The 114370-nt window shown below is 67.1% G+C and carries 106 protein-coding genes and 2 tRNA genes (1 of these 108 cut by a window edge); 69 read left to right on the top strand and 39 right to left on the bottom strand.

Annotated features, from left to right (window positions below):
• The first annotated feature begins 283 nt into the window (after positions 1 to 283).
• Together NRB20_RS07165 and NRB20_RS07170 are read left to right on the top strand one after the other, a co-directional pair.
• Positions 284 to 1453 carry an McrB family protein gene (locus NRB20_RS07165; protein WP_153408861.1) on the top strand — a complete coding sequence of 390 codons (1170 nt, stop codon included), beginning with the start codon at positions 284 to 286 and terminating at the stop codon, positions 1451 to 1453.
• A complete protein-coding gene (locus NRB20_RS07170) occupies positions 1453 to 2634 on the top strand; it encodes an McrC family protein (RefSeq protein WP_153408863.1) in 1182 nt (393 codons plus the stop codon). The genes NRB20_RS07165 and NRB20_RS07170 overlap by 1 nt, the downstream gene beginning before the upstream one ends.
• Positions 2635 to 2792: 158 nt before the next feature.
• Here NRB20_RS07170 and NRB20_RS07175 read toward each other — a convergent pair whose 3' ends face one another.
• The 3 genes from NRB20_RS07175 to NRB20_RS07185 form a co-directional block, all read right to left on the bottom strand.
• The gene (locus NRB20_RS07175) at positions 2793 to 3008 is read right to left on the bottom strand and encodes a DUF397 domain-containing protein (RefSeq protein WP_153408865.1); all 216 of its coding nucleotides are present in this window, start codon (positions 3006 to 3008) and stop codon (positions 2793 to 2795) included.
• A complete protein-coding gene (locus NRB20_RS07180; RefSeq protein WP_153408867.1) occupies positions 2992 to 3954 on the bottom strand; it encodes a helix-turn-helix domain-containing protein in 963 nt (320 codons plus the stop codon). The genes NRB20_RS07175 and NRB20_RS07180 overlap by 17 nt, the downstream gene beginning before the upstream one ends.
• Positions 3955 to 4148: 194 nt before the next feature.
• Positions 4149 to 4556 carry a hypothetical protein gene (locus tag NRB20_RS07185; protein WP_153408869.1) on the bottom strand — a complete coding sequence of 136 codons (408 nt, stop codon included), beginning with the start codon at positions 4554 to 4556 and terminating at the stop codon, positions 4149 to 4151.
• Positions 4557 to 4705: 149 nt separating this feature from the next.
• On the opposite strand from NRB20_RS07185, the gene NRB20_RS07190 reads away from it, so the two are divergent.
• Together NRB20_RS07190 and NRB20_RS07195 are read left to right on the top strand one after the other, a co-directional pair.
• On the top strand, positions 4706 to 5674 hold the full coding sequence (locus tag NRB20_RS07190) for a NaeI family type II restriction endonuclease (RefSeq protein ID WP_153408871.1): 969 nt from the start codon (positions 4706 to 4708) through the stop codon (positions 5672 to 5674).
• 266 nt (positions 5675 to 5940) lie between these two features.
• A complete protein-coding gene (locus NRB20_RS07195; RefSeq protein WP_153408873.1) occupies positions 5941 to 6348 on the top strand; it encodes a hypothetical protein in 408 nt (135 codons plus the stop codon).
• A gap of 9 nt (positions 6349 to 6357) precedes the next feature.
• Here NRB20_RS07195 and NRB20_RS07200 read toward each other — a convergent pair whose 3' ends face one another.
• On the bottom strand, positions 6358 to 6786 hold the full coding sequence (locus NRB20_RS07200) for a MarR family winged helix-turn-helix transcriptional regulator (protein WP_153408875.1): 429 nt from the start codon (positions 6784 to 6786) through the stop codon (positions 6358 to 6360).
• Positions 6787 to 6928: 142 nt separating this feature from the next.
• On the opposite strand from NRB20_RS07200, the gene NRB20_RS07205 reads away from it, so the two are divergent.
• On the top strand, positions 6929 to 7180 hold the full coding sequence (locus NRB20_RS07205; protein ID WP_153408877.1) for a hypothetical protein: 252 nt from the start codon (positions 6929 to 6931) through the stop codon (positions 7178 to 7180).
• 122 nt (positions 7181 to 7302) lie between these two features.
• On the opposite strand, the gene NRB20_RS07210 is transcribed toward NRB20_RS07205, so the two are convergent.
• Positions 7303 to 8295, bottom strand: a complete 993-nt coding sequence (locus NRB20_RS07210; protein ID WP_153408879.1) for a GIY-YIG nuclease family protein — start codon at positions 8293 to 8295, stop codon at positions 7303 to 7305.
• Positions 8296 to 8515: 220 nt separating this feature from the next.
• Here NRB20_RS07210 and NRB20_RS07215 point away from each other — a divergent pair, with 220 nt between their 5' ends.
• Complete coding sequence (locus NRB20_RS07215) at positions 8516 to 8998, top strand: NUDIX domain-containing protein (RefSeq protein ID WP_153408880.1); 483 nt, start codon at positions 8516 to 8518, stop codon at positions 8996 to 8998.
• A 188-nt stretch (positions 8999 to 9186) separates the two neighbouring features.
• The gene (gene mraY, locus NRB20_RS07220; protein WP_153408882.1) at positions 9187 to 10263 is read left to right on the top strand and encodes a phospho-N-acetylmuramoyl-pentapeptide-transferase; all 1077 of its coding nucleotides are present in this window, start codon (positions 9187 to 9189) and stop codon (positions 10261 to 10263) included.
• 6 nt (positions 10264 to 10269) lie between these two features.
• On the opposite strand, the gene NRB20_RS07225 is transcribed toward mraY, so the two are convergent.
• Both NRB20_RS07225 and NRB20_RS07230 read right to left on the bottom strand, forming a co-directional pair.
• The gene (locus NRB20_RS07225) at positions 10270 to 11274 is read right to left on the bottom strand and encodes a Gfo/Idh/MocA family protein (protein ID WP_153408884.1); all 1005 of its coding nucleotides are present in this window, start codon (positions 11272 to 11274) and stop codon (positions 10270 to 10272) included.
• Between the two features lie 29 nt (positions 11275 to 11303).
• Positions 11304 to 12308, bottom strand: coding sequence for a LacI family DNA-binding transcriptional regulator (locus NRB20_RS07230; protein ID WP_153408886.1), 1005 nt, complete (start codon positions 12306 to 12308; stop codon positions 11304 to 11306).
• Between the two features lie 216 nt (positions 12309 to 12524).
• Between NRB20_RS07230 and NRB20_RS07235 the strand changes: the two genes are divergently transcribed.
• The 11 genes from NRB20_RS07235 to NRB20_RS07285 all read left to right on the top strand — a co-directional run bounded on the left by NRB20_RS07235 (position 12525) and on the right by NRB20_RS07285 (position 22456).
• Positions 12525 to 13457: a TIM barrel protein gene (locus tag NRB20_RS07235; RefSeq protein ID WP_153408888.1), complete on the top strand. Its 933-nt coding sequence runs from the start codon at positions 12525 to 12527 to the stop codon at positions 13455 to 13457.
• 33 nt (positions 13458 to 13490) lie between these two features.
• On the top strand, positions 13491 to 14492 hold the full coding sequence (locus NRB20_RS07240) for a sugar ABC transporter substrate-binding protein (protein ID WP_153408890.1): 1002 nt from the start codon (positions 13491 to 13493) through the stop codon (positions 14490 to 14492).
• 11 nt (positions 14493 to 14503) lie between these two features.
• Positions 14504 to 15571, top strand: a complete 1068-nt coding sequence (locus tag NRB20_RS07245) for an ABC transporter permease (RefSeq protein WP_194289754.1) — start codon at positions 14504 to 14506, stop codon at positions 15569 to 15571.
• Positions 15568 to 16356 carry an ATP-binding cassette domain-containing protein gene (locus NRB20_RS07250; protein ID WP_153408892.1) on the top strand — a complete coding sequence of 263 codons (789 nt, stop codon included), beginning with the start codon at positions 15568 to 15570 and terminating at the stop codon, positions 16354 to 16356. Before NRB20_RS07245 ends, NRB20_RS07250 begins: the two co-directional genes overlap by 4 nt.
• The gene (iolC, locus tag NRB20_RS07255; RefSeq protein WP_153408894.1) at positions 16353 to 17369 is read left to right on the top strand and encodes a 5-dehydro-2-deoxygluconokinase; all 1017 of its coding nucleotides are present in this window, start codon (positions 16353 to 16355) and stop codon (positions 17367 to 17369) included. Before NRB20_RS07250 ends, iolC begins: the two co-directional genes overlap by 4 nt.
• Complete coding sequence (locus NRB20_RS07260; RefSeq protein WP_319944589.1) at positions 17360 to 18253, top strand: Cgl0159 family (beta/alpha)8-fold protein; 894 nt, start codon at positions 17360 to 17362, stop codon at positions 18251 to 18253. The genes iolC and NRB20_RS07260 overlap by 10 nt, the downstream gene beginning before the upstream one ends.
• 121 nt (positions 18254 to 18374) lie before the next feature.
• Complete coding sequence (gene iolB / locus NRB20_RS07265; RefSeq protein ID WP_153408896.1) at positions 18375 to 19262, top strand: 5-deoxy-glucuronate isomerase; 888 nt, start codon at positions 18375 to 18377, stop codon at positions 19260 to 19262.
• Positions 19263 to 19524: 262 nt separating this feature from the next.
• A complete protein-coding gene (iolD, locus tag NRB20_RS07270; RefSeq protein ID WP_153408898.1) occupies positions 19525 to 21366 on the top strand; it encodes a 3D-(3,5/4)-trihydroxycyclohexane-1,2-dione acylhydrolase (decyclizing) in 1842 nt (613 codons plus the stop codon).
• 97 nt (positions 21367 to 21463) lie between these two features.
• Positions 21464 to 21673, top strand: a complete 210-nt coding sequence (locus tag NRB20_RS07275; RefSeq protein WP_153408900.1) for a cold-shock protein — start codon at positions 21464 to 21466, stop codon at positions 21671 to 21673.
• A gap of 90 nt (positions 21674 to 21763) precedes the next feature.
• Positions 21764 to 21931, top strand: coding sequence for a hypothetical protein (locus NRB20_RS07280; protein ID WP_153408902.1), 168 nt, complete (start codon positions 21764 to 21766; stop codon positions 21929 to 21931).
• 321 nt (positions 21932 to 22252) lie between these two features.
• Complete coding sequence (locus tag NRB20_RS07285) at positions 22253 to 22456, top strand: cold-shock protein (protein ID WP_153409755.1); 204 nt, start codon at positions 22253 to 22255, stop codon at positions 22454 to 22456.
• 78 nt (positions 22457 to 22534) lie between these two features.
• On the opposite strand, the gene NRB20_RS37935 is transcribed toward NRB20_RS07285, so the two are convergent.
• Both NRB20_RS37935 and NRB20_RS07290 read right to left on the bottom strand, forming a co-directional pair.
• Positions 22535 to 22732 carry a hypothetical protein gene (locus NRB20_RS37935; RefSeq protein ID WP_227833324.1) on the bottom strand — a complete coding sequence of 66 codons (198 nt, stop codon included), beginning with the start codon at positions 22730 to 22732 and terminating at the stop codon, positions 22535 to 22537.
• Entirely contained in the window at positions 22720 to 23343 is a 624-nt protein-coding gene (locus NRB20_RS07290; RefSeq protein ID WP_227833325.1) for a nucleotidyltransferase domain-containing protein, read from the bottom strand. The genes NRB20_RS37935 and NRB20_RS07290 overlap by 13 nt, the downstream gene beginning before the upstream one ends.
• A gap of 207 nt (positions 23344 to 23550) precedes the next feature.
• On the opposite strand from NRB20_RS07290, the gene NRB20_RS07295 reads away from it, so the two are divergent.
• From NRB20_RS07295 to NRB20_RS07305, 3 genes are all read left to right on the top strand, one after another.
• Positions 23551 to 25569 (top strand): ATP-binding protein, encoded by a 2019-nt coding sequence (locus NRB20_RS07295; RefSeq protein WP_153408904.1) that lies wholly within the window; start codon positions 23551 to 23553, stop codon positions 25567 to 25569.
• Between the two features lie 402 nt (positions 25570 to 25971).
• Entirely contained in the window at positions 25972 to 27570 is a 1599-nt protein-coding gene (serA, locus tag NRB20_RS07300) for a phosphoglycerate dehydrogenase (RefSeq protein WP_319944590.1), read from the top strand.
• Positions 27571 to 28041: 471 nt separating this feature from the next.
• Positions 28042 to 29049: a 3-isopropylmalate dehydrogenase gene (locus tag NRB20_RS07305; RefSeq protein WP_153408908.1), complete on the top strand. Its 1008-nt coding sequence runs from the start codon at positions 28042 to 28044 to the stop codon at positions 29047 to 29049.
• 204 nt (positions 29050 to 29253) lie between these two features.
• Here the strand turns inward: NRB20_RS07305 and NRB20_RS07310 are convergent, their stop codons facing one another.
• The gene (locus tag NRB20_RS07310) at positions 29254 to 30438 is read right to left on the bottom strand and encodes an MFS transporter (protein WP_153408910.1); all 1185 of its coding nucleotides are present in this window, start codon (positions 30436 to 30438) and stop codon (positions 29254 to 29256) included.
• A gap of 149 nt (positions 30439 to 30587) precedes the next feature.
• Between NRB20_RS07310 and NRB20_RS07315 the strand changes: the two genes are divergently transcribed.
• From NRB20_RS07315 to NRB20_RS07330, 4 genes are all read left to right on the top strand, one after another.
• On the top strand, positions 30588 to 31361 hold the full coding sequence (locus tag NRB20_RS07315; protein WP_153408912.1) for a fumarylacetoacetate hydrolase family protein: 774 nt from the start codon (positions 30588 to 30590) through the stop codon (positions 31359 to 31361).
• Between the two features lie 16 nt (positions 31362 to 31377).
• Positions 31378 to 32841: a glutamate--tRNA ligase gene (gene gltX, locus NRB20_RS07320; protein WP_153408914.1), complete on the top strand. Its 1464-nt coding sequence runs from the start codon at positions 31378 to 31380 to the stop codon at positions 32839 to 32841.
• A gap of 121 nt (positions 32842 to 32962) precedes the next feature.
• Positions 32963 to 33034, top strand: a tRNA-Gln gene (locus NRB20_RS07325).
• 44 nt (positions 33035 to 33078) lie between these two features.
• A tRNA-Glu gene (locus NRB20_RS07330) sits at positions 33079 to 33151 on the top strand.
• A gap of 320 nt (positions 33152 to 33471) precedes the next feature.
• On the opposite strand, the gene NRB20_RS07335 is transcribed toward NRB20_RS07330, so the two are convergent.
• Both NRB20_RS07335 and NRB20_RS07340 read right to left on the bottom strand, forming a co-directional pair.
• On the bottom strand, positions 33472 to 33972 hold the full coding sequence (locus NRB20_RS07335; protein ID WP_153408916.1) for a pyridoxamine 5'-phosphate oxidase family protein: 501 nt from the start codon (positions 33970 to 33972) through the stop codon (positions 33472 to 33474).
• Positions 33973 to 34036: 64 nt separating this feature from the next.
• The gene (locus NRB20_RS07340; protein WP_153408918.1) at positions 34037 to 34738 is read right to left on the bottom strand and encodes an IclR family transcriptional regulator; all 702 of its coding nucleotides are present in this window, start codon (positions 34736 to 34738) and stop codon (positions 34037 to 34039) included.
• 277 nt (positions 34739 to 35015) lie between these two features.
• On the opposite strand from NRB20_RS07340, the gene leuC reads away from it, so the two are divergent.
• The 3 genes from leuC to NRB20_RS07355 all read left to right on the top strand — a co-directional run bounded on the left by leuC (position 35016) and on the right by NRB20_RS07355 (position 37855).
• Positions 35016 to 36440, top strand: a complete 1425-nt coding sequence (gene leuC / locus NRB20_RS07345; protein WP_153408921.1) for a 3-isopropylmalate dehydratase large subunit — start codon at positions 35016 to 35018, stop codon at positions 36438 to 36440.
• A gap of 29 nt (positions 36441 to 36469) precedes the next feature.
• Positions 36470 to 37069 (top strand): 3-isopropylmalate dehydratase small subunit, encoded by a 600-nt coding sequence (leuD, locus tag NRB20_RS07350; RefSeq protein ID WP_153408923.1) that lies wholly within the window; start codon positions 36470 to 36472, stop codon positions 37067 to 37069.
• A 165-nt stretch (positions 37070 to 37234) separates the two neighbouring features.
• Positions 37235 to 37855, top strand: a complete 621-nt coding sequence (locus NRB20_RS07355) for an HU family DNA-binding protein (protein ID WP_153408925.1) — start codon at positions 37235 to 37237, stop codon at positions 37853 to 37855.
• 104 nt (positions 37856 to 37959) lie between these two features.
• Here NRB20_RS07355 and NRB20_RS07360 read toward each other — a convergent pair whose 3' ends face one another.
• The 3 genes from NRB20_RS07360 to cofC all read right to left on the bottom strand — a co-directional run bounded on the left by NRB20_RS07360 (position 37960) and on the right by cofC (position 41998).
• Complete coding sequence (locus tag NRB20_RS07360) at positions 37960 to 38928, bottom strand: NUDIX hydrolase (protein ID WP_319944591.1); 969 nt, start codon at positions 38926 to 38928, stop codon at positions 37960 to 37962.
• A complete protein-coding gene (locus NRB20_RS07365; protein WP_319944592.1) occupies positions 38925 to 41141 on the bottom strand; it encodes an RNA degradosome polyphosphate kinase in 2217 nt (738 codons plus the stop codon). Before NRB20_RS07365 ends, NRB20_RS07360 begins: the two co-directional genes overlap by 4 nt.
• Positions 41142 to 41296: 155 nt before the next feature.
• On the bottom strand, positions 41297 to 41998 hold the full coding sequence (cofC, locus tag NRB20_RS07370; RefSeq protein ID WP_153408929.1) for a 2-phospho-L-lactate guanylyltransferase: 702 nt from the start codon (positions 41996 to 41998) through the stop codon (positions 41297 to 41299).
• Between the two features lie 91 nt (positions 41999 to 42089).
• Between cofC and NRB20_RS07375 the strand changes: the two genes are divergently transcribed.
• Both NRB20_RS07375 and NRB20_RS07380 read left to right on the top strand, forming a co-directional pair.
• Entirely contained in the window at positions 42090 to 43085 is a 996-nt protein-coding gene (locus NRB20_RS07375; RefSeq protein ID WP_319944593.1) for an NAD(P)H-dependent glycerol-3-phosphate dehydrogenase, read from the top strand.
• Between the two features lie 32 nt (positions 43086 to 43117).
• Positions 43118 to 44209 (top strand): D-alanine--D-alanine ligase family protein, encoded by a 1092-nt coding sequence (locus NRB20_RS07380; protein ID WP_153408930.1) that lies wholly within the window; start codon positions 43118 to 43120, stop codon positions 44207 to 44209.
• 12 nt (positions 44210 to 44221) lie between these two features.
• Here the strand turns inward: NRB20_RS07380 and NRB20_RS07385 are convergent, their stop codons facing one another.
• Positions 44222 to 44869 carry a DUF3515 domain-containing protein gene (locus tag NRB20_RS07385; protein ID WP_153408932.1) on the bottom strand — a complete coding sequence of 216 codons (648 nt, stop codon included), beginning with the start codon at positions 44867 to 44869 and terminating at the stop codon, positions 44222 to 44224.
• 121 nt (positions 44870 to 44990) lie between these two features.
• Between NRB20_RS07385 and NRB20_RS07390 the strand changes: the two genes are divergently transcribed.
• Genes NRB20_RS07390 through NRB20_RS07400 form a run of 3 tightly spaced genes read left to right on the top strand, consistent with a single transcriptional unit; the run spans position 44991 to position 46978 of the window.
• Entirely contained in the window at positions 44991 to 45959 is a 969-nt protein-coding gene (locus NRB20_RS07390) for a thiamine-phosphate kinase (protein ID WP_319944691.1), read from the top strand.
• Positions 45960 to 45998: 39 nt separating this feature from the next.
• Positions 45999 to 46676, top strand: a complete 678-nt coding sequence (locus NRB20_RS07395) for a uracil-DNA glycosylase (protein ID WP_153408934.1) — start codon at positions 45999 to 46001, stop codon at positions 46674 to 46676.
• Positions 46677 to 46711: 35 nt separating this feature from the next.
• Entirely contained in the window at positions 46712 to 46978 is a 267-nt protein-coding gene (locus NRB20_RS07400) for a hypothetical protein (RefSeq protein ID WP_153408936.1), read from the top strand.
• Between the two features lie 37 nt (positions 46979 to 47015).
• On the opposite strand, the gene NRB20_RS07405 is transcribed toward NRB20_RS07400, so the two are convergent.
• Positions 47016 to 47531, bottom strand: coding sequence for a GNAT family N-acetyltransferase (locus tag NRB20_RS07405; RefSeq protein ID WP_153408938.1), 516 nt, complete (start codon positions 47529 to 47531; stop codon positions 47016 to 47018).
• 78 nt (positions 47532 to 47609) lie between these two features.
• On the bottom strand, positions 47610 to 47801 hold the full coding sequence (rpmB, locus tag NRB20_RS07410) for a 50S ribosomal protein L28 (RefSeq protein WP_011210730.1): 192 nt from the start codon (positions 47799 to 47801) through the stop codon (positions 47610 to 47612).
• A 375-nt stretch (positions 47802 to 48176) separates the two neighbouring features.
• Here rpmB and NRB20_RS07420 point away from each other — a divergent pair, with 375 nt between their 5' ends.
• The 3 genes from NRB20_RS07420 (at position 48177) to NRB20_RS07430 (ending at position 54529) form a co-directional block, all read left to right on the top strand.
• The gene (locus tag NRB20_RS07420) at positions 48177 to 50363 is read left to right on the top strand and encodes a DAK2 domain-containing protein (protein WP_227833348.1); all 2187 of its coding nucleotides are present in this window, start codon (positions 48177 to 48179) and stop codon (positions 50361 to 50363) included.
• A gap of 2 nt (positions 50364 to 50365) precedes the next feature.
• Positions 50366 to 52633 (top strand): ATP-dependent DNA helicase RecG, encoded by a 2268-nt coding sequence (recG, locus tag NRB20_RS07425; RefSeq protein ID WP_153408940.1) that lies wholly within the window; start codon positions 50366 to 50368, stop codon positions 52631 to 52633.
• Between the two features lie 981 nt (positions 52634 to 53614).
• Positions 53615 to 54529, top strand: a complete 915-nt coding sequence (locus tag NRB20_RS07430; RefSeq protein ID WP_319944594.1) for an EamA family transporter — start codon at positions 53615 to 53617, stop codon at positions 54527 to 54529.
• Between the two features lie 160 nt (positions 54530 to 54689).
• Here NRB20_RS07430 and NRB20_RS07435 read toward each other — a convergent pair whose 3' ends face one another.
• Positions 54690 to 56111: a short-chain fatty acyl-CoA regulator family protein gene (locus NRB20_RS07435; protein WP_319944692.1), complete on the bottom strand. Its 1422-nt coding sequence runs from the start codon at positions 56109 to 56111 to the stop codon at positions 54690 to 54692.
• Between the two features lie 352 nt (positions 56112 to 56463).
• Between NRB20_RS07435 and NRB20_RS07440 the strand changes: the two genes are divergently transcribed.
• Positions 56464 to 59868, top strand: a complete 3405-nt coding sequence (locus tag NRB20_RS07440) for a pyruvate carboxylase (RefSeq protein WP_153408942.1) — start codon at positions 56464 to 56466, stop codon at positions 59866 to 59868.
• A 379-nt stretch (positions 59869 to 60247) separates the two neighbouring features.
• The gene (gene rsmD, locus NRB20_RS07445) at positions 60248 to 60808 is read left to right on the top strand and encodes a 16S rRNA (guanine(966)-N(2))-methyltransferase RsmD (protein ID WP_319944595.1); all 561 of its coding nucleotides are present in this window, start codon (positions 60248 to 60250) and stop codon (positions 60806 to 60808) included.
• 52 nt (positions 60809 to 60860) lie between these two features.
• On the opposite strand, the gene NRB20_RS07450 is transcribed toward rsmD, so the two are convergent.
• Positions 60861 to 61769 (bottom strand): LysR family transcriptional regulator ArgP, encoded by a 909-nt coding sequence (locus NRB20_RS07450; RefSeq protein ID WP_153408946.1) that lies wholly within the window; start codon positions 61767 to 61769, stop codon positions 60861 to 60863.
• Positions 61770 to 61841: 72 nt separating this feature from the next.
• On the opposite strand from NRB20_RS07450, the gene NRB20_RS07455 reads away from it, so the two are divergent.
• The gene (locus NRB20_RS07455) at positions 61842 to 62465 is read left to right on the top strand and encodes a LysE/ArgO family amino acid transporter (RefSeq protein ID WP_319944596.1); all 624 of its coding nucleotides are present in this window, start codon (positions 61842 to 61844) and stop codon (positions 62463 to 62465) included.
• A 4-nt stretch (positions 62466 to 62469) separates the two neighbouring features.
• Here the strand turns inward: NRB20_RS07455 and NRB20_RS07460 are convergent, their stop codons facing one another.
• The 7 genes from NRB20_RS07460 to NRB20_RS07490 form a co-directional block, all read right to left on the bottom strand.
• A complete protein-coding gene (locus NRB20_RS07460; protein WP_153408948.1) occupies positions 62470 to 63507 on the bottom strand; it encodes a PHP domain-containing protein in 1038 nt (345 codons plus the stop codon).
• A complete protein-coding gene (locus tag NRB20_RS07465; protein WP_153408950.1) occupies positions 63504 to 64085 on the bottom strand; it encodes a dihydrofolate reductase family protein in 582 nt (193 codons plus the stop codon). Before NRB20_RS07465 ends, NRB20_RS07460 begins: the two co-directional genes overlap by 4 nt.
• 88 nt (positions 64086 to 64173) lie before the next feature.
• Positions 64174 to 65031, bottom strand: a complete 858-nt coding sequence (mutM, locus tag NRB20_RS07470) for a bifunctional DNA-formamidopyrimidine glycosylase/DNA-(apurinic or apyrimidinic site) lyase (RefSeq protein ID WP_153408952.1) — start codon at positions 65029 to 65031, stop codon at positions 64174 to 64176.
• Positions 65032 to 65766, bottom strand: a complete 735-nt coding sequence (gene rnc / locus NRB20_RS07475) for a ribonuclease III (RefSeq protein WP_406603792.1) — start codon at positions 65764 to 65766, stop codon at positions 65032 to 65034.
• A gap of 19 nt (positions 65767 to 65785) precedes the next feature.
• Positions 65786 to 65968: a 50S ribosomal protein L32 gene (gene rpmF / locus NRB20_RS07480; RefSeq protein WP_040826295.1), complete on the bottom strand. Its 183-nt coding sequence runs from the start codon at positions 65966 to 65968 to the stop codon at positions 65786 to 65788.
• 62 nt (positions 65969 to 66030) lie between these two features.
• A complete protein-coding gene (locus NRB20_RS07485; RefSeq protein ID WP_153408954.1) occupies positions 66031 to 66633 on the bottom strand; it encodes a YceD family protein in 603 nt (200 codons plus the stop codon).
• Positions 66634 to 66735: 102 nt separating this feature from the next.
• Positions 66736 to 67482, bottom strand: coding sequence for a DivIVA domain-containing protein (locus NRB20_RS07490; protein WP_153409775.1), 747 nt, complete (start codon positions 67480 to 67482; stop codon positions 66736 to 66738).
• Positions 67483 to 67709: 227 nt separating this feature from the next.
• On the opposite strand from NRB20_RS07490, the gene NRB20_RS07495 reads away from it, so the two are divergent.
• The gene (locus NRB20_RS07495) at positions 67710 to 68219 is read left to right on the top strand and encodes a GtrA family protein (protein WP_227833326.1); all 510 of its coding nucleotides are present in this window, start codon (positions 67710 to 67712) and stop codon (positions 68217 to 68219) included.
• 37 nt (positions 68220 to 68256) lie between these two features.
• The gene (coaD, locus tag NRB20_RS07500; protein ID WP_153408956.1) at positions 68257 to 68742 is read left to right on the top strand and encodes a pantetheine-phosphate adenylyltransferase; all 486 of its coding nucleotides are present in this window, start codon (positions 68257 to 68259) and stop codon (positions 68740 to 68742) included.
• Between the two features lie 26 nt (positions 68743 to 68768).
• On the opposite strand, the gene NRB20_RS07505 is transcribed toward coaD, so the two are convergent.
• The 6 genes from NRB20_RS07505 to NRB20_RS07530 form a co-directional block, all read right to left on the bottom strand.
• Positions 68769 to 69935, bottom strand: a complete 1167-nt coding sequence (locus NRB20_RS07505) for a glutathionylspermidine synthase family protein (protein WP_153408958.1) — start codon at positions 69933 to 69935, stop codon at positions 68769 to 68771.
• Positions 69936 to 70811: a hypothetical protein gene (locus NRB20_RS37485; protein ID WP_194289756.1), complete on the bottom strand. Its 876-nt coding sequence runs from the start codon at positions 70809 to 70811 to the stop codon at positions 69936 to 69938. It abuts the gene before it with no gap.
• A gap of 46 nt (positions 70812 to 70857) precedes the next feature.
• Positions 70858 to 71193 carry an acylphosphatase gene (locus tag NRB20_RS07515; protein WP_319944597.1) on the bottom strand — a complete coding sequence of 112 codons (336 nt, stop codon included), beginning with the start codon at positions 71191 to 71193 and terminating at the stop codon, positions 70858 to 70860.
• Complete coding sequence (locus NRB20_RS07520; RefSeq protein ID WP_153408959.1) at positions 71190 to 71654, bottom strand: OsmC family protein; 465 nt, start codon at positions 71652 to 71654, stop codon at positions 71190 to 71192. Before NRB20_RS07520 ends, NRB20_RS07515 begins: the two co-directional genes overlap by 4 nt.
• A gap of 337 nt (positions 71655 to 71991) precedes the next feature.
• Entirely contained in the window at positions 71992 to 72702 is a 711-nt protein-coding gene (locus NRB20_RS07525) for a response regulator (RefSeq protein ID WP_319944694.1), read from the bottom strand.
• A 53-nt stretch (positions 72703 to 72755) separates the two neighbouring features.
• The gene (locus tag NRB20_RS07530; RefSeq protein ID WP_153408961.1) at positions 72756 to 75299 is read right to left on the bottom strand and encodes a sensor histidine kinase; all 2544 of its coding nucleotides are present in this window, start codon (positions 75297 to 75299) and stop codon (positions 72756 to 72758) included.
• Between the two features lie 409 nt (positions 75300 to 75708).
• Here NRB20_RS07530 and kdpF point away from each other — a divergent pair, with 409 nt between their 5' ends.
• The 4 genes from kdpF to NRB20_RS07550 are packed head-to-tail and all read left to right on the top strand — an operon-like array spanning position 75709 to position 80578.
• Positions 75709 to 75795, top strand: coding sequence for a K(+)-transporting ATPase subunit F (gene kdpF / locus NRB20_RS39240; RefSeq protein ID WP_319944695.1), 87 nt, complete (start codon positions 75709 to 75711; stop codon positions 75793 to 75795).
• A complete protein-coding gene (kdpA, locus tag NRB20_RS07540) occupies positions 75796 to 77469 on the top strand; it encodes a potassium-transporting ATPase subunit KdpA (protein ID WP_319944598.1) in 1674 nt (557 codons plus the stop codon).
• Entirely contained in the window at positions 77469 to 79628 is a 2160-nt protein-coding gene (kdpB, locus tag NRB20_RS07545) for a potassium-transporting ATPase subunit KdpB (protein ID WP_153408965.1), read from the top strand. Before kdpA ends, kdpB begins: the two co-directional genes overlap by 1 nt.
• Complete coding sequence (locus NRB20_RS07550) at positions 79628 to 80578, top strand: potassium-transporting ATPase subunit C (RefSeq protein WP_153408967.1); 951 nt, start codon at positions 79628 to 79630, stop codon at positions 80576 to 80578. The genes kdpB and NRB20_RS07550 overlap by 1 nt, the downstream gene beginning before the upstream one ends.
• 100 nt (positions 80579 to 80678) lie before the next feature.
• Here the strand turns inward: NRB20_RS07550 and NRB20_RS07555 are convergent, their stop codons facing one another.
• A complete protein-coding gene (locus NRB20_RS07555; protein WP_153408969.1) occupies positions 80679 to 81899 on the bottom strand; it encodes a L,D-transpeptidase in 1221 nt (406 codons plus the stop codon).
• A 542-nt stretch (positions 81900 to 82441) separates the two neighbouring features.
• Here NRB20_RS07555 and NRB20_RS07560 point away from each other — a divergent pair.
• The 6 genes from NRB20_RS07560 to thpD all read left to right on the top strand — a co-directional run bounded on the left by NRB20_RS07560 (position 82442) and on the right by thpD (position 87423).
• A complete protein-coding gene (locus tag NRB20_RS07560; protein ID WP_153408971.1) occupies positions 82442 to 83152 on the top strand; it encodes a response regulator transcription factor in 711 nt (236 codons plus the stop codon).
• Entirely contained in the window at positions 83139 to 84197 is a 1059-nt protein-coding gene (locus NRB20_RS07565; RefSeq protein WP_153408973.1) for a HAMP domain-containing sensor histidine kinase, read from the top strand. Before NRB20_RS07560 ends, NRB20_RS07565 begins: the two co-directional genes overlap by 14 nt.
• A 197-nt stretch (positions 84198 to 84394) precedes the next feature.
• A complete protein-coding gene (gene ectA / locus NRB20_RS07570) occupies positions 84395 to 84862 on the top strand; it encodes a diaminobutyrate acetyltransferase (RefSeq protein ID WP_264766338.1) in 468 nt (155 codons plus the stop codon).
• A complete protein-coding gene (ectB, locus tag NRB20_RS07575) occupies positions 84859 to 86118 on the top strand; it encodes a diaminobutyrate--2-oxoglutarate transaminase (RefSeq protein WP_153408975.1) in 1260 nt (419 codons plus the stop codon). The genes ectA and ectB overlap by 4 nt, the downstream gene beginning before the upstream one ends.
• Positions 86119 to 86121: 3 nt before the next feature.
• The gene (locus NRB20_RS07580) at positions 86122 to 86517 is read left to right on the top strand and encodes an ectoine synthase (protein ID WP_153408977.1); all 396 of its coding nucleotides are present in this window, start codon (positions 86122 to 86124) and stop codon (positions 86515 to 86517) included.
• Positions 86518 to 86532: 15 nt separating this feature from the next.
• Positions 86533 to 87423 carry an ectoine hydroxylase gene (gene thpD, locus NRB20_RS07585; protein ID WP_153408979.1) on the top strand — a complete coding sequence of 297 codons (891 nt, stop codon included), beginning with the start codon at positions 86533 to 86535 and terminating at the stop codon, positions 87421 to 87423.
• Between the two features lie 82 nt (positions 87424 to 87505).
• On the opposite strand, the gene NRB20_RS07590 is transcribed toward thpD, so the two are convergent.
• The 3 genes from NRB20_RS07590 to NRB20_RS07600 form a co-directional block, all read right to left on the bottom strand.
• Entirely contained in the window at positions 87506 to 88345 is an 840-nt protein-coding gene (locus NRB20_RS07590; RefSeq protein ID WP_153408982.1) for a DUF72 domain-containing protein, read from the bottom strand.
• Positions 88346 to 88488: 143 nt separating this feature from the next.
• Complete coding sequence (locus NRB20_RS07595) at positions 88489 to 89613, bottom strand: acyl-CoA dehydrogenase family protein (protein ID WP_153408984.1); 1125 nt, start codon at positions 89611 to 89613, stop codon at positions 88489 to 88491.
• Between the two features lie 15 nt (positions 89614 to 89628).
• Positions 89629 to 90858, bottom strand: coding sequence for an acyl-CoA dehydrogenase family protein (locus NRB20_RS07600; RefSeq protein WP_319944599.1), 1230 nt, complete (start codon positions 90856 to 90858; stop codon positions 89629 to 89631).
• Between the two features lie 165 nt (positions 90859 to 91023).
• On the opposite strand from NRB20_RS07600, the gene NRB20_RS07605 reads away from it, so the two are divergent.
• Complete coding sequence (locus tag NRB20_RS07605) at positions 91024 to 91458, top strand: DUF1707 SHOCT-like domain-containing protein (RefSeq protein ID WP_153408987.1); 435 nt, start codon at positions 91024 to 91026, stop codon at positions 91456 to 91458.
• Positions 91459 to 91519: 61 nt separating this feature from the next.
• Entirely contained in the window at positions 91520 to 95125 is a 3606-nt protein-coding gene (smc, locus tag NRB20_RS07610; RefSeq protein WP_319944600.1) for a chromosome segregation protein SMC, read from the top strand.
• A 149-nt stretch (positions 95126 to 95274) separates the two neighbouring features.
• On the opposite strand, the gene NRB20_RS07615 is transcribed toward smc, so the two are convergent.
• Complete coding sequence (locus NRB20_RS07615) at positions 95275 to 96171, bottom strand: NmrA family NAD(P)-binding protein (RefSeq protein WP_153408989.1); 897 nt, start codon at positions 96169 to 96171, stop codon at positions 95275 to 95277.
• A 110-nt stretch (positions 96172 to 96281) separates the two neighbouring features.
• Between NRB20_RS07615 and NRB20_RS07620 the strand changes: the two genes are divergently transcribed.
• Both NRB20_RS07620 and NRB20_RS39505 read left to right on the top strand, forming a co-directional pair.
• A complete protein-coding gene (locus tag NRB20_RS07620; RefSeq protein WP_153408991.1) occupies positions 96282 to 97055 on the top strand; it encodes a TetR/AcrR family transcriptional regulator in 774 nt (257 codons plus the stop codon).
• Between the two features lie 260 nt (positions 97056 to 97315).
• Positions 97316 to 97402, top strand: coding sequence for a hypothetical protein (locus NRB20_RS39505; RefSeq protein WP_406603799.1), 87 nt, complete (start codon positions 97316 to 97318; stop codon positions 97400 to 97402).
• 99 nt (positions 97403 to 97501) lie between these two features.
• Here the strand turns inward: NRB20_RS39505 and NRB20_RS07630 are convergent, their stop codons facing one another.
• Entirely contained in the window at positions 97502 to 97891 is a 390-nt protein-coding gene (locus NRB20_RS07630; protein ID WP_040826261.1) for a DUF2237 family protein, read from the bottom strand.
• A gap of 203 nt (positions 97892 to 98094) precedes the next feature.
• On the opposite strand from NRB20_RS07630, the gene ftsY reads away from it, so the two are divergent.
• The 14 genes from ftsY to NRB20_RS07700 form a co-directional block, all read left to right on the top strand.
• On the top strand, positions 98095 to 99675 hold the full coding sequence (gene ftsY / locus NRB20_RS07635; RefSeq protein ID WP_319944601.1) for a signal recognition particle-docking protein FtsY: 1581 nt from the start codon (positions 98095 to 98097) through the stop codon (positions 99673 to 99675).
• 319 nt (positions 99676 to 99994) lie between these two features.
• Entirely contained in the window at positions 99995 to 101410 is a 1416-nt protein-coding gene (locus NRB20_RS07640; RefSeq protein WP_153408994.1) for an ammonium transporter, read from the top strand.
• Positions 101411 to 101415: 5 nt separating this feature from the next.
• Complete coding sequence (locus NRB20_RS07645) at positions 101416 to 101754, top strand: P-II family nitrogen regulator (protein WP_040826256.1); 339 nt, start codon at positions 101416 to 101418, stop codon at positions 101752 to 101754.
• A gap of 50 nt (positions 101755 to 101804) precedes the next feature.
• Complete coding sequence (locus NRB20_RS07650; protein WP_153408996.1) at positions 101805 to 104258, top strand: [protein-PII] uridylyltransferase; 2454 nt, start codon at positions 101805 to 101807, stop codon at positions 104256 to 104258.
• Between the two features lie 330 nt (positions 104259 to 104588).
• Positions 104589 to 104903 carry a hypothetical protein gene (locus tag NRB20_RS07655; protein ID WP_319944603.1) on the top strand — a complete coding sequence of 105 codons (315 nt, stop codon included), beginning with the start codon at positions 104589 to 104591 and terminating at the stop codon, positions 104901 to 104903.
• Positions 104904 to 104994: 91 nt separating this feature from the next.
• Positions 104995 to 106572 carry a signal recognition particle protein gene (gene ffh, locus NRB20_RS07660; protein ID WP_319944604.1) on the top strand — a complete coding sequence of 526 codons (1578 nt, stop codon included), beginning with the start codon at positions 104995 to 104997 and terminating at the stop codon, positions 106570 to 106572.
• A gap of 182 nt (positions 106573 to 106754) precedes the next feature.
• Positions 106755 to 107855: an amidohydrolase family protein gene (locus tag NRB20_RS07665; protein WP_153408997.1), complete on the top strand. Its 1101-nt coding sequence runs from the start codon at positions 106755 to 106757 to the stop codon at positions 107853 to 107855.
• Between the two features lie 188 nt (positions 107856 to 108043).
• Positions 108044 to 108628: a Uma2 family endonuclease gene (locus NRB20_RS07670; RefSeq protein ID WP_153408999.1), complete on the top strand. Its 585-nt coding sequence runs from the start codon at positions 108044 to 108046 to the stop codon at positions 108626 to 108628.
• Between the two features lie 209 nt (positions 108629 to 108837).
• The gene (gene rpsP / locus NRB20_RS07675; RefSeq protein ID WP_153409000.1) at positions 108838 to 109275 is read left to right on the top strand and encodes a 30S ribosomal protein S16; all 438 of its coding nucleotides are present in this window, start codon (positions 108838 to 108840) and stop codon (positions 109273 to 109275) included.
• The gene (locus NRB20_RS07680; protein ID WP_153409002.1) at positions 109276 to 109521 is read left to right on the top strand and encodes an RNA-binding protein; all 246 of its coding nucleotides are present in this window, start codon (positions 109276 to 109278) and stop codon (positions 109519 to 109521) included. It begins immediately after the preceding gene.
• 32 nt (positions 109522 to 109553) lie between these two features.
• On the top strand, positions 109554 to 110108 hold the full coding sequence (gene rimM / locus NRB20_RS07685; RefSeq protein WP_319944605.1) for a ribosome maturation factor RimM: 555 nt from the start codon (positions 109554 to 109556) through the stop codon (positions 110106 to 110108).
• 52 nt (positions 110109 to 110160) lie between these two features.
• Positions 110161 to 110844: a tRNA (guanosine(37)-N1)-methyltransferase TrmD gene (gene trmD, locus NRB20_RS07690; protein WP_153409785.1), complete on the top strand. Its 684-nt coding sequence runs from the start codon at positions 110161 to 110163 to the stop codon at positions 110842 to 110844.
• A gap of 278 nt (positions 110845 to 111122) precedes the next feature.
• The gene (locus tag NRB20_RS07695; protein WP_319944696.1) at positions 111123 to 113516 is read left to right on the top strand and encodes a Tex family protein; all 2394 of its coding nucleotides are present in this window, start codon (positions 111123 to 111125) and stop codon (positions 113514 to 113516) included.
• A gap of 163 nt (positions 113517 to 113679) precedes the next feature.
• Positions 113680 to 114370: the 5' portion of a hypothetical protein gene (locus NRB20_RS07700; RefSeq protein ID WP_153409787.1), read on the top strand. Its footprint extends 194 nt past the window's final position; the window shows 691 of its 885 coding nt (coding positions 1-691); its start codon is at positions 113680 to 113682; the stop codon falls past the right edge of the window.

The following is a 114370-nucleotide window of genomic DNA, read 5'->3' on the forward strand; positions in this document are numbered from 1 at the left end:
GCCCGTGGAGCCCGGCGGCCAACCCGCCGACCGGGCCACCCAAGATTGCCCGAAAGCCGCTGATCAGCGGCAAACAACCAATCCGAACCCGATCACGCCGGGCCGCAGGCCCGGCGCAAGATCCAGGCTAGAACCTCGAGTGGCATTGAGGTCAAGATGGTGATTGGGTATTCCAGAAACGTCGAAGCGGATTGATAGGGTCGGTTTTGGTGGTAGTCGTTTGGGCGCTAGCCTGATTGGAACAGTGTCAATCTCTAGTCCATGTTGTAGGGGAGTCCAAACGATGGCCCGCATTTTGCGGATCGTTCCGAGTACGCAGGAGCGCATCCGGCCGCATAAGCTCGAAGAGGGTGTCACCTGCGAGTACAAGGTGCTCGAGACTCCGGACGGCGAGACTTTGGTGCACTTGTCGACTTTCGGGTCGGAAAATCGCGAGTCTCCTCCGAAGAGCAGCCAGTCGATGCAACTCGATCGTGAGCAGGCCGCTGACCTCATGCGCATCCTGCGTAGCACGTTCGGTCGCCAAAGCAGCGGTCCGGACGGCTCTCGATCTGAGACAAAACCGGTGTTCCCCGATGCTACAGAGGCTTTGGCTCGAAAGCTGCTTGTTTCGAAGGAATGGATTCAGCAGTGCGTCGAACTCCTCCGAGATCGTCCACAGCTCATATTTTATGGACCGCCCGGCACTGGGAAGACCTTCCTCGCCAAGGCTCTCGCGGAGTATTTTTCCGGCAAAGAAAACGTCAAAGTTGTACAGTTTCATCCTTCGTACTCGTACGAAGACTTCTTCGAAGGATTTCGGCCGAGTAAATCCGGCAACGGACAACTTCAGTACGAAGTACACCATGGTCCGCTGAAAGTTCTGTCCGATGAGGCCAGGATGAATTCGGACAAGATCTACACGCTCGTGATCGACGAGATAAATCGTGGAAATATCGCGAAGATTTTCGGTGAGTTGTATTTTTTGCTGGAGTATCGTGACAGTAATTTGAGTCTCATGTACTCCGATGAAGCGGATCCGACCTTCACTCTCCCTGATAATTTGGTCATCATCGGCACGATGAACACGGCCGATCGATCTATCGCGCTCTTGGATTCTGCCCTCCGTCGACGGTTCGCATTCGTTGCGCTCCATCCCTCTGAGCATCCGACCAAAGATGTGCTTCGCCAGTGGCTGGCAGATATGCGCTATGATGGCGAACCAGCGGATCTGATGGATGCGTTGAACTCGAAGATACCGGATGAAGATTTCAAGATCGGCCCGTCGTATTTCATGCGACCTTCGGCTGTATCCGACGATGGTATAGAACGTACCTGGCGCACATCCATACTTCCCCTACTGGAAGAATATCACTACGGTGATCCGAATTTTGTTGTGCGAGAAGAGTATTCGCTGGAAACTATCCGTAACCTCGCTCGTGATCGCAGATCGACACCGGGGGCGTCGACGTAATGAAGCGTCTCGATCTGGTCGAATGGGGTGACACTGGTTCGATTGACCTATCGCCTGAGGAGTACGAGGCATTGGTGGGCCTCAAAGTATCCAAGGTCACCAGGAGATCGCATGGGAAGTACTCCGTCAAGCCGCAGAAACATGTAGGATCTGTAAAGTTTGGCGATGTGCAGCTCAATATTCGGCCCAAAATAACCGAGATAAATCGGCTGCTGTTCTTCATCGGGTACTGTTCGAACCCGGCGATCTGGCGAGATGAGTTCGTTCGCTTGGAGAAAGCAGACGGATTGTTTCCCGCTGTTGCGGAATCATTCGTCAGGCTGGCGTCACATTCTATCGACCAGGGGCTTCTGCAAGGGTATGCAACGGTCGCGGACCGTCTGTCTGTTGTACGTGGCAGGGTTCGATTTCGTGATCAAATAACGAGAAATTTCGGAATGCCGCTTCCAGTGGCTGTGGAGTACGACGACTTTACTTGCGACGTGGCCGAAAACAAGATGATACTCCTTGCCACGCTCAGACTGCTGGGAATGACTGATATCGAAGGTGCGGCGCGACAACGTCTCAGCCGCATACGTGCGATGTTGGATGATATAACGTTGCCGCGCAAGTGGGAGGGGACGCCGAAATGGTCGGCCAATCGACTGAATGTGAGATACCATGACACCTTGCGTCTCGCTGAAGTGATTCTGGACAATAGTTCTTTCAACCAGGACAACGGGCCGCTCGCAGTATCCGGGTTCATGTTCGACATGTCCAAGATATACGAAGATTTCGTCACCGGATCGCTCGGCATGGCTATGCGCCAATTCGGCGGAAATCCGAAATTGCAGGAATCTCGATATCTGGATAAAGGCTCCCATGTGAAGATCCGGCCAGACCTTGTCTGGTACGGAGATAACGGGAATCCGATTGCCGTTGTAGATGCAAAGTATAAGTCCGAGCGACCGAAGGGATTTCCTGAAGTTGATCTGTATCAGATGCTCGCTTATTGTTCAGTGCTCGGTCTGCCTGAGGGGCATCTGATCTATGCGAAGGGTAACGGAGCGGCAAGAACACATGAAATCCATAACTGTGGAATTACAATCCATTGTCATACTCTGGATCTCGCCTCTCCGCCCGATACGTTGCTGAAAAACATTGAACTTCTAGCTCATGTGATCATGCGCCGGAAACCCTGACATGCAGTCTACCGAGTTCGTTCTATCGCCCCCGTCCTCCCAGGTCCACCCGGCCCCGGCGTCGACGGTGTACTCGGTGGTCGGATATTCGACCCCGTCGACGAAGACGGTGATCGCTACCGGGCCGTCCGGACCTCGGACTACGACCAGTTCGATGTTCAACTGGGGGACATAGACTTTGGGTTGCCTGCGTCGGTGGTGAAGGTGTCCCATTCGTCGGACGTGAAGATCAACGCAGGCCCATCCGGGTTCTTACTGTCTCGGACGCCGACGAAACCCCCTGGGAGCCAAGCGACCTCGACGCATTGAGAGTTGGACTCGCTGTAGCTGCTCTTGCGCCACTGTGCCCCGGATAGATCAACGATCACTGTCATACTCCCTAGCCACCTGCCGGAGCAGGCTTCTTGTGTCCACCTCGTCCAGTGCGGTGCGCCGGATCGCTTCGGTCAGTTCATGGTAGTGCTGTAGTTCTACGGGGTCTTCGGAGTAGATGTCGCTGCTCATGCCGCCGTCCCGGTAGACCACAGGGGGTTCGACGGGGTCTCCCTTGGCATCGCTGCCGAACTCCAGGATTACGAACTGGCCGGGCAGGATTCCCCAGGGGCAGCCCGCTCGGTAGGGGTGGACACGCAGGGTGATGTTCGGTTGTTTGCCGAGTTCAGCCAGCTGCCGGAGTTGGGCTGCCATGGTTCGCGGAGTGCCGACCATCCGGCGCAATGCTGATTCGTGGAGGAACACCTCGAGTTGGAGGGGAGTAACCCGCCTCGTGAGAATCTTCTGGCGTCGCAGCCGGATCTGTACGCGGCGCTCGACGTCTTCGTCTTTCAGCAATTCGGGGTTGGTGCAGAACAGAGCGTGGGCGTAAGCGGCCGTCTGAAGGAGGCCGGGAACCAGCTCTTGGTACGAAATTATGCTCCGCGCTGCGGCTTCCATGCCCACATACATGTTGAACGCGTTGCTGAACATCCCACCCATCGCGGTGACATCCGGATTGTCCGCAGCCTTCGCGGCCAGCTCGATCGCCTTCGCGGTCTCCGCGGCATCGACGTCGAACAGCTCGCACAACGCGCGCACGTCCTGCTTGCGCAGCTTCTGTGGACGCCCGGTCTCCATGCGCTGTAGTGCGGCCGGACTCAGCTGAACCTCCTGTGCCGCACGGGCGATCGTGAGTCCGACCTCCAGCCGCCGCTCGCGTAGGAACCGGCCGAGCTGCCGTCGCAACAGTGTCGGTGCTTGTTCTGTGGACATGTGAACCCCCTGGTCGTTGACGGAGATGCCGAACCATTCCGAGTGGATTCTCGCGCGAATCTGAGTACTCATGTGGAGTTTTGGTTAGATTGCCTTGAATATTCAATACCGAATATTCTGGTCGCGTGTCCAGTGGTGTGCTGGTGGCGCAGGTTCGAACCGCCTGCGTACCAGCAGTTTTCACGCATAGGAGGCAATGTGACCATGTTTCATGTCCCACCTGTAGACCACTCTGTCCCGCCAGGTCGGTTCAGCGTGGACGGCGCTCATGCCGTCATGCAGGAACACATCGGCTGCTCGATCGACACATGTCCGATCAAGCGGTGCGCCAAGGCTTTTCTTGTGGAGCGCGGTCGTCTGCAACCTGCGGAACGTCCGAAGTTCGGGTTCTGATGTCCGCCTACGACGACATCGCCGATGTCGAGATCCATGTCATCCAGGACGTCATCGATGCGGTCGAGGTGGCGTTGCGGAGATCCGAGAGGTGCGGGCATCGCTTGGTCGCGCCGCGGTCGAGGGTGTATGCCGTTGTCCTGCAAGTGGTTATCGCAGATGCCCGGCGGCATCACCTGCGGGCAACCCTGGATTGCGCCGACATACTCGACGTTGTCCTGGGAGATGATGCGATCCCGTCTTCTGGCGTGAATCCACTCGCCGATGCCATTGCGGCTCACACCATCTGCGCGAACTGAATCGGAGGCCGCCTGGTGGAGGCGTGGAGGCGGCATCGGGAGTCGAACGGAGACAAGCGGTTACGTGCACAGTATCGCGGCAACCGCTTTGTGCTGGGGGCTGTGTTTCCGCATTTCAAGATAGGGGTTGAATGAAATCTGATGTCAATCGGGCGGATCGGCCATTCCGTGTCGAGGTGGAGTGCGACGAGGGAGTGGCCGACGTTCGAGCCGAGATATATCGAATGGATCCAAATGGTGAACGTATAGCGACAGTACTGCGCGATACCTTGGATCAACTTTACGATGGGCGGCGAACGGGGCGCTGGGAACTCTCGCAGCTCTTCAAGGCTGAGAAAGAGAGTGTGGGGCCTCTGGTGGAGATAAATCTACAGCGGGAGTTTCGGTTCGAAGATGGTATTCGAACAGACTATAAGATCGCTGGTGTCGAAGTGGATTGCAAATACTCTGTTAGTTTCGGAGACTGGCAGCTGCTGCCGGAGGCGGTCAATCGGGTGGCTCTGGTTGTTCATGCTGATGAGAAGTCTGCGAAGTGGTGTGCCGGACTGATTCCGGTGAAGCCGGAATATGTGAACAATGGAATTGGGATGATTAATGCTTTAACGCTTTCGGGCTGCGGTGTCCGGCGTATTGAATGGCTTTGGGGAGGTTTTCAGAAGCTGGCTCCGAATCTATTTATCGAGCTGGATCAGGTGATCCGGGAAAGGATCTTGGGTGCGCGAGCAACTCGTGGCGAAAAGCATGGTCAAGCGAGAGTCAATGAGCTTTTTCGTCAGGTGCACGGCCGTATCATACGCCGAGCCGAACTGGCGACAGTTGCTCAGCAGGACGACTTCATGAAGCGTGCACGCGATAATGGTGGGGCTCGCACGCATTTGCGCCCGGAAGGGATTCTGATACTGGGGCATCAGCGCAAGGAGGTCGAGATAGCGCAGGCCTTGGGGCTGCCGATTCCTCGGTTGGGAGAGTTCGTCGCGGCTCGGGTGGTGCCGGAGCGACCAGGGAGGAGTGATCACGTCGCCGCGATAGCTGGCTCCCGGTGGATTGTCGCTGGGCCGGATGACCCTTACGGGGTCGCAGCGCCTGTCGTACCGAGGTGACCTGTAGCAACGCCGTGACGAGCAGGATCCTCCGGGCGGGCCGCGGCGGTCGCGCCCCAGCGGTCGGATGGGGGTGGTGGGACTGCGAATGCGGTTGTGGTCGGGGTGGCGGTGGTGGTTTCGGCCGCTGCAGTGGGTGTTGTTCGACGAGGAGAACTTTCGGGGTGGGCCGCGTCGTGAGATCGACGGTCTGTAGGACGGTGGCGCGCAGTTCTCGTTATGTGAGCCACAGGAACTCGTTAAGTCTGCGGGGTGAGGATCGGTTCGTGAACGACGACGCACAGCAACCTGGACATTCGCCGCAGCAGGACGGCGTGGTCGCGACGATCTCGAGCATGCTGGCCATCGGTTCGGCGGGGGCCGGGCTCGGCGGATTCGGTTACATCATCGATCCGCAGGACTATTACGCGTTTGCCATCGGTGATCTGCTGGTGTCGGCGCTTTTCGTCATCGGTGCGGTAATGCTGTTGCGGCGCAACGATACCGGCCGTGGGCTTCTTGTCGTGCTGTCGGGGATCGGGGTCTTCGGCGGTTCGATCTGTCTGGTGTCCAATCTTGTTTCGGGGACGGCGTTCGCGCAGGGCATCAGTGCGCTCGCGGTTGCGGTGATGGCGTTGATGCTGACGCTGAGTTTGTCCGGGGCCGCTGTTCGCTGGTGTCGCACGAGTGGATAGGGCGCGAACTCAGCCCTCGGCCGGCACGCCGGGGATGGGGAGGCTTGCGGTCAGATGGTCGAGAAGTGGTGTGAGGCGGCCTAATTCGGCGAGGTGGAGTTCGCTGAGGGCTTCGATGCGTTCCTCGCCCAGGGTGGTGGCTATCAGGCGGACGACTCGGGAGTCCTGGGTGTCGCGGGTGCGTTCTACCAGGCCGGCTTCTACGGCGCGGTCGATGAGGCCGACGGCGCTGTGGTGGCGGACGGTGAGGTAGTCGGCTACTTCGCCGATGGTGGGGCCCTGGGCGTGGGTGTGGCCGGTGATGGCCAGGAGGAGTTGGTGTTGGGCGGGGGTCAGGCCGACCTGTTTGGCGCGTTCCTCGCTCCAGCGTTCGAAGCGGCGTAGGGCCGTGCGGAAGTGTAGGAGCGTGCTGTAGTCACGCGACGTCAGTTTGGGCATGCCGGTTCCAAATCCTTGTATCGCGTACCGGGTATCGCGTACTGGTCGGTGCGATTGACTGATTGTTCACAGCCTACCGGTCTTGTATCGGGTCGCGACATATAAGTATCGTAGTACGATATTTGTAGAAGGAGTCGAGCCCATGACATTGGATATTCTGGCTTTCGTACTGCCGGTGATCGTCCTGATTCTGGTCATCGCCGGGCTGCTGATCGGCTGGTCCGAGCTGTCCGACCCGCCGACCTCCACGAACTGTGCCAACTGCGACCGATGGATGATCAACAAGCATCACCGGGCGCAGCCGATATGCCTGCGGTGCCGCGTGAAGTACCTGTTCGCCGAGCCCCAGCCCCATCCCCACCCGCGGCCCAGCGACCTGTCTCGAATCCACTGAGCCCAACCTGAATTCGCCGGACCTGCCCCGTGTTCGCCGAGCCCGCCCCACGTCTGCCGAGCCCGCGCAGCATTCGCCGAGCCCGCCCCGAATCCGCTGACCCCTGAATCCATTGCGCGAGATCAGGTCTCGCCGCTGAAATCCATCTGCTGCCGGTAGGCCTCGGTCAGCACATCGTTGGCCAGATCCTGATTGTGGTTGCGCGCGTAGCGGGAGATCCCGCGACGCATCATGCGGATGTTGAGACCGTAGGCGAGATCGAAGAAGTCGTAACCGCCGGTGACCGAGTCGACGTTGATGTCCTCCTCGATCAGGTCGTACAGCCCGAACACCCAGGACCAGACGCGCTGATTGCGATACGTGCCGGGTAGGGCGTGGAACAGGTCGCTCTCGATGGTCAGATCCTCGTCGCTCATCCCCTTCGGAATGTCGACGTTCATGCGGATCGTGGTGTAGAGACTGCCGTCGTCGAGTTCGCTCTCCGAGACGAACAGCGTCTCCAGCGCACCGCACCGCAACGTCATCAACCGCCGCCCGCCCCGCGACCGCGTCGGCAGCGCGGAGATGTTCCACAGATAACGCTGCGTATTCGCCGGATCGGGAATCGTCTCGTTGATGTACAGCGCGATGGCGGCGCGCAGCGCGGGATAGTCGTTGTGCCGGTGCAGTTCCCAGTAGCGGTGACGTTGCTCGCCCGCGGTTCCGGTGTCCACCGTGGTGCGCGAGCCGCGGTCCCAGGGCAGCACGATCGACCGCGCCTGCTCCACCGGCACGAACTCGTCGTCGTCGTCACCGGCGAGATAGACCCACTGCTTGTTGCGCAGCTCGGTGGTCTGCTCCAGCAACGTGACCAGATGACGTTCGGCGAAGTCGAGGTCCTCCACCGGCCACGGCGCGAAATCGATCGCCTCGATATCGCTCCACATGCGCGCGTGCGCGGAGAACCGGGCCGCGACGTTCACCGACCCGCCGACGTACGCCTCACCGTCCGCGAAGTGCAGGATGTACAGCCCGCACAGCGTCGTCTCGGCGACCAGCAGCGGCGTGATGGTACCCAGACCCGACACGTTGTAGCTCTTGAATCGGTACTCGGGTTCGAGAGCATCGTTCGCCATGGGGTCATCGATATCAGAATTGCCAGGCGGCGGGGTAATTATGCACACCTATCGATACCCATGAAACCCGGTGCGGCCCAGATGAACACCGATCGTTCACCGCCGACGTCCTGTCCGGATGCCGGGCGCGAGGCGGCATCGGTGTGAGATCGTGTTCGGCGAATGGTCGGATCCGGAATGAAGTCTCGCAACGCGCGGGCTGGTGAGGTCGGTGGGCGGCATGAGTGCCTCGTTTGAGCAAACCAGTTACACCCCTGAAGTTTTCGCTCGACCGTGGCTTGCCGCCGGTGCGCTGTTCGTCCGCGAGGAGTCGGTACTGCTGGTGCACAAGACCTACGGTGACGGCTGGGACATCCCGGGCGGCTTCGTGGACGTGAGCGAGGCCCCGGTCCAGGCGTGCCGACGGGAGATCGCCGAGGAACTCGGCATCGCGCGTCCGCCCCGGCGTCTGCTGGTCTGTGATTGGGCACCGCACGACGGTACCGACCGGCTGCTGTTCGTGTTCGACTGCGGTGAACTCGGCGACGAATCGGACATCGTGTTGCAGGCCAGCGAGCTGGATCGGTGGGAGTGGGTACCCATCGACGCGGTGGAGGATTACGCCGTTCCGCGACTGGCGATCCGGCTGCGGCAGGCGTACGCGGCCTATCACGAGGGTGGCCCGGTGTATCTGGAGCGCGGGGAGCCGTTCGCTGCGGTCTGAGGTGGTGGGCACCGGAATCCGGGCCGCGCGCAACGGTTGTCGCGTAAGCGGTCACGGAACCGGTTACGCGACCGCTTATTTCGATCTTGTGTCGTTCCGGGACGGGCGGCGGTGCGCGGGAACGCGGCTTGGCTACCATCGGTGCAATCCGCCGGAGCCGTCGGCGGAAGTAGGTGGTACGGGAGCGCATGAACCAGGTCCTCTTCGCGGCCGTGATCGCGCTCGCGGTCTCGATCACGTTGACGCCGTTGCTGATCCGGTGGTTCACCAAATCCGAGGTCGGACAGGAGATCCGGGCCGAGGGTCCGGCCAGCCACCAGGCCAAACGCGGTACGCCGACGATGGGCGGCATCGCCATCCTGATCGGTATGTGGGCGGGATACCTGGGTGCGCACCTGATCGGCGCGGCCTTCCATCCGCCCGGAATCTCGGCCTCGGGACTGCTCGTGCTCGGGCTGGCCACGGCGTTGGGCGGGGTCGGACTGGTCGACGATCTGCTCAAGGTCCGCCGCAGACGTAACCTCGGGCTGACCGCGACCGGGAAGTTCCTGGGGCAGATCGCCGCCGCGTTGATCTTCGCGGTGCTGGCGCTGCGTTTTCCGGGCAGCACCGGGCTGACCCCGGCCAGCATGCACGTGTCCTATGTGCGCGATATCAACACCGTGTCGTTCGGCCTGCTCGCCTTCCTGCTGCTGGTGGCGTTCCTGGTGGTGGCCTGGTCGAACGCGGTGAACATCACCGACGGCCTGGACGGGCTCGCGGCCGGGACGGTGGGCCTGGCGCTGGGCGCGTACGTGGTGGTGACGTCGTGGCAGTACATCAACGCGTGCGCCACCCGGCCGCAGATCGGCTGCTACGACGTGCGTGACCCGCTGGATCTGGCCGTGGTGTGCGCGGCCGGGGTGGCGGCCTGCGTCGGATTCCTGTGGTGGAACGCCGCCCCGGCGCGGATCTTCATGGGGGACACCGGATCGCTGGCGCTGGGCGGGTTGCTGGCCGGGCTGTCCATCACCACCCGCACCGAACTGCTGACCGTGGTGATCGGCGCACTGTTCGTCGCGGAGATTGCCTCGGTGTTGCTACAGATCGCGGTCTTCCGCACCACGCGCAGCCGGCTGTTCAAGATGGCGCCGTTCCATCACCATTTCGAACTGAGCAAATGGGCCGAGACGACGGTCATCATCCGGTTCTGGATTCTGGGCGGGGTCGCCTCGGCCATCGGGTTGATGCTGTTCTACGAGGAGTATCTGGATGTCGTGGGGTGAGCCGCGTCAGCGGACCTCGGCGAGCGCGACCGTGCGATTGTGCCTGCGGGACAACTCACATGCCTCGGCGATGTAGAACGCCTCGAGCGCATCGGTTGGGTCGCAGGGGTTTTCGGCGTTGCCGGTGGCCACGGCGGTGAAGACGGTCAGTTCCTCGATGTAGGCGCGGCGGAAACGTTCCATGAAGCCCGGATAGGCCGGGAACAGGGGCGCGGGATGGTCGGGTTCGACCGAGCGCAGCGGGGCCCGATCATCCAGGCCCGCAATGGCGTTCGCGCGGGAGCCCAGGACCTCGAGACGGACGTCGTAGCCCGCGCCGTTGTAGCGGCCGAGGGAGACCGTGGCCAGGGTGTCGTCGTCCAGGCGCAGTAGGATCGCGGCGGTGTCCACGTCACCGGCGTCGCGGAAGAACTGCTCACCGCGATTCGCGCCCAGCACCGACACCTCGGTGATCTCGCGGCCCGACACCCAGCGGATGATGTCGAAATCGTGGACGCCGCAGTCCCGGAACAGGCCGCCCGAGCGCGGAATGTATTCCGCCGGTGGGGGAGCCGGGTCCAGGGTGGTGGCGCGCAGGGTGTGCAGGCGGCCGAGTTCCCCGGAGGCGACTGCTGCACGCGCGGCCCGGTATCCGGCGTCGAAACGGCGCTGGAAGCCGATCTGCACTGGCACGCGGGAGTTTTCGAGGTGGGAGATCACCGCGAGGGTGCCCGCGATATCCGCCGCGACCGGCTTCTCGCAGAAGACCGGGACACCCAGATCGACTGCCGCGGTGATGAGTTCGGGATGCGAGTCGGTGGCGGTGGTGATCACGACGCCGGTGAGATCCGCGGCGAGCAGCGCGTCGACGTCGGGGGCGAATCCCACGCCCAGTTTCGTCGCGGTGGCGCGGGCGCGTTCGGGGTCGGCATCGGCCACGACGACCTCGTCCACCTCGGGCAGGTTGCGCAGGATCTCCGCGTGGGCGACGCCGATGCGGCCGGTTCCGGCCAGACCTATCCGGATTGTCATGGGTGCCTTCTCCTTTCGGGCGTTCCTGATCAGTCGGCGGGCGCGGCGGTGGTCGCGCGGACGATCAGTGCGGGCTGCACGCGCTGCCGCACCGGGTCGGTGCGGTCGGCGTGCAGACGTTGGGCGAGTGCCTCGATCGCGAGGCGGCCGATCTCGGTGCGTGGCTGGTCGATGGTGGTCAGTGCGACGTGCCGGAGTGCGGCCAGTGACGAGTTGTCGTAGCCGACGACCGAGACGTCCTGCGGCACACGCAATCCCGCGTCCTCGAGGGCCGACATCGCGCCGACGGCGTTGAAGTCGTTGCCGCACACCAGGGCGGTGGGAAAGTTGTTGGGGGAGAAGACCGTCAGGAGTTTGCGCACGGCCGCGACACCCGCCTCGTCGGTGTGCTCGCTCGGTACGACCAGGGGTTCCAGACCGTGCCGGCGCATGGCGGTGAGGTAGCCCTTGCGGCGGGGCGTGGCGCTGAAGGCCGCGCCGCCGTCGAAGTGCACGATGCGCCGATGTCCCAGGGCGACAAGGTGATCCACGGCCAGCGCGGATCCGGTCTCACCGTCGTCGTCGACGGTGTCCACGCCCGGCACCGAGGAACTGCGCGAGACCAGCACCACCGGGCACTGCGTGGACGCCTCGCGGATCGCCGCGGCCGCGAGAACCGGTGAGAGCAGGATGATTCCGCCCGGCCGGAAGGCCAGCAGGCTGCTCAGCGCGGTGCGTTCGCGGGTGGGGCTGCGGCGGCCGGTGTTGAGGATCAGTTCGAGTCCGGCCTGTTGCGCCGCGCCGTCCATGGCCTCCACGACGTCGGCGAAGAACGCGTTGTGCAGATCGGAGACCAGCACGCCGATGATATTGGACGTGCGGCTGGCCAGCGAGCGGGCCATGGTGTGCGGGCGGTAGCCGAGTTCGGCGGCCGCGGCCAGCACCGCGCGGCGGCGATGCTCGCTGACCTTCGGCGAATCGCGCATGACGAGCGAGACCAGCGCGCGCGACACGCCCGCCCGGGCGGCGACGTCCTGCATCGTCGGTCGCTGCATCGTGCCCTCTCCCGCCGGATAATAGAGCGCTCCAATCGGACATTCGCACCCTCGGAATTTTCCCGAATTCGCCTGGTTGGGGCCTGTTCTCCGAGGTAGATCCCGTGGAAACGCGGTGCGATGCCCTCTTGACACTATCGTGACACAGGTTACATTATTGGAGCGCTCCAATCACGCCGAGCGCACCCCGCGCACCGACAGGCCGGAGCACTCGAGATGAGCGAACAGATGCATCCGCTGCGGATCGCCGCCGCGCCGATCTCCTGGGGCGTGTGCGAGGTGCCCGGCTGGGGGCAGGTGCTGTCCGCCTCGACGGTGCTCTCGGAGATGAGCGCCCTGGGCGTGGTCGCGACCGAATTCGGGCCGCCGGGATATCTGCCCGCCGAGCCGGGGGAGCTTCGAGAACTGTTGGGCCCGTACGGGATCGCGGCGATCGGTGGATTCCTGGCGCTGGCGCTGCATCGAGATCCGGAGGCCGCCTGCGCGGCGGCTCGGGCGAGTGCGGAGCTGTTCGCCGCGGCCGGGGCCGAGGTGCTGGTACTCGCGGCGGCGACCGGTGAGCAGGGCTACGACACCCGCTCGCAGCTCGATGATCGCCAGTGGCGCACGCTGATCGGGACGGCCCTCGAGATCCGCGAGATCGCGGCGGGCCACGGGCTGCGCACCGTGGTGCATCCGCATGTGGGCACGCTGGTGCAGACCGGTCCGGAGGTCGAGCGGTTGCTCGCGGACTCGGACCTCGAATTGTGCGTGGACACCGGGCATCTGCTGATCGGCGGCGTCGATCCGGTCGAGTTGACGCGCCGGTACGCCGATCGGATCGGGCATATCCACCTCAAGGATGTGCGCGCCGATCTCGCGGACCGAGTGTGTTGCGGTGCAATCGAATACAGCGCCGCCGTGCGGCAGGGACTGTTCGTGCCGCTGGGGGACGGTGACGTGGACATCGAGACGCTGGTGCGGTCTGCCCACGCGGGCGGATATCGCGGTTGGTATGTGCTGGAACAGGATACGGCGCTGGCGGCGGGCGACACCGCGGCCGGGCCGAGCCGGGATGTCGAACGGAGTCTGCGCCGACTCGAAAGTATCGGCGCCGCACTGGTTTCCGCTGGAGCCGGGAATGAGCGGATCCGGGCCGTCGGAGCGTAGGCCCCCACCCGATCCGCGGCGATAGGAGAGAAGATGACAACGAAGTCGGCCCGCACCGTCCGGTCACGTTGGCGGCGGGTGCTGCCCTGGTTCGCCACGGCCGCGCTACTGGCCGCGTGCAGCGGACCGGCCGCGGAAACCACCACGACGACCCAGACGTCCGGCGCCACAGGCGCATTGACGTCGGTGTCGGTGGTCACGCACGGCAGCGCCGGTGACGCGTTCTGGAATGTGGTCAAGAACGGCGCCGACGCCGCGGGTAAGCAACTCGGCGTCAAGGTCGACTATCAGTCATCAGGTGATCCGACCCAGCAGGCCAAACTCATCGACAACGCCGTGGCCCAGGGCGTCGGCGGGCTCGTGGTCTCCATGGCCAACCCCGACGCGCTGCGGCCCTCGATCCAGAAGGCCGTTGCCGCAGGCATTCCCGTGGTCACGATCAATTCCGGTGAGGCGCAGAGCGTGAGCGTCGGGGCCATCGGCCACGTCGGGCAGAGCGAGGAATCCGCGGGTGAGGGGGCCGGCAAGCGGCTGGCCGCGGCCGGAAAACACAAGCTGCTCTGCGTCATTCACGAGGCCGGGAACATCGGCGACAACCAGCGGTGCGACGGTGCGACGAAGGGATTCGGCGGTAGTACGACCACCTTGCAGGTCGACATCAACAACCCGACCGACGCGCAGTCCCGGATCAAGGGCGCGCTCGAGGCCGATCATTCGATCGACGCCGTGCTGACGTTGAATTCGCAGGTGGCCGCGCGTGCGGTGGCTGCGATCGGGGAGTCCGGCTCGACCGCGCAGGTCGCGACGTTCGACCTGAACAGCGAGGTGGTGGACGCCATCAAAGCCGGCAAACTGCTGTTCGCCATCGATCAGCAGCAGTACGAGCAGGGTTATCTGCCGATCGTGATGTTGCAGCTGTACAAGTCCAATCGCAATACCGTCGGCGGCGGCGCGCCGGTGCAGACCGGCCCGGCCTTCGTGGACAAGGACAACGTCGCCGCGATCGCGACGCTGGTATCGCAGGGCACACGCTGAGAGGCGATGAATTGAGTACTGCCGCAACGTCATCGGACTCCGCTTCCACGGAGTCCGGTGCGCCGGAGCCGAACTCGGGTCCCACGCTGCTACAGCGCGCGATCGTGCGACCCGAGATCGGCGCACTGCTCGGCGCGCTGCTGGTGTTCGTGTTCTTCACCGTCATCACCGACAAGTTCCTGAGCCCGCTGGGCATCGCGAACTGGCTCGACGACTCCTCGACGCTGGGCATCATGGCGGTGGCGGTGGCGCTGTTGATGATCGGCGGGGAGTTCGATCTGTCGGCGGGCGTGATGACCGCGTCGACCTCGCTGGTCACGGCGCTGCTGGCGGTGCACGCGGGCTGGAACGTGTGGTTCGCGCTGCTGGCCTCGCTGGTGTTCGCGCTGGCGGTGGGCGCGTTCAACGGGTGGGTCGTGATGCGCACGGGGCTGCCGAGTTTCATCGTGACGCTCGGTACCTTCCTCGCCCTCCAGGGCCTGAATCTCGGTGTGACGCGGCTGGTCACCGACACCGTGCAGGTCGCCGGGATTCGCGGCGCGGCCGGATACCCCTCGGCCGGTGCGGTTTTCGCCTCCACCATCGATCTGGGCAGTACGCGGATCCAGGCGTCGGTGCTGTGGTGGATCGTGCTGACCGTGCTCGGGTCGATCCTGTTGCTGCGCACCAGGTTCGGGAACTGGACGTTCGCGGTGGGTGGTTCGCTGGCCAGTGCCCGCGCGGTCGGTGTGCCCGCGGTGCGGACCAAGATCCTGCTGTTCATGGGGACCGGATTCGCCGGATGGATCGTCGGATCGTGCAGCATTCTGCGGTTCGGCAGTGTGCAGGCCAACCAGGGGGTGGGCCTGGAGTTGCAGTTCATCATCGCGGCCGTGGTGGGCGGATGCCTGCTGACCGGCGGGTTCGGGTCGGTGATCGGTGCGGCGCTGGGTGCGCTGATCTTCGGAATGGCAAGGCAGGGCATCGTATTCGCGCGGTGGAACGACGACTGGTTCATGTTGTTCCTGGGCGTGCTGCTGCTGGCGGCGGTGCTGGTCAACAACGCGTTCGGCAAGCGCGCGGAGAGGATTCGGCGATGACCGCGACGTCCGCACTGATCGAAACCAGAGGCGTCACCAAGAGTTACGGCGGGGTGGTTGCGCTCGAGGACGTCTCGATGGTGGTGAATCCCGGTGAGGTGACCTGCGTCCTGGGTGACAACGGCGCGGGCAAGTCGACGCTGATCAAGATTCTGGCCGGGGTGCATCAGCACGATTCGGGTGAGCTGCTCATCGAGGGGGAGCCGACCCGATTCGCCTCGCCGCGGGCGGCCCTGGATCGCGGAATCGCCACGGTGTACCAGGATTTGGCGGTGGTTCCGCTGATGAGCGTGTGGCGCAACTTCGTGCTGGGGTCGGAACCGACCTACGGTGTCGGTCCGCTGCGGCTGCTCGATCGCGGGCGGAGTCGCGAGATCGCCCGGAACGCACTGTCGGACATGGGAATCGAGATCCGCGATCTGGAACAGCCGGTCGGCACGCTCTCGGGTGGCCAGCGACAGTGCGTGGCGATCGCCCGCGCGGTGCACTACGGCGCGAAGGTGCTCATCCTGGACGAACCGACCGCGGCACTGGGCGTGAAACAGGCCGGTGTGGTGCTGCGCTACGTGGTCCAGGCCCGCGATCGGGGACTGGGGGTTGTTCTGATCACCCACAATCCCCATCACGCCTACCCCGTCGGCGACCGCTTCCTGCTGCTCAAACGCGGCGCGACGCTGGGTTCGTACGAGAAGTCCGGGATCGACCTGTCCGAGCTGACCCGGCAGATGGCAGGTGGCGCGGAACTCGCTGCGCTGCAACACGAATTGGAGCGGGTGCAGGAATGAGCGGGCCGCAGTCGGAACGCAACGATCCGGCGGTCTCGCGGGATGCGCTCGAGGTGTTGATGATCGGCCGGGTGGGGGTGGATCTGTATCCGGAGCAGAGCGGAGTGCCGCTGGCTCAGGTGCGGACGTTCGCGAAGTCGTTGGGCGGCACCGCGACCAATGTGGCGGTGGCTGCGGCGCGGTTGGGGCGGCGCAGTGCGGTGCTGACGAAGGTCGGGGCGGACGGGTTCGGGGACTACGTACGAATGGCGTTGGGGGAGTTCGGGGTTTCGTCACGGTATGTGTCGACATCCGCCGAACTGCGCACGCCGGTGGTGTTCTGCGAGTTGAATCCGCCCGCCGATCCGCCGCTGCTGTTCTATCGTGCGCCGATCGCACCGGATCTGACCTTGACCGGGTACGACATCCCTTGGGATGTAATCGGATCCGTGCCGCTGCTGTGGGTGACCGGGACCGGCGTCAGCGCCGAGCCCGCGCGTGGTACCCAGCGGCGAGTGCTCGAATATCGTGCGCGACACGGGCATACGGTGCTCGATCTGGATTATCGGCCGATGTTCTGGCCCGATGAGCAGGCCGCTGGGCGGGCGATCGGCGAGCTGCTCGAGTACGTGAATGTGGTGGTGGGCAACAGAACCGAGGTACGGGTCGCGGTTGGCACCGACGATCCGGGCGCGGCGGCCGAGCGGCTGATCGAGCGCGGTGTCGGGTTGGCGGTGATCAAATGCGGTGCGGACGGAGTGTTCGTCGCCGATGCGCACGGAAACCGGTGGACCGTGCCGCCGTGCCGGGTCGAGGTGGTGTGCGGACTCGGTGCCGGAGACGGTTTCGGCGGCGCGCTGGTACACGGGCTGCTCGCGGGCTGGGAACCGCCGCGAATCGCGGAGTACGCCAATGCGGCCGGGGCCCTGGTGGCTTCGCGACTGGCCTGTGCCGACGCTATGCCCACCGCGACGGAAATCGAGGAACTACTTGGCGCACAGAGGAATTCGGATGAGGAGATGCGGTGTACCTGACCGACGAACGCTGGCGTGAGCTGCTGCGCGTGCGCGGCACCGAACCCGGGGCGGTCGCGCGTGCCTATGCCGCGCGACGTCGGCGCGAACGGCTGCTCTCCGGCCAGGGCACCCTGTTTCTGGTCGCGGCGGACCATCCGGCCCGCGGCGCGCTGGGCGTCGGTTCGGATCGCACCGCCATGGCCGATCGGCGCACCCTGCTCGAACGGCTGCTGATCGCGCTGGACAATCCGGCGGTCGACGGCGTGCTCGGCTCCCCGGACGTGGTCGAGGAACTGCTGCTGTTGGACGCGCTGCACGACAAGGTCGTCATCGGCTCGATGAATCGCGGCGGCCTGGCCGGTGCGGACTGGGAGATCGAGGACCGATTCACCGGATACGACGCCCGGTCCCTGGTCGATTTCGGCCTCGACGGCGGGAAAATGCTGCTGCGACTGGTGGATTCGGACCCGCGCACCATCCCGACCCTGCACGCGTGCGCCCGCGCGGTCTCCGAACTCGCCGCACACGGCCTGATGGCGATGGTCGAACCGCTGCCCTACCACCGCGACGACTCCGGATCCCTGGTGATGCACAAGGATTCGGCCTCCCTGCAGCGCGCGATCACCGTCGCCTCGGGCCTGGGCGTGACCTCCGCCCACACCTGGCTGAAAATCCCCGCACCGGAAGACATCTCGGTCCTGGACGCGACAACCCTGCCGGTACTCATGCTGGGCGGCGCACCCTCGGGCGATCCGGCGGCAGACCTCGCCGCCTGGGGAGGCGCACTGCGGCACGAGGTTTCGCGCGGCCTCGTCGTCGGCCGCAGCCTGCTCTATCCACCCGACGGCGACGTCGCGGGCGCGGTCGACGCCGCTGCCCGAATCCTCACGGAGGCACGATGAGCGTCCCGCACGACCTATCGGCCTGTGCCGCAGGCAACATCGTAACGCCGGGAGCGTTGGCCGAGGGGCCGGGCGGGGCCTCTGCCGGGCGGCATCGCGGGTTGCGCCTCGAGGTCCCGCGATGAGCCGATTACACCGTCCCGCAGGAACTCTCACCGACAACGGTGATCCGGTTCTCCTGACTGCCGAGGACGCGGGCTGGACCTACACCGGCCTGCGGGTACTGCGGCTGGAAGCGGGTGCGCCCCGGACGTTGCACACCGGCGAGTACGAGGCATTCGTGCTGCCACTCGCCGGTGGTTGCACCGTCCGGGTGGACGGCGAGACCTTCGAATTGACCGGCCGCGACTCGGTTTTCACGCGCGTCACCGATTTCGCCTATGTCCCGCGCGATGCCGAGGTGGAACTCACCGCCTCGGCCGGAGCCGAGATCGCACTGCCGATGGCACGCTGCGAACGCAGACTGTCCGCGAAATACGGTGCGGCCGAGAATGTTCCGGTGGAGGTCCGGGGTTCGGGCCGAGCCACGAGACAGGTCACGAATTTCGGCGCCCCCGGCGTATGGGAGCACGCGGACAAACTCAACGCCTGCGAACTCGTCACCCCCGACGGCAACTGGTCCTCCTACCCGCCGCACAAGCACGACCGGGCCAGCGAATGCGAGGTCGTGAACGAGGAGATCTACTACTTCCGCATCGCCGGACGGGACGCGATCACCCCGTCTCGCGAGGGCTTCGGCATGCACCGCACCTACACCGCCGACGGCGAACTCGACGAGAACGTCGCCGTGCGCGACGGAGACGTATTCCTCATCCCGCGTGGCTTTCACGGCCCGTGCGTGGCCGCCCCGGGCTACCCGATGTACTACCTGAACGTGCTCGCGGGCCCGGCCCCCGAACGATCCATGGCCTTCTGCGACGATCCCGCCCACGGCTGGGTCCGCGACACCTGGGCCACGATGACGCCCGATCCCCGCTGCCCGGTCACCGACCATCGAGGCCGCCGGTGACGTCCCGGTCGCCCGACAGCCGGAGACGATCCCGCACGGTCGACCAGACCGAAATGCCGCCCATGCGCGGCGCCGGGTCACCGATCATCGGGTCGGCACGCGTCCGCCCGGCCGCCGCGATGATCCGCCCCGAACTCGACCACAATCTCGTTGGTACACAGCGCGTCACGATGGGTACTCGCCGAAAGCGAGCCGGGGCACACCGGCGAGCGGGCAGCACGACCCGGATGCCCCGCACACCCCGGAGAACGAGGAGCGACCGATGCGACTGACGACCGCGCAAGCGCTGGTGGCCTGGCTGATCGCGCAGCGGTCACAGACCTTGGACGGCCGCGAGGTGCCGCTGTTCCCCGCGGTTTTCGCGATCTTCGGCCACGGGAATGTCCTGGGCCTGGGCACCGCCCTCGAGGAACGCCGCGACGTGATCCCGGTCTGGCGTGGACATTCCGAGCAGGGGATGGCCCTGGCCGCGGTCGGCCTGGCCAAGGCCGTGCACCGCCGACAGGTCGGCGTGGTGACCTCCTCGATCGGCCCCGGCGCGCTGAACATGGTGACCGCCGCAGGTGTCGCACACGCGAATCGCCTTCCGCTGCTGCTGCTTCCGGGTGACGTGTTCACCGGCCGCGGCCCCGACCCGGTACTGCAACAGATCGAGCACTTCGGTGATCCGACCGTCACGGCGAACGACGCGTTCCGCCCGGTGAGCCGCTATTTCGACCGCATCACCCGGCCCGAGCAACTGCTCGCCACGCTGCCGCAGGTCGCCCGGGTACTCACCGATCCCGCCGATGCCGGACCGGTGACACTCGCACTGCCACAGGATGTTCAGGCCGAAACCTTCGACTTCCCCGACGTGCTGTTCGAACCGGTCGTCCACACCGTCACCCGACCACGCCCCGATCGCAGCGCCCTCACCACCGCCGCCGAAGCCCTACGCACCGCGCAACGCCCCCTGCTGATCCTCGGCGGCGGCGTGCGCTATTCGGGCGCGGGACCCCGAGCCGTGGAACTCGCTGAACGACACGGCATTCCGATCACCGAAACCACCGCGGGCCGCACCCTGGTCGCGCACGACCACCCGCTCTACGCCGGACCACTCGGCATCACCGGATCGACCTCGGCCGATTCCCTTGCCGCAGAGGCAGATCTGATCCTCGCGGTGGGAACTCGCCTGCAGGACTTCACAACCTCCTCCTGGACCGGCTTCGCCCCCGAGGCCCGGATGGTCACCATCAACGCCGCCCGCTTCGACGCGGTCAAACACGGCGCCCTCGCCGTGGTCGCGGATGCCGCTGCGGCACTGGAGGATCTGCAACCCGAACTGTCTGGCTGGCGGGTCGCTCGCGGCTGGACGACCCGCGCGGCGGCGGTCCGCGCGGAGTGGGACGACTACATCGATACCCTGCGCGCCCCGACCGCCGAACTACCGACCTACGCCCAGATCGTCGGCGCGGTCAACGATCTCAGCGATGCGGGCGACTACGTGATGACCTCCTCGGGCGGTCTGCCCGGTGAGCTGATCGGCGGCTGGCGAGCCGAGGGCGGCGAACCGACCATGGACGTCGAGTACGGATTCTCCTGTATGGGTTACGAACTCGCGGGCGCGTGGGGTGCGGCCATGGCGCATCGGCACGGTCTGGTCAGCACGCTGCTCGGGGACGGCTCGTATCTGATGCTCAACTCCGAACTGTTCTCCGCGGCCTTCGCCGGTCACCCGTTCGTCGCTGTGGTCTGTGACAACGACGGGTACGCGGTCATCGCGCGGCTGCAGGAGGGCCAGGGCGGCAACGGTTTCAACAATATGTATCGCGACTGCCGCACCAACCATCCGGTGCCGCCACGGGTGAATTTCGCCGCGCACGCGCATGCGCTGGGATGCGTGGTGTTCACCGCCTCGACCGCGGACGAATTCCGCGAGGCATACGCCCACGCCAGGCAGGCCGCGGTGCGGCAGCCGCGGCCCGCGGTGGTCGTGGTGCGTACGCATCCCGCGGCGTGGACCGAATCCGGTGCGTTCTGGCAGGTCGGCGTCCCCGAGCAACTGCCCGGGTTCGAAGAGCAGGCGGCCGGACTGACCCGTCAGGTGCGCTATCTGCGCCCCTGAAACCGGGGGCATTGCGCGCGACGCGCCGAATCGGCCTGGACTGCCGCTGATTGCCTCGCTATGGTTCGGCAGGCTCGATGGCGAGAAGGTATGTGATATGGCACAGGGCACGGTCAAGTGGTTCGACACCAAGAAGGGGTTCGGGTTCATCCGTCAGGACGACGGCGGGCCCGATGTCTTCGTCGACTACACCGAGCTGGAGGGCACCGGTTTCCGCGCACTGGTGGAGGGGCAGCGGGTGGTGTTCGAAATCCGGCACACCAAGACCGGCCCGGAGGCCAGGAGCGTCCGGATCGTGCAGAACTGACCGTGTGTGTCTCGACACACAGTTTCGTAATAATGTGCGCTGGGTCACTTTCCCGCAATTCTGGCTAACGGGTGTTTCAAGTTGCTCGATATGCCTGTCGAAAGCCGGTTCGGCCGGACGAAGACAGTGAAAGGCAATTTCATGATCCCCGTTATCATCGACACCGGTTCCGCTGCTCTGCACGGGCTGATCAGCACCGGCAGCGCTGCGTTCCACGGTATCCTGAACACGCTGTGGACCGGGTCTTTCGGCGGCTGAGCTCGCACGGCGGCCGAGTAGATCGGCACGGCGGCCGGTCCGGCGCGGGCAGTGTCCGGGACCGGCCGCCACCAATCCCGATCGGATCACGAAGCCCGTCGGCATCGTGTTCGCGATAAGCGGAACGGCGAACTGATCCGCTTATATCGGCACAATCACGAACCCGGATAATGGGTTCATCAGGTTTGCTGGCATATCGGGTGCAAACGTGTGCGCCGCGGAAACGCGGTGGCGCGTTCACCCCCGGGCATGGCAGGCTGGAACATCGAGACCGGGTCGTGCGGACGTTGGCCGGCCTGGCTCGTCTACAGAAGGTATGAAATGGCGCAAGGCGTAGTGAAGTGGTTCAACAGCGAGAAGGGCTTCGGGTTCATCGCTCAAGACGACGGTGGTCCAGACGTGTTCGTGCACTACTCGGCTGTAACCGGTAGCGGCTTCCGGTCGCTCGACGAGGGTCAGCGCGTGGAGTTCGAGATCGGCCAGGGCCAGAAGGGTCCGCAGGCCCAGGGCGTGCGCGTTATCTGAGTCCCCTGACTTGGTAAGGCTCCGCACCGATCGTGGTGCGGGGCCTTTCGCGTCTCCGGGGCCGGTTCGCAGGCGGGTTCAGCTCGCGGCCAGCGCCTGCGCGCGGAAGAACTCCGCCGCCTTCACCTTGGCCGCATCGCGGTCACGGCCCCGCGAACTCGGGAACTCCTCGACCGCCAGCGCGAACTCCCGATCGATGAACCGCGCGATCAGCTCCGGCGCCGCGCCACGGCCCATCTCGCGGGTGCGGGACTTGCGCTCGGTCAACTCACCCACGGCCGCAACGAAATCCGCGGGCAGTTCGCACCCGGCCAGCAGCGTCGGCAGATGCATCGGTGCCACCGCGGCCCCGGATGCTCGCGCAACCAGCGCAGCGCCATCGCCGGCCGCAGCGAATAGAACACCTTCTTCAACGAGCCGTTGTCCCCGAACAGCCGCCACTGGCGCTCACCCAGATGCAGATAGTGCCGGGCGACGCGGTCGCGATCGGCGATCTCGTGGGCCAACTCGCGCAGCTGATCCCGGAACGTCGCGTCCCCGCGATACAGGATCGGCGACATCAGCCATTCGATCAGCACCGCGTTGCCGTTCACCAGCAGCCGCAACGCCTTGGCCAGATCCCAGCCGTTCACATCCAGCACCGCGGTCAGCGGGGTCTCGATGACATCGCGCGCGGACCACGGCGACAGATAGCGATCCAACTCGGCGACATAGACGAAGCGGCAGTCGTAATCGGAGTCCGGGGACGGGAAACCCCAGGCGCGACTACCACTTTCGATGGCCAGCCGGATCGAGACGCGGTGCTCGGCGCAGATCCGATCCAGCTCGGCATCGATCGCCGCCACCACCGTGGGGTCCATCGAATCCGGGATCGCGCGCAGGCTCATCCGACCGATGCTACGGAGCGAATCCCCGGCCCTCCAATGTATTTGCACGCCGCAACGGTCATCGTTCCGTGATTTCCGGCCGGACCGGAACCTGCTCGTGACGACCTGGTCGTTCACCGTTCAACCCCTGGTCAACGAGGCCACGCAGCATGGAATCAGTGGTGGTAGCTGACCAGCGGCTGCCCACGGGCAGCGGAAGGCCCGACCATGGATGAAGATGTGCAGTCCGATCACAAGTACACGATGCGGATCAGCCGCTTGGCCATCGACAAGTTGGGAATCCGCCTCTACGACCGGGTTTCGGCGGTGCTGGCCGAACTCATCGCCAACTCCTACGACGCCGACGCCAGTGAGGTGGCGGTGTGGTTGCCGTGGGGTGTGACCCTCGCGGGCACGGTGCGCGGCGCGCAGGAGCCGCCGTATCAGATCGTCGTGACCGACAACGGCCACGGCATGACCGCCGACGAGGTCAACGAGCACTATCTGATGGTGGGTTCGGACCGCCGAATCCGTACGGGCTCGGACCTTTCGCGCGAACGCAGCCGACCCGTCATGGGCCGCAAGGGAATCGGCAAACTGGCCGCGTTCGGGATCTGCCGGACCATCGAGGTGATCAGCGCGGGCAGCGGCGAGGAGGATCGCACCGAGGCGGGATGGCCTGTGTCCCATATCGTTCTGGATCTCGACGACATGGTGCACGACACCGAGAGCGACTACTATCCGTCGGTCGGCGAGTTGGACGGCACCGTCGCGGCGCAGCGCGGCACCACCGTCATCCTGCGCGACTTCTTCCGCAAGCGGGTCAATTCCGGTGCGGAACTGAATCGTCAGCTCGCCGCGCGCTTCGGCATCGAACGTCCGGACTGGCGGGTCGAGGTGCACAACAGCGCCGCGCGGGAGACCGAGAGTTTCATCCTCAGCGATCTGCCGATCGATGTGATGGAGGAGACGCGCATCGATGTGGCCTCGCGGCCGGTGCCCGTGGGGCAGGAGTATCTGCCCGTGACCGGCTGGATCGCCTACTCGCGGCATCCGTACCGCGACGAGGCGATGGCGGGGGTGCGGATCTACGCGCGCGGCAAGATCGTCGCGCAGACAAGGGATTTCGGTATCGCGGCCGGATTCACCGGTGAGTACAAACTGCGTTCCTACCTGGTCGGGGCCATCCACGTGGACTGGCTCGACGACGACGAGGATCTGGTGCGCTCGGATCGCCAGGACATCATCTGGAACTCCGGGCGCGGTGAGGCGCTGGCCGCGTGGGGACGTGAGCTCATCGCCGAGATCGGGCGGATGGGGGAGCGTTCGATCCGGCGGCGGGTGTGGGAGGAGTTCGTCGACCGGTCGCACATCTATCGGACGCTGGAGGCGATCGCGCCGGGCGACAGGATGTTTCGCGAATCGGTGGCCGCCGCCGCGCGAATTCTGGTGGCCAACAAGGACCGTGCCGCGCTTGACGATCCCAGTCATGTGGAAAGCATTGTGCGCCTTGCTCTTTCGCTTGGTCCGCAGCGCAGTCTGCTGGAGACGTTGCAGCAGATCGCCGAGGATTCCGATCCGCGCCTGGATGTCGTGGTGGCACTGTTCGAACGGGCTCGGGTCGCGGAGATCTACTCGCTCGGGCAGATCGCCGGGGAACGAGTCGCGGTGGTGGACAAGCTACATGCGCTCATCGACGATCGTCGTTCGCTCGAGCGTCCCTTCCAGGAACTCATCGAACGCGCGCCGTGGCTGCTCGCGCCGGAGTGGACTCCGCTGGGCATGAACGAATCGCTCACTCGCGTCCGCGCGGCCTTCGAGCGTTGGTACACACAGAAATTCGGCTCCACCCTGGTGACCTCGGCCATCGGCAGCGCCAAGCGCGAACCCGATTTCGTGCTGCTGCACGACGCCGGTGAACTCTGGATCGTGGAGATCAAGCGGATGGACTACCACCTCACCGACGAGGAGTACAACCGCGCGATCAACTACCTCTACGCGCTGGACACCTTCCTCACCGAGAACCCCCGCATCGGCGACCAGTTCCCCCGCCGCCGCCTCACCTTCATCGTCGACCACATCGACCGCCTCCGCCCCGCCTCCCTGTCCTCCCTCGACAGCGACTCCCGCATCGACCGCCGCACCTGGCGCGAACTCCTGGACTCCACCCTCCGCGCCCACCGCGACTTCCTCGAACGGGTCTACGCGATGCGCGGGCTGGAAGAGGAACGCGAGCAAGCGGGGTAGGCGGGACAGCGCCGCTGTCGGGATATCTGCGCGGGGGAGTCACTTTCGACGTGGCTGTCCCTGATTCGCGTTGTGCCGCTGAGCGCGACTTCCCCGAGCGGGTGTATGCGATGCGTGGGCTGGAGGTAGTGCACGGGCGTTCGGGGGTTGGAGGCAGACTTGGCCCGAACTGTCCGGCGCGCAGGTCGGGGATGTGTCATACATTTTCGCGCGCACGTGCCGCGTGGCGCGCGGGCGGGCTGTGCGGTCACCGCGACGTACTGTCATCGCGCCAATGAGACCGAGGTCACCCCTGGTGCGGGCGTGTGAGCGGATCCGACCACCCGCACTGGCGGCCGCAGACGAGCCGATTAAGCTTGGCCCCGGTAAATGCCGATCCCTCGCTTCCCAGGAGTGCCCCCAGTGAGCCAAAATGGCCGTCCTGTTGTTCTGATCGCCGACAAGCTCGCCCAGTCGACCGTCGATGCGCTCGGTGACGGTGTCGAGGTGCGCTGGGTCGACGGGCCCAACCGGCCCGAACTGCTGGCCGCCGTGCCCGAGGCCGACGCGCTGCTGGTCCGGTCCGCCACCACCGTCGACGCCGAGGTCCTCGACGCCGGGCGGAAGCTGAAGATCGTCGCCCGCGCTGGCGTCGGCCTGGACAACGTCGACGTGCCCGCCGCCACCGAGCGCGGCGTGATGGTCGTCAACGCGCCGACCTCCAACATCCACACCGCCGCCGAGCACGCGGTCACGCTGATGCTGTCCGCCGCGCGCCAGATTCCGGCCGCCGACGCCACCCTGCGCGAACACACCTGGAAGCGCAGCAAGTTCAACGGTGTGGAGATCTTCGGCAAGACCGTCGGCGTCATCGGCCTGGGCCGCATCGGGCAGCTGTTCGCCGCGCGTCTGGCCGCCTTCGAGACCAAGATCGTCGCCTACGACCCCTACGTGTCGCCCGCGCGCGCCGCGCAGCTGGGCATCGAGCTGCTCGAGCTGGACGAGGTGCTCTCGCGCGCCGACCTGATCTCGGTGCACCTGCCCAAGACTCCCGAGACCAAGGGCCTGCTGTCGGCGGAGAAGCTGGCGCTGACCAAGCCGGGCGTCATCATCGTCAACGCCGCGCGCGGCGGGCTGATCGACGAGGCCGCCCTCGCCGACGCGATCAAGTCGGGTCACGTGCGCGGCGCCGGTATCGACGTCTACGAGACCGAGCCCTGCACCGACAGCCCGCTGTTCGAACTGCCGCAGGTCGTGGTGACCCCGCACCTGGGCGCGTCCACCTCCGAGGCCCAGGATCGCGCGGGCACCGATGTGGCAAAGTCCGTATTGCTCGCTCTCGCAGGCGAATTCGTGCCCGGCGCGGTGAACGTGACCGGCGGCGCGGTGGACGAGTTCGTCGCGCCGTGGCTGGAGATCGTGCGCAAGCAGGGTGCGCTGCTGGGCGCCCTCGCCGACGAACTGCCGGTCAGCCTCGAGGTGCAGGTGCGCGGCGAGCTGAGCGCGCATGACGTTGCGGTACTGGAACTTTCGGCCCTGCGCGGCATCTTCTCCGCGCTGATCGAGGATTCGGTGACGTTCGTCAACGCCCCCTCGCTGGCCAAGGAGCGCGGCATCGAGGCGACCGTCTCGACCGCCACCGAGAGCCCCTCGCACCGCAGCCTGGTCGATGTGCGCGCGGTGTTCGGCGACGGCCGCACCCTGAACGTGTCCGGCGCGCTGACCGAGCCCGAGCTCGTGCAGAAGATCGTCAACGTCAACGGCCGCAACTACGATATGCGCGCCGAGGGCCTGAACCTGGCTGTGCTCAACTACGAGGATCGTCCCGGCGCGCTGGGCCGCATCGGCACCGCCCTCGGCGAGGCCGGAATCGACATCCAGGCCGCCCAGCTGAGCCAGGACGTCGACCAGGAGGGCGCGACCGTCATCCTGCGCGTGAACAGCGACGTCCCCGCCGACGTGCGCGCCGCCATCGCCGAGGTCGTCGGCGCTGCCAAGGTCACCCAGGTCGACCTCAGCTGATCCGCTCCCGCAACATGTTTCGCGCCCCTTCCCGCTTCGGCGAGAAGGGGCGCGGCGCGTTCCGCACCGGGTATGTGCACGGTGGTACTTCCCGGATACTCGCCTCGACTGCGGGAGTGCGGGAGTGCGGGAGTGCGGGAGTGCGGGAGTGCGGGAGTGCGGGAGTGCGGGAGTGCCGGAGTGCCGGAGTCCCCGAGTGCTCGGGTGTCCTTGTGCTCGAACACTGGGGGCGTCCGGATTCGGATTCGGCCGTCGGCGTCATGGTGCAGTCGATGTCGTGCTGTCGAGGTGTACGGGCGGGCGCGTGAATCGCGCCGAATCTCACGGATTGAGAGCTGCTTGCCCTGGTGGCGGGGGGAATCCGGGTACCGGATAGGGTGGCGATGCCTGCCGCGCGGACGGGTTGTCCGGCGGAAAAATACGGTTGATACGGCCGCGGTGGTCGATGCGAACGAACGGAGCCCTGCCCTGATGAAACTGGCTGTCATTCCCGGTGACGGTATCGGACCCGAGGTCATCGCCGAGGCGCTCAAGGTGCTCGACGTGGTGGTGCCGGGTGTCGAGAAGACCCATTACGACCTGGGCGCCAAGCGATATCACGCGACCGGTGAGGTGCTGCCGGATTCGGTACTGCCCGAGCTGAAGCAGCACGACGCGATCCTGCTCGGCGCGATCGGCGATCCGTCGGTGCCCAGCGGTCTGCTCGAGCGCGGACTGCTGCTGCACACCCGGTTCGCGCTGGATCATCACGTGAATCTGCGTCCGTCGCGGCTGTTTCCGGGCGTGACCAGCCCGCTGTCGGGGAACCCGGACATCGATTTCGTCGTCGTGCGCGAGGGCACCGAGGGCCCGTACACCGGCACCGGCGGCGCGATCCGCGTCAACACGCCGCACGAGGTCGCCACCGAGGTCAGCACGAACACCCGCTTCGGCATCGAGCGCGTGGTGCGGTACGCCTTCGCCGCCGCCCAGCAGCGTCGCAAGCACCTGACCCTGCTGCACAAGACCAATGTGCTGTCCTTCGCCGGTTCGCTGTGGCAGCGCACGGTGACCGAGGTCGGCGCCGAGTACCCGGACGTCGAGATCGCCTATCAGCACATCGACGCCGCGACCATCCACATGGTGACCGATCCGGGCCGCTTCGATGTGATCGTCACCGACAACCTGTTCGGCGACATCATCACCGATCTGGCCGCCGCGGTCTCGGGCGGTATCGGCCTGGCCGCGTCGGGTAATATCGATGCCTCGGGCGTCAACCCGAGCATGTTCGAGCCCGTGCACGGCAGCGCCCCCGATATCGCGGGTGAGTCCAAGGCCGATCCGACCGCCGCGATCCTGTCGGTCGCGCTGCTGCTGAACCACCTCGGCCGCACCGACGAGGCCGCGCGCATCGAGTCCGCCGTGGCGAAGGATCTGTCCTCGCGCTCCGGCGTCGCCTCCACCGTGGAGATCGGCGACCGCATCGCCGCCGCGGTCTGACCGTTCACGTCCAGGCTCCGCGTCCGAATCTCTTCGGGCGCGGGGCCTTTCGGTTGTAGCGTCAATATCGAGAACGTCGTCCGGCGTGCGCTCGATTGCGAATGTCGAGGCGGACAAGACATTTCGGATGGGCTATTCGATCTTGTTCGCGCGGAAGGGATTCCGAGCTTCAACCGTTCCGGATGGGATGAAACAGCGAGGGCGTCAGGGGCGGCGGCGGTCCCGCGGAACGAGCGGCACGGCGGCAATTGCGCAGGTCGCAGCCGCTAAATACGCGGCGGGGAAACCCCATGCGGTGATGAGCGCACCGAAGACGGGAGCCACCGTGGCGGTCGCGAGGTACTGCCCGGTGTTCTGGATACCCAGTCCGCGACCGCTCCAGAAGGGTCCGGCGATCTCGGCGACGGCGGTGAAGGACAGGCCGTTGTCGGCGACGGTGATGACCGACGCGATCACCAGTATCGGCAGTGCGGCCCACCACCAGTGCAGCCAAGCCGAAAAGCCAAGTGCCGCCATGGAAATCACTGCTGCGATCGCAATAGTGCGTAGCGGACGCAGGCGGCTGCCGAGGCGATCGGACCAGATTCCCGCGCCGATCCGTCCCGCCGCACCCAGGATCTGCGTCACTGTGACGAGAACGCCCGCGGCCGCAAGTGCCAGTCCGACAGCATGATTCAGCCACAACAGGGCGAACGTCCACACCGTCGCCTGCGGGATGACCAGCAGTACCGAGACGGCGTGAATGCGCCACAGCGTCGTATCGGAACGGTAGGGATTGTCCGAATTCACCTGTGTGGCAGTACGTTCGGGACGCGGCGGATCGATGATCCCGATCGCGCAGCCGATCACGGCGGCCGCGGCCATCAGCGCGGGAACCAGTATCGCGGTGGAAAACCCCTGTGCCGCCGCAATTGCCGGGATCGCCAGCGCCGCGATGCCGACGCCGATCGGCTGCGCGGTCTGCCGGATACCCATCGCCAGTCCGCGTTGATCGGGTGGGAACCAGCCCGCGATCACCCGTCCGCTAGCACCGTTGGTGCTCGCCGCGCCGATGCCCGCCAGCAGCAGCAATCCGCCCAGCACAAGGTAATTCGTGGTGGCGGCCGCGGCCACGCCCGCGCCGAACATCAGCAGCGGACCGACGATCAGCACCGTGCGTTCGCCGAACCGGTCCACCGCGTAACCCCATGCGATCAGGGTGCAGACCATGCCGACCATCGGCATCGCGACCAGCAGACCGGCTGTGGCCAAGGGCATTCCGCGTTCGGTGAGGGCGGGCAGCAGGAACGGCGCGCCGTTGCTCATCACCGCGCTGGCGGCCTGTGCGAACACGCCGAGCGCGAGCATCACCCACCGTCGAGTGGTGCTCAGCTGGGTAACGGCCACCATATCCTCACCTCATATCTCAAATATTGGGATAGATATCTTATATTCTGAACTCGCGTATCACCGTACACCCGGTCCGGGGCCGGGTGCGCGGCGGTGCTGTGCAGACCGGGTGGTCGGCCCCATACCACCTGGTGGATAGACTGCGAGCCATGCGTCTAGGTCGAGTTGCCAGCCCCGATGGGGTCGCGTTCGTGAGCATCGAAGGAACCACCTCCGATGGTGTTGCCAAGGAGATCGCCGAACATCCGTTCGGCACGCCGACCTTCACCGGCCGCAGTTGGCCGGTCGCCGATGTGCGGCTGCTCGCGCCGATCCTGGCCAGCAAGGTGGTGTGCATCGGCAAGAACTACGCCGCGCATGCCCGCGAGATGGGCGGCGAGGCGCCGCAGGATCCGGTGATCTTCCTCAAACCCAACACCTCGATCGCCGGACCGAACTCGGCAATCGTGTTGCCGCCCAGTTCCTCTCAGGTCGATTACGAGGGCGAGCTCGCGATCGTCATCGGACGTCCGTGCAAGGACGTGCCCGCCGCCCGCGCCCGCGAGGTGATCCTCGGCTACACCGTCGCCAACGACGTCACCGCCCGCGACCAGCAGCGCCACGACGGCCAGTGGACCCGCGGCAAGGGTTACGACACCTTCTGCCCGCTCGGCCCCTGGATCGAAACCGAGCTGGACCCAACGGATCTGGAGATCGTCACCGAACTCGACGGCGAGGTCCGCCAGCGCAGCCGGACATCACTTCTGCTGCACGATATTCCGAAGCTGATCGAGTGGATCACCACCGTGATGACGCTGCTGCCCGGCGATGTGATCCTCACCGGCACACCCGAAGGTGTGGGACCGATGCAGGATGGGCAAACCGTCTCCGTGACCGTCGAGGGCATCGGCACCCTCACCAATCCCGTTGCCGCCAAACGCTGATCGGAGAGTTGGAGATATGACGGACGTACGCGTACGTTTCTGCCCGTCGCCGACCGGCACCCCGCACGTCGGGCTGGTCCGCACGGCTCTGTTCAACTGGGCGTTCGCCCGACATCACGGTGGCGCCTTCGTCTTCCGCATCGAAGACACCGACGCCGCACGCGATTCCGACGAGTCGTACCACGCGCTGTTGGACGCGCTGCGCTGGCTCGGACTCACCTGGGACGAGGGGCCGGAGGTCGGCGGACCCTATGCGCCGTACCGGCAATCGCTGCGCCGGGATCTGCACCTGGACATCGTGCGAAGGTTGCTGGAGGCGGGAGAAGCGTACGAATCGTTCTCCACCCCAGAGGAAGTCGAGGCCCGGCATCGTGCCGCGGGACGCGATCCCAAGCTCGGTTACGACAACTTCGACCGCGACCTGACCGACGCGCAGATCGCCGAGTTCAAGGCTCAGGGCCGTGGTCCGGTGATCCGGTTGCGGATGCCGGACAAGGACATCGGCTGGCACGATCTGGTGCGCGGTGAGACCACCATCAAGGCCGGTGTGGTGCCCGACTTCGCGATCACCCGGGGCACCGGCGAACCGCTGTACACCCTGGTCAATCCGGTCGACGACGCATTGATGAAGATCACCCACGTACTGCGCGGCGAGGACATTCTGTCCTCCACCCCCCGGCAGATCGCGCTGTACGAGGCGCTGGCCCGGATCGGGGTCGCCGAGTTCACTCCGCAGTTCGGTCATCTGCCCTTCGTGATGGGGCAGGGCAACAAGAAGTTGTCCAAACGCGACCCCGAGTCGAATCTGTTCGTGCACCGGGACCGGGGATTCATTCCCGAGGGTTTGCTGAATTACCTGGCTTTGCTCGGGTGGAGTATCGGCGAGGACCGGGACATCTTCTCGATGCAGGAGATGGTCGAGGCATTCGACATATCGAAAGTAAATTCGAATCCGGCCCGGTTCGACCAGAAGAAGGCCGACGCCGTCAACGCCGAGCACATTCGTTTGCTGGAGCCCGCGGATTTCGCTCATCGACTCCGCAGCTACCTCACCGGGCAGGGCCACATCGGCGCGGAAGTCGACGACGCGCTTTTCGCGGCCGCCGCCGAGTTGGTGCAGACCCGGATCGTGGTTCTCGGGGACGCCTGGGACTTGTTGAAGTTCCTGTTCCTGCCGCCCGCGGAGTTCACCGTCGACGAGGCCGCAGCGCAAAAGAATCTGGGACCCGACGCGACACCGGTCCTACAGGCCGCCATCGCCGCGCTGGAGGGCATTTCGGACTGGTCGGCAATCGCACTCGAAGAGGCGCTGAAAACCGCTCTGGTGGACGATCTGGGCCTCAAACCGCGTAAGGCGTTCGCACCAGTGCGAGTGGCGGTCACCGGGTCGCACATCAGCCCGCCGCTGTACGAGTCGATGGAACTGCTCGGCCGGGAGTTGTCCATGCAGCGCCTGCGCGCCGCGCAAACCTCGAACTGACCGCCTCGCACCCAGGATGACCAGGCGATTTGTATAAAGCGGGTAGGGGGCTGGTAATCTTCTCCCCGGCCCGGAAACGAGCCTCCAGCCCACCGGGACGGAGGCAGAACGCCCAGGTCATTGGGGTATGGTGTAATTGGCAACACAGCTGATTCTGGTTCAGCCATTCTAGGTTCGAGTCCTGGTACCCCAGCAGAGTGCTGGCCGTGTCGTTCGATCCGGCCGATCACTCGTCCTGGCCCCGTCGTCTAGCGGCCTAGGACGCCGCCCTCTCAAGGCGGTAGCGCGGGTTCAAATCCCGTCGGGGCTACACACAGTGGACGGCTCATGCTCATGGAGAGCATGAGCCGTTCTGTGTTTCGCTATAACTGTGGGGCCCGGCCCCCACACCCCCACGCCGGAGGGGCTTCGCCCCCCGGACCCCCCAGTGCGGTGGTCACTTTGGTGGCAGGCGATGTTCCTGATGTTGGCGTGGATGGGCTGGCTTTGTCTCGCTCGGGTGCGGCCAGTGGTGTTCTGGTCTCGTTCGTCGAGGCTGGCGTCCCCGGTTTCGTGAGGGCGGAGACGTTCCCGGCCTCGTCGGGTGGGGGATGTGCCTGGTCCGACAAGGCGGGTGGTGGGAACGTTCGGTCAGTTGTTCAAGGGCCAGGTGGAGCCGGCTGGGGGCATTTCGGGCATGTTGAGTTTGCGGTGGTCCCAGCTGCGGGTGCGGTCCGGGACGAGGCGGACTGCTACTCGTTTGTTGAGCATGGCTTCGACCATGGGGCGGAGGTCTTCGGTGTAGGGGCCGGTGTAGCGCTCCCAGACGCTGATTCCTACTTTGAAGAGGGCTTCGGGGTCGTCGACGATCTCGGCGCGGCCTTCGATGGAGACGCCGCGGAGTTGGTCGTAGCTGTCGCCCGCTTCGATCAGGACGGTGACGCGGGGGTCGCGGCGGATGTTGACCGCCTTCTGCGATTTGCCCTTGGTTTCGAACCAGATCTCGCCGTCTACCAGGCCGTACCACATGGCGGTCAGGTGGGGCAGGCCCTTGGGGCCGAGGGTGCCCAGCGTGATGATGCGGCTGCGCTCGAGGAAGCCGGTGATCTCGTCGTCGGACATCACGATCTGTGCGCGTTGATTCACTCCCATGGGCCGACTGTAGTTTACGGCGTATGGTGCGCGTCACATGGCCGTCGTCACATACCTGGCGGGATCAGAGGCGTTTGTGCAGGGCGTCGGCGGCGGCGACCAGGTCGGCGGCCCAGCGTGCGCCCGGACGACGTCCCATCCGGTCGATCGGTCCGGATACCGACACCGCCGCGACGACCGCGCCCGCCGTATCGCGCACGGGCGCGGAAATGCTGGCCACCCCGGCCGCGCGTTCGGCCGCGCTCTGTGCCCAGCCGCGGCGGCGCACCTCGGCCAGCGCGCGTTCGCCGAAGACCGCCTCGGGCAGGACGCTGCGTTGCAGTTCCGGATCCGCCCAGGCCAGCAGGACCTTGGCCGCGGAACCGGCGGTCAGCGGCAGGCGCGCGCCGACGGGGACGGTGTCGCGCAGCCCGGAGGCCGGTTCGAGGGCGGCGATGGCGATGCGCGAATGGCCGTCCAGGCGATAGAGCTGCACACTTTCCCCGGTGATCTCGCGCAGCCGGGGCAGGACGACCGCTGCGGCGTCGAGCATGGGATCCTGCGCGGTGCTGGCGAGTTCGGACAGCGCGGGGCCGGGCTGCCACAGGCCGTTGGCGTCGCGGGCCAGCATGCGGTGCGTTTCCAGGCCCACGGCGAGCCGGTGCGCGGTCGCCCGGGGCAGCCCGGTGCGCGCGCACAGCTCGTTGAGGCCACAGGGCTGCTCGGCCACCGCGTAGAGCACGGTCATGGCTTTGTCGAGCACCCCGATACCGCTATGCTGTCTCATAGGACGATATTTAAGTCTCAGATAATGAGATTTGCAAACTCGTCCGGAACTTCACCCAGCCCGGTGGAGAACCATTGGAACAACCACGCAATCTCCGCTCTCGACCAGCCCGCACGGAGCGAGCCGTGCGAGCGGCCGTTCGCGGTCGGCCCACCCGTTGCGCCCTCGGAACACAGGGCGCAGCCCGAGTCTCGAAGGCGCGACCACGAGTCTCGGGGCCGCGAACCCGCCGAGCGAAGCGGAGGCAATCGAAACACGGACAACAGAGGTGATAACGATGGCCGAACGGCCACGCACACTGGCGGAGAAGGTCTGGGACGAGCATGTCGTCGCCCGCGGCAAGGGTGAGGGCGAGGCGCGCGAACCGGACCTCATCTACATCGATCTGCACCTGGTGCACGAGGTGACCAGCCCGCAGGCGTTCGACGGGCTGCGGCAGGCGGGGCGGCCGGTGCGCCGGACCGACCTCACCATCGCCACCGAGGACCACAACGTCCCCACCGTCGACATCGATAAGCCGATCGCGGACCCGACCTCGCGCACCCAGGTCGAGACCCTGCGTCGCAACTGCGAGGAATTCGGCGTCCGGCTGTATCCGATGGGCGATATCGAACAGGGCATCGTGCACGTGGTCGGCCCGCAGCTGGGCCTGACCCAGCCGGGTACCACCGTGGTGTGCGGTGATTCGCACACTTCCACGCACGGCGCGTTCGGCGCGCTGGCGATGGGCATCGGCACCAGCGAGGTCGAGCACGTGCTGGCCACGCAGACGTTGTCGCTGCGGCCGTTCAAGACCATGGCGATCACCATCGACGGGCAGCTGCCGGCCGGGGTCACCAGCAAGGACGTCATCCTGGCGGTGATCGCGCAGATCGGCACCGGCGGCGGTCAGGGATACGTCCTGGAATATCGCGGCGAGGCCGTGCGGGCGATGTCGATGGAAGCCCGGATGACCATGTGCAACATGTCCATCGAGGCGGGTGCGCGCGCGGGCATGGTGGCTCCCGACGAGACCACCTACGAATTCCTGAAGGGCCGCCCGCACGCGCCGCAGGGTGCGGACTGGGATGCCGCGGTGGCGGCCTGGGACGCGCTGCGGACCGATCCCGGTGCGGAATTCGACGCCGAGGTGCATATCGACGCCGGCACGCTGACGCCCTTCGTGACCTGGGGTACCAATCCCGGACAGGGTGCTCCGCTGGGCGCGGCGGTGCCCGATCCGGCCGAAATGGTCGACGAGACCGAGCGCGAGACCGCCGAGAAGGCATTGCGCTATATGGATTTGGAGCCGGGTACTCCGCTTCGTGAGGTCGCGGTGGACACCGTATTCGTCGGTTCCTGCACCAATGGCCGGATCGAGGATCTGCGCGCGGTGGCGGAGGTGCTGCGGGGCCGCACGGTGGCCGACGGCGTGCGCATGCTGATCGTGCCCGGTTCGATGCGGGTGCGCGCGCAGGCCGAATCCGAGGGCCTGGGTGAGATTTTCACCGCGGCGGGCGCGGAATGGCGGCAGGCCGGCTGTTCGATGTGCCTGGGTATGAATCCCGATCAGCTTTCTCCGGGTCAGCGCTGCGCGTCGACCTCGAACCGCAATTTCGAGGGACGCCAGGGCAAAGGATCGCGCACACACCTGGTTTCGCCGCTGGTCGCGGCGGCCACCGCGGTGCGCGGCACGCTCTCGGCGCCCGCCGACCTGAACTGAATCACCCCACAACCCTCCAGGAGAACTCAATGGAACCGTTCAAGGTGCACAAGGGGATCGGGGTGCCGTTGCGCCGGTCCAATGTCGATACCGACCAGATCATCCCGGCGGTCTATCTGAAGCGCGTCACCCGTACGGGATTCGAGGACGGGCTGTTCGCGGCCTGGCGTTCGGACCCGACGTTCATTCTCAACGCCGAACCGTTCGACCGGGGCAGCGTGCTGGTCGCGGGGCCGGATTTCGGCACGGGATCCTCACGCGAACACGCCGTTTGGGCGTTGATGGATTACGGCTTCCGGGTGGTGATCTCGTCGCGCTTCGGTGACATCTTCCGCGGCAACGCCGGTAAGGGCGGTCTGGTGGCCGCGCGCATGTCACAACATGATGTCGAATTGCTCTGGAAGTTGCTCGAGGAACGACCCGGTCAGGAATTGATCGTCGACCTCGAGACGCGCACCGTGGCGACCGGAACGGTCGTGTTGCCCTTCGAAATTGACGACTACACGAGGTGGCGTCTGCTCGAGGGTCTGGACGACATCGGCCTGACTCTTCGTCAGGAAGAGGCGATCGACCGGTTCGAAAAGGCAAGGCCAGGTTGGAAACCCACGACCATTCCGACGCCTAATTAGCGGCCCTAATCCGGCCCGGGCGTTAGCTGAGAGCCACCAATCGCGGTAGCTGTGCGTGTGCCACACCACATGAAATTTGGCGTGGCACATAGACTCTTGCTCATTGAAGGTTTACCGTGGTACCTAGTCGGTCCGACGACGGGCCATTAGTCTGCGGAGGATTCAATGAACAAGGCGGAACTGATCGACGTTCTGACCGAAAAGTTGGGTACTGACAGGCGCACGGCCACTGCGGCAGTCGAGCAGATTGTCGACACGATCGTGCGCGCGGTGAACAAGGGCAACAGCGTCACCATCACCGGATTCGGTGTGTTCGAACAGCGCAAGCGCGCTGCGCGAGTGGCGCGTAACCCGCGTACCGGTGAAACCGTCAAGGTCAAGCCCACTTCGGTCCCTGCATTCCGGCCGGGTGCGCAGTTCAAGGCGATCATCGCCGGGAAGCAGAAGGTCGCGGCCCAGGGCCCGGCCGTGAAACGCGGTGTGGCAGCACCGGTATCGGGTGCGGCGAAGAAGACCGCAGCCAAGAAGGCGGCGGCCAAGAAGACCGCTGCCGCGAAGAAGACCACGGCCGCCAAGAAGGCCGTGGCCAAGAAGACGGCCAGCAAGGCTCCGGCCAAGAAGGCCACGGCCACCAAGGCGGCGGCCAAGAAGACTACCGCCAAGAAGACCGCGGCGGCCAAGGCTCCGGCCAAGAAGGTCACGGCCACCAAGGCGGCGGCCAAGAAGACCACCGCCAAGAAGGCTCCGGCGAAGAAGACCGCTGCCAAGCGGACCGCACGTCGCTGACGTCTCTGACGAAGATCGGCCCCGGCCTCCACAGGCCGGGGCCGATTTCGTCTGTCGGCGAGGGGATTTCGGTTGTGGGCACAAGCTGAGGCTCTACCTGAGCCTCAGGCCGGATGCCTGCCTCGATGCGTGTGCAATGCCTTGTCGAGATGGTCGGCGGCGACCAACCGTCCGTCGGCCACCGACAGCACCCAGGCGCTGCCCTTGCGGTTACGCGCGGGAGGCAGTGTGACACCGTCGATTTCGGCCCAGGCGGCCAGCAGCGGCGGAATCACCTTGCCCTGACTGGAGATAACGCGCACGGTGTCCCGCGACACCAGTTCCCGGATCCGTCGCAGGGCTGCGTCCGGCGCTGTGGCATAAGAGGTTTCGGACATCGTCGGCTCGATGCCGATCTCGACGCCGAGTTCGCGTGCCAGCGGTTCCACAGTCTGCACACAGCGAAGGGGTGGAGCCGAGTAGACCTCGGCGGGGCCGAAGGCCGCCAGATTCGGCGTCAGGACCCGCGTTTGGGCCACACCGTGTTTGTCCAGGGGGCGTTCGGAATCGGGGCCGGAGAAGCGATCTCGATGTCCGGCCTTGGCGTGCCGCACCAACAGCAGCGTCGCGGTGTCCGGCGGGTACCGCAGGAAATTGCGCACGATGGTGCGGTCCATCGGATACGAGAGCGCGTCCATGACCTCGTCCATGCCGAGCCACCGCAACCGGTCGACCTCGGAATTGACGACGAACTCACCCTCGTCGATGCGCGCGGACCAGTAGTCCACCCGCTTGAGTTTCCGGTGTCCGGGTATGGGATAGGTGACCTTGCCCAGATAACGGCCCAGGCGCGTGCTCAGGCCGGTTTCCTCGGCCACCTCGCGCACCGCCGCGAGCATCGCGGTCTCGCCCGGGTCGAGCTTTCCCTTCGGCAGGGACCAGTCGTCGTATTTCGGGCGGTGCACCACCGCCACCTCGATGGCACCGTCCCGCCGCCGACGCCACACCACGGCGCCGGCGGCGAGAATGTTGGCGGTGACCCGAGGGTCGGGATACCGGACGGAGCCGGAATCCTGTGTCGCCGAACGGCTCACTGCTGATCCGGGCGACGCAGCCGCATGAGGAATTCCTGATGGTCGCGCACCTGCTCGCCGAGCTCGGCGACCTCTTCCGGGGTCGGACGGGCCTGCCAGGTGCCGTCCGCGGACAGGGTCCAGCAGCGCGTGGTGGGGTACAGCGCCGAATCGAACATCACCGTCAGCTGCTCGCACAGCTTGGGATCCTTGACCTGCGCCATGACCTCCACGCGCCGGTCCAGATTGCGGTGCATCATGTCGGCGCTGCCGATCCAGAACTGATCCTGCGCCTGGAAATGCATGACACGCGAATGTTCCAGGTAGCGCCCGAGAATCGAACGCACCTCGATGTTCTCGCTCATCCCGGGCACACCCGGGCGCAGTCCGCAGATACCGCGCACCACGATCTGCACCGGCACCCCGGCCTGCGAGGCCCGGTACAGCGCGTCGATGACCTGCTCGTCGACGATCGCGTTGGCCTTCATACGAATTCGCGCGGGCTGACCCTGTGCGGCGAGTTCGACCTCGCGCTCGATGCGCTCGATGATCCCGGCCCGCACCCCGGTCGGGGCGACGAGCAGATTCCGGTAGGTGGCCTTGCGCGAGTATCCGGTCAGCGAGTTGAACAGGTCGGTCAGGTCCGCGCCGATTTCCGGTGCGGCGGTGAGTAATCCGACGTCCTCGTATAGTCGCGCGGTCTTCGGGTTGTAGTTGCCGGTGCCGATGTGGCAGTAGCGGCGGATGGTCGCGCCCTCGCGACGCACCACCAGGCAGGTCTTGCAGTGCGTCTTGAGGCCGATCAGGCCGTAGACCACGTGCACGCCCGCCTGTTCCAGCGCGCGGGCCCACTTGATGTTGGCCTGCTCGTCGAAGCGGGCCTTGATCTCGACCAGTGCCACGACCTGCTTACCGGCCTCGGCGGCGTCGATCAGCGCGTTGACGATCGGGGAGTCACCGGAGGTGCGGTACAGCGTCTGCTTGATCGCCAGCACCTGCGGATCCGCGGCGGCCTGTTCGATGAACCGCTGCACGCTGGTGGAGAACGAGTCATACGGGTGGTGCACCAGCACGTCGCCCTCGCGCAGGGCGGCGAAAACGTTTCGGGGCGTTTCCCTTTCACCGAAGGCCGGCGGCGTGGTCGGCACGTAGGGCGCGTCCTTGAGCGCGGGCCGGTCCACCCCGTACACCTGCCACAGGCAGGACAGATCCAGCAGGCCCGGCACCTGGATGACATCGCCCGGGTCCACGTCGAGTTCGCGCAGCAGCAGATCGAGCATGTGCTCGGTCATGTCGTCGGAAACCTCCAGGCGCACCGGGGATCCGAAGCGTCGGCGGGCGAGTTCGCGCTCGAGGGCCTGGAGCAGATCCTCGTCGCGGTCCTCGTCCACCTCGAAGTCCGCGTTGCGGGTGATCCGGAACGAATGGTGTTCCACCACATCCATTCCCGGGAACAGCTGATCGAGGTGCGCCGCGATCAGATCCTCCATCGGCAGGAACGCGGCCAGGTTCGTCACCGCCGGATCACCTTCGCGCACTGCGGCATTGCGGCTCGCGATGGCCGGGGTGCTGCGGCGCACGCGCACGAAGCGGTCCACGTTGTCGGGCACCTTGACCCGCGCGAAGTGCTCACCGCCGTTGTCGGAATCCTTCACCGTCACAGCGAGGTTCAGGCTCAGGCCGCTGATGTAGGGGAACGGGTGGGCGGGGTCCACGGCCAGCGGGGTCAGCACCGGGAAGACCTGATCCTGGAAGTAGCCCGAGAGGCGGCGGCGTTCGTCGTCGTCCAGATCGGACCAGCCGATGATCGCGATACCCTGTTCGACCAGGGCGGGCTGCACCTCGTCGAGGAAGACGCGGGCGTGCCGGGAGGCCAGCTCCTGGGTGGCCGCGGCGATCAGCTCCAGCTGTTCGGTGGGGGACAGGCCGTCGGCCGAACGCACCGAGAGTCCCGCTGTGGCACGACGTTTCAGCCCGGCGACCCGGACCATGTAGAACTCGTCGAGGTTGGAGGCGAAGATCGCCAGGAACTTCGCGCGCTCCAGCAACGGTTCGGAGTGGTCCTCGGCCAGGGCCAGCACCCGCGCGTTGAAGTCCAGCCAGCTCAGTTCTCGATTGAGATAGCGATCTGCTGGCAACTGTGATGCGGTAGCACTTCCCGGTGGTGGCGCGGCGGCCGGTGGGGCCGCCGGTAACCTCGGCTGTTGCTGCTGGACGATTTCTGTATCACTCACACCATCACCTCGCTGCGCTCGGTCGTAACCTGCTCGACGCAGGCTGTGCTGCTGGTTCGCCCGCAGGTTCGATCACACTCACGATCTTCCCTCAATATCTGAGCGGCACCGCGACCGGCACCGCTGGTTGCCGACCCTCGACGCAGGTCTGGCGATCATCTAGCACACATATGACCCGCGTCGCACCTCCGTATGAGATCCGTGTGAACAGGTTGCGGCCAGCCGATGTCGCGCAGGAGCGCGGTCGTGGCCGGGCCGAGGCCGACATCCGCCGCGGCCCGCAGATCCGCGGGTGTGTCCACGTCCAGGCGCAGGCCGGGCCAGTCGCCGTCGAGGTCCTTCGCGCCCGAGTCGGCATGGCGGCGAGCGGAATTCGGGCCGAACAGCGGTGTCAGCGGGGTGTGCGGATCGCAGACGAGCAGGGCGGCGGTGCCCTCCCCGGTGTGGTCGGCGATCAGGGCGCGTCCGGTCGTGGGTGCGGCGGCCAGCATATCGGTGAGTTCGGCCGGGCGCAGTGCGGGCAGATCCGCCTGCAACGCAAGCAGTTCCACCGCGCCGTGCCGCTCGCGCACCGCCGTGGCCGCGGCGGCGAGGGCGGCGTTGAGGGGGTCGGTGGCCGCGCCCGGATCGGGGTGGGTCGCCGCGCCCAGCGCGTGCACCGCCGCTGCCACGTCGGCGTCGGGGGTGACGACGGTGACCGAGCCGATACCCGCCGCCAGGGCCGCGTGCACGGTGTCCGACAGCATGGCCAGCACCAGACGCGACCGATCGGCGGGTGCCAGAATTTCGGCGAGTCGGCTCTTGGCGCGCTCGAGGTTCTTCACCGCGATCACGGCGTGGACGGCATCCGGACGCATGCGCCCATCGTTGCATGTCCGGCAATGTGGTGGGGGTCATGACCACCGGTATTGCGACGCGAATCCGCGAACGAATGGCAATATCGGTCTGGTGACTAGGGCGGCAGTGATGGGTGCGGGATCGTGGGGCACCGCATTCGCGAAGGTGTTGAACGACGCGGGTACCGAGGTGACGATGTGGGCCCGGCGGCCCGAGGTGGCCCGCGTACTGGCCACCGAGCATCGCAATCCGGATTATCTGCCCGACGCGCGTCTGGACGGGGTGCGGGCCACCGACGACTGTCTGGCGGCCCTGGACGGCGCGCAGATCGTGGTGCTGGCCGTCCCGTCGCAGTCGCTGCGCGGCAATCTCGAGAACTGGCTGCCCGCGATCGGGCCCGACGCCACGCTGCTGAGTCTGGCCAAGGGCATCGAGACCGGCACGCTGCTGCGGATGAGCGAGGTGATCGCGGAGGTCACCGGCGCGGATCCGGACCGGATCGCGGTGCTGTCCGGACCGAATCTGGCGCGCGAGATCGCCGCCGAGCAACCCGCCGCCTCGGTGATCGCCTGCGGGGACTACGCGCGGGCGGAGGCGGTGCAGAACTCGTGTGCCACCGGTTATTTCCGGCCCTACACCAACACCGATGTGGTCGGCTGCGAGATCGGCGGCGCCTGCAAGAACGTCATCGCGCTGGCCTGCGGTATCGCCTCGGGAATGGGTCTGGGCGACAACACCGTCGCGAGTCTGATCACCCGGGGGCTGGCCGAGATCATCCGGCTCGGCGTCGCGCTGGGGGCGAATCCGGTGACCCTGGCCGGACTCGCCGGGGTCGGCGATCTGGTCGCCACCTGCACCTCGCCGCTCTCGCGCAACCGGTCGTTCGGGCACGTGCTGGGTACGGGTGGATCCATGGAGGCCGCGCAGCAGGCGACTCACGGTCAGGTGGCCGAGGGCGTCAAGTCCTGCACCTCGATCCGGGCGCTGGCCGAACGACACGGGGTGGAGATGCCGCTGACGACCTCGGTGCATCAGGTGTGTCACGAGGGATTGTCGGTGGCCGACGCGGTCGGGCGGCTGCTCGGGCGGTCGATGAAGCCGGAATGATTGAAACCGCGCTGTCCGGGTAGGTTCGGGGCATGAATAACCGGATTCGGGTCGGTGTCGTCTTCGGCGGCCGCAGCAACGAGCACGCGGTGTCCTGTGTGTCGGCGGGTTTCGTGCTACGCAATCTGGACCCCGAACGGTACGAGGCGGTGCCGGTCGGGATCACCCACGACGGGACCTGGGTGCTGAGCGGTGACGAGGCTGCGACGTTCGCCATCGCCGATCGGCCCTCGATCGACCGGTCCGGTACCGAACTGGTGCTGGCCGCGGATCCGACCCGAGGTGGCAGTCTGCTGCCGCTGGACGGTTCGGCGAACGGCCCCGGCGCGCTCGAGGTGGTGTTCCCGGTGCTGCACGGCGCGTTCGGTGAGGACGGCACCGTGCAGGGGCTGCTGGAGATGGCGGGTCTGCCGTACGTCGGGCCCGGCGTGCTCGCCAGCGCCACCGGGATGGACAAGGAGTTCATGAAGAAACTCTTTGCCGCCGAAGGTATTCCGGTCGGCGATCACGTCGTCCTGCGGCCCGGGACGGCGACGTTGAGCGAGGCGGATCGCGCACGGCTCGGATTGCCCGCGTTCGTGAAGCCCGCGCGCGGCGGTTCCTCTATCGGCATCACCAAGGTGGACAGCTGGGATCGGCTGGACGAGGCGATCGCCACCGCGCGCCTGCACGATCCGAAGGTGATCATCGAGGCGGCGATCAGTGGACGCGAAGTCGAGTGCGGCGTACTGGAATTCCCGGACGGCCGGGTGGAAGCCAGTGTGCCGGCAGAGATTCGGATGCCGGAGCTGGCCTCGGACGCGCCGGACTTCTACGACTTCGACACCAAATACCTCGACGACGTGTGCGAGTTCGACATCCCGGCGAAGCTGAACGACGATGTGGCACTGGAGATCCGGGAGCTCGCGGTGCGGGCGTTCCGCGCGCTGGACTGCCAGGGCCTTTCCCGCGTGGATTTCTTCATCACCGACGACGGCCCGGTGATCAACGAGATCAACACCATGCCCGGAATGACCGCGATCTCGATGTACCCGCGGATGTGGGCGGCAACGGGGATAGACAACGGCGCGTTGGTCAGCACGCTGATCGAGACCGCCCTCGCCCGCGGTACCGGGCTGCGCTGAGTTCCCGGGGCGTCAGTTCGGGAGTGGTGCGGGATCGATCGGGCGGGACGGGAGCGCCTTGGCGACCACGTTCGAAAGATCTTGCAGCGGAGTCGGTCCGGCCTTGTCGGACATGGTGACCGCGATGTAGGTGCCGCGGTCCACGACGTACCAGGTGCCCGAGGTCACGCCGCTGGCCGGATCGCGGACCTCGAACCAGTTGACGCCGTTGATCACTTGCAACGCAGCGGATTTGACGAATTCCGCCGGACGATCCAGGCCGCAGCGCAACACGATGGGGTCACCGCCCTCGGGCAGTTGCCAGCCCACGGTCGCGGGCGGGGCGGGTTTGGCCAGCTCGGCTCGGGTGTAGTTGCCCAGGCTCGACGGCAGGGCCGGGAGCAGGGTGGTGCACGCCTGACCGGTGGCCTGCGGTTGCGGGACCGAGCCCAGCGCGAGCGGGTCGCGCGTCTGGTGGCCCCGGGTGAAAACCGCGATGGCCAGGACCGCGACGATCAGTGCGACCGGGAGGGCGACGGCGGTCGCGATCAGCGCCGGGGAGCGCCGGGTGTCCTCGGGCTCGTAGCTGTAGCGGTCGGCGCTCGTGGAGTCCGCGCTCGTGGAGTCGGATTTCGTGGAATCGGGCGCCGACGCGTCCGGCCGTTCCGTTTCGCTGCTCATCCCGGAGATCTGCTCCACTCGTCTCGGTGCCGGATCCTGGCTGGTGGTGGTTGGTTTCGGGTCCGAGGGTAGCGTCACGGGGGCCCGGCGCCTGCGGCGCGGTTCGGGAAAGGAGACGGCCATCACTGATACCAGCCCGCGAACGGTGCGTGAACTGGGCGAGTTCGGACTCATCGCGCGACTGAACGCCGGGCGCACCCAGGTTCCGGCCGTGCTGCTGGGTCCGGGTGACGATGCCGCGGTGCTCGCCGCGCCGGACGGGCGATTCGTGGTCAGCACCGACATGCTGGTGCAGGACCGGCACTTCCGGCTGGACTGGTCGAGTCCGTGCGATATCGGGGCCAAGGCGATCGCGCAGAACGCCGCCGACGTGGTGGCGATGGGTGCCGCGCCGACCGGTTTCGTGGTGTCCTTCGGCTGCCCGGCCGATACCCCGGTGGCGTTCGTGGACGGCTTCGCCGAGGGGATGTGGGCCGAGGCGGGCCGGGTGGGGGCCTCGATCGCAGGTGGTGACGTGGTGCGCGCGCCGCTGCTGATCGTCTCGGTGACCGCGTTCGGCGATCCGCGCCGGGCTCCGGTGCTGTTGTCGGGCGCGCGGCGGGGGAATGTGGTCGCGGTCGCCGGTCGGCTCGGCTGGTCCGCGGCGGGGCTGGCCGTTCTGGGCGCGGGCCTGGACCCGGGGAGTTTCCCCGGTGTGGTTGCCGCACACCGGGTTCCGCAGCCGCCGTATCGGGCCGTGCTGGACCTGCCGGAGGATCTCCCGATCACCTCGCTGACCGACGTCTCCGACGGACTGCTCGCCGACGTCGGGCATATCGCCGAATCCTCCTGCGTCGCTATCGATCTCGACACCGCCGCGGTGCGCGACACGGAACTGGATCCGGTCGCCCGCGAGCTCGGCGCGGATCCGCTGCACTGGATCCTCACCGGCGGGGAGGATCACGCCTTCGCGGCCACATTCGCTGCGGGACAGGAACTTCCGGACGGGTGGCGGCGCGTCGGCCGGGTCGACGAGGGGACCGGAATCACCGTCGACGGCGCGCGCTGGTCCGGACCGGGCGGTTGGGAATCCTTCGCCGAGGGTAGGTGACCTTTCGCGGTGAATCGGCCCACACTAAGTTGGTCCGACATGGGTGCGAAATCACTGCCGGAGATCATCGATTCGGGCTGGGCCGAGGCATTGGAGCCGGTGGCCGATCGGATAACGGCCATGGGCGAATTCCTGCGCGCGGAGAACGATGCCGGGCGCGGCTATCTGCCCAAGGGCGAGAACGTGCTACGCGCGTTCCAGCGTCCGTTCGACAAGGTGCGGGTGCTGATCGTCGGCCAGGATCCCTATCCGACGCCGGGACATGCGATGGGCCTGAGCTTTTCGGTCGCGCCCGAGGTCTCGCCGGTGCCGCGCAGTCTGGCGAACATCTTCTCCGAGTACTCGCGCGATCTGGGTTTTCCGACGCCGTCCTGCGGTGATCTGTCGCCGTGGTCGGATCAGGGTGTGCTGATGCTGAACAGGGTGCTCACCGTCTCGCCCGGGCAGCCCGCCTCGCATCGCGGCAAGGGCTGGGAAGCGGTGACCGAGCAGGCGATTCGCGCCCTCGTCGCGCGGAATCAGCCGCTGGTGGCGATCCTGTGGGGCCGCGACGCGTCCACCTTGAAGCCGATGCTGGGGTCGGTGCCGTCCATCGAATCGGCCCATCCCTCACCGCTGTCGGCCTCCCGTGGATTCTTCGGATCCCAGCCGTTCTCCCGCACCAACGAATTGCTGGGTACATTGGGTGCCGCCCCGGTCGACTGGCAGCTGCCGTGACCGGTGTTCGAACTCATCACAGTAGGAGCAGATGCATGCAGATCAAGTCCGTGCGCGGTGCCATCGTGACCGTCGCCGCCGGAGCGGCCATCATGGGGGCGCCGGTTGCGGCACAGGCCAAGACCATTCCGCTGGAACAGGTCCCGGCCGCACCCGCGAACACCGAGCAGGCCGCGCCGGTGCTGGCGCTGTACGACCCGCAGACAGGGTCGGCCTCGCTGTCGTCGAATGTCAACGCGTTCGGCCTGTGCGCCGTTCAGAGCATCAGTGCCAACGTCCAGTGCCTGGGCGGCGGTAAGTAGTCCGGTGGTGGCGCAGCGCCCGGCGGTGTGACCTGTCCTACCGGGCAGGGGCCGCATCGGCCGGGCGCAGCATCCGGACCTCGATGCTGGGGGAGAAGCGTTCGGCCCGCCGGGCGCCGTCGAGTTCGAAACCGTATTTGCGATAGAAGGCCCGGGCTCGGGGATTCTCCTCGAAGACCCAGAGGGTCGTGTTCCGGTGGACGTCCAGGAGTTCGCGCATCAGTTCGTGTGCCAGACCGGTGCCGTACCAGGCGGATCGGACGTACATCGCGTTCAGTTCCCGGTCCTCGGGCGCCTCGTCGAGCGCGCGGATGCCCGCGAAGCCGACGACGATGTCGTCGACGAGGGCGACGAGAATCACGGCCGGTTTTTGCACCGCGGCCTGGATGCGTTCCCACTGCTCGGCGCGGCGCTCGATGTCGAAGGCGTCCAGGACGTGGTCGGGGATCAGTCCGCGATATGCCTCACGCCAGCAGCCGATATGACATTCGGCGAGGCTGTGGCAGTGTTCGGCGCGCAGTTCGGTGATCTGCCAGGGGCGGTCGGTGGTCATGTCGGCACCTCGGGTAAACGACGACACCCCGGACCACCCTCATCGGGTGCCGGGGCGTCGACGAACGGTTCGTGCAGCTCAGCCGCGAACGACCTTGCCCGCCTTCAGGCAGGAGGTGCAGACGTTCATGCGGCGGGTGTTGCCGGGCGCAACCTGCGCGCGAACGGTCTGGATGTTCGGGTTCCAGCGACGGTTGGTGCGCCGGTGCGAGTGCGAAACCGACTTACCGAAGCCGGGGCCCTTGGCGCAGACGTCGCAGACGGCAGCCATAGTCGCGAGCTCCTTCATGTCATGTGCGGACCGCTGCCACGAAAGACAGCCGATCCGGAAACGTATCGTCCAATGCCTGCCGACGGAACCGTCGGCGACGCGGCCGACCGACGGCCGCGCGAGGCAACCGTGCAAGAGTAGCCGCCGACGCCGATCGATGTCCAATCGCCTCCGACCTGCGGTCGGTGCGTCGGCTGTCCAGGTGAACCGCCGGGTGGTAGGACGGCCGGGAGATTACTGCCGTGGGGATGTGTTGTCGGTGGGGGCGATTACCCTGGCGGGGGGATCTGGGTGGTCGCCGAGGTCGTGGTCGCAGCTGGGAGCGAAGGGATGGTGACGGTGCCCGGGGTCCGGGAGATGCTCGATGGGTCCGCGATGGTCGAGTGGGGACAGCTCTGTCTGACCGACCTGGAGCGCCACCGCGACGAGATCAACGCACTGAACGTCTTCCCGGTGGCCGACGCCGACACCGGCACCAATCTCCTGGCCACCATGCGCGCCGCCGTCACCGCCGCCGAGGATGCGCTGGATTCCGCCGCGCGGTCACGACGTGATGCCGATGCGGACGTCCGCGGTGAGGTTGCGGTCGGTGGCGAGATGCGTCACGACGATGCGGCACGAGGGTGCGGAGACGATGCCGCGATCGGAGATGATGCGCGGCAGGACGATTCGAGTGGGATCGCGAAGGGGAGTGTGGGACGTCGCGACGAACGGAGCGGCGATACGAGCAGACGCGCCGTGGGTGGTGATCGGTTCGGCGATGATGCGGATCACGTCGGGGTGTCCGGCGACGACATCGGCCATGGCGATGTGAGCAGTGGTGGTGCGCGGGTCGGGGATGTGAGTCCGCACGCTGAGCGGGACGTTGATGCGGACCGGGGCGGTCCGGCGGATGCGGGCACGGTGCTTGCCGCGATGGCGCGGGCCGGGACGGCGGGGGCGCGGGGGAATTCGGGGATTATCCTGTCGCAGGTTTTGCGCGGGTTGGCGGAGGCGGTGCGGGGTGGGGCGTTGACCGCCGAGAAGCTGCGGGGGGCATTGCGGCGGGCGGCGGTGTTGGTGCGGGCGGCGTTGAGCAGGCCGGTGGAGGGGACCATGCTCAGTGTGTTGGAGGCGGCGGCGGATCGGGCGGCGGAATGTCCGGAGACCGGGTTGGGGGAGGTGGCTCGGGCGGCGGCCGATGGGGCGTGTAAAGCGTTGGGGGACACACCTTCACAGTTGGGGGTGTTGCGGGCGGCGGGGGTTGTCGATGCCGGGGCGCGGGGGCTGCTGGTGGTGTTGGATGCGTTGGTTGTGGTGAGTACCGGGCAGGTTCCGGTGCGGCAGGTGTATCGGTCGAGTGGGGACTCCGGATCGTCTGCGTGGCGGGTGGGATGGTCCGGTGAGACCGTTGAATCAGCTGTACGGCAAGGGGATCGGTTGCACGATGGGCCCGAGTCCGCGGCGCGGTGGGGTCGCGACGCTGGCCCCGAGTCGGTTGGACGGCACGGGGAGTGGCTGGATAATGCTTCTGAATCGCTGGTGCGGCAAGAGTATCCGTCGATAGCTTCGGATAATTTCGCTGAATCCTCAGGGCGGCAGGAGCATTGGGCGGGGGATTCGGCTGGGGAGTCTGGAATCGTTGTGCGGCATGAGCATTCGGTGGTCGGTGATCCGGAGGTGCCGCAGTACGAGGTGATGTACGTGCTGACCGGGGCGACCGGGGCGCGTATCGACGAATTGCGGGAACAGCTTGCGCGGCTGGGGGATTCGGTGGTCGTGGTGGGGGATGGTGCGGACGGTTGGTCGGCGCATGTGCACTGTGCGGATGCGGGGGCGGCGGTGGAGGCGGGGTTGGCCGCGGGCACGTTGAGCCGGATTCGTATCGAGGGGTTGACGGTTGATCCGCTTGTGGCACAAGGTGCTCCGGATCGGGGGATCCTGGCTGTGGCGGCGGGCGCGGGGGCGGCACGGCTGTTCGAGGATTCGGGGGCGAGTGTGTTGGACGGTGAGGTCACCGCCGACGCGCTGTTGGCCGCGATCCGGCGTATGCCGCAACGCGAGGTGCTGGTGCTGCCCAACGGCGCACTCGCCGCGCACGAATTGGTCGCGGTCGGTATGGCCGCCCGCAACGGGGTCGTGCCGCGTGATGTGCTGATGTTGCCGAGCGGATCGATGGTGCAGGGGCTGGCGGCGCTGGCCGTGCACGATGGCGGCCGGATCGCCGTGGACGACGCGTTCGCCATGTCCGAGGCGGCCGCGGGCACCCGCTGGGGCGCGCTGCGGATCGCCCCCGAACGGGCGCTGACCATCGTGGGCACCTGTGATCGCGGTGACGGGCTCGGCCTGGTCGGCAACGATGTCGTGGTCATCGATCCCGATCCGCGCGTCGCGGCCCGCACCCTGTTGGACCGGATGCTCGGTCTCGGCGGCGAGTTGGTCACCCTGCTGCTGGGCGCTGCCGCACCCGACGACCTGGGCGGGGAGTTGGCCGACCACATCACAGCGACATTTCCCGGGGTCGAGGTGGTCGCCTACGCGGGCGGCCAGCCCGTCGACCTGGTGCAGATCGGGGTGGAGTAACCATGGCGACATTGCGGGACCGGCTCGATCACGTGCTCGGGGTGAAAGCGGCCGACTCCCTGGCCGACGCCTTCGACATGCAGACGGTCGAGGATCTGCTGCGGCACTACCCGCTGCGCTACGCCACCCAGGGGCAGCCGCTGAGCGAGGAGGCTCCGGAGGAGGGCGCGCACCTCACGCTCGTCGGCGTGGTGACGAAAACCGATCTGCGTCCGATGAAGAATCGCCGCGGCCGACTGCTGAAGGTCGAACTCGACGCCGGATCCGCGAAGCCGGTGGAGATCACCTTCTTCAACGGCGACAAGGTGAGCTATCTGGTGAAACAGGGTGTGCGAGCGATGATGTCGGGCACCGTGCACTACTGGCGGCCCGATCGCTGGAATCTGTCGCATCCCTCGTATCTGATCCTGCCCGAGGCCGGGGAGTCGGTGGAGAACCTGACCGCGGTGCGCGGCAGCGGCGATCTGCGCGGTCTGGCGCAGAGCGCGAAAGGCGCGGAGGGCGTTGACGTCTCGTTCTTCGAGCGGGAGTACATCCCGGTCTATCCGGCCACCGCGAAGGTGCAGAGCTGGGATGTGCTGGCCTGTGTGCGGCAGGTGCTCGATCAGCTCGATCCGATCGATGATCCACTGCCGCAGGACCTTCGGGCCGAACGCGAACTGCTCGCGGTCTCGGACGCGCTGCGCCTGATCCACCTGCCCGAACGCAAGTCCGATATCGAACAGGCCAGGGAGCGTTTGCGTTTCGACGAGGCGCTGGCGTTGCAACTGGTGCTGGCCGAACGTCGCCACGATGCCGCGGGCCGGGTCGCCAAATCCTGTCCGCCCCGAACCGGCGGTATCGCAACGGAATTCGACAAGCGGCTGCCGTTCGAGCTCACCGCGGGCCAGAAACAGGTGATCGCGGAGATCTCCGACGACCTGTCGGCCCCGCATCCGATGCACCGGCTGCTCCAGGGCGAGGTCGGTTCGGGGAAGACCATCGTCGCGCTGCACGCGATGTTGCAGGTGGTCGACGCCGGGCAGCAGTGCGCGCTGCTCGCACCCACCGAAGTCCTTGCCGCCCAGCACTATCGGTCGTTGCGCGGCATGCTCGGCGAACTCGGTACGGCCGGTGAGCTGGGCGCGGCCGACAATGCCACCAAGGTCGTGCTGATGACCGGATCGATGTCCACGAGCACGAAGAAGGCCGCACTGCTGGACGCGGTGACCGGCGAGGCCGGCATCGTGATCGGCACACACGCGCTGATCCAGGACAACGTCGAATTCCTCGACCTGGGCATGGTGATCGTCGACGAACAGCACCGCTTCGGCGTGGAGCAGCGGGATGCGTTGCGTGCCAAGGCGAAAGATGGTGTCAGCCCGCACCTGCTGGTGATGACCGCGACCCCGATCCCGCGCACCATCGCCATGACCACCCTCGGCGATCTGGAGACCTCGACCCTCACCGAACTGCCGCGCGGACGTTCGCCCATCACCACCCGCGTGGTGCCCGCCCGCATGCATCCGAAATGGGTGGACCGGGCCTGGGAGCGGATCCGCGAGGAGGTCGGCCAAGGGCGTCAGGCGTACGTGGTGTGCTCGCGTATCGGCGAGGAGGAGGACAAGCCGAAAGCCAAGGGGCGCAAGGCGAAACCCGAGGAGGAGAAGGAGGGGCCGACCACGCATGCCGCCCGCGACGTCTTCGAGACGCTCTCGGCCGGTGCCCTCGCCGGACTCCGGGTCGGACTGCTGCACGGACGGCTGCCCAGCGACGAGAAGGACGCGGTCATGCGCGCCTTCAACGACGGCGACACCGATGTGCTGATCTGCACCACCGTCGTCGAGGTCGGCGTCGACGTCCCCAATGCGACCGTCATGGTGATCGTGGACGCCGACCGCTTCGGCGTGAGCCAGCTGCATCAGCTGCGCGGCCGCGTCGGTCGAGGCAAACACCCCGGCCTCTGCCTGCTCATCACCGAAACCTCCCCCATGGGCACCGCCATGGCCCGCCTGGAGGCGGTCGCGGGCACCCTGGACGGATTCGAACTCTCGGTCCTGGACCTCAAACAACGCCGCGAGGGCGACGTCCTCGGCTCGGCCCAGTCCGGCACCGCCCGCTCCCTCCGCCTGCTGTCCCTCCTCGACGACCTCGAGGTGATCACCGCCGCCCAGGACCTCGCCCGCGAGATCGTCGAATCCGACCCCGGCCTGACCCGCCACCCCGGCCTGGCCACGATGATGCGCGCGGCAGTAGACGGCGAACGTCTGGAATACCTGGCCAAGTCCTAGCCGCCTGCGGAAGTCGACTCGGCCTCTACGTGATGCGGGTGCGCCGGACGAACCTCGCTCGGATTGGTGGTATGTCGGCTGCCCAGACGCGGCCCCTCGGCGTCACGTGGACGGGAGGCCACTGATGGTCGTGGGTTGGACGGTGTGTGGATGCCGGGCCGACGCCGGGTATGCGGGCGGATGTGGTCTCGCTCGTGAGATCGTCGAATCGGACTCCGGCCTGGATCATCTTCCCGGCCCTGGCCACGATGATGCGCGCGGCAGTAGACGGCGAACGTCTGGAATACCTGGCCAAGTCCTGACCGCTGCCCTGGCAGTCTGCTCGGCCGGTCCGTGATGCGGGTGCGCGGACGAACTCCGCCCGGATTGGTGGCATGTCGGCTGCCCAGACGCGGCCCTCGGCATCACGTGGACGGGAGGCCACCTGATGGTCGTGGGTTGGACGGTGTGTGGATGCCGGGCCGACGCCGGGTATGCGGGCGGATGTGGTCTCGCTCGTGAGATCGTCGAATCGGACCCGGGCCTGGATCATCCTCCCGGCCCTCGCCACAATGATGCGCGCGGCAGTAGACGGCGAACGTCTCGAGTACCTGGCCAAGTCCCAGCCGCCTGCGGCAGTCGACTCGGCCGGTCCGCTACGTGGGCGGGCCTGCGGAAACTGCGCGCGGATTGATGGCATGTCGGTCGCCTGGATATGGCTCCTCGGCATCGTGTGGAGGTGGGGACGTGGTCCAGGTGTGGGTGGAGTCCGGTGTCACTGCGGGTGATGTGGTGGTGGATATGGCCTTGGACGGGTCCGATCGATGGGAGCGTTGAGGACACTGTCGGTGGGGATCAGGTACTGGCCGCGTGAACGTTGGGCGGCTACCACTCGGGTACCGGGCTGGCGTTGCGCCGGAGTCGGATCGGGTGCTGTTGCGCTCCGGGTGGGTGCAGGACAAGGCGTCGGTGGATGCGGGCGCTGGATGAAAGGCGGGTTCGGTGGTCGCGATCGATTTCGAGCGGGTGCGCAGAGGGGCGGTGCCGCGGGTGTTCTCGCGGGTGCCGGTGTGGCAGGGGCTCGGTGGGGTGCCGCCGACGTTGCTGGTGTTGGCGGGGATCGTCAGTGTGCAGATCGGTGCGGCGCTGGCGACGGAGTTGTTCGCGGCGACCGGGCCTGCCGGTGCGGTGAGTCTGCGATTGTTCTTCGCCGGGGTTGTCCTGCTGGTGTTCTGGCGGTCGTCGCTGCGGATCGAACGCCGGGCGCTGCCGGTCGTGCTCGGGTACGGCGCGGTGCTGGCGTTGATGAATCTGTCCTTCTACGAGGCGATCGATCGGATTCCGCTGGGGATGGCCGTCACGCTGGAGTTCCTGGGCCCGCTGGTGGTGGCGCTGGCCGGATCGCGCCGCTGGATCGATCCGGTGTGGGCGGTACTGGCCGGGGCGGGGGTGGTGTTGCTGATGCGCGCGGGCGGCAAGGTGCCGTGGGTGGGCGTGCTGCTCGCGCTGGGCGCGGCGACCTGCTGGGCCGGATACATCCTGCTCGGCGCGAAACTTGGTGAGAAGACCAGTGGCGGTGGGGGATTGGCGTTGGCGATGGCGTTCGGCGGGATACTGATGGCGCCGGTCGGCATCGCGGGCGCGGGCAAGGCGCTGCTGCATCCGTCGGTGCTGGCGGCCGGTTTCGGTGTCGCGATGCTGTCCTCGGTACTGCCGTATTCGGTGGAACTCGAAGCGCTGCGCCGGATTCCACCGCGCGTGTTCGGTGTGCTGATGAGTTTGGAACCCGCCGTGGCCGCCGTCGCCGGACTGCTCGTCCTCGGCCAGCAGATGGATCTGCCGCAGTGGACCGGTATCGCGTGCGTCGTCGCGGCCTCGGCGGGCGCGACCAGGACCGGGCGGGGAGATCACGTCTGAGCGAAGGCGCTGGCCGTCGCAACAGCGCAGGTCAGGGTCTCGAATACCAGTAATACGGGGTCGTGATCGGTCGACGTCGCCGGGCGTGTGATCGCTGTATTCGGGCGTGCGTGGCCGGCGCGTTGTAGCCGTGAAACCGGTTCGGCGACGGAGAGCAGGGTCAGCGAATTGCGCGCGGATACGGGAGATCTACCGATGTCGTCTCGGTGACCGCCAACGGCCTGCCGATCTGCGGGAACGCACGTTGCGGGCAGGAGGAACGCTCGCACACCTTGCAGCCCGCGCCGATCGGCACCGCCGCCGACGGATCGTCCAGTTGCAACCCGTGCGAGTAGACCAACCGGTCGGCGTACTCGATATCGCATCCCAGCCCGATCGCGAACTCCTTTGTGGCCGTGCTGAATCCGCGCGGCGCGAGATTCGTGGTACGCGCGACCCACAGGTAGCGGCGGCCGTCGGGCATGGCGGCGACCTGGGTGAGCACTCGCCCCGGATTGGCGAACGCCTCGTGCACCACCCACAGCGGGCAGCTGCCGCCGACGCGGGAGAAGTGGAATGCGGTGGCGGACTGGCGTTTGGAGATGTTCCCGGCGCGATCGGTGCGCACGAAGAAGAACGGCACCCCGCGCTGTCCCTGCCGTTGCAGGGTGCTCAGGCGATGACAGACCGTTTCGAAGCCGACCTCGAAGCGCAGTCCGAGGAGATCGATGTCATACCGAAGTTCTTCGGCCGAACGCAGAAATTTCCCGTACGGCAGTACCAGAGCGCCCGCGAAGTAGTTGGCCAGCCCGACCCGGGCCAGCGCGCGTGACTCACCGGTCAGCGACGGCGTCCCGGCGATCACCTCGTCCAGCAGCGGCCCGTACAGCAGAAAGGCCAGCGTGGTGGCGATCTGGAAAGCCCGCTGCCCCGGACGCAACCGCCGCGCCAGCGTGAGGGTGCGGGTGTCGGGATCGTAATGCCGCTTGGGGATGGCCGGATCGGCCCCGTCCCCGCGCACCAGCACCGTCACCCGCGCCCGCTCCTCGGCGACGCGCGCCAGCTGACGATCCAGCGAGCCGATCGTCAGATTCGACTCGTCGAACAGCTGCTCGGCGGCCAGATCCAGCTGGGCGATGTGATTGTGGTGGTCGTAGAAGAAGTCCCGCACATCCTCGTACGGCATCGGCACCCCGGGCGCCCCGGTCGGCGTCGCGACCTTGGACGACAGCAGATCCAGCTGGTCGGTGGTGGCGCGCAGGCGGCGGTGCATGGCGACGATGGTCTTGGCGACCTCGGGTAGCCGGGTCGCCAGATCCTCCACCTCGGCGGCCGGGGGCGCGGTTCCACCCGCGGCCTCGACCAGCACCTCGTGCAGATCCGAGACCAGCCGCGCGTCGGAGTCTGCGGCGAAGAACTGCACATCCAGGTCGAATGTCGAATTCAGTTTCAGCAGAACGGGAATGGTGAGCGGCCGCTGATCGCGCTCGAGCTGGTTGAGATAGCTGGGCGAGAGCTCGAGGGACTTTGCCAGGGCGGCCTGCGTCATCCGCCGTTCCTCGCGCAAACGCCGTAGTCGGGCACCCGCATACATCTTGCGCACGTGCAAGATGGTACTCACGGACATTCGCAACCATTGCAATATCCCCGGCCAAGTCCGAAGACAATCCTTGGTACCCGCGAATTCGATCGATATTACTGATGCGTAGTGTGCGAATTGTCCGTGGTCGAACGCTCGCGAGCGGGCGAACGCACATGGGCGTTCGTCCCGGCCGCACGGCTCTCCCGTCGAAGGTAACCGATCGTGAGCCGCGCGCGGGCCATCTCGTCTCGACGCACACCGATATGTCGCCGCGATGTCGGTCCGCGCACCGGTCGCGGCGGCCTTCGGTGAGTGCCCGGTCGAACCCGTTACAGTTTGCGTAGGGCTGTATCCGGGCAGGTACCTTTATCGGATGTTCTCCAAAGTGCTCGTCGCCAACCGCGGGGAAATCGCCATTCGCGCGTTCCGTGCCGCCTACGAACTCGGCGTCGGGACCGTCGCGGTGTTCCCGTACGAGGATCGCAATTCGGTCCACCGGCTCAAGGCCGACGAGGCTTATCAGATCGGGGTGCCCGGCCATCCGGTCCGCGCGTACCTGTCGATCCCGGAAATCATCAAGGCCGCCAAGACCGCCGGGGCCGACGCGATCTATCCCGGATACGGATTCCTGTCGGAGAATCCCGATCTGGCCGCGGCCTGCGCGCGTGAGGGCATCACGTTCATCGGCCCGACGTCCGATGTGCTCGAACTGACCGGAAACAAGGCGCGCGCCATCGCCGCCGCCCGCGCCGCCGGGCTGCCGGTGCTGGCCTCGAGTGCGCCGTCGGCGGATGTGGCCGAACTGCTGACCGCCGCCGAGACGATGGAATTCCCGATCTTCGTCAAGGCCGTCGCCGGTGGTGGCGGTCGCGGTATGCGGCGGGTCGCGGACCGGGCACAGTTGCGCGAGGCGATCGAGGCCGCGGCGCGCGAGGCCGAATCGGCCTTCGGTGACGCGACGGTGTTCCTGGAGCAGGCGGTGATCAACCCCCGCCACATCGAGGTGCAGATCCTGGCCGACGGCAACGGCAATGTGATCCACCTGTACGAGCGCGACTGTTCGCTGCAACGCCGGCATCAGAAGGTCATCGAGCTGGCCCCCGCGCCGAATCTGGATCCCGCACTGCGCGAACGCATTTGCGCCGACGCCGTGGCCTTCGCGCGGCAGATCGGTTACAGCTGCGCGGGTACCGTGGAATTCCTGCTGGACGAGCGCGGCAACCACGTCTTCATCGAGATGAATCCCCGTATCCAGGTGGAACATACGGTGACCGAGGAGATCACCGATGTGGATCTGGTGCAGGCGCAGTTGCGCATCGCGGCCGGGGAGACGCTGGAATCCCTCGGTCTGAGCCAGGATTCGATCAGCATTCACGGCGCGGCGTTGCAGTGCCGGATCACTACGGAGGATCCGGCCAACGGATTCCGGCCCGACACCGGGCGGATCACTGCGTACCGCAGCCCGGGCGGCAGCGGTATCCGGCTGGACGGCGGGGCCAATCTGGGTGCCGAGGTGGCCGCGCACTTCGACTCGATGCTGGTCAAACTCACCTGTCGCGGCAGGGATTTCGCGACCGCAGTGGCGCGGGCGCGACGGGCGGTGGCCGAGTTCCGGATTCGCGGTGTGGCCACGAATATTCCGTTCCTGCAAGCGGTTCTGGACGATCCGGACTTCCGGGCCGGGCGGATCACCACCTCCTTCATCGACGAGCGCCCGCATCTGCTGACCCAGCGCGGTTCGGCCGATCGCGGCACCAAGATCCTGAACTATCTGGCCGACATCACCGTCAACAAGCCGCACGGCGAGCGGCCCACCGCGGTCTATCCGCAGGACAAGCTGCCCGCGCTGGATCTGACCGTGCCACCGCCGGACGGGTCGCGGCAGCGGCTGTTGCGTTTGGGCCCCGAGGGTTTCGCGCGGGCGCTGCGGGAGCAGCCCGGAATCGCGGTGACCGACACCACCTTCCGTGACGCGCACCAGTCGCTGCTGGCCACGCGCGTGCGCACCAACAGCCTGTTGCAGGTGGCCGGGCACGTGGCCCGGATGACGCCGGAGCTGCTGTCGATCGAATGTTGGGGCGGCGCAACGTATGACGTGGCGTTGCGATTCCTGCACGAGGATCCGTGGGAGCGGCTGGCGGCGTTGCGCGAGGCCGTGCCGAACATCAACCTGCAGATGCTGCTGCGGGGTCGCAATACTGTCGGGTACACGCCGTATCCCGAGAAGGTCACGCGCACATTCGTTTCCGAGGCCGCGTCGACCGGTATCGACATCTTCCGGATCTTCGACGCGTTGAACAACGTGGATCAGATGCGTCCGGCGATCGACGCGGTACGCGAGACCGGCACCACGATCGCGGAAGTCGCGCTGTCCTACACCGGTGATCTGTCGGATCCGAACGAGGATCTGTACACGCTGGACTACTACCTGAAACTCGCCGAGCAGATCGTCGCGGCGGGCGCGCACATCATCGCGATCAAGGATATGGCCGGACTGCTGCGCGCACCCGCCGCGCACACCCTGGTCACGGCGTTGCGGAGCAATTTCGATCTGCCGGTGCACGTGCACACGCACGACACCCCGGGCGGGCAGCTGGCGACGTATCTGGCCGCGTGGCAGGCCGGTGCGGATGCCGTGGACGGTGCGAGCGCGCCGATGGCCGGGACCACCTCCCAGCCCGCGCTGTCGGCGATCGTCGCGGCGGCGGCGAATTCGCCGTACGACAGCGGGATCAACCTGCAGCACGTGTGCGATCTGGAGCCGTACTGGGAGGCGTTGCGAAAGGGCTACGCGCCCTTCGAATCCGGGCTGCCGAGCCCGACCGGACGGGTCTACGAGCACGAGATCCCGGGCGGTCAGCTGTCGAATCTGCGGCAGCAGGCCATCGCGCTCGGACTGGGCGACCGGTTCGAGGAGGTGGAGGCGAAATACGCTGCGGCGGACCGGCTTCTGGGTCGTCTGGTGAAGGTGACGCCGTCCTCGAAGGTGGTCGGCGATCTGGCGCTGTCGCTGGTCGGATCCGGGGTCGCGGTCGACGACTTCGCCACCGATCCGGGGCGCTACGACATCCCCGATTCGGTGATCGGTTTCCTGCGTGGGGAACTCGGCACCCCGGCGGGCGGCTGGCCCGAACCGTTCCGCAGCCACGCGCTGGCCGGACGCGGACCCGCCAAACCCGAGACCGAGCTGACCGCCCAGGACGAGGACGGGCTCAACGGCGATTCGGGGCTGCGCCGAGGGACGTTGAACCGCTTGCTGTTTCCCGGTCCGACAACCGAATTCCTCGCGCACCGCGAGAAGTTCGGCGACACCTCCCGACTGTCCACGAACCAGTACTTCTACGGTCTGCGGCACGGTGAGGAACACCGGGTTCAGTTGGAGAAGGGCGTCACGCTGCTGATCGGCCTGGAGGCCATCTCCGAACCCGACGAGCGCGGCATGCGCACGGTGATGTGCATCCTGAACGGCCAGTTGCGCCCGATCACGGTGCGCGACCGCTCGATCGCCAGCGAGATCCCCGCCGCGGAGAAGGCCGACAAGTCCGATCCCGGCCACATCGCGGCCCCCTTCGCCGGTGCGGTCACCCTGGTCGTCTCCGAGGGCGACATCATCGCCGCGGGTGACACCATCGGCACCATCGAGGCGATGAAGATGGAAGCCGCCATCACCGCCCCCCGCGCGGGCACCGTGGCCCGCGTCGCCATCGGCCGCGTCCAGCAGGTGGAAGGCGGCGACCTGCTCGTCGACATCCGCCTGAACGAGACCGCCGCCGAGTGAACCTGCCGCACCGCACATCCCGCGCCGGCCGCCGTCCACCGGCGGTCGGCTCCGGGATGTCCCGGCCTGCATCTGCGTCGGTCCAGCAGCGGGCCCGCGCGGCGGTGCGATACTTCGGTTCCGGCCGGTCGGGCGGGAATTCGGTAGTGGCGCTCGGTGGCGAGCCGCGGGATATTCTCGGCCGCAACGGCATCGGGACGGGCGCGGTGGAACCTGCCGCAACGACGTCGAGCCGGGCGCGGAGAACGCATATCGGGCCGACCGGGATCGTCGCGGCATCCGACTGCCCGGGGAACCTACCCGGGCCGGGCGTGTATCGCGGCGGGATATCTTCGGCCGCAGCGAAATCGGCTCCGGTGTCTGGCGGAGTAGTGTCGCGGTGACCCGGATCGTGGCCGGGGTCGCGGGTGGGCGGCGGTTGCGGGTGCCGCCCGCCGGGACGCGGCCGACGTCGGATCGGGTGCGGGAGGCGTTGTTCAGCATGCTGTGCGCCCGAATGGATTTCGACGGTATCCGGGTGCTGGATCTGTATGCGGGGTCGGGTGCGCTCGGGCTGGAGGCGTTGTCCCGCGGCGCATCCCACGCGCTGCTGGTCGAATCCGATCGCAAGGCGGCGGCGGTGGTGCGCGGCAATATCGCCGATCTGGGGCTGCCGGGTGCCGAATTGCGGCCCGGCACAGTCTCTTCCGTGCTGTCCACTCCACCCGCCGAACCGTACGACCTGGTCCTGTCCGACCCGCCCTACGCGCTGGATGCCATTCAGATCACCGCCGACCTGACCGCGCTCACCACCAACAACTGGCTCTACCCGGACGCCTTGGTCGTGGTCGAACGCGCCACCCGTTCCCCCGAAACCACCTGGCCCCCAGGCTTTTCCCCGCAGCGCACCCGCCGCTACGGCGAAACTCGCATCGAATCGGCGGACTACGAACCCCGGTAACGCATGTTCTGTCCGGCGGCACGGGAGGTGAACGCCGGTGTGCAGGTTCGTTTCAGAGCAGGGATTCGGCGGCGGCGTCGGCGATGGCGGTGGCGACCGCGGTGAGGGCAGGGGAGTCCAGACGCCATTGTTGCCAGTAGAGGGCGACGTCGACGTGTAGGGAATCGTCCAGGGGGATCAGGGATTTCGCGTAGTCGCCGGTGCCGATCTGGAGGTCGGGGAGCAGGCCCCAGCCGAGGCCGAGGCGGACGGCCTCGGCGTAGCCGGAGGTGGCGGGGATGTAATGGCGCGGTGGGTCGACGGGACGACGGGTGCGGCGGCGGATCAGACGGTCCTGGAGGTCGTCGTTGCGGTCGAAGACGATCACCGGGGCCGTGGCGAAGGCGTGCCCGGTCGCGCCCTCGGGAAACCAGGTGCGGGCGAAGTCGCGAGTTGCCATGGGGCGGTACCGCATTGCGCCCAGCCGACGCACCCGGCAGCCCTGCACGGGCTGGGCGGTGGCGGTGATGGCGGCCATGACGGTGCCGTTGCGCAGCAACCGGGTGGTGTGTTCCTCGTCCTCGCGGTGGATTTCGAAGCAGACCCCGGGCGGTGCGCCGGACAGCGCGGGCAGCACCCAGGTCTCCAGCGAGTCGGCATTGATCGCGATCGGCAGTCGCACCCGCCGATCGGCCTCCGGGCTCGCGTCCTCGGATTCGCTTGCGGCGGCACCGAGTTCGCGGGCGGTATCACCGGTCAGCAGTTCGATCTGCCGGGCCAGCCGCAACACCGCGAGCCCGGATTCGGTGGGACGCACGGGTTTCGTCCGTTGCAGCAGGATGCGCCCGACCGCGCGTTCGAGCGCCTTGATGCGCTGACTGATCGCCGACGGCGTGACGCGCAGTCGCCGCGCGGCCGCCTCGAAGGTGCCCTCGGCGACGGCTGCGTCCAGGGCCCGGAGCTGGTCCAGCTGGAGATCCATATCAAGAAATTGTAATGATCGGTGAAAAACATTAGCTGGTCTGGCCGATATGTCGCACTTAGCGTGGAGCCGGTGGATACGTCGTCGGCCGTGCGGGCCGCCCTCTCGGGCCTGGGTTTCGGACTCTCGCTGATCGTGGTGATCGGTGCGCAGAACACCTTCGTGCTGCGTCAGGGCATCCGCCGCGAACACGTACTCGCCGTGGTGGCGGTCTGCGCGATCTCGGACGTGGTGTTGATCGCCGCGGGTGTGGCCGGACTCGGTGCGATCATCCGCTCGGCCCCCACGGTCCTGGTCGTGGCCAGGTACGCGGGCGCGGTGTTCGTGATCGGCTACGGGATCATGGCGGCGCGGCGGGCCCTGACGCCGGGGACGATCAGCGGCGAACCGTCCGGCGCGTCGGTGGCCCTGGGCGCGACGCTGCTCACCTGCCTCGGCATGACCTGGCTCAACCCCAACGTCTACCTGGACACCGTGGTCCTGCTCGGCTCGTTCGCCAGCACCTACGCGGGCGCGTACCGCTGGTTCCTGGCCGCCGGGGCGATGTTCGGCAGTATCGCCTGGTTCACCTGCCTCGGCTTCGGCGCGCGCCTGCTCGGCCCGCTGTTCGCCCGCCGAATCGCTTGGCGCGCACTGGATTCGGTGATCGCGCTGATCATGTTCACGCTGGGCGCGGTGCTGCTCCTACAGCACTGAGCGACTACGAAACCGTGAACGCCAGCAGCCGTTCGAGCGGCCAGGTATTGATGATCCGCTCCGGATCCACCTCGTTGGCCAGCGCCCGCGCGCACCCGTACCCCTGCCAGTCCAACTGCCCCGGCGCGTGGGCGTCGGTATCGATCGAGAAGTGACACCCCATCTCGACGGCCAGTTGAATCAGCCGTCCGGGCGGATCGCGACGTTCGGGTCGGCTGTTGATCTCCACGGCCGTCCCGAAGCGTCGGCACGCCTCGAACACCAACTCGGCGTCGAACTCCGACTCCGGCCGCAGCCCCCGCTCACCTGCCACCAGCCGCCCGGTGCAGTGTCCGAGCACGTCCACATCCGGATTCGCGACCGCGGTGACCATGCGCCGGGTCATGGTCTCGCTGTCCGCCCGCAGATTCGAATGCACACTGGCCACGACGATGTCGAGTTCGGCGAGCAGATCCGCGCGCTGATCGAGCGAACCGTCGTCGAGGATGTCGACCTCGATGGCGGTGAGGATCCGGAAGGGCGCGAGTCGCTCGTTCAACTCGGCGACCACGTCGAGCTGACGCCGCAGCCGATCGGCCGAGAGCCCGTTCGCGACCCGCAGCCGCGGCGAATGATCGGTCAGCGCACAGTATTCGTGCCCCAGCGCCATCGCCGTGCGCATCATCTCCTCGATCGGGCTGCCGCCGTCGGACCAGTCCGAATGCGTGTGCAGATCCCCGCGCAGCAGCCGACGCAACTCGGTCCCCTCGGGCGCGAGAACCCGTGCCTCCGAACGCAATTCGGTCAACCGTGCGGGCACCTGTCCGGCACATGCCTGCGCGATCGCCGCCGCTGTCTTCGGCCCGATCCCCGAAATATCCTGCCAGCCACCGCTTTTCCGAATCCGATCGAACTCCTCGTCCGACAACGCCGCCACCGCGTCGGCCGCCCGCCGATAGGCTTTCACCCGATGCGTCCGCGCTCGCTCACGCTCCATCCAGAACGCGATCTCCCGAAGTGCCGCAACGGGATCCGGCTCCGGCGTCGTCGGATCCGGTGTCATCTGATCCGCACGTATTTGAGGAAGGCCACGCCGTCCTCGAACACCCGGCTGGTCAGCACCCGGAACCGGTTCGGCTCGGGCAGCCGCGCCGCCGGACCGAACAGCGGCCGCCCGCTGCCCAGCACGATCGGATGCAACTTCAGGAAGACCTGATCGATCTCCGGCAGCAGCGCCTGCGCGAGCTCTCCACCGCCGCACAGCCAGATGCCAAGGCCCGGTTCACGTTTGAGCGCCCGCACCCGGGCGAGCGGGTCGGCGGCGATGAGTTCGACGTCCGGATCGGGATCCTCGGGCAACGTCGTGGACACCACGAACTGACGCAGGTGCGCGTACGGGCTGGAGGTGCCGGTGCGCACGCCGAAATCGTGCGTCCGGCGGCCCATCAGGACCGTGTCGAAGGTTTCCGCCGGTTTGTCCAGCCCCAGTGCCTCACGCACTTTCGTGGGCAGGGTTTCCGGATACTGCGCGTTGATCACCGGGACGTGATCACCGCCGACGGGGAAGAAATCCACCGAACCGTCGTCGGTGGCGATGAATCCGTCGATCGTCGAGGCAACGTAGTAGGTCAGTTTGCGCATCTGTCCTCCTCAACAGCCGGGACATGGGCCGTATGAAGACGGTAGCGCGAGCAAATCCCCAGCCGCCGGGTTTTTGCGCAGCCGAGGGCTATCCGCGCGGTCGCGGCTGGCAGCGCGGGCAGGAGTAGGACGACCGGTTCATGAACTTCTCCCGCCGGATCGGCGCACCGCACCGGCGGCACGGCTCGTCCTCGCGCCCGTAGGCGGCCAGCGACCGTTCGAAATATCCGGATTGCCCGTTCACGTTGACGTACAGCGCGTCGAAGGACGTCCCACCGGCCCGCAGCGCCTCGGACATCACCGCCTGCACCTCGCTCAGCAGTCCGTGCAGCGCGGGCCGGGTGAGTTTGCTCGCAATGCGCTCGCCGTGCAGCCGCGCCCGCCACAGCGCCTCGTCGGCATAGATGTTCCCGATGCCCGACACCACGGTCTGATCCAGCAGCACCCGTTTGATCTCGGAATGCTTGGCGCGGATCCTCCGCACCACGGCATCGGCGTCGAACAGCGGATCCAGCGGGTCGCGAGCGATATGCGCGACCGCCTCGGGCAACGCCGTACCGTCGACCTCGACCATCGGATGCAACGCCCACCCGCCGAACGTCCGCTGATCCACGAACCGCAACTGCGCACCCGTATCGAGCGTGGCGACGATGTGGGCGTGCTTCTCCAGGGGAGCGTCGGCGGGCTGGACCAGCATCTGCCCGCTCATCCCGAGGTGCACCACCAGCGCGGTATCGGGATCGTCGAAGGTCAGCCAGAGGAATTTGCCGCGCCGCTGGGCCGATTCGACCCGCAGACCGGACATCCGCGCCGACAGATCATCCCCGCCGAGCACATGTCTGCGCACCGAGCGGGGATGTTTCACCGTGACGGATTCGACGATATGACCGACCACATGATCGGCGAGGCCGCGCCGAACGACCTCGACCTCGGGAAGTTCGGGCATCTATCCCTCGTTGAGAGATTGCCAGGCTGCGCCGGCGGCCTTCTGTTCGGCTTCCTTCTTGGACCGGCCGATACCCGAGCCGTACGCCTGACCACCGATCACCGCTGTCGCGGTGAACTCCTTGTCGTGATCCGGGCCGGTCGAGGTGATCTCGTACGCGGGCACGCCGATACCGCGTTCGGCGGTCAGCTCCTGCAGGCTGGTCTTCCAGTCCAGGCCCGCGCCCATGCGCGGACCACGCTCGAGCAGGTCGGCGAACAACCGCAGCACGACCTCGCGCGCCACCTCGATACCGTGATCGAGATGGACCGCGCCGAGCAGCGACTCCATGCCGTCGGCGAGGATGGACGGCTTGTCGCGGCCGCCGGTCATCTCCTCGCCCTTGCCCAGCAGCAGGTGCGGGCCCAGGCCACCCTCGCCCAGGCCGCGCGCGACCTCGGCCAGTGCGTGCATGTTGACCACGCTGGCGCGCAACTTCGCGAGCTCGCCCTCGGACTTGTCCGGGTGCTCGAGATACAGCCGCTCGGTGATGCTCAGGCCCAGCACCGAATCGCCCAGGAATTCCAGGCGTTCGTTGGTGGGCAGCCCGCCGTTCTCGTAGGCATAGGAACGGTGGGTGAGGGCCAGGCGGAGCAGGTCCTCGCGCAGATCGACGCCGAGTGCCTGGAGCAGGCCCGCATGATCGGCGGACTCACCCACGGCGGGTGCGTCCGCGCGGTCTTTACTGGCTGTCACTGCTGTGCTGCCGGTGCGATCAAACCGCCGAGGCGACCTGGCGGCCCTTGTAGGTGCCGCAGTTCGGGCAGGCGATGTGCGGCAGGGTCTTCTCGCCGCAGGCCCGGTTCGGGCAGGTGATCAGGGTCGGCGCGGTGGCCTTCCACTGGCTGCGCCGGGAGCGGGTGTTGGAACGGGACATCCGGCGCTTCGGAACGGCCACGACTACTTCTCCTTAAGGTTCTCTCCCGGACCGGTTCCGGCCCACGGGAAATCCGTCTACGTCTAATTGAGTTCGGCGGCGGTGCCGCCGGTGCCGGGGGATTCGGCCGTGAATTTGGCGAGCCCCGCCCAGCGAGGATCCAGTATCTCATGCCCGTGGTCCGAACCCGCAATCGCCATCCGCACACCGCATTCGGGGCACAGTCCGGCGCAGTCCGGGGCGCACAGCGGTTGCAGCGGAAGTTCCAGGCCCACCATGTCGGTGACCACCGGTTCGAGGTCGATCATGTCGTCCACGAGGCGGTAGATCTCGTCCTCCTCGGTGGTCTGCTCGGTGGCGCTGTCCGGATAGGCGAACAGCTCGGTCACCTGGAGCACGATCTCGTCGGTGAACGATTCCAGGCAGCGCGAGCACTCCCCGGCGATCGGCGCGGTCACCGAACCGGTGACCAGCACGCCCTCCGACACCGATTGCAGTGCCAGATCCAGGTCCACCTCGGCCCCGGCCGGGATGGCGATCAGGTCCAGCCCGATGGCTTCGGGCACGGTCACCGCGCGCTGCAAGGTCTTCATCGTGCCCGGTTTGCGTCCGAGGCTGCGGGTGTCCAGCACGAAACCCGCGTCGGTCGGACGACGACGCGAACCGGGACCGGAGTCGGCGGGCATGACGAACTCACTTCACCTGTAGATATGGATGGGTAACCAGACCACGATACCGAATGCGCATGGTCGAATCGAAATCGGCCGGAAATCGCGGCCGTTCGCAGGTCAGCGGCGGAAGTCCCCGGCGTAGTCGGGGATACCCGTGCCGCTGCGCAACTGATGCCGTCCGCGATCCACGATGCGCATCGTGCCGTGCAGGATCTCCTCGAAATCGGCGAGCTTGCCGTCGACGTACTGATCGCATTCCCCGCGCAACCGGTCGGCCTCGGCCTGCGCGGAATCGATCAGCCGCGCGGATTCGCTGTGCGCGGCCCGCACCACCTCGGTCTGCTGGACCAGCCGATCCTGTTCGGACTGACCTTCCGCGACGGACCGTTCGTAGGAGGACTGACCGGCCGCGATCATCCGCTCGGACTCCGCCCGCGCGCGTCCGGTGACGGCCTCGAACTCGGCCTTGCCCTCGGTGACGACCCGATCGGCCTCGGCGGTGGCGGTGGCGACCATGTGATCCGCGTGCGCGCGGGCCTCGGCGACCATGCGGTCCGCGTGTGCCTTGGCGTCGGCGAGGATGCGGTCGGCCTCCTCACGGGCGGCGGACACGGTCTGATCGGCCTGGGCGTTGGCGCCGGTGACGGTGTTCTCGGCGGCGTCGGTGGCGTCGTTGACGATCCGGTCGCGGTGGTCGAGCACATCCTGTGCGTCGTCCAGTTCGCCCGGGATCGCCTCGCGCACGTCGTCCAGGAGTTCGAGTACGTCACCGCGGGGGATGATGCAGTTGCGCGTGGGAGGGATCCCGCGTGCCTCTTCGACGATCGCGACGAGTTCGTCGAGTGCCTCGAATACGCGGTACATCTGCTGACCCCACTCTCCTGCCGAACTTGCGATGGCGAACATCTCTGCCGTCGTAGCCCAGTGTGCCTTCCCGCGACGGCGCCAACCGGGTTCGACGGCGGTGTGTCGGCTGGGTGTTTGATATGCCACACAATCAAGTGGAGGAAATCTCTCCGTTTGGTGCTAGATTCTTACCGAGCGGTAGATCAGCCGGGCCCGGGTCCGGCGATGTCTCGATCGGAATGACGATGGCTGTCCTGCACCCAGCAGATCCGGGCATGGGGGTGAACCCCGAGCCCGAGTTCTCCGCATCCTCCGAACCCACGCGGTCCCGGCTGCCCAGTGCGTTGGGACTGCTCGGGAACTATCTGCGCAGCGACCGGTGGCTGGCTCAGCTGATCCGTTTCGCACTGGTCGGCGGATTCAGCAATATCGGCTACTTCCTGCTGTTCACCGCCTGCTACGGCGAGGGACCGCAGGTGGCCAATCTGATCGGCTCGGTCGTGAGCACCGCGATCGCCAACGAACTGCATCGTCGCCTGACCTTCCACGCCGCCGAACGCGTCGGCTGGCTGACCGCCCAGATAGAGGGGGGCGGTCTGGCCCTGGCCGGGTTGGCGATCACGTCGGCGGCGCTGGCCCTGCTGGACGTGGTGGCTCCCGGGATGGGTGATATCGCCGAGGCGATCGCCGTCATCGTGATCACCGCGGCAGTGGGGACCCTGCGTTTCCTGAGCCTGCGACTGTGGGTCTTCTGACGCTCATCCGGGCGTCGCGTCCTGTTAGCGTCTTCTCATGGCTGGAGCAATGTGCCCCGGATCGTTCGATCCGGTGACGAACGGACATCTGGACGTCTTCGCCCGCGCGGCAGCGCAATTCGACGAGATCGTCGTGACGGTGACGATCAACAAGAAGAAGCAGGGCATGTTCACCGTGGACGAGCGCGTGGAGATGTTGCGCGAGGTCACCGCGGAACTGCCGAACGTGCGGGTGGAATCCTGGTACGGCCTGACGGTCGACTTCGCCCGCGAACAGGGCCTCACCGCCATCGTGAAGGGGCTGCGCGACGCGACCGACTTCGGATACGAGTTGCAGATGGCGCAGATGAACAAGAAACTGTCCGGCGTCGACACCTTCTTCATCGCGACGAACCCGCTCTACGGTTTCCTGTCCAGCTCACTGGTGAAGGAGGTCGCCACCTTCGGGGGCGACGTCTCCGACATGCTGCCGGCCTCGGTGCACAAGCGACTGCTGGACCGGCTCGCCGAACGTCGCGGCTGAGTTCGCCCGGCCCCCTTCGGGGCCGTCTACTTCGCCGGAATCCGGTGCGGGACGAACGTCGAGGAGTCGTCGGTGATCAGGCCCGGGGTTTCGCGGATGCCCAGGCCCGCGGCCTCGTCGCCGACGATCCACGCGCCCAGTACCGGGCGCATGCCGTCGAAATCCGGTAGTGGATCGAGCAATTGGTAGACGTAGCCCTCTTCGCCGTAGACGCCGCCGGTGGAGGTTTCCATACCGCCGCCGACGATGGTCATGTTCGCGCCCTCGCGGCCGAGTTTGGGTTTGCGGATGTACTCGGTGAGTTCGTGCGGCTCATCGATGTACGCGGGCAACAGGTTCGGGTGGCCGGGGTACATCTCCCACAGCACCGCGAGCAGCGCCTTGTTGGACAGCAGCGCCTTCCACAGCGGCTCGACCCACATGGTCTCCGGCAGGGAGTCGACCACGCGCTTGCCGAAGTCGTCGTCCAGGGCCCATTCCCAGGGATACAGCTTGAAGATCGATTCGATCGGCGCCTCGGCCAGGTCCACGAAACGTTCCAGTTCGCTGTCCCAGCCGATCTCCTCGATCGGCAGCGCGACGGTGTCGAATCCGGCCTCGGCGGCGGTCTCCTGCATGTAGGCGGTGGTGACGTTGTCCTCACCGCTGCCGTCGGCGGAGGACCAGGTGAAATGCAGTGCGCCCTTGGGGAGTTGGGCGCGCAGTTCGGCCCAGCGCTCGACGAGCTTCTCGTGCAACGAATTCCACTGGTCGTCACCCTCGTGCACGTCGGTGAGCCAGTGCCACTGCACGATTCCCGCCTCCAGCAGCGAGGTCGGCGTATCGGCGTTGTACTCCAGCAGTTTCGCCGGACCGCGGCCGTCGTAGCGCAGATCGAAACGTCCGTAGACGAAAGGGTCGGAGCGACGCCAGGATTCGGCGATCGGGCCCCAACTCCATTCGGGCAGACCGAAATCCGCGAACCGTTCGGTCAGCACGACCTGTTCGGCGGCGTGCAGGCACATGGTGTGCAGCACCTCGACCTGGGCCTCCATCGCGAGGATCTCGTCCAGATCGAATTCGTAGTGCACCGACTCGTCCCAGTACGGGCGCGGCTGTCCGTTCGTGTCGCGACCGGGTGAACCGAATACCAGGCCCTGATCGGCGATGATCCGCTGCCAACTGGCCCGTGGCCGCTCGCGCACCCGGCGCATCTATGAACCTCCCGACTTTCCGCCGCTCGTGGAACCCAGGCCACCGCGAACCACGGTGCCGCTCTTGGTACTGACATGCGCATTGGACGGTGCGCTGAAACTGCCGCCGACCGGTGCGCGGCCGACGGTGTTGGCGCCGCCGTAGTAGTAGCGGTACTGGTGGCCGTTGAAGAAGAACACCGCGGGCAGTCCGCTGTGGTACGTACCGGTCGTGGTGGCGTAGTTCTGGGCCGCGACGCAGTCGTTGTCGTTGACGACGGTCTGCTGGCCGCTGTCGTCGGTGATGCAGTAGGCGGTGACGTCGGGTTCGGAGGGCTGGCAGGCCAGATAGCCCGCGCCGACCACCGCGGCGACGCCGACGATCGCCGCGCCGCCGATGAGCACCCGTTTGCGGTTGCGCTGCTTGGCCTCGAGGGCGAGCGCGGCCGCGCGTTCGGCCTCCTCGGCGCGTTTGCGCGCCTTGTCCCGTGCGCGCGACTCCGCGACTGTCGGCGGGCGGGGCTGCGTGACGCCCGCTTCCTGACGTTCGATCCGGCCGTGCGGCGCGTCGTCGGCGGATGTGTCGTCCGGCGGGGGATAGATCGCACCGCCGATATCGGGCGTCGCGGGTTGCGCGCTGACCTTCGTCGCGTCATCGGACAGGCCGAGTTGCGGTGTGGTCGCCGTCGCATCCGGATCGTCGCCGCCGGATGCGCTCGCCCGGGTGTCGCCGAGGACGGGCATGGGCAGCGTCGGATTCGGCATGCCCGGGATCGGATGCGTCGGCTCGGGTTCGGCGAAGCCGGGACCCTGCGGACTCACGCGTTCGGTGGGAGCGGGCTCCTGGGCGGGGTGTGAGCTGCCTGTCTCGCCGGGGTCGGGGTTGTAGCGTCCCATACCCGGATGTTCCGTTGCCACCGATCTACTCCCTGTTCCCCACCGATTACCGTTCCACGAAGCCCGAGAGCTCACCCTGGGCGGCACCCCAGTCTTCCACAACCGTATCCACCCGACCCGGGGTTGTGTCCGACCGGAGCAGGGCCAGCAGTTTCTCGCAGTGTTCCCGCGGGCCCTCCGCGATGACGTGCACGCGGCCGTCGGCGGTGTTGCGGGCGTAGCCGACCAGGCCCAGTTCCAGTGCGCGCGAACGGGTCCACCAGCGGAAACCGACGCCCTGGACGCGGCCGTGCACCCAGGCGACGAGGCGGACGTCGGCGCTGGTGTCCGGTTGCCGCGCGGCCTCGGCGGGCGTGTCCGGTCGTGCCGCCGGAGTGCTCACGAATCGACCTGGAAAGACAGGTTGACCTGGGAGCCCGCCTTGAGCGTGCGACCGACGGTGCACACCTTGTCGATGGCGCGCTGCACGGTGACCAGCAGACGTTCGCGTCCGGCCTCGTCCAGTTCGGACAGGTCGAGTTCGACGAGCTCGTTCAGCTCCGGGTACACCTCGCTCTCGCGGTCGGCGTCGCCGGAGACGCGGATGGTGACGTCGTAGTTCTCGCCCAGCCGATTCGACAGCGGGAAGTCCGAACTCATCCCCGTGCACGCGGCCAACGCGATCTTGAGCAGCTCACCGGGGGTGAACACACCCGGCACGCCGTCCGAGCCGATCAGCACCTCGGCCCCGCGCGAACTGCGTCCGGTGTACCGCCGCGTCCCGGTGCGCTCGACCCACAGCGAGGTCGGGGTCTTGCCCGCACCCGGGGTTGCCGCGGCAGTGCTCGAAGTCTGTTCAGCCATACCTCAATCGTGCCATCAGGTTCGTAGTGCCGGCATTCGACTCTGGAGTTAGCCGCACCACCCCGAAGCACCCGTTCCGCCAACCCTCGATAACGCCGACAGCAAGGTCACCCAGTTCCGTCAACCATCGACAACGCCAACTCCGAGGTCAGCCAGTTCCGCCAGCTCCGAATAACGCCGACTGCAAGGGTCGGGGCCCGGGTCGATTCTGGACTGACGGAGCGGGGGAGCGAAGCGGAGGAGCGGAGGAGGGAAGAATCGAGCCTCAGGGGGCCCCGACCCGCCGGAGCGGAGCGGAGGCCAAAAATACAGTCCCGCCGGAGCGGAGCGGAGGCAATCAGACACTGAAGCGGTAGCCCATGCCTGCTTCGGTCAGTAGGTGCTTGGGGTGGGACGGGTCGTCCTCGAGTTTGCGGCGGAGTTGGGCGAGATAGACACGGAGGTAATGGGTTTCGGTGGCGTAGGACGGGCCCCAGACCTCGCGCAGGAGTTCGCGGCGGCCGACGAGTTTGCCCTGGTTGCGGACGAGCATTTCCAGCACGCCCCATTCGGTGGGGGTCAGGTGGACGTCGCCACCGTGTTTGACGACCTTCTTCGCCGAGAGGTCCACGGTGAACGAGGACGTCTCCACGATCGGATCGATCCCCTCGGTGGCGGTCGCGCCGCGCCGGACCGCGGCCCGCAGCCGCGCCAGCAACTCGTCCATGCCGAAGGGTTTGGTGACGTAGTCGTCGGCGCCGGCGTCCAGCGCCTCGACCTTGTCCGCGGAGTCGGTGCGCGCGGACAGCACGATCACCGGGGCGGTACTCCAGCCGCGCAGACCGGCCAGCACGTCGATACCGTCCATATCGGGCAGGCCCAGGTCCAGCACCACCACGTCGGGGTGTTTCTCCGCCGCCGCCCGCAGCGCCGCGGCGCCGGTCGCGGCGGTGATCACCTCGTATCCGCGCACCGACAGGTTGATCCGCAGTGCGCGCAGGATCTGCGGTTCGTCGTCCACCACAAGGACTTTCGTCGATGCGGCGCCGGTCTGATCGCGGTCGCGGATTCCGCTCTGGGGGCGTGCGGGACGCTCCCCGTCGTTCGTGCTCGCCGGTATCGTCACCCGATCTCCTCCTCTTGTCGCACCGCCGGAACGGCCGGTAGGTCGATGACCACGGTCAGGCCGCCGCCGGGGGTCGGCTCGGCGTGCACGCTGCCGCCCATCGCCTCGACGAAGCCGCGCACCACCGACAGGCCCAGGCCGACGCCGGTGGAGTTGTCCCGGTCGCCGAGCCGCTGGAACGGTTCGAACAACTGATCCTCCAGCCCGGCCGGAATCCCGGGACCGTGGTCGACGACCGTCAGCGAGATCCGGTCCCGGGTCTGCTCGGCGGTGACCCGGATCGGAGTATCGGGCGGGGAGTAGCGCAGGGCGTTGTCGATCAGATTGGCCAGGACGCGATCGAGCAGACCGCTGTCGGTGAGCGCCTCGACGTCGCCGACCTCGACCTTCACCCGGTCGTGCACCGCGCGGCGCAAACCGCGCGTGCCCATGCCGACGCCGACGACCGCGCGGTTCACCACCTCTTCCAGATACACCGGTTTGAGCCGGGGCGTGACCACCCCGACGGCCAGCCGCGAGGAATCCAGCAGATTGCCGACCAACCCGGTGAGCTGATCGACCGATTCCTCGACGGTTTCCAGCAGTTCGGCGGTGTCCTCGGGGGAGAACTCCACGTCATCGCTGCGCAGACTGGACACCGCGGCCTTGGCGGCGGCCAGCGGGGTGCGCAGATCGTGACTCACCGCCGAGAGCAGTGCGCGACGCAACCGATCGGCCTCCATCACCCCGGCCGCGGCCTGCGCCTCCTGCGCGAGCCGGCGCTGGCGGACCAGCCCGGCGGCCTGATTGGCGACCGCGCCCAGCACCACGCGATCGGCGGGCGTGAGGGAGCGGCCGTTGAGCAGCAGCCAGTGCCGATCGTCACCGGCCTCGATGGCGGTGTCGGCGTCGGTCACCCGGCGCGCGGGATCGCTTCCGACACAGGCGATCACGTCGTCGTCGGTGACCAGCGCGACCGCGCTCTGCCCGTACGTCTCGCGGGCGTGCTCGAGCAGATCGGGCAGATCCGCGCCGTGCAGCACCGCGCCCGCGAACAGCGTCAGCAGTTCGGCCTGCCGCGAGGCTGTGCGTGCCTCGGCGGCCCGCCGTTTGGAGATGTCGACCAGCGCGGCCACCGCCACCGCGACGATCGCCATCACCACGATGTTGAGGATGTTGCTCAGCTCGGAGATGGTCAGGCTGTAGCGGGGGGAGACGAAGAACCAGTTCAGCAGCAGCCCGCCCAGCACCGCGGACAGCGAGGCCGGCGCCACGCCGCCCAGCAGCGACACCGCGATCACGCCGACGAAGAACAGCGCGCTCTGCCCGGCCAGATCCTGCGGCGAATCCAGTAGGTAGAAGCAGATCGCCGTGATCAGCGCGGGTACCAGCAGCGCCGCGAGCCAGGCGGACAGCGTGCGTTCCGGCGGCAGCATCGAGGACCAGCGAAATCCTCGATTGGACTCCTCGTGGGTGACCATGTGGACATCGATCTTGCCGGACAGTTGCACCACGGTCGAGCCGATGCCCTCGTCCAGCATCCGCGCCCAGCGCGAGCGTCGGGAGGTGCCCAGCACCAGCTGCGTCGCGTTGACTCCGCGCGCGAAATCCAGCAGGGCGCTGGGCACGTCCTCGCCGGTCACGGTGTGCAGGCTCGCGCCCAGGCCGGTGGCCAGCTCACGCAACCGGTTCAGCCGTTGGGTGGACACCCCGGCCAGCCCGTCGCCGCGCACCACGTGCACCACGATCAGATCGGCACTGGACTTGGTGGCGATGCGGCTCGCGCGGCGCACGATGGTCTCGGATTCGGGGCCGCCGGTCACCGCCACGATGACGCGCTCGCGGGCCTCCCAGGTGTCGGTGATGCTGTGGTCCTCGCGATATTTCGCCAGTGCCGCGTCGACCTGGTCGGCCAGCCACAGCAGCGCCAATTCCCTTAGCGCGGTGAGGTTTCCGGGACGGAAGTAGTTGCGCAGCGCCGCGTCGACCTTGTCGGCGGCGTAGACGTTGCCGTGGGAGAGCCTGCGCCGCAACGCTTCCGGGGTGATGTCGACCAGCTCGACCTGATCCGCGCCGCGAACCACCCAGTCCGGCACGGTTTCCCGCTGCACCACGCCGGTGATCTGTTCGACGACGTCGTTGAGGCTCTCCAGGTGTTGCACGTTGACCGTGGAGATCACATCGATGCCGGCGGCGAGCAATTCGTGCACGTCCTGCCAGCGTTTGCCGTTCTTCGAGCCGGGCACGTTGGTGTGCGCGAGTTCGTCGACCAGCACCACGGCGGGCGCGCGCCGCAGCACGGCATCGACGTCGAGTTCGGGCAGCGTCGCGCCGCGATACGACATCTCCTTGGTGGGAATGCGTTCGATGCCCTCGAGCAGTGCGGCGGTCTTGGCTCGCTGATGCGTCTCGACCACCGCGGCCACCACATCGCGGCCGCGATCCAGCCGCCGATGCGCCTCACCGAGCATGGCGAAGGTCTTGCCCACCCCGGGGGCGGCACCGAGGTAGATGCGCAGTCGACCGCGTCTCACGCGTCCATCATCTCGCGTGGAAACCATCGTGGCTGGTGGGGCGGCCGCGCGGCGTGGTCCGGCATGGAGGTCTCCTCGGGGATGTGAAGGGACGGCCGGGAGAAGGGTGCGGCCGGGCCCTCTCTGTCTACCGTCGCCACACCGGCCGACCCGCGCCTTGACGCTTTCTTTACGGCTCCGACCTGGACCTTTACGCCCTTCGACCGGCACCCCGAAACGCCCGTGTAAATGACCCGTCAAGGCCACCGTCGCGGGCGCTAAGAAGCCGTCAAGGACCTCGTGGAGGGGGTGTTCGCCGCGCTTGACTCGCATTCGGCGCACTCGTGTACGCCGCTGGTCCAAGAAAGGTTCGACCCATGTCTGTCGTGGTGTTCACGGTTGTGACCGTGGCGATCTTCGCCCTGCTCGGGCTCATCCAACGGGGAGTCGAACGGCTGTGACGGAGAACATCATCGGTCTCGTCCTGGCCGTCGGAATCGCGATCTACCTGGTCGCGTCGCTGCTGTACCCGGAAAGGTTCTAGGTGGACACCACAACCGCGGGGATCGTGTTCATCGCGGCCCTCGTCATCGCGCTCGCCGTGGTCCACGTACCACTCGGCGACTACATGTACCGAGTTTTCGCCCGGGACAAGCACTCTCGCGCCGAACGCGTCATCTACCGCCTCATCGGCGTACAACCCGGCGTCGAGCAGACCTGGGGGATCTACGCCCGCAGCGTGCTGGCCTTCTCGGCGGTCAGTGTGCTGTTCCTGTTCTTCCTGCAGCTGTCGCAGGGCCGCCTGCCGCTGCATCCGCACGATCCGGGCACGCCGATGACCGGAAGTCTGGCCTGGAACACCGCCATCAGCTTCGTGACCAACACCAACTGGCAGAACTATGCCGGCGAGTCCACGATGGGGCACGTCGTGCAGATGTGCGGGCTGGCGGTGCAGAACTTCGTCTCCGCCGCGGTGGGCATCGCGGTGGCGGTCGCGCTGGTGCGCGGGTTCGCCCGGCATCGCACCGGTGAGCTGGGGAATTTCTGGGTTGATCTCGTGCGGGGGACCATCCGGATTCTGCTGCCGCTCTCGTTCGTGTTCGCGATCGTGCTGATCTCCGGCGGTGTGATCGAGAACTTCCACCTGTTCTCGCAGACCGCGACCACCGTCGCCGACACCGGTGCGCAGACGCTGCCGGGCGGCCCGGTGGCCAGCCAGGAGGCCATCAAGCTGCTGGGTACCAACGGTGGCGGATTCTTCAACGTGAACTCCGCGCATCCGTTCGAGAACCCCACGGCCTGGACGAATTTCGTGGAGATCTTCCTGCTGCTGGTGATCGGTTTCTCGCTGCCGCGCACCTTCGGGCGGATGGTCGGGAGCAAGAAGCAGGGGTTCGCGATCGTCTCGGTGATGGCGACGCTGGCGTTGTTCAGCACCATCCTGACCAACTTCTTCCAGCTGCATCACCACGGCACCGTGCCGACGGCGGTCGGGGCGGCCCTGGAAGGGGTCGAAACCCGTTTCGGCGTAGCGGATTCCGCGACGTTCGCCAGCGCGACGACGCTGACCTCGACCGGTGCGGTGGATTCCGCGCACGATTCGATGACCAGTACCGGCGGGCTGATGGCGATGTTCAACATGCAGCTGGGTGAGGTCGCGCCGGGTGGTACCGGTTCGGGTCTGTACGGCATGTTGATCCTGGCGGTGATCACCGTGTTCATCGCCGGGCTGATGGTCGGGCGCACCCCGGAATACCTCGGCAAGAAGATCACGCCGCGCGAAATCAAGCTTGCCGCAGCCTATTTCCTGGTCACCCCGCTGATCGTGCTGACCGGTACGGCCGCGGCGATGGCCCTGCCCGGGGAACGCGCCGCGATGGCCAACAGCGGACCGCACGGGCTCTCGGAAGTGTTGTACGCCTTCACCTCCGCGGCCAACAACAACGGTTCGGCCTTCGCGGGGCTGAGCGCGAACACCACGTGGTGGAACACCGCGTTGGGCCTGGCCATGGTGTTCGGCCGTTTCGTGCCGATCATCTTCGCCCTCGCGCTGGCCGGATCCCTTGCCGCGCAGGGCCGTACGCCCGAATCGGACGGCACGTTGCCCACCCATCGGCCGCTGTTCGTCGGCATGGTCGCCGGGGTGACGATCATCCTGGTCGCCCTCACCTTCCTGCCCGCGCTGGCGCTCGGGCCGCTCGCCGAAGGAATTCATTGATGACCACTCCCACCATCGATCAGAGTGCGGCCCCCGCGCCGCAGGAAACCGTGCAGGACAACAAGTCTCGGGTGTCGGCGGGCCTGTTCGACCCGAAGATGCTGCTGAAGTCGCTGCCGGACGCGGTGCGCAAACTGGATCCGCGCACGCTGTGGCGCAATCCGGTGATGTTGATCGTCGAGATCGGCGCGGTGTGGACCACCGTGCTGGCCCTGGCCCATCCGACGTTCTTCGCCTGGGCGATCGTCGTATGGCTCTGGCTCACAGTACTTTTCGCGAATCTCGCCGAGGCGGTCGCGGAGGGACGCGGTAAGGCGCAGGCCGATACGTTGCGAAAGGCCAAGACCGACACCGTCGCTCGGCGGCTGGTGGACTGGTCGCCGGGCGCGCGGGTGGTCGAGGAGAGCGTCCCGGCGCCGGAGTTGCAGCGCGGCGACGTGGTCGTGGTCGAGGCCGGACAGGTCATCCCCGGTGACGGCGATGTCGTGGAAGGCATTGCGTCCGTTGATGAATCGGCCATCACCGGGGAATCCGCGCCGGTGATCCGGGAGTCCGGCGGCGACCGTTCCGCGGTGACCGGCGGTACCACGGTGCTCTCGGACCGGATCGTCGTGCGCATCACCCAGGAGCCGGGCGGTTCGTTCATCGACAAGATGATCGCGCTGGTCGAGGGCGCGAGCCGGCAGAAGACGCCGAACGAGATCGCGCTGAACATCCTGCTGGCCGCGTTGACGATCATCTTCGTCTTCGCCGTCGCGACCCTGCAGCCGCTGGCGATCTTCGCCAAGGCGAACAACCCCGGCGTCGCGGACAATCAGACGCTCGACGTCAACGGCGTCACCGGAATCGTCATGGTGTCGCTGCTGGTCTGCCTGATCCCGACGACGATCGGCGCGCTGCTCTCGGCCATCGGCATCGCCGGGATGGACCGGCTCGTGCAACGCAACGTGCTGGCCATGTCCGGGCGCGCGGTCGAGGCCGCGGGCGATGTGAACACCCTGCTGCTGGACAAGACCGGCACCATCACCCTCGGCAATCGTCAGGCGTCGGACTTCGTGCCGATGCCGGGACTGTCGGCGGACGAATTGGCCGATGCCGCACAGCTTTCCAGCCTCGCCGACGAGACGCCGGAGGGCCGCTCGATCGTGGTGTACGCGAAGGAGGCGTTCGGTAAGCGCGAGCGCACGGCCGGGGAACTGACCGGCGCGACGTGGGTGGAGTTCACCGCGCAGACGCGCATGTCGGGCGTGGATCTGTCCGACGGGCATCAGCTGCGCAAGGGTGCGGCCAGCGCGGTCACCGAATGGGTGCGGTCGCAGGGCGGGCAGATTCCCGCCGAACTCGGCGAGACCGTCGACGGTATCTCCGCCTCGGGCGGTACGCCGCTGGTCGTCGGTGAGGTGCAGAACGGGACGGCCCGGCTGCTGGGCGTCATCCACCTCGAGGATGTCGTCAAGCAGGGCATGCGCGAACGTTTCGACGAGATGCGCCGGATGGGCATCCGCACGGTCATGATCACCGGCGACAATCCCTTGACCGCCAAGGCGATTGCCGATGAGGCCGGGGTGGACGACTTCCTCGCCGAAGCCACGCCCGAGGACAAGCTCGCGCTGATCCGCCGCGAACAGGAGGGCGGCCGGATGGTCGCCATGACCGGTGACGGCACCAACGACGCGCCCGCGCTCGCGCAGGCCGACGTCGGCGTCGCGATGAACACCGGCACCTCGGCGGCCAAGGAAGCCGGGAACATGGTCGATCTGGATTCGGATCCGACCAAACTGATCGAGATCGTGGAGATCGGTAAGCAGTTGCTGATCACGCGCGGCGCGCTCACCACGTTCTCGATCGCGAACGACGTCGCCAAGTACTTCGCGATCATCCCGGCGATGTTCGTCTCGCTGTTCCCGGGCCTGGACGTGCTGAACATCATGCGGCTGCACAGCCCGCAGTCCGCGATCCTGTCCGCGGTCATCTTCAACGCGCTGGTCATCGTCGCGCTGATCCCGCTGGCGTTGCGCGGGGTGGACTATCGGCCCTCGAGTGCGTCGAAGTTGTTGAGCCGCAACCTTTCCCTATACGGACTCGGCGGCATCGTCGCCCCGTTCATCGGTATCAAGGTGATCGATCTGATCATCCAATTCTTCCCCGGGATGTCCTGATGCCTATTTTCTCGACACGACAGTCGACCTGGATCCGACAGCATCTCGCGGCCCTGCGCGCGCTGCTGGTCATGACGGTGATCCTCGGAATCGCCTATCCGCTGGTGGTTTTCGTGGTCGCGCAGCTGCCCGGCCTGCACGACAAGGCCGAGGGTTCGCTGCTCGAGCAGCACGGAAAGGTGGTGGGCAGCAGTCTGATCGGGCAGGCGTTCACCGACGGCAAGGGCACGGCGAAGGCGCAGTACTTCCAGACCCGCCCGTCCAACGCGGCGCCCGCCGCCGACGCCGCGACCGGGGTCAGCGCGATCCCGGACGGTTACGATCCGGCGAGTTCCACGTTCGGCAACATGGGCCCGGAGAGCATCGTGGACACCCTGGACGCGAAGGATCCCAAGGCCGACAAGCTGTCGCTGCTGTCCACGGTGTGTGCGCGCAGTCTCGCGGTGGGTGCGCTGGAGGGCGTGGACGGTAGCCGGCCGTTCTGCACCTCGGGCGGCGTCGGCGCGGTGCTGGCGGTCGTGGGTCCGCGTGACTCACACGGAAACGTGATCAATCCGACCGCGGTGATCAGCGTGAACGAGGATTCGCGCACCACGAAGGTCCCGTTCCTGGCGTTCTACGAGGGCGTCGCGGTGCAACTGGCCAAGCCCGGCGAGGACTACTCGGCGGGGCAGATCATGCCGATCCGGGGTAACGCCTCGGTCGACACGCCCGTGCCCTCCGACGCGGTCACCGCCTCGGCCTCGGGGCTGGATCCGAACATCTCCCCGGCCTACGCGAATATCCAGGTGTCGCGGGTTGCCAAGGCGCGCGGCATCTCCCGGGATCAGGTGCGCGCGCTGGTCGCCGCGCACACGCAGGGGCGTGATCTCGGCTTCCTGGGCGAGCCCCGGGTGAACGTCCTGCAACTCGATCTGGATCTGGACGACAGGTACCCGTTCCGGGGCTGACCCGCACGCCGCGACGACGGATCCCGCTGTGCAACACGAAGGCCGCCTCCATCGAAAGATGAAGGCGGCCTTCGTATTTCCGCTACGAACCCGGTCCCGGTTACTTGTTCAGCGCGCTACCCTGCAACCACTGATCCCAGGGCAGGGTCCAGTCACCGTTGTCCCACACCTGCAACGCCGGGCCGCCGGTGTTGTGCACCTCGACCACATCGCCCATCATCGACCAGTTGTAGAACCACTGGGCGTTGGACTGATTGAGGTTCAGACAGCCGTGCGAGGTGTTGCGCACACCCTGCGCGGAGACGGTCGAATCCAGCTGGTGCAGGTAGATCCCGTCCGCGCTGATCTGGGTGGCCCAGTTGATCGCCTCCTTGTAGCCGAGCCGGGAGTTGACCGGCAGGCCGAAGGTGGAGGAGTCCATGATCACCGGGTTGCCGCGCCCCATCACCGTGTAGGTGCCGGGCATGGTCCAGAAGTAGATGGTCCTGCCGTCGACGACCTGGGTGCCGCCCATCCCCATCGAGGTCGGCATGGTGCGGATCAGCTTGCCGTTCTCGAAGACCTGCACCTGATGGGTGTTGTCGTCGGCGATGGACACATGCGAGGGGCCGATCGTGAACGACGCCTTGGAGTTCTCCTGGCCGTACAGTCCGCCGCCCAGCTGCGCGCCGAAGATGTTGGCCGCCACCGTCACCTTGGTGCCCGGCGCCCAGTACTTCTGCGGCCGCCAGTGCGCGTTGCGATCGTCGAGCCAGTACCACGAGCCCTGGACCGGAGGATTGGTCGTCACGGAGAGTTTCTTCTCCGCGGCGGCCTTGTCCGGGATCGCCTCGTCGAAGTGCGCGACGATGACCGTGCCGACGCCGTATGTCCCGCCGTCGACCTCCTGACCACCGGTGTTGGTCAGATACGCCTTGGTCTGGTTGCTCGGGGTCAGCGTGGTGAACGAGGTCTTGGCCTCGGGGATCGGCCCGGTCAGCGTGACGCCCTGGGCCGCGACCGAATAGGTGTGGTTGTAGCCCAGCGGTTCCGAAGGCTTCCAGGCCGTCTTGTCCGGGGTGTAGATCCCCTCGATCTGTTTGCCGTTCTCGTTCGTCATCGTGACCGTGGTCAGCTGGCCCTGTGAGGCGCTGACCTCGATCTTGCCGAGCGGATCGACCGCGTCGCCGCCGCCGGGGGTGACCGAGATCTTGGCCGCGGGGGCCTTGGCGGCCGGTCCCGCCTGGGAGGAGGAACTCGACGTGGACGAGCACGACGCGGCCAGCAGCGCCGCCGTGAACGCCAGGCACAGCGCTACCCCGCCCTTGCCGCTCCTACCCATACCGAATCGGATGGGTGTGCTCCGAGCCCCGCCCTGGTGCCGCACGCCTGTGCGACCGTCGCGCCGTACCGGGCGACCTGACATGGTGTGTCTCCTGCGCTTGCCCGTGCGCGCGCCGGGCCTTCGCCCCCGCTGCGCACCATCGCCGAACTGTTCGACGACCAGCTTACGGGGCACGCGAGAACGGCGGCGCATCGCGGTGATTGCCGAAATGTTTCCGGATGTAGTTGTCGGGTATCCCGTTACCTTTGAGCACACGCTCGGCGGCAGGGCGCAGGGGTTTGGGTCGGTTCGGTCCTCCCACGTCGCGAGTGTAACTCGCTGTGGCATCAATCACGTCGGGGTCTTTCGGTGGCAAACGCCAATGTAACAGGCCGATAACGGTTTCGCAGCCCGGGTCGGTGCGGACCGGGTGGTTGATGCCCGCGACCGGATTGCCCTACGTTTACTTCGGCATGGTCGTGGGTAATCACAACACCGTTGCCCGAAGAGGATGCCGAGCCCGAGGGTGCCCTCCCCGCGTGCCAGCTAGGGATTGGAATATGACAGCGAACCTGATGATCGTGGAGGACGACGACCGGGTCCGCGACGCACTGCGACTGGCCATGGAGGACGAGGGCTACGACGTAGCCGAGGCCGAGGAGGCCGAGGACGCCCTCGAACATCTGCGCGACAACGGTGCGCCCGATGTGATGATCGTGGACCTGATGCTCGGCAATATGGACGGATTCACCTGTATCCGGGAGATCCGTCGCGATCACGACGTGCCCATCATCGTGGTCAGCGCGCGTGACGACACCCACGATGTGGTGGCGGCCCTGGAGGCCGGCGCCGACGACTTCGTGACCAAACCCTTCGAGATCAAGGAGATCACCGCCCGGATGCGGGCATTGCGGCGGCGGGCCAATCAGATGGTCGAGCCGCAGGCTCCCCAGGAGGTCCTGCTCGACGCGGATCCCGATGTGCCACTGGTGCTTTCGCCCGAGGGCGGCACGGTGCGCCGCGGCGAGGAGGAACTGCATCTCACGCTCACCGAATTCCGGTTGCTGTGCGAACTGGCCGAGACGCCGGGCCGGGTGCTCTCGCGCAGCGTCCTGCTCGAAAGAGTCTGGGACCGTGGATTTTTCGGTGACGAGCGGATCGTGGACGTGCATGTGCGCCGGTTGCGCACCAAGATCGAGCGCGATCCGTCCGATCCGGTCATCGTGGTGACCGTGCGCGGGCTCGGCTACCGCCTCGATGTGCAGCGCTGAGCTGGGCCGGACTACTCCCGAACTGCCGCCGCGTCGTCGGCGGGTGCTGCCGCGCCGGCAGAGTCTGCGCGGCCGGGCGGTCATCGCCTTCGCGGTGACCGCGGGTCTGGTTTCCTCGGTGCTGGCCGTCGCGGTGACGGTGGTGGATCGCGGCGTGTGGATGACGCTGATCGCCTGCGCGGTGTTCGGCACCGCGATCGGCGCGACCGTCGGGTTGTGGTTGAGCCGCAGGTTGCTCGAACCGTTGCAGCGGGTCACCCGGACCGCGGCCAAGATCGCCTCCGGTGAGCTGGGCACCCGGCTGCCCGATACCGACGATCCCGATCTCGCGCCGACCGTCGACACCTTCAACGCCATGGTGGATTCGCTGCAACGCCGGATCGATCGCGAACATCGGCTGGTCGGCGACGTCAGCCACGAGTTGCGCACCCCGCTGACCACGCTGACCACCAGCGTCGGGGTGATGGTGCGGCACGAGGACGAACTGTCCGAGCGTTCGCGCCGGGCGTTGGGGCTGGTGCGTGCCGAACTCGATCATCTGCGCAGGTTGCTGGACGATCTGCTGGCGTTGGCCCGCGCCGAGGCGCGCATTCACCGCGCGGACGCCGAACCGTTGTCGGTGCGCGAGTTGCTGACGCACACGCTGGAAGAATTGCATTATCGGCCCGAATTACTGAACGTTTCGGGCGATGCCACCGTCACGGGCCGGAAGATCGAGCTCGAGCGGGCGCTGGCGAATCTCCTGGAGAATGCCGAACGGCACGGTGGGGGCGCGATCGCGATCACCGCGCGGCCGGTGGGACATGACGTGGTGATTACGGTCGAGGACGCCGGGCCGGGGGTGGCGCCGGAGGATCGGGAACGCATTTTCGACCGTTTCGTCACGGTGCGGCGGAGTCGGCGTTCGGGGGCGGGCACCGGTATCGGTCTGGCGCTGGTCGCGGAAACCATTGCCGCACATGGCGGAAACGTCGTTTGCGTCGATCGGCCGGGCGGCGGGGCGCGCTTTGTCGTCACTATGCCGTTAAGTGACGAAACTCACTGAAAACAAACCTGTAACACGACCGTAAAGTAACGGACCGGGTTCCCTCAAAGTTGGGTGGGAAGCCTGTAGAGGTGATGCAGATACGAACGCGCAGCACCACTTCGAGTTCCTCGCATTCCGATCCAGACAGCAACCACCGGGCGCAAACCGGTTCCTCGGTGGTGATTCGTGCCCCTCGCGTCGGCGACGGCGCCGCGATGTGGCAGATCGCGGTGGATTCCCAAGTGCTGGATGCCAATTCGAGCTATGCGTATCTCCTGTGGTGCCGGGATTTCGGAGCCACCTCGGTGGTGGCCGAAATCGATGGCGACATCGCGGGTTTCGTGACCGGATATCTGCGTCCTGATGCACCGGAGGTGGTTTTCGTCTGGCAGGTGGCGGTGAACCACGCGTTCCGCGGTCGCGGAGTCGGCGTGGCGATGCTCGATCACCTGGTGAATTGCGCAGCAGAACAAGGTATTTCAATTCTGGAGACAACGGTCTCCCCGGACAACGAGGCATCAGTGGCGATGTTCGCCTCACTCGCGCGCCGACGCGGTGCGCGGATGAGTCGCGAGTCGTTGTTCGCACCCGAAGACTTTCCGGACGGGCACGAACCCGAAGACCTGTACCGGATCTCGCCGCTGGGGAACAGTGGCGATCACATCACGGAGGATCACCGATGACCACCGCCGAACTCACCATTTTCGAAGCGCTGGAATCGAATGTTCGCGGATACTGCCGGGCGTGGCCGACTTTGTTCGACACCGCTCAGGGCGCATGGCTGCGGGACGGAAGCGGCCGGGAATACCTGGACTTCTTCGCGGGCGCGGGCGCGCTGAACTACGGGCACAACAACCCGGTCCTCAAACAGGCACTGCTGGATTACATTGCGCGCGACGGAATTACGCACGGACTGGATATGTCCACCGTCGCCAAGCGCGAACTGCTCGAGGCGATCGAACGGATTCTGCTGGACCCGCGCGGGCTGGACTACAAGGTGCAGTTCCCCGGGCCCACCGGTGCGAACGCGGTGGAATCGGCGCTGAAACTGGCGCGCAAGATCACCGGCCGCACCACAATTCTCAACTTCACCAACGCATTTCACGGCATGACCCTGGGCGCGCTGTCGGTCACCGGTAACGCCGCCAAGCGCGCGGGCGCGGGAGTGCCGCTGGTGCACGTGAATCCGATGCCCTACGACGGCTATGTCGAGGGCGCGGACTTCGGCTGGATGGAGCGCGTGCTGGACGACAACTCCTCGGGCGTGGACAAGCCCGCGGCGGTGATCGTGGAGACCGTGCAGGGCGAGGGCGGGGTCAACGTCGCGCGGCACGAGTGGCTGCGCGCGCTGGCCGGACTGTGCGCCGCGCGCGGCATCCTGCTCATCGTCGACGACGTGCAGATGGGCTGCGGTCGCACCGGCCCGTTCTTCTCCTTCGAGACCGCCGGTATCACCCCGGACATCGTGACGCTGTCCAAGTCGATCAGCGGTTACGGTATGCCGCTGGCGCTGGTGCTGATGCGCCGCGAACTCGACCAGTGGGCGCCCGGCGAGCACAACGGCACCTTCCGCGGCAACAACCCGGCCTTCGTGACCGCGAAGGTGTCGCTGGAGCACTTCTGGACCGATCGAAAGCTCGAGGAGTCCACTCTCCTGAAGGGGGAGCGGATCCGTGAGTCGTTCGGCGCGCTGGCCGATTCCCACGCAGGAATCACCACCCGCGGCCGCGGCCTGGTCCAGGGTTTGTCCTTCGAGGACGCCTCGCAGGCGAGTAAGGTCTGCCGCATCGCCTTCGAGAAGGGGCTGATCGTGGAGACCTCCGGCGCCGAGGACCAGGTGGTCAAGCTGCTGCCGCCGCTGACCATCACCGATGACGAACTCGACCACGGCCTGAAGATCCTCACCGACGCCGTGCATACCATCCGGGAAGGCCGCTGATCCATGATCGTTCGTACCACTGCCGACATCACCGGAACCGATCGCGATGTGGCGCAGGAACGTTGGCGCAGTAAGCGCATCGTGCTCGGCGGTGACCGGGTCGGGTTCTCGTTTCACGAGACCACCATCGAGGCGGGCACCACGCACGAGTTCCACTATCAGAACCATGTGGAAGCGGTCTGGCTCGTGGAGGGTGAGGGCACGCTGTACGACCTCACCAACGACAAGACCTACGACCTGGCCCCCGGCACCATGTATCTGCTGAACGGGCACGAACGTCATCGCGTCGAGACCCGTACGCGGATGCGGATGCTGTGTGTGTTCAATCCGCCGGTCACGGGCCAGGAGGTGCACGACGAGAACGGCGTCTATCCGTTGGTCGCCGTTCCGGATCTGTAAGGAGGAAACTGCCGTATGACGTTGGCCGACAATGGAACAGACCGCTATCCGACCCGGACCCCGTCGCCGCGGGAACCGGTGGACCGGCTCGACCCCACGGTGTGGGGCGGGCCGGACGCGGGGGCGGTCGAATTGTTGGCGAGCTTCGAATCGGACGGGTACGCGATCATCGACGAACTCCTCACGACCGCGGAGGTCGCGGATTTCGCCGATGAGATCGACCGGCTCGCAAGCGATCCGGAGCTGCGACTGGATGAACGGGTGATCATCGAGAAGACCTCGAACCGCGTGCGGTCGATCTTCGAGGTGCACGAGATCAGCTCGAAGGTGGCCGATCTGGTGCGCGATCCCCGCGTCATCGAGCTGGCACGGCACGTGCTGGGTTCGGATGTCTACATCCACCAGAGCCGGGTCAACTACATGCCGGGTTTCGAGGGCACCGGATTCTATTGGCATTCGGATTTCGAGACCTGGCATGCGGAGGACGGGATGCCCGCACCGCGGGCGGTGAGCCTGTCCATCGCGCTGAGCGACAACTATCCGTTCAACGGCAGCCTGATGGTGATGCCCGGATCGCACCGCACCTTCGTGCCGTGCCAGGGCGCCACCCCGGCGGACCACTACCGGGAATCGTTGCAGGAGCAGATGATCGGCGTGCCCTCGCACGAGCACATCGCCGATCTGGCGGAGAAGCACGGCATCGCGCAGTTCACCGGTGCGCGCGGCTCCGCGCTGCTGTTCGATTCGAACATCATGCACGGTTCGGCGAACAACATCACGCCGTTCCCGCGTTCGAACATCTTCCTGGTGTTCAACAGCGTCGAGAACACGCTCGTGGCACCGTATTCCGCGCCGGTGCCGCGGCCGACGTACATCGCCGCCCGGGATTTCGATCCCGTGCGCTGAGCGCGTCACGTCGAATGCCCCGCCGCCCAGGCTGTTTCGGGTGGGCGGGGCTTTCGGCTGTTGGGGGACGGGGTTTTTCGGCTCAGAACAGGGTCATCGGGGTGGTTTCCGGTGGCCGGGGCAGTGGTTCGAGTTCGGGGACCAGCGTGCGCATCTGTTCGTGGAAGCGCCGGGCCAGCAGCAGGGACTGGGCGTTGTCGGGGGTGTGCACGAATACGGTGGGGGAGCGGCCTTCCCGCAACCACGCGGCCACGACCTCGGTCCACGGCTGCCAGCCCGCGACGGTGGCCTCGGTGTCGTCGCGGCCGTGATAACGCACGATCGGGAACTCGGTCAGGGCCCGATCGCGGCGCGGCAGGCGCGGCTTCTTGCCCCACGCCTCGCGTTCGCCCGCGCTGACCGGACGAGCGGCGAAAAGCGTTGTGGTGTCGAAGGGTATCCACTCCGCGCCGACGCGGTTCAGTACGTATTCCAGCTGCCGCGCGGCGCGTTCGTCGGTGAAGAAGGCGGGGTGGCGGACCTCCACGGCGCTGCGGCATGCGCGCGGCAGCTGACGCAGGAATCCGGCCAGCACACCGAGATCGGTCGGGCCGAAGGTAGCGGGCAACTGCACCCACAGCGCGTGGATGCGGGGACCGAGCGGTTCGACCGCGTCCAGGAAGGTGCCCAGTTCGGCTTCCGCGCCGCTCATCCGGCGGTCGTGGGTGATGATCCGGGGCAGTTTCACCACGAAGCGGAACTCCGGACCGGTCTGCTGTGCCCACGAGGCGACGGTCTTGCGCGCCGGAATGCCGTAGAAGGTGGTGTTGGTCTCCACGGCGGTGCACCAGCCGGCATAGCCGCGCAGCCGTTCGCGTGGTTCGGGCTGCTGCTCCTGCCAGGCGGTATGCGTCCATTGCGCACAACCCACGGACAATCGCATCCCGTGACGTTAGCGCGTGGGATCCGCGGAATCCGAATCCGTTCGTCGCGCGCCGGGCGCGCTCACACGCCGAACGCCGAATCCGGCGGGCGGGCCGGATTCGGCGTCGACAGCCCCCGCCCTGAGCCTGGGCGGGGCCGGTATCAGGGGCGGGTCAGCGCGGCGTACCGCGCGATGTGCTGATCGGTGGTGCCCCACTCGAACTGAATCGCGGTGAGCCGCTTGAAGAAATGACCCACGGCCAGTTCCTCGGTCATGCCCATGGCGCCGTGCAGCTGCACCGCGGACTGGCCGACGAAGCGGGCCGCGCGGCCGATGGTGGCCTTGGCCGCCGCGGCGGCGCGGGCGCGTTCGGCCGGTGCCGCACCGAGCTTGAGTGTCACCAGATACGTTGCGGCGATGGCCTGTTCGACCTCGAAGTGCATATCCACCATGCGGTGCTGCAACGCCTGGAAGCTGCCGATCGGCACCCCGAACTGACGACGCTGCTTGGCGTATTCGACGGTGTCGGCCAGCACCCGGCGCATCGCGCCGACCGCCTCGGCGCAGACGGCCGCGATGGCCTCGTCGGCGGCCGCGGCGAGCGAATCATCCGCCGCCCCTTCCGATCCCAGCAGGGCGTCGGCCGGGACGCGCACGCCGTCCAGGACGATGTCGGCCGCGCGGCGCTCGTCGATGGTGCGGTAGGAGTGCAGCGTGAGCCCGGCGGTACCGGCGGGCACCAGGAACAGCGACACCCCGTCCGAATCGGGGGTGCGCGCGGTCACCAGCAGATGCGTGGCCAGGGGAGCGCTGGTGACGACGGTCTTCGTGCCGTCCAGCACCCACTCGTCGCCGTCGCGGCGGGCAGTGGTGGAGACCTTGGTCAGGTTGTAGCCCGAATCGGCCTCCAGCGCGGCCAGCGCGGTGATCACGTCACCGGACACGATGCCGCTCGACAACTCTGCCGCGCGTGCCCCGCCCGCCCGTTGCAGCAGGCCCGCGCCCACCACGACCGTGTCGACGTAGGGTTCCACGACCAGCGCCCCGCCGAACGCCTCGGCGATGATCAGCGTCTCGACCGGTCCGCCGTCGAAACCGCCGACCGATTCGGGCAGTGCCGCGCCGAGAATGCCGACCTCGTTGGCGAATGCCTGCCAGATCTCCGGCTGCCAGCCGATCCCGACGCGCGCCGCGGCCCGGCTCTTCTCCAATTCGTAACGCGCCGCCAGGAATTCGGTGACGGTATCGCGCAGCAGTTGCTGCTCTGCGGTGTATTCGAAGTCCATGTCAGATTCCGTCCGTCACAGGCCCAGGCCGGCCTTGGCGATGATGTTGCGCTGAATTTCGTTGCTACCGGCGTAGATCGAACCGGCGCGGTCGTTGAAGTAGCGCAGCGGTGCGGCCGCCTGCCATTCCTCGCCGCTGAGGTAGCCGTCGGCGGGCGGGACGAAATCGGCCACCGGACCGCCGGGCATCGCGGCGTGCGGCTGGTAGGCGCGCCCGCGCGGACCGGCCGCCTCGAGGATGAGTTCGGTGAGCTGCTGGCTCAGTTCGGTGCCCAGCACCTTGAGGGTCGAGGCGGCCGGGCCCGGATCCTTACCGCGCGAAATCGCGGACATGGTGCGGTATTCCAGGATTTCCAGCACATCGGCGCGGATCCGGATGTCGGCCAGCTTCGCCGCGAACGCCGGATCGTCCAGCAGCGCACCGCCGTTCGGGCCGGACTGCGAAACCGCATGGGCGGCAAGGGATTCGGACATAACCTGCAGGGCCGGGCCCATCGCGCCGCCGCGTTCGAAGTTGAGCAGGTACTTGGCCACGGTCCAGCCGTCGTCGATGCGGCCCAGCACGTTGGCCTTGGGGACCCGCACCGCGTCGAAGAACACCTGGTTCTGCACCTGCTCGCCGGAGGTCATGACCAACGGGCGGATCTCGATGCCGGGGGTGTTCATATCGATCAGCACGAACGTGATGCCCTGCTGTTTGCGCTCCAGCTTCGAGGTGCGCACCAGCGCGAAGATCCAGTTCGCCTCGGTGGCGTGGGTGGTCCAGATCTTGCTGCCGGTGATGACCAGATCGTCACCGTCGGAGACCGCGGCCATGTTCAGCGAGGCCAGATCCGAACCGGCCTCGGGCTCGGAGTAGCCCTGGCAGAAGAACACCTCGCCGGTCAGGATGCCGGGCAGGAAGAAATTCTTCTGCTCCTCGGTACCGAAGGCGACGATGGCGTGCGAGACCATCCGGATGCCCATGGGGGACAGCAGCGGCGCACCGGCGAGGGTGGATTCGCGCTCGAAGATGTAGTGCTGGGTCAGACTCCACGGGCACCCGCCGTGCTCCACCGGCCAGGCCGGTGCGGCCCAGCCGCGGGCGTGCAGGATGTGCTGCCACTGCATGCTGGCCTCGTGGTCCGGGTAGACGCTCGTGGCGAGACGTCCGGCGCGGCGGATTTCGGGGGTCAGATGCTCGTCGAGGAAGGCTCGTACCTCGTCTCGGAACGCCAGATCGGCGGGTGACCAGTCCAGATCCACGAAGAACTCCTTGTTCGATAAGTGGAGCTCTACCTTCTCATTTGTTGCCCACCTAACGCAAATGGTCGTTAACTTAGCGAATTCTGTTGACATTCCACTGTGGAGGTAGGATTCTGGTAGCAACATTCCACTTTGGAACGTGGGATTTCGCCGAGAGGGAAGCTCATGGACATCACGTCCGGAACCCGCGCAGACGACGTCGAGCGGCAGCAGATCGCCGATCTGCTGGCCCGGCACCTGGGCGCGGGACGTATCGATCTGACCGAATACGACCAGCGGGTCGCGCGGGTGTGGAACTGCGCGACCCGGGACGATCTGCAACTGGTGCTGGCGGATCTGCCGAAGCTCGTGGCCGAGCGGCCCGCGAACGCCGTGCACCAGGGTCCGCGCATTCCCCTCTGGCAACGCATCGAGGGCGCGGCCTGGCTGGGCGTGAGCGTGCTGTGCGTGGTGATCTGGGCGCTGATCAGCCTCGGAATGGGACAGTTCACCTACCCGTGGCCGATGTGGGTGATCGGGCCGTGGGGTGCGGTGCTGGCGTTCCGGGCGCTGACCGGGTGGGAGGCGCGCGGCTGCCGGGGACGCGGCCTCGCGCGTTGAGTGGGTCGGGTGCGCGGCACGTCACGCTGCGTTCGCGCGGTAGCAGGTAGATTGGCCTGCTGTGCACCTGAAGAGCCTGACGCTGAAGGGTTTCAAATCCTTCGCGTCCGCGACGACACTTCGCCTCGAACCGGGGATCACCTGTGTGGTCGGCCCCAACGGCTCGGGCAAGTCGAATGTGGTCGACGCGCTCACCTGGGTGATGGGTGAGCAGGGCGCCAAGGCGTTGCGCGGCGGCAAGATGCAGGACGTCATCTTCGCCGGAACCGCCGGGCGCGCGCCGCTGGGTCGCGCCGAGGTCACGCTCACCATCGACAATTCCGACGGCGCGCTGCCGATCGACTACTCCGAGGTGTCCATCACCCGGCGGATGTTCCGGGACGGGGCGGGGGAGTACGAGATCAACGGCAGCTCGTGCCGGTTGATGGATGTGCAGGAACTGCTCAGTGACTCGGGTATCGGCCGGGAGATGCACGTCATCGTGGGGCAGGGGCAGCTCGCGGCGATCCTGGAATCGCGTCCCGAGGATCGGCGGGCCTTCATCGAGGAGGCCGCCGGTGTGCTCAAACATCGCAAGCGCAAGGAGAAGGCGGTCCGCAAGCTGGAGGCCATGCAGTCCAATCTGGCCCGGTTGACCGACCTGACCACCGAACTGCGCCGTCAGCTCAAACCGTTGGGCCGCCAGGCCGAGGTGGCGCGTCGGGCGGCGACCGTGCAGGCGGATCTGCGGGACGCGCGGCTGCGGCTGGCCGCCGACGATCTGGTCGCCCGCCGCCGGGAACTGGAATCCCAGCAGAGCAAACAGGCATACGCGCGCGAACAGCAGATCAACGTGCAGGCCGAGCTCGATGCCGCGAATGCCGCACTGGCACAACAGGAATTCGAACTCTCCCGGCTGACTCCAGGGGCCGAGGCCGCGGCGCAGACCTGGTTCCAGCTCTCGGCGCTGGTCGAACGCGTCAACGCGACCATCCGCATCGCGCACGACCGCGCCCGCAACCTGACCATCGACCAGCCGACCGGTAGCGGGCGCGATCCCGAACAGCTCGAGGCCGAGGCGGATCGGGTGGAGGCGCAGGAGGCCGAACTGCTCGAGGCGGTCGAGATGGCCACCGAGACGCTCGAGGCCGCCCGGGATCAGCTGCACGAGCGCGAGCAGGCCGCCAAGGCCGCCGAACAGGCGCATCTGGCCGCGGTGCGGGCCATCGCCGATCGGCGGGAGGGGTTGGCGCGGCTGTCCGGTCAGGTGGATGCGTTGCGGTTGCGGGCGCAGTCGGCCGAGACCGAGATCGCCCGGCTGGCAACCTCTCTGACCGAGGCGCGGGCCCGGGGTGCGTCGGCCGAGGACGAATTCGAGCGTGTGCAGAGCGAATTGGGGGAGCTCGACGCGGGCGAGGAAGGGCTGGACGCCGCGTACGAGCATGCCGCCGCCGCGTTGGCGCAGGCCGACGAGCGCGTCACCGAACTGCGGGAACGGGATCGGGAGGCGAGTAAGAAGGTCGCCTCACTCGGTGCGCGGATCGAGGCGCTGACCATGGGGCTGGCCCGCCGCGACGGCGCCGCGTGGCTGGTCGAGCACCGGGCCGACGGACTGCTCGGGCCGCTGTCGGGAATTCTCCAGGTGCACAACGGTTTCGAGGCCGCCGTGGCCGCCGCGCTGGGGCCGCTGGCCGATGCGGTCACCGCCGACTCCGGTGGTACCGCGCACGCGGCGTTGCGGGCGTTGAAGGAGGCCGACGGCGGGCGGGCCGCGGTGGTGTACGGCGGTGCGGCAGTGGCGGATTCGGCGCTCTCGGGTCTGCCCGCCGGGGCGCGGCGGCTGCTCGACGTGGTGGACTGCCCGGACAGCATCCGGGGTGCGGTCGTCGCGCTGACCGCGGGGACCGTGGTGGTGGACGATATCGCCGCCGCGACCGAATTGCTTTCCGCGCGACCGGAATTGCGCGTGGTCACCCGGGACGGCGATCTGACCGGGGCGGGCTGGCTGCTCGGCGGTTCGGATCGCGCGCCCAGTCAGCTCGAGATCCAGGCCGACATCGATTCCGCCGCAGCCGAACTCGCGTCCTGGCAGCGGCGGGCCGAGGAGCTCGAGGCGGCGCTGTCGGGCGCGCTGGCCGAGCAGACCGATCGCAAGGAAGCGGTCGATCAGGCGTTGCTGGCGTTGCACGAATCCGATCAGGCGCTGGTCGCGATCTACGACCGGCTGGGACGGCTGGGTGAATCGGCCCGCGGCGCCCAGCGCGAATGCGAACGCCTGCTGACCCAGCGTGACGACGCCGAAACCGCGCGTGACGAGAATTCCGAGAAGCTCGCCGAACTCGAGGACCGGCTGCGCCGGGTGGAATCCGAACAGTCCCTGGACGCGGACTCCGACGCCGGAACCGAGACCGCCGGACTGCATCGCGAGGAGGCCGCGGCCGCCCTCGCCGAGGCCCGCGCGATGGAAGTGGAGGCGCGACTGGCCGTGCGCACCGCCGAGGAACGCGCGGAATCGGTTCGGGGCAAAGCGGATTCGCTGCGCCGGTCCGCGCGAGCCGAACGCGAGACCCGGGCGCGCGCCGAACGTGCCCAGGCTGCGCGCCGACAGGCCGCCGCGGTCGCGTCGGTGGTCGCCGAATCCGCGGAACGTGTTGCCGCCGAACTGGAATCGGTCGTCGCCGAAGCCTCCGCGCGCCGCGACGAACTCGTGCGCCGCCGCACCGAATGCGCCGGACAGGTCGACCAGATCAAGGAACGTTCCCGCGCCCTGGCCACCCAGCTGACCCAGCTCACCGACGCCGTGCACCGCGACGAGGTCGCCCGCGCCGAGGCCGCCCTGCGCATCGAACAACTCGAGGCGAATATCGGCGAACAGTTCGGCATGGCCCTGGACGCGCTGATCGCCGAGTACGGCCCCGATGTGCCCACCCCGCCCTCGGCATTGGAATGGCAGGAGTACGAGCAGGCCCGCGACCGCGGCGACGCGGTCAGCGAACCGCAGCCGATGCCGTACGACCGGGCCACCCAGCAGCGTCGCCTCAAACGCGCCGAGAAGGACCTCACCACCCTGGGCAAGGTGAATCCCCTTGCGCTGGAAGAGTTCGCGGCGCTCGAGGAGCGCTACAACTTCCTGTCCACCCAGCTCGACGACGTCACCAAGGCCCGCCAGGACCTGCTCGACGTCGTCGCCGAGGTGGACGCGCGCATCCTGCAGGTCTTCACCGAGGCGTGGGAGGACGTGGAACAGGAATTCGTCGGCGTCTTCGCCAAACTGTTCCCCGGCGGTGAGGGCCGGTTGCTGCTCACCGACCCCACCGACATGCTCACCACCGGAATCGAGGTCGAGGCCCGCCCGCCCGGCAAGAAGGTCAAACGCCTCTCCCTGCTGTCCGGCGGCGAGAAATCCCTCACCGCGGTGGCCCTGCTGGTCGCCATCTTCCGCGCCCGCCCCTCCCCGTTCTACGTCATGGACGAGGTCGAGGCCGCCCTGGACGACACCAACCTCCGCCGCCTCATCGGCCTGTTCGAACAGCTCCGCGAAAAATCCCAGCTGATCGTCATCACCCACCAGAAACCCACCATGGAGATCGCCGACGCCCTCTACGGCGTCAGCATGCGCGGCGACGGCATCACGCAGGTGATTTCGCAGCGGTTGCGTGGGGAGAATCTGGTCGGTGCCAACGGCTGATTGCGGTGCTTCTTACGGTGTGAGCATGCGTGGTTACGGTGTCACGCAGGTGATTTCGCAGCGGTTGCGCGGGGAGAACCTGGTTGGGGCGGGCTGAATCAGCTTCCGCGCGAGCCGTTCCGGAGATTTCCAGTGCGCGGCTCGAGGGCTCAGTCGGCGAGTAGTGATTTCAGCCGGGCCGCACCGGTTTCCGCGAGCCAGTCGTCGAAAGTGCGTAGGCCGGGGTGGATTTCGCGGAGGGCGGGGATGTCCGCGCGCCAGGTGTCGCCTGCGCGGGCGCGTTGCCAGGCGTTGGCGACCTGGGGGCCGCGCGTGGCGGCCTCCGATTCGGGAATCTCCTCGTAGCGCACGGGAATTCCGGTGACCTCGGTGATCGTCGCGGCAGCCGCGCGCATGGTGCGCTGATCGCCTGCCAGTTCCAGGGTGCGGCCGTGCAGGCGATCCGGATCGGCGAAGGCGATGGCCGCCACGGCGGCGATATCGTCTACCGCGATCATCTGCACCGGCAGGTCCGCGGGGAAGAGGTGGCGGTGCACGCCGTCGCGGACGCCGTCCATCGGAAAGCCCTGGGCCAGATAGTTTTCCATGAATCGGACCGGCCGCAGCAGTGTGTAGCGCATACCGCTGGCCGCGACGGCCGCCTCGATCCGGCGTTTTCCGTTGATGCCCCAGCGCGTGTCCTGGGCGAAGGAGGCGACGCCGGTGAACACGAACTGCTGCACACCCGCCGCGCGGGAGGCCGCGACGAGCGTCTCACCGCGCGTCGCCTCGGTCTCGACATCCCAGCCGTCGGGCCCGAACGCGGCCGGGGGCACGCCGAAGACCGCGCGCACATCGACGACCGCGGCGGCGATGGTGTCCGGTGCGTCGAAATCCCCGATCGCGAGTTCGGCGCCGCGCTCGGCCAGCGCCCGTGCCGCCGGGGCCTGCGGATCGCGCACCAGGGCACGCACCGGGATGCCGTCGGCGAGCAGTCTGCGCGCGGTCGCGCCGCCCTGTGTGCCCGTCGCTCCCGTGACGAGGATCCGATCGTGCTGTGTGGACATGGTCACCTGCCTGTCGTTTCGATAGAATCCGGGTTGAGTAACCCGTATTTCGGACGATACGGGTGCCGCGACTCGGTTCGCCAGGTCCGTGAGAGGGGCGTCGTAACGAAATGACCGTCGTACCGCAGAGTTCCGGGCCCGCGGCGCGGGTCGACGCCCGGCGCAACCGGGCCCTGGTGCTGGCCGCCGCGCAACGCGCCTTCGCCGAGCACGGCACCTCGGTGTCGCTCGCCGAGATCGCCCGTCGCGCCGGTGTCGGCGCGGGCACCGTCTACCGGCACTTCCCGACCAAGACCGACCTGCTCGAGGCGGTGATGCAGCAGCGTATCGAGCGGACGACCGCGCGGGCGCGGACCTGTCTGAACGCACCCGACGTCGGCGAGGCGTTCTTCGCCTTCTGTACCGAGATCGTGCTGACCTCCCCGCGCAGCAAGGCCGTCTGCGATCTGATCACCACCGACGACGGCTGGCCCCGCACCCTCATGCGCGGCGCGGGAGACCGCTTCCACCAGGCCCTGCACGATCTGCTCACCGCGGCACAACGATGCGGTGCGGCCCGCCCCGACATCACCGTCGCCGACGTCTCGGCGATGTTCACCGGATGTGTTGCGATACAGCGTGTTTCGAGCTCGGACCGGGAACTCGCCAAGGCCGCCCGCATCGCCCTGGACGCACTACGCGCCCCGGCGACACCCGGCGTAACGAAACTCCCCGACAGCCCACCGATTCATAACGAAACGCGTAACGAAAACCAGAAACCGAACTGTCCGGTCTGCGACGCGCCGCTGCACCCCACCGGCACCGGCCGCCCCGCCCGCTACTGCTCGGCCGCCTGCCGCCAGAAGGCCCACCGCCGCCGCCACGACCTCACCCGCCCGCACTGAAGCCGATGTCGGCCGGAAGAGCTGTTACTTCTCGGTCTGCTCGAGCAGCGCCTTCGCCACATTATCCGGATGCGTGAGAATCGTTTCGTGGGTACCCGGCACGAGACACGAACGCGATCCCACGCAGCCGGCCACCCAGCAGCGGCACCGCGGGGGCGATCGGGATACCGCCCCGGCTGTGGCCGACCAGCACGACATCGGTCGGATCCCGGCGCTCGATCTCGGCGACCTGCCAGGCGATCCATGACGCCGCACGCGAGTTGTTCAGCACCGGAGGCTATTTCGCGACCATGGTGGAGGAGATCGCCGCCGCCGCGTGCGTTGCCCCGGCGCGTATTTCACGCTGACCGACGACAACGGCTGGAGCCTGGACAGGGCCGAGCAATGGCTGCGCGCATCGCTCGGCAGTGCGTTGCTCGGCTGATCAAGGGCTGCTTACAAGGGATCTACAGCAGATCGCTCACATCGTCCGGAACGTCCACGGCGTACTTGCGCAACGTGTCCATCGGGACGACCTCGAGCGCGTTCTCGTGGGTGGCGGCCAGGATCACCGGAGCCGCGACGCCGTCCTCGTGCGCGTGCAGCCAGCGCACCGCGACCACGCACCAGCGGTCGCCCGGTTGCAGTCCCGGGAAGTTGTTCTCCGGACGCGGGGTGCTCAGATCGTTGCCGATCGACTTCTGGTGCTCCAGGAACTCCGCGGTAACGACGGTGCACACGGTATGGCTGCCCAGGTCCTCCGGGCCGGTGCTGCAGCAGCCGTCCCGATAGAAGCCGGTGAGAGGATCGGTGCCGCACTCCTCCAGCGGTCCCCCAAGCACATTTCGATCGGTCACATCGCCGATCCTATTGTCTCTGTGTCGGATTCGCCTCTGCTTCTCCGCCATGTGACCGAGACGGGCAGACCGGTCGGTAGGGGACGTGCGCATGTGTGGCAAATCCGGCGTGTCGTCCCCGGGGTCGGCGCGGGGTGTGCTAGCGGCGGGCGGTGGGGCGCGGCCCTGCCGGTTCGCCGCCGACGTTCTGTAAGGATGGGGGCGTGACTGCGCAAGCTTGGATTCTGATCGCCGTGATCGCTGCCGTTCTGGTGGTGGCGCTCGTCGTCGCTGGATTCGTCCGGTACAAGCGCGGCCGGGTGACGCTGACCCCCGCCACGCCGGACAAGGAGGTGACCGACCGTTCCGGTGGGTACACCGCGTCCGGCGGGTTCAGTTTCAGTCAGGGCGGTGCGGGCACCGGCACACTGGCGCCGCCCGAGCCGGAACCGGTGCCGCTCGAGCGCACCGATGACGAGGGGCAACCGCATATCGGCGACGATGCGGCGATTCCCCGGGATTCGCTACGTCGCGGGATCACCGATGTGCGGCTGCCCGAGGGCGATGCCGAAGCACCGGGGACGGCCGACGCTGAGACCGCGACCGCTGAGACCGCGACCGCCGAGGCAGTGACCGCCGAGGCAGTGACCGCCGAGGCAGTGACCGCCGCAGCCGGAACCGTCGAGGCCGAAGCGCCAGAGGTCGAAGCGCGACCCACGACAGTCGAGCCCGCGAAGGCCGAGGAAGATTCCGGAACCTCGCCGGCCGAAGCCCCGGTCGAGACGGCCCCGGCGGTCGAGCCCGAAGCCGAACCGGCTCCGGTCGTGGAGCCGACCCCCGCCCCTGTCGAAACCCCTGCTCCCGCACCACAACTCGAGGAGATCGATCCCACCGCGGGCCGCCTGACCAGGCTGCGCGGCCGACTCGCCCGCTCGCAGAACGCCGTCGGCAAGAGCCTGCTGGGCCTGCTCGGCGGCGGCGACCTGGACGAGGACTCCTGGGAGGAGATCGAGGACACCCTGGTCATGGCCGACCTCGGTACGGCCGTCACCTCGACCATCGTCGAACGCCTGCGCAGCGAACTGGCCAGCCGCAGCGTCCGCACCGCCGACGAGGCCCGCGCCGCCCTACGCGCGGTCCTGGTCGAGGCATTACGCCCCGAACTGGACCGTTCGATCCGGGCCCTGCCGCACGACGATCACCCGTCGATCCTGCTGGTCGTCGGCGTCAACGGCACCGGGAAGACCACCACCACCGGCAAGCTCGCGCGCGTCCTGGTCGCGGACGGCCGCCGGGTGCTGCTGGGCGCGGCCGACACCTTCCGCGCCGCGGCCGCCGATCAGTTGCAGACCTGGGGTGAGCGCGTCGGCGCGCACACCGTGCGCGGGCGCGAGGGCGCGGATCCGGCCTCGGTCGCCTTCGACGCGGTCAGCACCGGTATCGATGAGGGCGTGGACGTCGTCCTGGTCGACACCGCCGGCCGCCTGCACACCAAGACCGGTCTGATGGACGAGCTGGGCAAGGTCAAGCGCGTGGTGGAGAAGAAGGCCGCCGTCGACGAGGTGCTGCTCGTGCTGGATTCCACCGTCGGCCAGAACGGCCTGACCCAGGCCCGCGTCTTCGCCGATGTGGTCGATATCACCGGCGTGGTGCTGACCAAACTCGACGGCACCGCCAAGGGCGGCATCGTCTTCCAGGTCCAACACGAACTCGGCGTCCCGGTCAAACTCGTCGGTCTCGGCGAGGGCGCGGACGATCTCGCCCCCTTCGAACCCGGCGCCTTCGTGGACGCCCTGCTGGGCTGAGAGTGGCATTCGGTAGGTTAGCCGGGGGTGTTCACCGACCGTTCGGACCGATTTCGGGCTCTGTATCGGAGAGTGATCTTCACTTGCCCGGGGGCGTATTGGCCGCGTAGTGCCTGAACTGCGCATTCGTAGATCAATTCCGTAGCGCGACACGAACCTCACAGTTGGTCGGAAACAACTGTGTAGGAAACGAAACATGGTAGCAACACGGGGAGCGCATCCGTTCACTCATGTGAAACACAGGGGCGGCACGGATGAAACACCGAATAGCGAACCTTCTGTGCAGGCTCGTTTGCCCATTTTCTTGGCCGGGCCCGAGATGAGGAGGAACAAGGTGGCGTACCCCTTGGTCGGTGTGCCGGACACCGGCGACACCGCATGGATGCTGGCGAGCTCGGCACTCGTCCTACTGATGACCCCCGGCCTGGCGTTCTTCTACGGCGGCATGGTTCGCGGGAAGAACGTCCTGAACATGATCATGATGAGCATCAGTGCGATGGGACTCGTGGGCGTGCTCTGGTCGATCTACGGTTTCTCGGAAGCGTTCGGGAACAACAAGTTCGGAGTGATCGGCAACCCCGCCGAATTCTTCGGGCTGAAGGGCCTGATCGGCTCCAACGGCGTCAAATCCGTACCCGCCGACCCGGCCACGGGCACCGCGGCGGTGCACGGCACCGACATTCCGCTCTCGGGCACCATCCCGATGACGGTGTTCGTCGCGTTCCAATTGATGTTCGCCATCATCACCGTCGCGCTGATCTCCGGCGCGGTGGCCGATCGCCTGAAGTTCCGCGCCTGGCTGGTCTTCGCCGCGGTCTGGGCCACGGTCGTGTACTTCCCGGTCGCGCACTGGGTGTTCGACTTCAACGTTTCCGACGCCGCGGGCAACATCGTCCACCACGGCGGCTGGATCGCGAACAAGTTGCAGGCCATCGACTTCGCCGGTGGTACCGCTGTCCACATCAACGCCGGCGCCGCGGGTCTGGCGCTGTGCATCGTGCTCGGTAAGCGCAAGGGCTGGCCCAAGACGCCGATGCGGCCGCACAACCTGCCGTTCGTCATGCTGGGCGCCGGTCTGCTGTGGTTCGGCTGGTTCGGCTTCAACGCCGGTTCCGCGGTGAGCTCCAACGGTCTGGCCGGTTCGACGTTCGTCACCACCGCCGTCGCGACCTGCGCGGCGATGCTGGCCTGGTTGCTGGTGGAGAAGATCCGCGACGGCAAGCCCACCAGCCTGGGTGCGGCCTCGGGTCTGGTCGCCGGTCTGGTCGCCATCACCCCGTCCTGCTCCTCGGTCAACGTGCTGGGCGCGCTGGCCGTCGGCGCGGTCGCCGGGATCGCGTGTGCGCTGGCGGTCGGCCTGAAGTACAAGCTCGGCTTCGACGATTCGCTCGACGTGGTCGGCGTCCACCTGGTCGGCGGTGTGATCGGCACCCTGATGGTCGGGCTGTTCCTGGCGCCCGAATCGGGTGCGTCGGCGAGCCTGGGCGGCGCCAAGGGCCTGTTCTACGGCGGCGGGTTCAGCCAACTCGGCAAGCAGGCAGTGGGCGCGTTCGCGGTGCTGGCCTTCTCCTTCATCGTGTCGCTGGTGCTGGGATACATCATCAAATTCACCATCGGGTTGCGGGCCACCGAAGAGGAAGAGTTCGCGGGTATGGACGAATCCGAGCATGCGGAAACGGCATACGATTTCGCTGCTGTGGGTGGCACGGCACGTACCGCCGTCAAGGAGGCATGACCGATATGAAACTGATCACTGCAATCGTCAAACCATTCACGCTCGAGGACGTCAAGAGCGGTCTGGAGCAGGCGGGTGTGCTGGGGATGACCGTCAGCGAAGTCCAGGGTTACGGACGGCAGAAGGGTCACACCGAGGTCTACCGCGGTGCGGAGTATTCGGTCGATTTCGTGCCGAAGGTCCGGGTCGAGGTCGTCGTGGACGACGCTTCGGTCGAGAAGGTCGTCGAGGTGATCGTCGAGGCCGCGCGCACCGGCAAGATCGGTGACGGCAAGGTCTGGGTGACGCCGGTGGAAGCCGTGATCCGGGTTCGGACCGGGGAGCGTGGCGGCGACGCGCTGTAGGCGCGGACAGTTGTAGGTAAGCGGTCGATCGGCGGCCCCGTCCCCACCGGATGCCGGTAGGGCGGGGCCGCCCGCACGAGGGTTGGGTGGTGGTGCAGGTGAAGCGCGAAACGTCGGGCGGCGCAACGGATCTGGTACGGGCCCGGGATCAACTGCTGGAAGGCGGTCAGGTCCGCAGGCCGCGGCTGGACGCCCACGCGTTACGGCAGGCGCTGGTGGATCTGCACGACCTGTGGCTCACCGGCAAGGGCGCCGAGGTCGGCATCACCGCCGACAGCGGCCTGGCCCTGGTCGCGGTCGGCGGCCTCGGACGCCGCGAGATGCTGCCCTATTCGGATCTGGATCTGGTGCTGCTGCACGACGATGTCGATCCGGAGCGGGTGGCCGAGGTGGCCGACCGGCTGTGGTACCCGCTGTGGGACGCGCACATCAAACTCGATCACAGTGTGCGCACCGTCCCGCAGGCGCTGCGGGTGGCCGCCGACGACCTGACCGCGGCCCTGGGCATGCTGGACGCCCGCCACATCGTCGGTGACGCGGAGTTGAGCAATCTGCTCATCGGCGGCGTGCGTCGCGAGTGGCGCACCGGAATCCGTTCCCGCTTCGGCGAATTGGTCGAACAGGCGCAGACCCGGTGGCGGCGCAACGGTGAGATCGCGCATCGCGCCGAACCCGATCTGAAGAACGGGCGCGGCGGTCTGCGCGACATCCAGCTGCTCGACGCGCTCGCCATCGCCCAGCTGACCGACGCCATGCCGGGTCTGGGCCCCGACGTCCCGGGCGGCGGGTTGAAACACGCCCATCGCCGACTGCTGGATGTGCGCACCGAACTGCACCGCGTGGCCGGTCGCTCCCGCGACCAACTGCGCGCACAGGACGCCGACGAGATCGGCGCGGCGCTGCGCATCGGCGATCGTTTCGATCTGGCCCGCACGTTGAGTGATGCCGCCCGCACGGTGGGGTACTCGGTCGACGTCGGGTTGCGTACGGCAGGCAATGCCCTGCCACGTCGCGGGCTGGCCAGGCTCCGCCGCATGCCGGTGCGCCGACCACTCGATGAGGGGGTGGTCGAACACGCCGGTGAGGTGGTGCTGGCCCGCGACGCCCGCCCGCAACGGGATCCGGGCCTGATCCTGCGGGTGGCCGCGGCCTCGGCGCAGAGCGGTCTGCCGATGTCGGCGACGACGTTGAACCGCCTGTCCGAGGACGCGCCCGAACTGCGCGAGCCGTGGCCGCGCGAGGCGCTCAACGATCTGCTGGTGCTGCTGGGCACCGGCCGCGCGACCATCGGCGCGGTCGAGGCGCTGGATCGAACGGGCTTGTGGGGCAGGCTGTTTCCGGAATGGGGCGCGGTGCGCGATCTGCCCCCGCGCGATGCGGTGCACACCTGGACAGTGGATCGTCACCTGGTGGAGACGGTCGCGTACGCGGCGGCGTTGAGCACCCGGGTCGCGCGTCCGGATCTGCTGCTGCTCGGTGCGCTGCTGCACGATCTGGGCAAGGGTCGCACCGAGGATCACAGCATCGTCGGCGCGGAGCTGGCCACCCAGATCGGCCGTCGGCTGGGGTTGTGGCCCTCGGATGTGCGCACGCTCAGCGCGATCGTCCGGTATCACCTGCTGTTGCCCGATACCGCCACGCGCCGCGATCTGGCCGATCCGGCGACCGCCGAGGCCGTGGTGACCGCGCTGGGCGGCGATCCGCAACTGCTCGAGCTGCTGCACGCGCTCGCCGAGGCCGATTCCCTGGCGACGGGTCCGGGCGTGTGGGGCGATTGGAAGGCGTCGCTGATCGGTGAGCTGGTGCGCCGCTCCCGGTTGGCGATGGCGGGGGAGCCGGGGCCCGAACCCGATCCGATCGATCCGGATCTGCTGGAGAAGGCGAAAGCCGGTGGGGTGCACGTCGAATTGTCGCCCGGGGAGGGACGTTTCAGTCATGTGGTGACCGTCGTCGCGCCCGACACGCCCGGGTTGCTGTCCGATGCTGCCGGGGTGCTGGCCCTGCATTCGCTGCGGGTGTTGTCGGCGTCGCTGGGGACCGAGGGGCAGGCGGCGATCGATACCTTCCGGGTCGCACCGAAGTTCGGCGATCCGCCCGATCCCGGACTGCTGCGGCAGGATCTGATCCGGGCGGTGAACGGTGAGCTGGACCTGGCTTCGGCGCTCGAGCGCAAGGAGCGGGACGCGGGCCTGCCGCCCAGTCCGTACGCGCAGGCCGAGCCGCGAATCCTGTGGGCCGACACCGGGATTGCGGGTCAGGCGCTGCTGGAGTTGCGCGCGGAGGACCGGATCGGACTGCTCAGTCGGCTCGCCGGCGCGCTCGCGAGCACGGGTGTGAACGTGCGGTGGGCGAAGGTGGACACCCGGGGTGCGGCCGTGGTGGACGCGTTCTGCCTGGATCTGGGTGATGGTGACAGTCCGGCCCGGCGGGACGAGATCGCCGCCGCGGTGTTGGCGGTCGTCCCGCCGCAGCTACCGCCGCCGCCACCGGAGAACACCGAATAACGTCGAATGATCCGGACCCGGGCGGGATTTCGGCCGCAGGCGCTGCCGCGGTTCGAAACGGACATCGGCCCGGATTTCCGCGGTGATTCACGGTCGGCCGTCCTGCCCGCGACTTTGCGGACGAACCGGACGTTCGTCATAGATCAGATTGTTGCGTGAGATTTGCTACAACCTCCGTCTGCGGTGACGCGGGTCACTCTACGATCAGACCGATCTGTGCTGTCGGAGTGTCGGAGATGGTGTGCGCGCGGGGCGGTGACAGCGCCGGCTCGCATACCGAAGGTGTTGTTCGAGGCTTGTCCGAGCTTTTCGAGCATGAGGAGCGGGCCGGTGGCAATTGAAGTCGTTTCCGCATCGATGATGACCAGTGACCTGACCCAGCACATCGCGCGCTGCGTCGGCGGAGATCGCTGGGTGGTGTCCTGGCTGCCCGGCCGCACGCTGACCGGGCAGCAGGCGGTGACCGCCATGACCATCGCCTCCACGGCGAACGGCCATCGGCCCACCGAGGCAGAGTGGACGATGCTCGATTCCATGGCGTTGGAACTGGGCCTGACCGCGCGGGAGGCGATCGGCATGGTCGCCAGCGAGAACCGCGACATCCGGCAGGCGCCGCGCCCGCGGCGGCGCGGGACACTCGAATAAACCACGAACGACTAGGGTGAATCCTTCGACCGGCATGCGCGCATTACCCTGGTATGTCGAGTGACGTCCCTCGAGATCAGGAGCGCGATCGGTGTTCGAATCCCTTTCCGACCGGTTGACCGGTGTACTGAGCGATCTGCGCGGCAAGGGGCGGCTGTCACCGGCGGATATCGACGCGACCGCCCGGGAGATTCGCCTCGCCCTGCTCGAGGCCGACGTCGCGCTGCCGGTGGTGCGCGGCTTCATCACCCGGATCAAGGAGCGCGCCAAGGGCGCGGAGGTCTCCGCCGCGCTGAATCCGGCGCAGCAGGTCGTCAAGATCGTCAACGAGGAATTGATCGCGATCCTCGGCGGCGAGACCCGGCGGCTGCAATTCGCCAAGACGCCGCCGACGGTGATCATGCTCGCGGGCCTGCAGGGCGCGGGTAAGACCACCCTCGCCGGAAAGCTCGCGAAATGGCTGAAGGGCCAAGGACATACGCCGTTGCTGGTGGCCTGCGACCTGCAGCGTCCGGGCGCGGTGACGCAGTTGCAAGTGGTCGGTGAGCGCGCCGAGGTACCGGTCTTCGCGCCGCACCCCGGCACCTCGATTGGTGGCGGGGAGAACCCGCTGGGCATCTCGGCGGCGGACCCGGTCGCGGTCGCGCAGCAGGGCATCGCCGAGGCACGCGGTAAGCACTACGACGTCGTCATCGTCGACACCGCGGGTCGCCTCGGTATCGATGAGGAGTTGATGGCGCAGGCCGCGGGCATCCGCGACGCCGTGCAGCCCGACGAGACGCTGTTCGTCCTGGACGCGATGATCGGTCAGGACGCGGTCACCACCGCCCAGGCGTTCCGCGACGGTGTCGGCTTCACCGGCGTCGTGCTCACCAAGCTCGACGGTGACGCGCGCGGTGGTGCGGCGTTGTCGGTGCGGGAGGTGACCGGTCAGCCGATCCTGTTCGCCTCCACCGGTGAGAAGCTCGAGGACTTCGACGTCTTCCACCCCGACCGCATGTCCAGCCGCATCCTGGGCATGGGCGATCTGCTCACCCTGATCGAGCAGGCCGAACAGGTCTACGACGCGCAGCAGGCCGAGGAGGCCGCGCGCAAGATCGGCAGCGGTGAGCTGACCCTCGAGGATTTCCTCGACCAGATGCTGGCGATCCGCAAGATGGGTCCGATCGGCAACCTGCTGGGCATGCTGCCCGGCGCGGGCCAGATGAAGGACGCGCTCGCGGCCGTCGACGACAAGCAGTTGGACCGGGTGCAGGCGATCATCCGCGGTATGACGCCGGGGGAGCGCGCCAATCCGAAGATCATCAACGCCTCCCGCCGGCTGCGCATCGCGAACGGTTCGGGCGTCACGGTGACGGATGTGAATCAGCTGGTCGACCGCTTCTTCGAGGCCCGCAAGATGATGGCCGCGATGGGTCGTCAGATGGGTCTGCCCGGTGGCGGCAACCGCCGCAACAACAGCAAGAAGGGCAAGAAGGGGAAGAAGGGCGGCCGCGGCCCGACGCCGCCGAAGATGCGCGGTGGTTTCCCGGGGATGCCCGGTATGCCCGCGATGCCCCCCGGGATGCCTGGCATGCCGGACCTGTCCGGGATGCCCGCCGGTCTCGACCAGCTCCCGCCCGGTTTGGAAGGCATCGACCTGTCGAAGCTGAAGTTCCCGAAGAACTGAATCCGGCGCGATCGTGCCCGGATGCGTTGATGGCGAGTTCGTTCATCACGGGTACGTTCGTCCGTGAGCACGGTCCGCTCGCATCGATAGCGAGCTCGATCCGGCTCGCTCGGCCCCCGTCGCGGTTCATTTGTGCGCGCAGTAGTTTGTGATCGAGAACGTCGGCGCGAGCAGGAGGCGGTATGCGGTTGCATCTGCGGGGTGTGGTTCTTCCGGGCGAGGACGCGCGCGAGCTGTGGGTGCACGACGGGCTGATCTCCTTCGAGCCGGTCGCCGACGCCGAAACCCTGTGTGCCACAGGCTGGATCGTGCCCGGACTGGTGGACGCGCACTGCCACGTCGGGATCCGCTATCACGGCGGACACGAGGACGAGGCGGGCGCGGTCGCGCAGGCGGAGACCGAACGCGACGCCGGGGCGCTGCTGCTGCGCGACGCGGGCTCACCCATCGACACCCGCTTCATCGATGAGCGCGAGGATCTGCCGAAGATCATCCGCGCCGGTCGGCACATCGCCCGGCCCAAGCGCTACATCCGTGAGCTGGGCATCGAACTGGACGACGAACGCGATCTGCCGCAGATCGTCGCCGAACAGGCCAGGCGCGGCGACGGCTGGGTCAAGATCGTCGGCGACTGGATCGATCGTTCGGTGGGCGATCTGCGCCCGCTGTGGAGCGACACGGTCCTGAAGGAGGCCATCGACGCCGCCCACAGCGAGGGCGCTCGCGTCACCGCGCACGTCTTCGGCGAGGACGCGTTGCCCGGCCTGATCAACGCCGGAATCGACTGCCTCGAACACGGCACCGGCCTCACCGACGACACCATCGAACTGATGGCCCGGCACGGCACCGCCCTGGTCCCCACCCTCGTCAATATCGACACCTTCCCCGAAATCGCCGACAGCGCAACCAAATTCCCCGTCTACGCCGCCCACATGCGCGACCTGCACCGCCGCGTCCGCACCACCGTCGCCGACGCCCACGCCGCGGGCGTCCCCATCTACACCGGAACCGACGCGGGCGGCTCGATCCAGCACGGCCGCATAGCCGACGAAATAGACGCCCTCGCCGCCGCGGGCCTGTCCCGCCACGACGCCCTCGGCGCGGCCTCCTGGAACGCCCGCGACTGGCTGGGCCGCCCGAGCATCGAACACGGCGCACCCGCGGATTTCGTTGTCTACGAAGCAGATCCGCGCGTCTCCCCGGAGATCCTCACCACCCCGGCCCACGTCGTCCTACGCGGCCGCGTCCACAAACGCCGAAACCCGGTCACTGGACATCGCTGATCACAGCGCTACGCCGACGACGAGGCGGTGACTCTGCGATATTGTGAAATGAAAGCAGGTAAGAGTCTTTTCTTCTTCTCGTGACCGAGACGAGGCCCTTAGACTGGCAGTAGTCGAGTGCACAACATGTGCACAACACAACTGATCCGCGCAGGATCGCTCCAGTCGACGAAGGGACCACTACTCGGATGACCGTCGAGGTTTCGATGTTCCAACCTCTGGGCCCCATGACTGTGGAAGACTGGTTGGTCGAAGATCAACCGGACGATGGTTCTCGGCTCGAGCTCATCTGGGGGTATCTGCACATGACACCGGCTCCTACCGGTTCGCACCAGTATGCGACCGGTGAGTTGTTCGCGGTGCTGCGTGATGCGATTCGTGAAGCGGGACGTGAAGATCTCCATGCGCTGCCCGGTGCGGCAGTAAAGATCAGCACGCCGTTTCGAACGGGTGTAATCCCGGATGTCGTGGCTGTGCTGGGCGATATCAATCATGTGAGTTTCGAGCCGGAGGTTGTCGCCCTGGCTGTCGAGGTGTGGTCACGTGGCAATAATCGCGAGGAGCGCGACACCAAGATCGCGTCCTACGCGGCCGCGCGGGTACCCTACCTCTGGTTGGTCGAACTGCCGACCGGAAAACCGGCTCGGTTCTGGGGATATGTACTCGGCCAATCCGGTTATCGGCAGGAGATCTACGCCGAAGCGGGGGAGACGGTGACGCCGCCCGCGCCCGTGTCCGTGTCGATCGACACGTCGACTCTGCGTTTGTACTGATCGGATCCCGATTTCGGGGGTGGGGCGGGGGTCTGGCAGAATGGGCGATCGTCCTCGTCGAGGGCAGTGTTCGCCCGTCCCCGGTTACGTACCGCGCGGCGGTCACACACTCAAGCGTGAAACCGGGCCCGCATGCCGTGTGGGTCGCTGAATTGCGCCGTGACCACTCAGGCTGCCCGCGGGCGGCCGTCATCGAAAGGCGATGGCCCATGGCTGTCAAGATCAAGCTCACCCGGCTCGGCAAGATCCGGAACCCCCAGTACCGCATCATCGTCGCCGATGCGCGCACCCGTCGTGACGGCCGCGCCATCGAGAACGTCGGCAAGTACCACCCGAAGGAGGAGCCCTCGCTGATCGAGGTGGACTCCGAGCGCGTGCAGTACTGGCTGAGCGTCGGCGCGCAGCCCACCGAGCCCGTGCAGCGGCTGCTGGAGATCACCGGTGACTGGCAGAAGTTCAAGGGCCTGCCGGGCGCCGAGGGCACGCTGAAGACCAAGGCGGAGAAGCCGTCCAAGCTGGACCTGTTCAACGCCGCGCTGGCCGCCGCCGAGAGCGAGCCGGTCGCCGAGGCCGTCACCCCGAAGAAGAAGGCCGCGAAGAAGGAAGCCGAGGCCGAGGCTTCGGCGCAGGCCGCTGAGGCCGAGTAAATGAGTGCCGTTGTTGCCGATGCCGTGGAACATCTCGTTCGCGGCATCGTCGCCAACCCCGACGACGTCCGCGTCGAGCTGATCACCAGCCGTCGCGGCCGCACCGTCGAGGTGCACGTGCACCCGGACGACCTGGGCAAGGTGATCGGGCGCGGCGGTCGTACCGCGACCGCGCTGCGCACTCTCGTGTCCGGGATCGGTGGCCGGGGCATCCGGGTCGACGTCGTCGACACCGACGCGAGTTGATGCCCGCTTCGCGCGTGAGCGGGGATGACCCCGTGCAGCTGGTGGTCGGGCGGGTCGCCAAATCGCACGGGGTGCGCGGCGAACTCGTCGTGGAGGTCCGCACCGACGAACCCGAGCTGCGTTTCGCCCCCGGCGCCGTCCTGAAGGGTCGGCTGCCGCGGGCGAAATCGCTCGGCGAGTACACGATCGAGTCGGCCCGGGAACATTCGGGCCGACTTCTGGTCCGGGTGCAGGGGGTCGGGGATCGTTCCGAGGCGGATGCCTTGCGCGGCATGGTTTTCCTGGTCGACACCGACGATCTACCGCCCTCGCAGGACCCCGACGAGTTCTACGACCACGAACTCGAGGGACTCTCGGTGCGACTGGCCGACGGCACCGTGGTCGGCACCGTCAACGAGGTTCTGCATTCGGCTGCGGGAGAACTGCTTTCGGTGCACGCCGCGGCGAGTTTCGACGGTGTGGAACCGTCCGGGGAGCCGGGGCGGGAGATCCTGATTCCGTTCGTCACCGCGATCGTGCCCACCGTTTCGGTCGCCGAGGGCCTGATCGTCATCGATCCGCCCGAGGGACTGCTCGACAAGGAGTAGCGCAATGCCCGAGGGCGTCGGGGAAACCTCCAGCGCGCGAGCCGCCTCGGCGTTGTGCATCGACGTCGTCACGATCTTCCCCGAATACCTCGAGCCGATGCGAACGGCGTTGCTGGGCAAGGCGATCGACAAGGGGTTGGTCGAACTCGGCGTGCACGATCTGCGGCGCTGGACCCACGACGTGCACAAGGCCGTCGACGATTCGCCCTACGGCGGCGGGCCCGGCATGGTCATGAAACCCACGGTGTGGGGCGACGCGCTGGACGAGGTCTGCCCCGACGACGCGCTGCTGGTGGTGCCGACTCCGGCGGGTGTGCCGTTCACGCAGGACACCGCGCAGCGCTGGTCCCGGGAGCGTCATCTGGTCTTCGCCTGCGGGCGCTACGAGGGTATCGATCAGCGCGTCTTCGACGACGCGGCCCGGCGCGTGCGCGTCGAGGAGGTCAGCATCGGCGATTACGTGCTGATCGGTGGCGAGGCGGCGGTGCTGGTGATGACCGAGGCCGTGGTCCGCCTGCGTCCCGGTGTGCTGGGCAATCAGCAGTCCCACGAACAGGATTCGTTCTCCGACGGCCTGCTCGAGGGGCCGAGTTACACCCGTCCGGTGAGTTGGCGCGGACTGGACGTCCCGGAGATCCTGCTGTCCGGCAATCACGCGAAGATCGACGCCTGGCGACACGAACAATCCCTGTCCCGCACCCGCGATCGCCGCCCGGATCTCCTTCCGCCGCAATAGATCCGGATTCATCGGGGAAGTGCAGGTCCGGTCGGCGCGGTGTCGCACACCGTACAGGTCGGTCGGTATAGCACAGGGGGTGCGTCCACTCGAAAAGAGTGCGGCTGTGCTCGATTCGGTGCGGGGCTGTGGCTACCTGTCGGGGTGCGGCGGTAGTGTCTGCGGGCGTGACGACAGCCTCCGAAACCGTCAGCAGCGAATCCGGCAGCACCGATGCCGTCGACCCGACCGCCACCGGTGGCGATACCGCCGGCGCCGCGCCCGGTGCGACCGGCCGGGTGCACCTGGCCAGCGTCGGCCGTCGCCTCGCCGACGAGCTGAACGTGCGGGACGAGCAGGTGCGTGCCGCGGTCGAACTACTCGACGGCGGATCCACCGTGCCGTTCATCGCGCGTTACCGCAAGGAGGTCACCGGCGGTCTGGACGACGCGCAACTGCGCCAGCTTGAGGAGCGGCTGCACTACCTGCGCGAGTTGGACGAGCGTCGCACCTCGATCCTGGAATCCATTCGTGGCCAGGGCAAACTCGATGCCGAGCTGGAACAGCAGATCATGCTCGCCGAGACCAAGGCCCGGCTCGAGGACATCTACCTGCCCTACAAGCCCAAGCGCCGCACCAAGGCCCAGATCGCCCGCGAGGCCGGTCACGAGCCGGTGGCCGACGCACTGATCGGCGATCCGGCCACCGACCCCGCCCAGTACACCTCCGAACAGCTCGACGGCGCCCGCGCGATCCTGGTGGAGCGTTTCGCCGAGGACGCCGACCTGGTCGGTGAGCTGCGTGAGCTGATGTGGAGCCGCGGTCAGGTCAGCTCGCGGGTGCGGGCGGGCAAGGAAGAGGCGGGCGCGAAGTTCGCCGACTACTTCGAATTCAGCGAACCGTTCGACACGTTGCCCTCACACCGCATCCTGGCGCTGCTGCGCGGCGAGAAGGAAGAGGTGCTCACCCTGCACCTCGAGCCCGACGCCGAGGAGCCCGAGGAAGGCGAACGCACCATCTTCGAGGGCCGCATCGCGCTGAAGTTCGACATCGCCGAACAGGGCCGCCCGGCCGACACCTGGCTGCTGGACACCGTGCGCTGGGCGTGGCGGACCAAGTTGCAGGTCAGCCTCGGCATCGATATCCGGATGCGGCTGCGGCAGTCCGCCGAGAAGGACGCGGTCGACGTCTTCGCCAACAACCTGCGCGATCTGCTGCTGGCCGCCCCCGCGGGCACCCGCACCACCATGGGCCTGGACCCGGGCTACCGCACCGGCGTCAAGGTGGCCGTGGTCGACAGCACCGGTAAGGCGGTGGCCACCGAGGTCATCTACCCGCACAAGCCGCAGGGCCAGACCGAGAAGTCGCTGGCCGTGCTGGCCGCCCTGGTCGCCCGGTTCAACGTGGAGTTGATCGCCATCGGCAACGGCACCGCCTCGCGCGAGACCGATGCCCTTGCCACGGAACTGATTTCGCGTATCCCGGAGAACAAGCCCACCAAGATCGTGGTCTCCGAGGCGGGCGCGTCGGTCTACTCGGCCTCGGCCTATGCCTCGCAGGAACTACCCGATATGGACGTCTCGCTGCGCGGCGCGGTCTCCATCGCCCGCCGGCTCCAGGATCCGCTGGCCGAGCTGGTGAAGATCGATCCCAAATCCATCGGCGTCGGCCAGTACCAGCACGACGTCTCCGAGACGCTGCTGGCCCGCTCGCTGGGCGCGGTGGTCGAGGACGCGGTGAACGCGGTCGGTGTGGACGTGAACACCGCCTCGGTGCCGCTGCTGTCGCGGGTCTCCGGTATCGCCGGTTCGGTCGCGGAATCCATTGTGGCGCACCGTGATCAGAACGGCCCGTTCCGCAACCGCAACGCCCTGCTGAAGGTGCCGCGGCTCGGCCCCAAGGCGTTCGAGCAGTGCGCGGGCTTCCTGCGCATCCGCGAGGGCGACGATCCGCTGGACACCTCCTCGGTGCACCCGGAGGCGTATCCGGTCGTGCGCCGCATGCTCGAATCCACCGGCCGCGACATGGCCGGGCTGATCGGCAACACCACCGTGCTGCGCGCGCTGCGGCCCGGCGAGTTCACCGATGAGCGCTTCGGTGTGCCGACGGTCAGCGACATCATCGCCGAACTGGAGAAGCCCGGTCGCGACCCGCGCCCGGAGTTCAAGACCGCCGAATTCGCCGCCGGGATCGAGAAGGTCGCGGATCTGCAACCGGGCATGGTGCTCGAGGGTGTGGTCACCAATGTGGCGGCCTTCGGCGCCTTCATCGATGTCGGTGTGCACCAGGACGGTCTGGTGCACGTCTCGGCCATGTCGCACAACTTCGTCAAGGATCCGCGCGAGATCGTGAAGTCCGGTGACGTGGTGCGGGTCAAGGTGCTCGAGGTCGACGTCGCCCGCCAGCGCATCGGCCTGTCCCTGCGCCTGGACGACGAGCCCGGCGCGGGTAAGCCCGAGCGCGGCGATTCGCGTCCGCGTCAGCAGGGCGGGCAGCGCGGCGGCGGCAATCCGCGTCAACAGGGGCAGGGTGGCCAGGGCCAGGGTCGCAACCAGCAGGGCGGGCAGGGACGTCAGCAGGGCCAGGGTCGCAACCAGCAGCAGGGCCAGGGCCGGAACCAGCAGCGCCGCAACGCATCCGAGCCCTCCGGAGCGATGGCCGACGCGCTGCGTCGCGCCGGATTCGGCAAGTAGGCTCGTCGGAGTAGGCGGCGACGCGGCCCCGGCGGTCCGCATCCGATGGATGCGCCCTGCCGGGGGCCCGCAGTGCTGCACAATGTGGCTGGGCGGGTGCTGCGGCCCCGGTTCCGGTGGTGCTCGTACTCCCGGATCGCGGAGATGACGGGACATGGCGGATATGCGACGGTGGCTGGACGAGACCGTGGTCGCCCACGGTCGGCTGCCGCTGCTGTGCTTCCTGCTCGGTTTCATCGTCGGATTCCTGCTGATCAGGCTCAGCGTCCGGTTGATCCGCAAACGGGTGCGCTGGTGGCCCGGCAATCTGCGCGCGGGCGATGTGCACATCCACCACATGGTGTTCGGTGTGGTGCTGGTGTTGCTGTCCGGGATCGGCCTGGTCACCGTCTACAACAGCGGTGTGGGCACGGTCAGCGCGCTGGCCTCGGTATTCGGTCTCGGCGCGGCCCTGGTGCTGGACGAATTTGCGCTCATCTACTACCTGCGCGACGTGTACTGGGAGGAGCAGGGCCGCACCTCGGTCGACGCGGTGTTCGTCGCGCTGGCGGTGACCGGGTTGCTGCTGCTGGGTTTTCACCCGCTGTGGTTGCTGGACGTCGGGAACATCCGGCACGACCACAGCCCGACGGGCCGGACCTTCCTGAGCCTGTTCGCCGTGGTGAATCTGATGCTGGCCGCGATCGTCATCGCCAAGGGCAAGATCTGGACCGGACTGTTCGGGATGTTCTTCATACCGCTGCTGGTCGTCGGCGCGCTGCGGCTGAGCCGGCCCGGCGCACCCTGGGCGCGTTGGCGCTACGCGGGGCGGCCCCGGCTGATGCAGCGTGCGATCCGGCGCGAACGTCGGTATC

The organism is Nocardia macrotermitis (assembly GCF_009604405.1).
Lineage (GTDB): Bacteria > Actinomycetota > Actinomycetes > Mycobacteriales > Mycobacteriaceae > Nocardia > Nocardia macrotermitis.

Excerpts from the sequence above, each read along its gene's own strand:
- NRB20_RS07235 (WP_153408888.1), top strand. The coding sequence starts at position 12,525 with ATGAGCGAACAGATGCATCCGCTGCGGATCGCCGCCGCGCCGATCTCC.
- NRB20_RS07230 (WP_153408886.1), bottom strand. The coding sequence starts at position 12,308 with ATGCAGCGACCGACGATGCAGGACGTCGCCGCCCGGGCGGGCGTGTCG.
- NRB20_RS07285 (WP_153409755.1), top strand. The coding sequence starts at position 22,253 with ATGGCGCAAGGCGTAGTGAAGTGGTTCAACAGCGAGAAGGGCTTCGGG.
- NRB20_RS07405 (WP_153408938.1), bottom strand. The coding sequence starts at position 47,531 with ATGACCACCGACCGCCCCTGGCAGATCACCGAACTGCGCGCCGAACAC.
- NRB20_RS07355 (WP_153408925.1), top strand. The coding sequence starts at position 37,235 with ATGAACAAGGCGGAACTGATCGACGTTCTGACCGAAAAGTTGGGTACT.
- recG (WP_153408940.1), top strand. The coding sequence starts at position 50,366 with ATGGCGACATTGCGGGACCGGCTCGATCACGTGCTCGGGGTGAAAGCG.
- rpmB (WP_011210730.1), bottom strand. The coding sequence starts at position 47,801 with ATGGCTGCCGTCTGCGACGTCTGCGCCAAGGGCCCCGGCTTCGGTAAG.
- NRB20_RS07175 (WP_153408865.1), bottom strand. The coding sequence starts at position 3,008 with ATGACAGTGATCGTTGATCTATCCGGGGCACAGTGGCGCAAGAGCAGC.
- NRB20_RS07450 (WP_153408946.1), bottom strand. The coding sequence starts at position 61,769 with ATGGATCTCCAGCTGGACCAGCTCCGGGCCCTGGACGCAGCCGTCGCC.
- NRB20_RS07385 (WP_153408932.1), bottom strand. The coding sequence starts at position 44,869 with ATGAGCAGCGAAACGGAACGGCCGGACGCGTCGGCGCCCGATTCCACG.
- NRB20_RS07440 (WP_153408942.1), top strand. The coding sequence starts at position 56,464 with ATGTTCTCCAAAGTGCTCGTCGCCAACCGCGGGGAAATCGCCATTCGC.
- mraY (WP_153408882.1), top strand. The coding sequence starts at position 9,187 with ATGAACCAGGTCCTCTTCGCGGCCGTGATCGCGCTCGCGGTCTCGATC.
- NRB20_RS07190 (WP_153408871.1), top strand. The coding sequence starts at position 4,706 with ATGAAATCTGATGTCAATCGGGCGGATCGGCCATTCCGTGTCGAGGTG.
- leuC (WP_153408921.1), top strand. The coding sequence starts at position 35,016 with ATGGCCGAACGGCCACGCACACTGGCGGAGAAGGTCTGGGACGAGCAT.
- NRB20_RS07340 (WP_153408918.1), bottom strand. The coding sequence starts at position 34,738 with ATGAGACAGCATAGCGGTATCGGGGTGCTCGACAAAGCCATGACCGTG.
- ectA (WP_264766338.1), top strand. The coding sequence starts at position 84,395 with ATGTGGCAGATCGCGGTGGATTCCCAAGTGCTGGATGCCAATTCGAGC.
- NRB20_RS07505 (WP_153408958.1), bottom strand. The coding sequence starts at position 69,935 with ATGCGCCGGGTGCGCGAGCGGCCACGGGCCAGTTGGCAGCGGATCATC.
- NRB20_RS07615 (WP_153408989.1), bottom strand. The coding sequence starts at position 96,171 with ATGTCCACACAGCACGATCGGATCCTCGTCACGGGAGCGACGGGCACA.
- NRB20_RS07560 (WP_153408971.1), top strand. The coding sequence starts at position 82,442 with ATGACAGCGAACCTGATGATCGTGGAGGACGACGACCGGGTCCGCGAC.
- NRB20_RS07640 (WP_153408994.1), top strand. The coding sequence starts at position 99,995 with ATGAGGAGGAACAAGGTGGCGTACCCCTTGGTCGGTGTGCCGGACACC.
- NRB20_RS07465 (WP_153408950.1), bottom strand. The coding sequence starts at position 64,085 with ATGCGCAAACTGACCTACTACGTTGCCTCGACGATCGACGGATTCATC.
- iolD (WP_153408898.1), top strand. The coding sequence starts at position 19,525 with ATGCGACTGACGACCGCGCAAGCGCTGGTGGCCTGGCTGATCGCGCAG.
- NRB20_RS07555 (WP_153408969.1), bottom strand. The coding sequence starts at position 81,899 with ATGGGTAGGAGCGGCAAGGGCGGGGTAGCGCTGTGCCTGGCGTTCACG.
- NRB20_RS07170 (WP_153408863.1), top strand. The coding sequence starts at position 1,453 with ATGAAGCGTCTCGATCTGGTCGAATGGGGTGACACTGGTTCGATTGAC.
- NRB20_RS07315 (WP_153408912.1), top strand. The coding sequence starts at position 30,588 with ATGCGTCTAGGTCGAGTTGCCAGCCCCGATGGGGTCGCGTTCGTGAGC.
- NRB20_RS07250 (WP_153408892.1), top strand. The coding sequence starts at position 15,568 with ATGACCGCGACGTCCGCACTGATCGAAACCAGAGGCGTCACCAAGAGT.
- NRB20_RS07680 (WP_153409002.1), top strand. The coding sequence starts at position 109,276 with ATGAGTGCCGTTGTTGCCGATGCCGTGGAACATCTCGTTCGCGGCATC.
- NRB20_RS07165 (WP_153408861.1), top strand. The coding sequence starts at position 284 with ATGGCCCGCATTTTGCGGATCGTTCCGAGTACGCAGGAGCGCATCCGG.
- coaD (WP_153408956.1), top strand. The coding sequence starts at position 68,257 with ATGGCTGGAGCAATGTGCCCCGGATCGTTCGATCCGGTGACGAACGGA.
- mutM (WP_153408952.1), bottom strand. The coding sequence starts at position 65,031 with ATGCCCGAACTTCCCGAGGTCGAGGTCGTTCGGCGCGGCCTCGCCGAT.
- NRB20_RS07240 (WP_153408890.1), top strand. The coding sequence starts at position 13,491 with ATGACAACGAAGTCGGCCCGCACCGTCCGGTCACGTTGGCGGCGGGTG.
- NRB20_RS07495 (WP_227833326.1), top strand. The coding sequence starts at position 67,710 with ATGGCTGTCCTGCACCCAGCAGATCCGGGCATGGGGGTGAACCCCGAG.
- NRB20_RS07205 (WP_153408877.1), top strand. The coding sequence starts at position 6,929 with ATGACATTGGATATTCTGGCTTTCGTACTGCCGGTGATCGTCCTGATT.
- NRB20_RS07650 (WP_153408996.1), top strand. The coding sequence starts at position 101,805 with ATGCCGGTAGGGCGGGGCCGCCCGCACGAGGGTTGGGTGGTGGTGCAG.
- NRB20_RS07590 (WP_153408982.1), bottom strand. The coding sequence starts at position 88,345 with ATGCGATTGTCCGTGGGTTGTGCGCAATGGACGCATACCGCCTGGCAG.
- NRB20_RS07295 (WP_153408904.1), top strand. The coding sequence starts at position 23,551 with ATGGATGAAGATGTGCAGTCCGATCACAAGTACACGATGCGGATCAGC.
- kdpB (WP_153408965.1), top strand. The coding sequence starts at position 77,469 with ATGACCACTCCCACCATCGATCAGAGTGCGGCCCCCGCGCCGCAGGAA.
- NRB20_RS07225 (WP_153408884.1), bottom strand. The coding sequence starts at position 11,274 with ATGACAATCCGGATAGGTCTGGCCGGAACCGGCCGCATCGGCGTCGCC.
- NRB20_RS07335 (WP_153408916.1), bottom strand. The coding sequence starts at position 33,972 with ATGGGAGTGAATCAACGCGCACAGATCGTGATGTCCGACGACGAGATC.
- NRB20_RS07595 (WP_153408984.1), bottom strand. The coding sequence starts at position 89,613 with ATGGACTTCGAATACACCGCAGAGCAGCAACTGCTGCGCGATACCGTC.
- NRB20_RS07420 (WP_227833348.1), top strand. The coding sequence starts at position 48,177 with ATGGTCGAGTGGGGACAGCTCTGTCTGACCGACCTGGAGCGCCACCGC.
- NRB20_RS07210 (WP_153408879.1), bottom strand. The coding sequence starts at position 8,295 with ATGGCGAACGATGCTCTCGAACCCGAGTACCGATTCAAGAGCTACAAC.
- NRB20_RS07550 (WP_153408967.1), top strand. The coding sequence starts at position 79,628 with ATGCCTATTTTCTCGACACGACAGTCGACCTGGATCCGACAGCATCTC.
- rpsP (WP_153409000.1), top strand. The coding sequence starts at position 108,838 with ATGGCTGTCAAGATCAAGCTCACCCGGCTCGGCAAGATCCGGAACCCC.
- ectB (WP_153408975.1), top strand. The coding sequence starts at position 84,859 with ATGACCACCGCCGAACTCACCATTTTCGAAGCGCTGGAATCGAATGTT.
- NRB20_RS07645 (WP_040826256.1), top strand. The coding sequence starts at position 101,416 with ATGAAACTGATCACTGCAATCGTCAAACCATTCACGCTCGAGGACGTC.
- NRB20_RS07620 (WP_153408991.1), top strand. The coding sequence starts at position 96,282 with ATGACCGTCGTACCGCAGAGTTCCGGGCCCGCGGCGCGGGTCGACGCC.
- NRB20_RS07380 (WP_153408930.1), top strand. The coding sequence starts at position 43,118 with ATGAATAACCGGATTCGGGTCGGTGTCGTCTTCGGCGGCCGCAGCAAC.
- leuD (WP_153408923.1), top strand. The coding sequence starts at position 36,470 with ATGGAACCGTTCAAGGTGCACAAGGGGATCGGGGTGCCGTTGCGCCGG.
- iolC (WP_153408894.1), top strand. The coding sequence starts at position 16,353 with ATGAGCGGGCCGCAGTCGGAACGCAACGATCCGGCGGTCTCGCGGGAT.
- NRB20_RS07215 (WP_153408880.1), top strand. The coding sequence starts at position 8,516 with ATGAGTGCCTCGTTTGAGCAAACCAGTTACACCCCTGAAGTTTTCGCT.
- NRB20_RS07520 (WP_153408959.1), bottom strand. The coding sequence starts at position 71,654 with ATGGCTGAACAGACTTCGAGCACTGCCGCGGCAACCCCGGGTGCGGGC.
- thpD (WP_153408979.1), top strand. The coding sequence starts at position 86,533 with ATGACGTTGGCCGACAATGGAACAGACCGCTATCCGACCCGGACCCCG.
- NRB20_RS07670 (WP_153408999.1), top strand. The coding sequence starts at position 108,044 with ATGACCGTCGAGGTTTCGATGTTCCAACCTCTGGGCCCCATGACTGTG.
- NRB20_RS07530 (WP_153408961.1), bottom strand. The coding sequence starts at position 75,299 with ATGGTTTCCACGCGAGATGATGGACGCGTGAGACGCGGTCGACTGCGC.
- NRB20_RS07290 (WP_227833325.1), bottom strand. The coding sequence starts at position 23,343 with ATGAGCCTGCGCGCGATCCCGGATTCGATGGACCCCACGGTGGTGGCG.
- NRB20_RS07665 (WP_153408997.1), top strand. The coding sequence starts at position 106,755 with ATGCGGTTGCATCTGCGGGGTGTGGTTCTTCCGGGCGAGGACGCGCGC.
- NRB20_RS07305 (WP_153408908.1), top strand. The coding sequence starts at position 28,042 with ATGAAACTGGCTGTCATTCCCGGTGACGGTATCGGACCCGAGGTCATC.
- NRB20_RS07460 (WP_153408948.1), bottom strand. The coding sequence starts at position 63,507 with ATGACACCGGATCCGACGACGCCGGAGCCGGATCCCGTTGCGGCACTT.
- gltX (WP_153408914.1), top strand. The coding sequence starts at position 31,378 with ATGACGGACGTACGCGTACGTTTCTGCCCGTCGCCGACCGGCACCCCG.
- cofC (WP_153408929.1), bottom strand. The coding sequence starts at position 41,998 with ATGCGTCCGGATGCCGTCCACGCCGTGATCGCGGTGAAGAACCTCGAG.
- NRB20_RS07200 (WP_153408875.1), bottom strand. The coding sequence starts at position 6,786 with ATGCCCAAACTGACGTCGCGTGACTACAGCACGCTCCTACACTTCCGC.
- NRB20_RS07395 (WP_153408934.1), top strand. The coding sequence starts at position 45,999 with ATGGGTGCGAAATCACTGCCGGAGATCATCGATTCGGGCTGGGCCGAG.
- NRB20_RS07275 (WP_153408900.1), top strand. The coding sequence starts at position 21,464 with ATGGCACAGGGCACGGTCAAGTGGTTCGACACCAAGAAGGGGTTCGGG.
- NRB20_RS07310 (WP_153408910.1), bottom strand. The coding sequence starts at position 30,438 with ATGGTGGCCGTTACCCAGCTGAGCACCACTCGACGGTGGGTGATGCTC.
- NRB20_RS07565 (WP_153408973.1), top strand. The coding sequence starts at position 83,139 with ATGTGCAGCGCTGAGCTGGGCCGGACTACTCCCGAACTGCCGCCGCGT.
- NRB20_RS07280 (WP_153408902.1), top strand. The coding sequence starts at position 21,764 with ATGCCTGTCGAAAGCCGGTTCGGCCGGACGAAGACAGTGAAAGGCAAT.
- NRB20_RS07485 (WP_153408954.1), bottom strand. The coding sequence starts at position 66,633 with ATGCCCGCCGACTCCGGTCCCGGTTCGCGTCGTCGTCCGACCGACGCG.
- iolB (WP_153408896.1), top strand. The coding sequence starts at position 18,375 with ATGAGCCGATTACACCGTCCCGCAGGAACTCTCACCGACAACGGTGAT.
- NRB20_RS07605 (WP_153408987.1), top strand. The coding sequence starts at position 91,024 with ATGGACATCACGTCCGGAACCCGCGCAGACGACGTCGAGCGGCAGCAG.
- NRB20_RS37485 (WP_194289756.1), bottom strand. The coding sequence starts at position 70,811 with ATGGGACGCTACAACCCCGACCCCGGCGAGACAGGCAGCTCACACCCC.
- NRB20_RS07180 (WP_153408867.1), bottom strand. The coding sequence starts at position 3,954 with ATGAGTACTCAGATTCGCGCGAGAATCCACTCGGAATGGTTCGGCATC.
- NRB20_RS07490 (WP_153409775.1), bottom strand. The coding sequence starts at position 67,482 with ATGTACCGCGTATTCGAGGCACTCGACGAACTCGTCGCGATCGTCGAA.
- NRB20_RS07580 (WP_153408977.1), top strand. The coding sequence starts at position 86,122 with ATGATCGTTCGTACCACTGCCGACATCACCGGAACCGATCGCGATGTG.
- NRB20_RS07400 (WP_153408936.1), top strand. The coding sequence starts at position 46,712 with ATGCAGATCAAGTCCGTGCGCGGTGCCATCGTGACCGTCGCCGCCGGA.